Source organism: Kineococcus deserti (assembly GCF_050871945.1).
Lineage (GTDB): Bacteria > Actinomycetota > Actinomycetes > Actinomycetales > Kineococcaceae > Kineococcus.
The window spans coordinates 1-113322 of the sequence record NZ_JBJLSI010000001.1 but is presented as its reverse complement, the minus strand read 5'-3'; the positions used below and the strand labels follow the sequence as shown (position 1 = coordinate 113322).

The following is a 113322-nucleotide window of genomic DNA, read 5'->3' as shown; positions in this document are numbered from 1 at the left end:
CGCCGATGCGCAGGACCCCGTCCCGCGCCTGCGCGGCGCGCACGTCGTCCGGGCCGACGTGGAAGAAGTCGACCTGCCGCTGCAGCAACCGCGCACCGATCCCGTCCCCCACCCGGTCGGTGTCGCTGAGGACCGCGACGGGAGCGACGTTCCTGGCCCCCTCGCAGAACCCGGTGGTGCGGGCCACGTAGCGCACGAGTTCGGCCACGTGGGTGCGCAAGGAGTTCCACTCCCCGAGGTCGGGTTCGCTCTCGTACGCGCGGCCGCCGCGCACCGAGGTGAAGAACGCGTGCAGCAGCAGCGTGGTCACCCCGCGGCTGAGGTACCAGTCCAGCAGCCACTTGAGCTCCTCGAGCGTGAGTTCCCAGCCGTAGGCGCCGAGGACCTCGGCCAGGCTGCGGTCGTGCCCCTGCACGTGGGCCGCGCTGGCGGCCACCTTGGGGGCGGTGCTCTCCGGACCGGTCAGGGCGGTGCCGTCCCCGGGCAGCACCCAGCGCCAGACGGTGTCCTGCCCGGGCCACTGGAACGTCCGCGTCGTGCCGAGGTCGTCGGGCTCGGCCGGGTGACCGGTCAGGGCGAGGCCGTGGTCGGCGCACCAGCGCGCCAGGGTTCCGTAGTAGACCCGGCGGACCCGGGAGCGCAGGGCGCGGGCGTACTGCTCGGGGAACTCCCCGCCGCCGTGCCACAGCGTGGGCAGCAGGCGCAGGACCTCCTCCTCCGCCGTCCCCAGGACGCCGGCCAGTTCGTGCGAGAAACCCGGCGTCCAGGGCACCGACCCGGGGCGGGGGTTGCGGCCCGTGAGCATCGGCTCGTCGGTGAACACCGCCTCGACCGTGGCACCCAGGTGGTCGCCGAGCACGGCCGCGTACTTCTCGTGGGTCGTCTCGACGAAGGCCTGCACCGCGTCCGGGTTCAGCAGGTCCGCGGCCGCCGGCGCCGTGGCCGACCCGTCGTCCTGGTCCTCGTGCGCACCGCGGATCGTCCCGCCGCTGAGGGTGTCCAGGACGGCGACCGCGCGCCACCGTCCGGCGGGGACGTCGATCCGGACCAGGCCGCCGTCCTCGACCGGGAGCAGCCGCCCCCGGTCGGCGGCGATCCCGTCGTCGTCCTCCGGGCAGAGCACGACGGCGACCAGCCGGTCGTCCAGGGACCGGCTCAGGCTCGGCCGCCAGTACTGCGAGGACGGCCCCTGGACCTCGCGTCCGGTCGGGGCCAGGCAGCGCGCCGCGAACCGGGGGTCGCGCGCGACGACCGCGCCGTTGGCCGACCCCGAGGGGTAGGACGCCTCGTCGTACAGCACCACGCGCAGACCGAGCCGTGCGCACTCCTCGACGGCGTGGCGCACCAGCCGCAGGAACTCCCCGGTGAGGTAGCCCACCTCCCGGCTGAGGCCGATGCGGGCGCAGAGCGTCACCCCGCGGAAGCCGGCGGCCGCGAGGTCCCGCAGCTGCCGGGAGACGATCCGCTCGTCGAGGTCGTCGTTCCAGAAGACGAACGCGTAGGGACCGGCCATCGAAGCGCCGCCTCGTCCGCTCAGCCGCGCGGCTGGACCTCGGCCATGGGGCCGAACCCGGACACGTCCGGGGCCTCGACGTAGATGATCTTCGGGGTGTCCGACACGTAGTCGGGCATCTCGGCGATGGCCTTCCGGAAGTGGTCGGAGGCCACGTGGACCTTGCCGGCCTCGTCGTCGCGGAACCCCTCGACGAGCGTCCACTCGTCGGGGTCGTCGACGCCGCGCGACCACTCGAAGAACAGGTTCCCGGGTTCGGCGCGGACGGCGTCGGTGAACTCCCGGACCTTCTCGGGCCAGGAGTCGGCGAGTTCCGGCTTCACGGGCCACTTCACCACGATGAGGATCATGTCCACAGGGTAGTGACGGGGTCCCCCACCGCCAGTCCACGCCGAGTCCGGTGGACGTCCACCACGGCCTCCGGGTGCCCGGCGCCGGTCACGTCGTCGTGCTGGGGCAGCCGGCCGGGTTCGCCGCGCTGCTGACGGGGTTCCTCGCCGGACTCCCCGTTGTGGAACACTCCCCCGCGTGAGCGACGGCGACCACTGGCGTGCAGGTGTGCACCCGGACCTGACCGCACTCCTGCGCCGCGCGTGGCCGCTGTTCGGGCAGGACGACGAGGCCCTGACCGGGCCGGCGGCGGGGCAGGAGGTCTCCCGCCGGTTGCGGGCGGCGGTCGGGATCGCCCCCGGCCCGGCCGACCCGGCCGTCCGCGTCGAGGGCGAGTGGGTCCGGGACGGCCTGCACGGCCGGGAGCTGAGCTGGGAGGCGGGTTTCGGACCGCGCGTCCACGGGCGCCTGGTCCGTCCCGCCGGCGACGACCCGCTGCCCGGCGCGATCTGGTTCCACTGCCACGGCGGGGTCAAGCGGTTCGGGCTCGACAAGCTCGCCGACGGCGCCGCCGGCCGGCCGGCCCACCCGCGGATCGCGCGGATCCGCGAGGAGTTGTACGGCGGACGCGCCCCCGCCGAGGAACTGGCCCGCACCGGCCGGGCGGTCCTCGTGCACGACGCGTTCGGCTGGGGCAGCCGGCGGGTTCCCCTCGAGGCGTTCCCGGCGCGCACCGAGGCGGTGGCCGCGCTCGAACTCGCCGCGCTCGACGGCGCCGGGGCCGAGCTCGACGAGGAGGCGCTGTACGACGTGCACGCCGGCCCGGCCGAGGACGCCACGGCCAAGGCGCTGGGAGTTCTCGGGACCTCGTGGACGGGGATGGTGGCGCGCGAGGACCTGCTCGCCGTCGAGGTGCTCGGCTCGCTGCCGGGGATCGCCCCCGGGGGCGTGGAACTGATCGGGTTCTCCGGTGGCGGTGCCCGCGCGGCCATCACCTCGGCCCTGAGCCCGGACGTCCGCTCGGCCGTGGTGACGTGCATGGTCACCACGCTGGCCGAGGTGCTGCCCGCCCACCTGCACTCGCACACGTGGGCCCTCATGACCCCGGGCCTGGGACGGGTCGGCGACTGGCCGGACGTCGTCGCGGCGGCAGCCCCCCGCCCGCTGCTCGTGCAGTTCGGCGAGCGTGACGCGCTGTTCCCGCCCGAGGGCATGCGCCGGGCCCACGAGGAGCTGCGGAAGCGCTACGCCGCAGCGGGTGCGCCCGAGGCGTACCACGGTGCCTTCCACGACGCCCCGCACTCGTGCGGGACCGCGGTGCAGCAGGAGGCCTTCGCCTGGCTGGACTCCGTGCGCTGACCGGCGGCGTCGTGGGCGTCATGGGCGTCGCGGACGGCACGGGCGGCTCGCGCGGCTGTGCGTGGTCGCGCACTCCCGCGCGAGGGAGCGGTCGCCGCCCTTCACGCGCACCTCACAGGTGGTACAGCCGGTTCAGGCTCACCGAGTCCGCGGGCGCCGATGTCACCGGTTCCCCGTCGACGGTCACCAGCCCGGTGGGGGCGACCCGCACCTGGGCCTGCCGCGAGTTCCGGACCATCTGCGCCAGCCCGATCCCACGCGTTCCGCGCACCCCGACCCGCCGGCGCCGGGTCGTCATCGTGTCGTTGCCCTCGGCTGCCGCGGCCTGCGAGGTGAACGCCACCGACAGGTCCGCGGCCGTCGCCCCGTGGGCGCCGAACTGCGGCCCCAGGACGAGCGGCTGGGCCCGGTCGATCGCGGCGTTGGGATCGCCGGTGACCCCGTAGGCGGGGAAACCCGCCTTGAGGACGAGTTCGGGTTTCGCGCCGAAGTACTCCGGGCGCCACAGGACGACGTCGGCGAGCTTGCCGACCTCCAGGGTTCCCACCTCGTGGGACAGGCCGTGCGCGATGGCCGGGTTCACCGTCAGCTTCGCGACGTAGCGCAGGGCGCGGGCGTTGTCGTGGCGGGGATCCTCCGCGCCGAGTTCGCGCTTCACCTTCCCGGCCATCGCGAAGGTGCGGCGCACGGTCTCCCCCGCCCGCCCCATCCCCTGCGCGTCGGAGGAGGTGATGGGGATGATCCCGAGGTCGTGCAGCACGTCCTCGGCGCCCATCGTCCCGGCGCGGATCCGGTCCCGGGCCAGCGCCGCGTCCCCCGGCAGGTCCTCCTTCAGCCCGTGCACGGCCATGATCATGTGGTAGTGCTCGGCCACGGCGTCGCGACCGAACGGCAGCGTCGGGTTCGTCGAGGAACCGATGACGTTCGGCTCGCCGGCCATCCGCAGGACGTTCGGGACGTGCCCGCCGCCGCAGCCCTCGATGTGGAAGGCGTGGATCGTCCGGCCCTGCAGCACCGACAGGGTGTCCTCGACGGACAACGCCTCGTTGATGCCGTCGGTGTGCAGCGCGACCTGCACGTCGTGCTCCTCGGCCACCGTCAGCGCGGTGTCCAGGGCACGGCCGTGCGCACCCATGTCCTCGTGCACCTTGAAACCGCAGGCCCCGCCCTCGACGAGCGCCTCCACCGACGACCCCGGGTCCGAGGCCGAACCCCGGCCGAGGAAACCGATGTTCACCGGCCAGGCGTCGAAGGCGTTGAACGCGTGCCGCAACGCCCACGGTGAGTTCACGCCGACTCCCCAGACGGGTCCGAACTCCTGGCCGATGACCGTCGTGACGCCCGAGGCCAGCGAGGCCTCCATGACCCGAGGGGACAGCAGGTGCACGTGGGTGTCGATCGCGCCGGCCGTGGCGATCAGTCCTTCACCGGACACGATTGTCGTCCCGGTGCCCACGACGACGTCCACGCCGTCGAGGGTGTCGGGGTTCCCGGCCCGGCCGATCCCGGAGATCCGCCCCTGACGGATGCCGATGGACAGTTTCCTGATCCCCTGCACGGCGTCGATCACCACGACGTTGGAGATGACGACGTCGCAGGTCTCGCGCACCGGCGCGGCCTTCAGGTGCAGCCCGTCGCGGGCGGTCTTGGCGAAACCGGCGAGGAACTCCTCCCCCGGTGCCTGCGCATCGCTCTCGACCTGCACGAGGAGCCCGGTGTCCCCCAGCCGGATCCGGTCTCCGGCGCGCGGACCGTAGGTGGCGGCGTAGTCCTTGCCCGTCAGGCTCACGGCAGTTCTCCCTCGCTGTCCAGGTACCCGCAGGCCCGGGCCCGTTCCAGCGCCTGCTCCCGGGCTCCCGGGGCGTCGAGCGGGCCGTCGACGAGCCCGGCGAAACCGATCGCGATGCGGGCCCCGCCGATCGGGGTGAGGTCGACGTCGCGGGTCTGGCCGGGATCGAAGCGCACGGTGGCGCCGGCGTCGATCGCGGCGCGCCGACCGTAGGCGGCGGCCCGGTCGAAGCGCAGCCGGGGGTTGACCTCGAAGAAGTGGAAGTGCGACGTGACGCTGACCGGCACGCCGGCGGTGTTCGTCACCGGGAGGGTCACGACGTCGGCGAACGCCAGCGGTTCGTGCGGTCCGGGCAGGACCGTGCCGGGTGCGTCGTCCCCGAGCGACCCCCCGCCGAACGGGTCGGGGACGACGACGAGCCGGGTGCCGTCGTCGAACACCGCCTCGACCTCCACCTGCTGGACGACGTCGGGAACTCCCGGCAGCACGTCGTCGGTCCCGAGGACGGCCCGTCCGGCCTGCACCGCCGCGGCCAGCCGGGCGCCGTCGCGCGCGGCCTCGCACACGGTGTCGGCGATCAGCGCGGTCGCCTCCGGGACGTTGAGCCGCAACCCTCGGGCGCGTCGGGTGCGGGCGAGCTCGGCGACCGTGAAGATCAGCAGCCGGTCGCGTTCGGCAGGGGTCAACCGCATGCGGCCTACCGTAACCGACACCCTTTCGGTTACGGTAGGCCTCGTGACCGGACAGCAGATGCCTGCCGAGTGGGAACCCCACCAGCGCACCTGGATGGCGTTCCCCACACCCAACCCGACGTTCGGCGAGGACGGCGGTCCCGACCTCGCCCGGGCCCGCCGCGCGTGGAGCACCGTCGCGAACACGATCGCCCGGCACGAACCCGTCACGGTGCTGGTGAACCCCGGCGACCACACCGCGGCCCGGGAACTGCTCGACCCCGCGGTGGAGGTCGCCGACGTGGCGCTCGACGACGCCTGGTTGCGGGACTCGGGCCCGACGTTCGTGCGCTCCCCCGACGGTCCGGTCGCCGTGGACTGGCGGTTCAACGGGTGGGGCGCGCAGTCCTGGGCGCGCTGGGACCACGACGCGCTGGCCGCCCGCGCCGTCGCCGGACTCACCCGGACGCCGGTCAGCGGGTCGCAGCTCACCCAGGAGGGCGGCGCGTTCCACGTCGACGGAGCCGGCACCGTGCTGCTCACCGAGACGGTGCAGCTCGATCCCGGCCGCAACCCCGGGTGGACGAGGGAGCGCGTCGAGGCCGAGGTGCACGCCCAGCTGGGCACCACGACGGCGCTCTGGTTGCCGCGCGGGCTGACCGCCGACTACGGCGAGTTCGGCACGCGGGGGCACGTCGACATCGTCGCGGCGTTCACGAGCCCGGGCCACGTCGTCGTGCACACCCAGCCCGACCCGGGCCACCCCGACCACGCCGTCAGCGTCGAGGTCCTCGACCTGCTGCGGTCGGCGACCGACGCCCGCGGGAACCGCCTGGAGGTCGTCGAACTGCTCGCCCCCCGGACGAGCGAGGTGGACGGGGAACTCGTCGACTTCTCCTACGTCAACCACTACGTCGCGAACTCGGTCGTCGTGGCGTGCGCCTTCGACGACCCGGGCGACGCCCCCGCGCGAGCCGTGCTCGAGGCCGCCTACCCCGGGCGCGCCGTCGTCACCGTCGACGCCCGGGACGTGTTCGCCTTCGGCGGTGGCATCCACTGCATCACCCAGCAGCAACCCGCCTGATGGCCCGCCCGACCACGCCGCTGCTGTCCCGCGAGCAGATCCTGCGCGCCGGCCTCGCACAGGTCGACCGCACCGGGAGCCTGGGGCTGCCCGGGCTGGCGCGCGAACTCGGCGTCAGCACCTCCTCGCTGTACCACCACGTCAAGGGCGGCCGGGAAGAGGTCGTCGAGGGGATCCGCGGCCTGCTGTCGGTCGAAGGCATGACCCGGGAGCGCCTGCCGGGCGAGGACTGGCGGGCCTTCACCCGCCGCTGGGCCGGCGGGTACCGCGCCGCGTACGCCGCGCACCCCGCCGTCGTCCCGCTGCTGACGGCCCAGACGGTCACCCACCCCGCGACGCTGGCGTCGTACGAGGTCCTGGCCGACGTGCTGCACGAGGCGGGTTTCGGCGACGAGGAACTGCTGCACGCCGTCACCGTGCTGGACTGCTTCGTCCTGGGCTCGGCGCTCGACGCCGGCGCACCGGTGCAGGTGTGGGCCGATGCGGGGACCGAGGGTTCCCGGTTGTCCCGGGCGATCCGGGCGACGAACGCGCAACCCGGCGACCGGTCCGAGCGCGCGTTCCACCTGGGCCTGGAGAGCCTGCTCGCCGGCCTGGAACGCCTCCGGGATCCCGCCGTGGCCGAGGAGTAGGACCCGGCGGGGGGCCGGGTACGGTCAGACCGGCGGGAGGGCCTCGGGAACCCGTTCGGGGCCGGCCTCGGCCGGGCGCTCCCCCTCCGCCGGGTGCAGCCGGAAGGCCAGCAGCGCCACGTCGTCCTCGTGACCGCCGGGAACCAGCCGCCGCAGCACACCGTCGACCAGGTCGTCCAGCCCCGCCCCGGCGAACTCGGCCACCGCCTCGTGCAGTTCGCGCAGGCCCTCCTCCAGGGGACGGTCGCGGCGTTCGATCAGCCCGTCGGTGTAGGCGACCACGGTCGATCCGCGTTCGAGTTCCACCAACCCGTCGGTGCGCGGGCAGGACGGGTCGATGCCGAGCAGGAGTTCGGCCGACTCCCGGCCCAGCCGGGTGACCGAACCGTCCGGCCGCACCAGGACGGGGTCCAGGTGGCCGGCGTTGGCCCACCGCAGACTCGTGCGGTCGCCGGACTGCTCCAGCCGCGCCACGACGGCCGTCGCGGTGGTCCCGACGTCCAGCCCCTGCATCGCCGCGTCCAGCCCGGACAGCACGCGCGCCGGGGACCCCCCGGTGCTGTACGCGATGCCCCGCAGCAACGACCGGACCTGGCTCATCGCGGCCGCCGCGTCGATGTCGTGGCCCATGACGTCACCGATGACGAACACCGTGGCCCCGTCGGGGGTCAGGAACGCGTCGTACCAGTCACCACCGACCCGCGCGGCCCGGGCTGCGGGGCGGTAGCGGACGACCACCTGCACGTGGTCGGGTTGGACAGGTGCCGTCAACAGGCTGCGCTGCAGCCCTTCCGCGACCCGGTGCTGGGCCGAGTACAGGCCGGCGTTGTCCAGCGCGAGCCCGGCCCGGTCGCCCACCTCGGTGGCCAGCAGCAGGTCCTCGGACGACAACCGGTCCGCGGCGGAGCGGTGGAACAGGGTGATGAGCCCGACGGTCCGGCCGCGGGCGCGCACCGGCAGGCACTCGAACGCCTCCGGCGCCAGCTGCCGGATCAGGTCCTGCGCCGCGCTGCCCTCGGTCAGCTGCGCGCAGATGGTCTCCGTCGCACCCGACTCCACCCCGGTGGGCCGGCCCGTGCGCCAGACCCGGTGCAGGTAGGAGGTCGGGGACAACGCCGTGAGCCGGGCCTGGCGGTAGGCCTGCACCAGCCCGCGCAGTTCCGGGTCGGAGTGGGAACACCCCAGGTCGCGCAGAACTCCCTCGTCGTCGACGAGGGTCACCAGGCACCAGTCCCCCAGCGCCGGCACGAGGTGCTGGGCCAGCCGGGCGTACGCCTCCTCGACGTCGAGGGTCGAGGACAGGTCCTCGCTGACCCGCACGATCAACCGCAGGCGTTCGGCCGCGGCCGCCGTCGCGGTGTGCGCGGCCTCCAGGGACCGCTGCGCACGGCGGCGTTCGGTGATGTCGAGGAAGTACACCGAGACCCCGTCCGGGTCCGGCCACGCACGCACCTCGTACCACGCGTCCAGCGGCGCGGGGTAGTACGCCTCGAACGTCGCGGGGTGACCGGTGTCCATGACGCTGCGGTAGTTCTTCTCGAAGTCCGAGCCGACCGCGTCGGGGAACAACTCCCACAGGTCCCCGCCGAGCAGTTCGTCGCGCGGTCGCTGCAGGACCCGCTCGGCCTCGGAGTTCACGTAGCTGAACCGCCACTCGCGGTCCAGGGAGAAGAAGGCCGACGCCATCGACTCCAGGATCCGGCCGATCCGCGCGTCCTCGTCCCGCGTGGCCGTCGTGTCGAACGCCGCGCCGAGGACCCTGACCGGCCGGCCGGCCTCGTCGGCCAGCACCTGACCCCGCGCCCGCACCCAGCGGGTCGTGCCGTCGGGACGGACGACCCGGTACTCGGCCTGGAACAACCCGAGCGTGTCGATGGAACGCTGCAGCGCGTCGCTCACCCGGGGCAGGTCGTCGGGGTGGAGCCGGTCGTTGAAGGCCTCGATGGAGCGGTCGAACTCGACGGCGGCGTACCCGAACATCTCGAGCAGGTTCTCGTCCCACAGCAGGGTCCCGGTCCGCAGGTCCCAGTCGAACGTCCCGACCCCTCCGGCACTCACCGCGAGCTGCCAGCGGACGTGGGTGGCCTCGAAGTCGACGGCGAGCGCCGACAGCTCCAGCTCGGTGACCGTGGCCGAGGCGAGGTCGTCGAGCAGTGAGACGTCGGCGTCCTTCCACTCGCGGGGCTCGGGGCCGAAGACGCACAGGGCGCCGAGGACGCGCCCGTCCTGACCACGCATCGGAACGCCCAGGTAGGAGCGCACCGCGCCGGAGGTCACGGACGGCAGCTGGCTGACGCGGGCGTCGCCGGATGCGTCGGTGACGACCACGGGGGCACCGGAGGCGGCGGTCACGGTGCACAGCGAGTCCACGAGCGGGGTGCCGGCGTCCGCCACCGACGGGCCCTGCCCGCTGGCGGCGGCGACGGTCCGCACGTCCGACAGCAGGGACACCTGGGCGCAGGGGGCGCCGAGCAACCGGGCGGCGAGGTCGGCCAGGCGGTCCAGCGCGGGGTTGGGCCTGCCGGTCACCAGTCGCCGGACGGACCGGACGCGGGCGGGGTCGGCGGCCAGGGCGGCGGCCCCGTCGCCGACGCCGCCGGCCACAGCCGCCGGAACCGGTGGGCGATCCATGGGGCGGCTCCTCGGCGACCAGCCGCGGGGCCGGACGAGCTGGGTCGGATCGGTGCGACGACGCCGGACTGCATCGGCCCAGCGAGTGTGTCACGGTCCGCACACCGTCCGCGCACCAGGACGAGACTCCCGGCCTGCTCCCCCGACCGCCCCGCCGCGACTCCGGCCGGGACCGACGGGGCAGGATGGTGCTCCCGGGCGCTGCACCCGGCCCGGGGACGTGCCGATCGAGGTGGACGTGGAGCTGAACAGGACGCGCCGGCGGGCGTGGGGGCCGGTGGCCGCCCTGGCGGGTGCCGTCCTGCTGGGCGGGTGCACCGTGGGGCAGGTCGACGACGCCGCGCCCGCGCCGGTGCCCAGCACGGCGTCCAGCTCCTTCCCGGGCACCCCGCCGGCCGGCGCCCCGGCGCCGGCGACGGTGGGGACGGCGCTGGAACAGCTGGGCACCCTGCCGGTGAAGGGCCGGGCCCCCAGGACGGGGTACAGCCGTGAGCAGTTCGGCGACGGCTGGGTCGACACCGACCGCAACGGCTGCGACAGCCGCAACGACGTCCTGGCCCGCGACCTCGCCGACGTGACGTTCCGGCCCGGAACCCGCGACTGCGTCGTCCTGACCGGGTCGCTCACCGACCCCTACAGCGGGCGGACGATCGCGTTCACCCGTGGTGAGGGAACCAGCGACGACGTGCAGATCGACCACGTCGTGGCCCTGTCGAACGCGTGGCAGACCGGGGCCCAGCAGTGGGACACGGCCAAGCGCACCGCGTTCGCCAACGACCCCCTCGAACTCCTGGCGGTCGACGGGCCGCTGAACTCCCAGAAGGGTGACGGCGATGCCGCCACCTGGCTCCCGCCGAACGTCTCCTACCGCTGCACCTACGTCGCGCGACAGGTCGCGGTGAAGGCGACCTACGGGTTGTGGGTCACACCGGCCGAGCGCGATGCGATCGCGGGGGTCCTGGCCTCGTGCCCGCGAGAACCCGCCGCGACCTCCGAACCCGCCCCCACCCCGGCGGAAGCCGGCACCGACCCGCGGTTCGGATCGTGCACGGCGGCCGGGGCTGCGGGTTTCGGTCCCTACGTCGAGGGCTCCGACGCCGAGTACGACTGGTACCGCGACACCGACGGGGACGGCACCGTCTGCGAGTGAGGCGCCTCAGCCGCCGGCGCACCGGGCGTTCGGCTACGGTCTGGGCGGTGACCGCCGAATCGCTGCTGGCCTTCTGCGCGCTGTGCCTGCTGCTGGAGCTCACGCCGGGCCCGAACACCTTCCTGGTGCTGCGGCACAGCCTGCACGGCGCGCGCACCGGCGTGGTCACCGCCCTGGGGTCCGCGCTCGGTGCGATGGTCTGGGCGCTGGCCGTCGCCGTCGGCCTGGCCGCGCTGCTCGAACGTTCCGCGCAGGCCTACCAGGTGCTCAAGATCGCCGGCGGTCTCTACCTCGTGCACCTGGGGGTTCGGACGTTCCTGGCGCACCGTCGCACGTCGTCGCCGGACGCGGCGCCGGTGCGGGAGCGGGCGACGAGCCTGCCGGGTGCCTTCCGGGCGGGGCTGGTCTCCTGCGTCCTGAACCCCAAGGTCGGGCTGTTCTTCCTGGCCGTCGTCCCGCAGTTCGTGCCCGCCGGGGCCACCGTCGGCGCGACCCTGCTCCTGGGCGCCTTCGAGGCCGCCGTGGCGCTGACCTACCTGACGGTGCTCGCCCACGTGGCGGCGCGCTTCGTGACCTGGATCCGCCGGCCGCGGGTGACCCGGACCCTGGACCGGGTCAGCGCCGCGGTGCTCACCGCGTTCGGTCTCGGCACGATCGCCGGCGCCCGCTGACCCCTGGACACCGATCCCACCGGAGGAAACCGTGGTTCCCGACTCCCTGCCCGACTCCCGCCGTCCCGATCCGCGGTCGGTCCCCGTCCTGCGCTGGGGCGTGCTCGGCACCGGCTGGATCGCCGAGCGCTTCGTGGCGGCCCTGCAGGAGAACACCCACCAGCAGGTCGTGGCCGTCGGTTCCCGCACCCCGGAGTCGGCCCAGCGGTTCGCGTCGGCCGCGGGCATCGCCTCCGCGCACGGTTCCCACGAGGCGCTCGTGGCCTCCCCCGACGTCGACGTCGTGTACGTCGCCCTCCCGCACCACCTGCACCACCGGGCTGCGCTGCACGCGATCGCGGCCGGCAAGCACGTGCTCGTGGAGAAACCGCTGGCGCTGGACGCCGGGCAGGCGCGCGAGGTGTTCGCCGCTGCGCAGGCCGCGGGGGTGGCCTGCGTCGAGGCGTACTGGACGGCGTTCCTGCCGCGCACCGACGTCGTGCGGCAGGTGCTGGAGAACGGCTGGCTCGGCGACGTGCGCACCGTTCTCGCCGACCACGGCGAGCACTTCGACCCGCCGCACCGGATCCTCGATCCCGCCCTGGCCGGGGGGTCGCTGCTGGACCTGGGCACCTACTGCACGACGTTGGCGACGTGGGTCCTGGGCCCGGCGACCTCGGTGTTCGCCAGCGGTGAGATGAACGGCACGGGCGTCAACGCCCAGACCGCGGCCGTGCTCACCCACGCCCGCGGTGCGCGCAGTTCCCTGCACACGACGTTGGAGGCCCGCACACCGACGACCGCGACGATCGGCGGCACCGAGGCGACGCTGTTCCTGCCCGGGCCGTGGATGATGCCCGGCGACGTGCACCTGACCTCGGCCGACGGATCGCGGACGGTCACGTGGACCGACCCGCAGCCCATCGGCCACGGAGCGCTGCACCACACGGCCGTCGAACTCGCCGCGCGCCTGGGCGCCGGCGAGCTGCAGACGCCGCTGCACCCCACCGAGGCCGTGCTGACCAACCTCGCCGCGCTCGACGAGATCACCCGGCAGGTGGGGGTCGACTACTCCGGGGCGAAGGCCTCGGTCCGTTAGTTCGGCTCGCCCAGCGGCGTCGCCGTGAAGGGACCGCCGACGAGGTCGACGACCTCGTCGGGGTCCGCGGCGGCGAGGACGTGCTCGGCGAACTGCTCGGAGTCGTCCTGCGGGTGGTACCCGATCGCCTCGCCGGCCTCCAGCGACCACCAGCGCCGGGTGTTGCGCGAGATGCCCCACACGCTGTGCCAGCCGGTCACCTCCGGGTCCACTGCGGCCACGACCAGGCGCCGGAAGTCGTCCAGCGACATCCAGGTGGCCAGCGCGCGCACGTTGCCGGGCTCGGCCAGGCAGGAGCCGATGCGGACCGAGACGACGTCCAGCCCGGCGCGGTCGACGAACAACCGGGCGAGGGACTCCCCGGCGCTCTTGCTCCAGCCGTAGTAGCTGTCCGGACGGAACTGCTCGTCCGCGGGCAGCTCCTCCTCCCGGCGGCGCACCATCCCGACCGCGTGGTTGCTCGAGGCGAAGACGACCTTGCGCACGCCGGCCCGGACGCACCCGTCCAGCAGCGTCCACGTCCCCTGCACGTTGGCCTGCAGGACGTCCTCCCACGGCGCCTCCCGGCTCTGGCCGGCCAGGTGGACGACGGCGTCGACGCCGTCGAGGGCCGAGGCGACGAGCCCGACGTCGGTGACGGACCCGGTCAGCAGGTCTCCGGTGGCGTCCTGCGGATGGGCCAGGTCCAGCGACCTGACGCGGTACCCGGCCTCGCGCAGGCGCGGGACGAGTTCCCGCCCCAGGGCGCCGGCGGATCCGGTGACGAGCAGGTGGGGCGGGTTGTTCACCGTGGTTCCTCGGGATCGACGACGCTGTACAGGACAGGTCATAGCATGGTCGGGTGCCTGAGGGAACCGAGCAGCGCCGCTCCTACCGCAAGGGGATCGAGCGCCGGCAGCAGATACTCGACAGCGCCATCTGCCTCTTCGCCGAACGCGGGGTCGACGGGGCCTCGTTGCGGTCGGTCGGCGAGAGCATCGGGGTTTCGCACGCGGCCCTGCGGCACTACTTCAGCTCCCGCGACGAGCTGCTGGTCGAGGTCTACCGCGAGCACGAGGACCGTGTGCAGGTCGACGCCCCGCCGGCGGAGGGCGCGGTGGAGGAGATCGCCCGGTCGGCCGACCGCAACCGGGAGGTTCCCGGGCTCGTGCAGTTGTACTCGACGCTGACGGCCGACGCCCTGCAGGAGCAGCACGCGCAGACGCGCGAGTTCGTCCGCCAGCGGTTCGCCCGGGTCCGCGCCGACCTGGCGGCCAAGATCGCCGAGGGCCAGCGGGAGGGACGCATCGACGCCTCCGTCGACGCCTCCGACGCCGCCTCGCTGGTCATCGCCGCCTCCGACGGGTTGCAGGTGCAGTGGCTGCTGGACCCCGGGACCGTGGACGTGCGCCGGTCGCTGGAACTGCTCGAGCGGCTGCTCCCGAGCGGTTCGTAGTCGTCTAGCAGCCGCAGGAGGCGCGGACGACGAGTTCGGCGGGCAGCACCTGCCGGGCTGCCGATCCACCGTCCAGCGCGCGGGCGACCGCGGCCTCGGCCATCGCCGCCACGGGCTGGCGCACCGTCGTCAGCTGCGGGTTGGTGAACTCGGTCTCGACCGTCCCGTCGAAGCTGACGACCGCGACGTCGTGCGGCACGCGCAGTCCGAGTTCGAACACCGCCCGCAGCACCCCGACGGCCTGCAGGTCCGAGGCGACGAACACCGACCGCGGCCGTGCCGGACCGCCGAGCAGCTGCAGCCCCGCCGCGTACCCGCCGCGGCGGGAGAACTCCCCACGGGCGATGGGACCCTCGGCCACCCCCGCGTCGTGGGCGGCGCGGCGCCAGCCCTGCTCGCGCAGTTCTCCCGACTCGCCGCCGATGACCAGCCCCACCGGGCCGTGGCCGTGGCCCAGCAGGTGCGTCGTGCCCGCGTGGGCGCCGCCGAACGCGTCGACGCCGAGGCTGGGGAACTCGGGCACCTCGAAGAACGTGTTGAGCAGCACGACCGGCACGGGCAGCTCGGCCCTGGCCACCAGGTCGGGGCGCGCCATCACGCTGGTGACGATGATGGCGTCCACCCCTCGCGCGGTGAGGGTCTCGATCCGGCGGTGCTCGTCACCGGCCCCGCCTTCGCTGCTGGCCAGCAGCACGCCGTACCCCCGCCGGGAGGCGACGTCGTCGACGGCCAGGGAGAACTCCGCCCACAACGGGTTGCCGAGGTCGGGCACGACGTGGCCGAGCAGGCGGGAGGAGCCGCGGCGCAACGCCTGTGCGCTGACGTTGGGCCGGTACCCCAGGACGCGGATGGCCTCGCGGACCCGCGCCGCGGTCGCCTCGGCGACCGGGCGCGGACCGTCGTTGACGACGTAGCTGACGACCGCGGAACTCACTCCCGCGTACCGCGCGACGTCGGCCCGGGTGACTCGACTCATGCCGTGAGCGTGGACACCCCGAGGTCGGCCGGGGCGTCGCCGTGGTCGGGGATCTCCAGGCGGACGCCACCCTGCAGCGCCGACCGGTGGGCGACGATGCCCGGCAGCGTGTACCGCGCGGCGACCCAGGCGTTGACGGGGGGCAGCGTCCGGTCCACCACCGAGCGGACGAAGTCGTCGACGAGGAAGTGGTGGCTGCCCTCGTGGCCCGTGGGAACTCCCGCGAACTCCTTCGGCAGCCGCGAGACGTCGTGGACCTCGGAGTACCCGGAGACGAACGCGTCGCGCAGTTCCGGTGCGACGTGGGCCAGCGAGGGGTCGTCGTGCTTCAGGCTGGGCCGGGTGTTGATGCGGTTGCTGATGTCCGTGACGCCGTGCTTGTCCTGCCACACGCTGATCGTCGCCAGCTGCTCGAAGCTGCCCTCGGTCCCGAAGTAGCGGAACCGGGACTCGCGGATGTGCGAGGGGTAGCCCACGCGACGCATCTCGTTGATGCGCATGACCCCGCCGTGGTCCAGCTCGAACAGCGCGCTGGCGTTGGAGAAGTCGTTGTCGAACTGGCTGACGTCCTTGTCGAAGACGCCGTCGCCGCGGTCGTCCTTGACGCCGATGCAGCTGACGCTCACCGCGTGGCCGGGGATGGCGCCCAGGACGCCGCCGACCGAGTGCGTCGGGTACAGCATGGGCGGGTAGCTGGCGGTCTGCTTCCAGTTCTCGCCGCCGGAGTACTGGTAGGCCGCGTAGAAACCCAGGTCCATGTCGTGGACGTAGTCGCCCTCGGCGTAGAACACCCGGCCGAACGCGCCGTCGGCCACCTGCTGGCGGGCGAACACCGTCGCGGGGTTGTAGTAGCTGGTCTCACCCATCATGTAGGTCAGACCGGTCTCGCGGACGGCCTCGACGATCGCCGCGATCTCCTCCTCGGAGATCGCCATCGGGACCGCGGAGTAGGTGTGCTTGCCGGCCCGCAGGGCCTGGACGACCAGGGGACCGTGCGTCCAGCGCTGGGTGAAGATCGCGACGGCGTCGACGTCGGGCGAGGCGATCATCGCCTCGAAGCTGTCGAAGGTGCCGGCGAGGTGCTCGCGCTCGACGAGCTCACGGGCGCGCTCGGGCAGGACGTCGGTGGCGAAGACCTGCTCGACGTCGGGGTGGACGTTGAAGAGCTTGGCGAACTGCCCGGCGAACTGCCCGGCGCCGACCATGCCGATGCTGACCATGGGGACCTCTCTGTACCTCTGGGGACGAGAGGGATCCTGACACGGCCATCTACACGTGACAACCCCCTCGCCGTCTCCCAGGCAGCGAGGGGGTCATCTCGTGTAGATCGTCAGAGGGTGGCGGCCGAGGGGTCCCAGTCCTCCGGCAGCGGGGTGACCGGCGCGACCTTGGAGGTCACGTCCACCGCGCGGCGTTCGGCGGCCGCGTCCCGGATGGCCAGCAGCACGTCCAGGACGTGCGCGGCCACCGCCCCGGAGGCACGCTCGGTGCCGCCGGTGCGGATGGCGCGGGCCAGGTCGAGCACGCCCGATCCACGGCCGAAGGTGGAGCCGACGGCCGTGATCGTCTCGGGCTCCTCCTGGCCGTAGCGCCACAGCGTCGAGTCACCGTCGAACGTGTTCGGGTCCGGCAGCGAGATGGTGCCCTCGGTCCCGTTGATCTCCACGAAGCCCATGCGCGGCAGCGCGTGCTGGAAGGAGAACGTCGACTGCGCCGACTGGCCGCCGTCGAACTCGATGAGCGCGGCGTGGTGGGTCGGGACCTGGACCGGGAAGGTCTCCCCCGCCCGCGGACCCGAGCCGATGGTGCGGATCTCCGCGGACGTGGAGGACACCGCCTGCACCCGGCTGGCCGAGCCGAACGCGTGCACCAGCGTGGTCACGTAGTACGGGCCCATGTCGAACAGCGGACCGGCGCCGTGGGCGAACAGGAAGTCCGGGTTCGGGTGCCAGGACTCCGGGCCCGGGACGTGGAACATCGTCGTGGCGCTCAGCGGTTCGCCGATGTCACCGCGCGCGATGGCGCGCAACGCCGTCTGGATGCCCGCGCCCAGCACGGTGTCCGGCGCGCAGGCGACCCGCAGACCGGCCCTCTCGGCGTCGGCCAGCAGCGCCAGCCCGGACTCGGCGTCCAGCGCCAGCGGCTTCTCGCTCCAGACGTGCTTGCCGGCGGCCAGGACCTGCCGGCCGACCTCGGCGTGCGCGGCCGGGATCGTGAGGTTGACGACGATCTCGACGTCGTCGCGGCCCAGCAGTTCCTCGACGCTGCCCGAGGCCGCGACGCCGAACGCCTGCGCCTGCGCCGCAGCGCGGTCCAGGGCGATGTCGGCGACGAAGCGGACCTCGACGTCGGCGAACTTCGTGAGGTTCTCCAGGTACTGGGTCGAGATGTTCCCGGCCCCGATGATCCCTACCCCGACACGGCTCACTGGTCGTTCTCCTTCAGCCACGCCAGGGAGGCGGCGATGCCCTCGAACACGTCACCGGCGTAGGCGTCGAACTCCACCACGCGCAGGGCCTGCGGGGCGGCGGCCAGGATGGCCGGGACGTCGATCTCGCCCTGGCCCGCCGGCTGCTGCGTGGAGGTGTCGGTGCTCTTGGCCCCGTCCTTGACGTGGATGAACTGCACCCGCTCGCCCAGCGCCTCCAGCAGCGCCGGGGTGTCTGCACCACCGACGGTGGCCCAGAACGTGTCGATCTCCAGGACGACCTCGGGGGCGAGCTGGTCGGCGAACAGCTCCAGCACCGGACGGCCCCCGACGGTGTTCTCCAGTTCCCACGCGTGGTTGTGGTACCCGAAGGTCACCACGTACTCGTGCGCCAGTTCGCTCAGCTCGTTGACCCGCTGCGCCAACCGGGCGACGTCGTCGGCGGTCTGCCAGCGCTCGGAGGGCACGAACGGGTCGATGACCGTGGTGATGCCCAGGGTGTTGGCCGCCTCGAAGATCCCGCGCGGGTCCTCGGCGTCGATGACGGCCGCGTGACCGGACGGCGCGGTGACGCCGGCCGCGGCGAACGCGTCCTTGAACTCGGCGGTGCGGGTGTGGAAGGCGTAGGGCTCCACCTGGGTGAAGCCGATCTCGGCCAGCCGCGCGATCGCGCCGGGCAGGTCCGACTGCACGGTGTCACGCACCGAGTACAGCTGGACGGAGGGTTGCCGGGTCACCTGGGACTCCTTCGTTCCGTGGTCGAAGTGTTGGACAACTCACAGCCCCGACCTGCTTGCGGCGGCGACCGTGCCGCCTATGATCCTACACGAGAATCTTCCAGTGGAAAGTATTCCCACACCTGGGATGCCGCTGCGGAGATCGTGACTCGAGGAGGCGTCATGCGCGCGGACCTGACGGACGCACCGAGCGGGCCGGGCGGAACCGTCCAGCCGATGACGGCTGGACGGGCGCCCACCGCCCCGGGGCCGGTGGGCAAGAAGTACCTGTGGGGCCTGGCCCTGGGTCAGTTCGGCCTGTACACGGCCCTGATGTCGCCTGTGTACGTGAGCATGCAGCTCAAGGCGCAGGAGATCAGCTCCGACGCGGCCGGCGTCATCGGCGCCGTCATGCCGGTGGGCGCGCTGGGCGCGCTGGTGGCCAACCCCATCGCGGGCGCGCTGTCGGACCGCACCCGCAGCCGCTGGGGCCGGCGGCGACCGTGGATGGTCGGCGGTGTCCTGCTGTTCCTCGTCGCCCTGGCCTGGATCGGGTTCGCCCCCGACCAGCTGCACATGACGCTCGGCTGGCTGCTGGCGCAGATCGCCGCCAACGCCACCCTGGCGACCCTGACGGCGAGTTTCGCCGACAACGTGCCCGAACTGCAGCGCGGCCGGGCCTCGAGCACCATCGCGCTCGCGCAGAACGTCGCCGTCCTCGCCGGGACGTACCTCTCGGTCTACCTGGTCGCGAACCTGCCGGTGCTGTTCATCCTCCCCGGGATCCTCGCCGTCGTCCTCATCGGCGTCTACTGCGCCACCGCCCGGGACGAGGTTCCCTCCGAAACGCTGCCGCGGCTGCAGTTCATCGACTTCGTGCGCACGTTCTGGACCAACCCCCTCCAGCACCGGGACTTCGGCCTGGCGTGGTGGTCGCGGTTCCTCATGATCCTCGCGACGTTCATGTTCACGACCTACCGCCTGCTGTACATGCAGGACCACCTCGGGATGAACACCGCCGACGCCACGGCAGCCGTCGCGTTCGGCGTCCTGCTCTACACGATCGCCCTGATGGCCGCGGCCGCCCTGTCCGGCTGGCTCTCCGACCGCTTGCAGCGCAGGAAGATCTTCGTCGGCGGTTCGACGCTGCTGTTCGGTGTCGGCCTGGTCGTCCTGGCGCGCGCCGACGACGTGAGCCACTTCTACCTCGCCGAGGTCGTCATGGGCCTGGCCTACGGCGTGTACTCCGCCATCGACACGGCCCTGGTCGTCGACGTCCTGCCCGACCCGTCGAACCCCGGCAAGGACCTCGGCGTCTTCAACATGGCCAACGCCCTGCCGCAGTCGCTGGCCCCCGCGATCGGCGTCGCCCTGCTGGGCATCGGCAGCGCGGCGAACCAGAACTACGAACTGCTCTGCTGGGGCGCCGGCATCGTCGCCGCGATCGGGGCCCTCGTGGTCATCCCGATCAAGAAGGTGCGCTGACCCACCACTCCCCCACCACGATCAAGGACTCGACCTCCGCGATCGAGGATTCGATCGAGCGACGCGTCGTCGGTGATCCTCCTCGGCGTGCGCACCGGGGACGGCGATTTCCCCGCCCCGGGACGCGGGCGCGAGTTCCCCGACCGGGCGGGCGCAGTCCTACCGGCTCGACACTGCCTGGCCGGGGCGGCGCGAGGCGGTCGAGTACGACGGTGTCGAAGTCCACGACGGTGCCGCCGCGCGGGCGCACGACGAAACCCGCCGCGCCCACCTCCGGGACGAGGCGGGGAGGTCCTCGGCACGCTCAGCACTTCGGGCAGGCTCGTGCCGGACTGCTCGCCCTGCCGTGGAACGGCCGACGCGTGTGGTGAGCGGTTGAGTCCTTGATCGCCGGGGGGTGGGCGGGTGGGGTGGTTCAGTCGAGGCCGCGGGCGGCGAGGGCCTCGCCGAGCTGCTCGGCGTGGGCGACGGTCCGCACGACCGTGGGCACCAGCAGTGCGCGGGGGTCGCCGCCCAGGCCCCGGGCGGCGGCGGCCTCGCGGGACTCGGCCAGCAGCCGGCCCACGACGGGGATGCTCGTGAGGGTCAGCGTGAAGGCGAGCGCCAGCCGCTGCGGGTCGGCGCCGAACCGGCGCAGCGGCCCGGCCAGGCGCACGAGGGTCTCCAGCAGGGCGGGCACCGGTGTGGTGGCGGTGACGAGGGTCGCCGCCCACAACGCCGTCAGCAGCCCGGCGACGACGGCCGCGGCCACCGCCGGCCCGTTGGTCCACCACTGCACGACGGTGAGGGCCAGCAGGATCCACCAGGTCCGTCGCACCTGGGCGCGCAGCAGCCCGCGCCGCAGCCGGGCGTGGCGGGCCGTCCAGGCCAGCAGCAGCAGCGACACCCCGAAGACGGTGGCGGCCACGGGTCCCGGAGCCAGCAGCCGCAGCGTCCCGACGCCGGCGCCGGTCAGGGCGAGACCGAGCAGCTTGGCGCCGGGGCGGGCGCGGTGCAGCCACGAGGTCCCCGGTTCGGCGATGCCGAGCAGCGGGGGCCTCGTACTCAGTCCGCGCCTCACGCGGCCTCCCGGTAGGCGTTGACGACCTCGCAGGCCCCACCGTCGGCGCGCACCCGGCCGCCCTCGATCCACAGCGCCCGGTCCGCCCGCAGCGCCAGGTCCAGGTCGTGGGTGGCCACGACGACCTGGCCGACGTGGGCGGGCGGGTGACGCAGGACGTCGCCGACGCGGCGGGCGGTGCGCAGGTCCAGCAGGGTCGTGGGTTCGTCGGCCAGCAGGACGCGCGGTCCGGTGGCCAGCACCGAGGTCAGCGCGAGCAGTTGCCGCTGCCCGGAGGAGATGTCGCGCACGGAGCGGTCGGCGAGGTCGGCCAGCCCCGCCGCGGCCAGCAGTTCCCGAGCCCGCGGTTCGCGCCGGCGGGCGGGGAGCGGACTGCGCCGCAGCGACAGCGCCACGTCCTCCACGGCCGTCGGCATGACCAGCTGGGCGTCGGGGTCGGTGAACACGAACCCCACGTGGCGGCGCAGGTCCTTGAGCCGTTCCTCGGGGTCGAGGCCGTCGACGAGCACCCGCCCCACCGAGGGCAGGACGAGACCGTCGAGCAGCCGCAGCAGCGTCGACTTGCCCGACCCGTTCGGGCCCACGAGCACCGTGAAGGGTTCGGCGACCTCCAGGTCCAGCGGGTGCAGGACGACACGGTCCTCGGCGTCGACACCGACCCCTTCGAACCGGATCACCGGTGCACTGGCCGGTCGCGGAACGTCACGCCGGGAATGTAACCGACGACCTGCCGCACTAGGCAACAGACCGTCTGGTCGGTATAGTCGACGTGCAGACGGCAGCCACGACCGGTCCAGCAGGGGGATCCCGACATGCGACACCTCGTCGCAGGAGCATCGACGTCCTTCCACTCCGGGACCCCTCCCGTCCGCACCGCGGCCCGCTGAGCACCGCCCGCACCCCACGCCTCCGCACGCACGACCGACCGTCGAGCACGTCTCCGGTCGGCTCCCGTCGGCTCCCGTCGACGACGTCACCTCCCGCCCGACCCCACACGGTCGCCGCCGCGACCGCCCGACCGGAAGCTGATCCGCCATGGTCCACGTGACCGCACCCCGGCACGACGAGAACCCGGCCCTCGCCGAACTCCTCGCCGCCTCCTTCGCCACCGACCCCGTCATCGCGCGCATCCTGCCGCCGGAGAACCGGACCCGGGACAGCCTGCACCTGTGGTACCTCGCCCAGGTCGACACCGCCGCCGCCGTCGACGTCGCCCGCGACGAGGACGGGACCGCGGTCGGCGTCGCGCTGTGGGAACCGCCGCACGCCTCCTGGAACCTCCGCGACCGGTTCCGGCCGCTGCCCCGCATGGTCCGCGCCGCCGGCGGTGTGGTCCGCTACCACCGGTCGTGCAAGGTCATGAGCAAGCTCGAGGAACACCGCCCGCGCACCCCGCACTGGTACCTGGCCGACCTCGCCGTGGCCTCCTCGGCGCGCGGCACCGGAGTGGGGTCGAGGTTGCTGCAGCACCGTCTGCCAGGTTTCGACCGGGACGGGCACGACGCCTACCTCGAGGCGACCACGGCCGGCAGCCGGCGGCTGTACGAGCGGAACGGCTTCGAGGCGGTGGCCACGTCGTACGGTTCGTGCACCTCCATGGTCCGCCGACCCCGGAACGCCCCGGCGCTCCTGCCGTCGGAGCCGGAGTCCTCCGTGGCATGATGCGGGAGTTCTCGCGGTGACGTGCGCGGGTGGACGGGAGGAGCCGACCGGTGCCCGGCAAGGAACGCGACGCCGTCAGAACCCGCCGCCTGGTGCTGGACGCCGCCGCCGCAGCGGTCACCGAGAACGGCGCAGGCGTCAGCCTGGACCGCATCGCCCGCTCGGCCGGTGTCTCCAAGAGCGGTCTGCTGCACCACTTCTCCTCCCGGGAGAAGCTGCTCCTGGCCTTGGCCGAGGACCTCGTCGCCCAGTTCCGCGCCGCGGTCGAGAGGGCCCTCGACCCCGCCGACCACGGGCGGGGCCGACTGATCCGCGCGTACGTCAACGCCACCGTCGACGACCTGCTCGAGGACTCCACGGCCAGGTACTTCCGCCTCATGGCGTCCCTGGCCGCGGTCCCGGGCGTCGCGGAACTCATGGAACGCGACAACGCGAGGTGGGACGCGGAGTTCGCCGACGACGGTCTGCACCCCGAACGAGCCCTGCTCATCGTCCGTGCCGCCGACGGCGCCACGGTGGCGGGGCTGTACGAGGGTCGTCACGAACCCGAGGACCTCGAGACGCTGCGGCGGACGCTGCTCACCCTCAGCGCGGCCGAGGGTCCCCTCGCCTGAACGTGCGGGTTCCGTTCCTCAGCGGCGCAGCAACCGCGGGAACGCGCGGTGCACCGGAACGGCCACCAGGACGGCCAGGACGGCCTTGAGCGCGTCCCCCGGCAGGAACGGGAGGTCGAACTTCACCGCGGTGGCCGGCGGGAGGTTCCCGGCGATCGCCATGCCGACGGTCCCCGCCACGTGCACCAGGACGACGCCGCCCAGAACGACGCCCAGCACCAGGCCCAGGACGGTGCGGCCGCGCCGGGCACCGGCGCGGGTCAGCCATCCCGTCACGAAGGCCGCCGCCGGGTAGGAGATCAGGTACCCCGCGCTCATGCCGGCCAGCACCCCCAGCCCGGCGTTGCCGTTGGCGAAGACCGGGATGCCGAGGAAGCCCACGAGCAGGTACAACGCCGCTGCCACCGCACCCCGCCACGGACCGAGCACCGCGCCGCACAGCATGATCCCCAGCGTCTGCAGGGTGATCGGAACACCGACGCCGCCCACCGGGATGCCTGGGGTGAGCGCCAGCGCGGACACCAGCGCGGCGAACACCGCCACCAGCGCGAGGTCACGGGAGCGGTCGGCCGGCCGGCGGATCCCCACGGCGGTCCGGGGGCGCGTCGAGGAGGTCACCCGGACGAATGTAGTGGCTCCGGCGGTCGCGCGGGTCCCATCGGAGGACGCGGTGCGCACACCTGCGTCCGCACCGGGCGACGGGCACGAGGGTCCGGTGAGCTCCACGCGAACAGCCGCCGCCACCGCGCGGAGGCGGGGCGCCGGCAGCTACGCCTCGTCCTCGTGCTGAGGGGCCCCGGGGTGCGCGAGGTCGCCGAGCAGGTGCGGGTCGCGGCCTGCCAGCGGCCCCTCGGCGGGGTCGACCTGCTCGGGGTACCCCTCGGGGACCTGCGGCGTGCCGGGGGTCCCCGAAGTCTGTGCGGGCCCGTGGGACGCGGCGTCGCCGGCGACGTCCGAGGCGTCGTGCCGTTCGTCGCTGTTGCGGTGGAACTCCTGTGGCGCCGTCGTCATAGATCGATCTTCGGCAGGTCCGGTGCCGTGTGCACGTCGGAGCGACCTCCTTCCGTACGTACGTACGTTCTGATAGCTTCGTCGCCGTGATGCGGCGCACCGATCCCGAACGCCGCGACCGCATCGTCGACAGCGTGCTCGACGTCATCGCCGAGCACGGGACGGCGGGGGCGACCTACCGCACGGTCGCCGAGGCCGCCGACGTCCCGCTGGGCTCGATGACGTACCACTTCCCCACCCGCGACGACATGCTGCTGGCCGCCTTCACGCGCCTGGCCGACACGATGCACGCGCGGTTCGACCGCGTCCTGGCCGAACTGCCCGAGGGCACCGACCCGCGCGAGGGCGTCGTGCAGATCGTCGTGGCCGAGGGCGTGGAACACCGGCGGGACATGGTGCTGAACACCGAACTGTGGGCGCTGGCCGTGCGCGACGAGCGCTACCGCGAACTCGTGCAGCACTGGATGCACCGCTCGCGCACGTCGCTGGAACGCTGGTTCCCGGCCGAGCTCACCCCGATGATCGACGCCCTGCTCGAAGGCCTGGTCCTGCACAGCTGGATCTCGGTCGAGCCGTTCGACCCCGACCGCGTCCGGGCCGCCGTCCGGCGCCTCACCGGCCCCCTGGAAGGTTTCTCGTGACCGTTCCGCCGAACCGGGTGCGTGCCGCCCTGATCACGGCCTTCGCCTGCAACGGCCTCACCATGGCGGCCTGGGTCTCGCGCACGCCGGCCATCCGGGACCTCACCGGTTCCAGCACCGGGGACATGGGTTTCATCATCGCCGGGATGTCGGTGGGGTCGATGGTGGGCATCGCCGTCGGCGGCCCGTACGTCGCCCGCTCCGGTGCGCGCTCGACGATCCGCACCGGCATGTTCTCGGTCGCCTTCGGCACCGTCGTCGTCGGGATCGGCGCCGCGCTGGGCCTGGGCTGGCTCGTCGCGCTCGGTCTGGCTCTCCTGGGTTTCGGCCTGGGGTCGGGCGAGATCGCCCTGAACGTCGAAGGCGTCGCGCTGGAGCAGGCCGTCGGCCGGACGGTCGTTCCGGGTCTGCACGGCAGCTACAGCCTGGGATTGTGCCTCGGCGCGTTGCTCGGGCTCGCCGCGAACGCCGCGGCCCTGCCGGTCCTGGCGCACCTGCTCGCGACGGGTGCGCTCACCGCGGCCGCCACCGTCTGGATGGTGACGAGCCTGCGGGCCGGGACCGGGCGGGAACCACGCGCGGCCGAGAGCGTTCCGCTGCGGGAGACGGTCGGCGGTTTCCTGTCGGTGTGGCGCGAGACGCGAACCCTGGCGATCGGCGTCATCGTGCTGGGCATGGCCCTGGCCGAGGGTTCGGCCGGCGACTGGCTGCCGCTCATCGTCGTCGACGGTTTCGGGCTGACGGCGACGACCGGTTCCCTCGTGTTCGCGTTCTTCGGCGCCGCGATGGCCGCCGGACGCTTCGCCGGTGGCTGGTTCCTCGACCGGTACGGCCGCACGCCGGTGATGCTGACCTCTGCCGCGGCGGCCGTCGTGGGCATCGCGCTGGTGTCCTTCGCCCCGGGCATCGGGGTGGCCGTCGTCGGGGTGCTGCTGTGGGGCGTCGGCGCCGCGCTCGGTTTCCCCGTCGCCCTGTCCGCGGCCGGTGACGACCCGGTCGGTGCGGCCCGCCGGGTCAGCGCCGTCGCGACCGCCGGCTACGCCGCGTTCCTCGTCGGACCGCCCGTCCTGGGTTTCATCGGCGAGCACACCGGTCTGCGCTCGGCGATCCTGCTCGTGCTCGTGATGGTCGCCGTCTCCGGTGCCTTCGCCCGCGCCGTGGCCAGGCCCTCCCTGCAACGAACCCCGTGAAAGGTGACGTGATCCCGTGCACACCGGTGTGACCCTCCCCCGCGACCTGCCCCTGGCCGACGTCCTGCCGTTCGCCCGCCGGGCCGACGAACTCGGCTTCTCGAGCCTGTGGGTGATCGAGGACCTGGGCTTCCGCGGCGCCTTCGCCCAGGCCGCAGCCGTCCTGGCCGTGACCGAACGCCTCCACGTCGGCCTCGGCATCGCTCCGGCCGCCGCCCGCAACCCCGCCTTCACCGCGATGGAGACGGCGACCCTCGCCAACCTCTTCCCGGGGCGCTTCACCCTGGGCCTGGGGCACGGGGTGCCGGGGTGGATGCGGCAGGTCGGCCAGTGGGGCCGCAGTCCGCTGACCTCGCTCGGCGAGCACCTCGACGCCGTGCGCCGCCTGCTGCACGGCGAGACCGTCACGCTGGCCGGCGACTACGTGCACCTCGACGGCGTGCGCCTGGAAGAACCTCCGACGACCCCGCCGGACGTCGTCGCGGGGGTGCGCGGCCCCAGGTCGCTGGCCCTGTCCGGCCGGTCGGCCGACGGCACCCTGCTGGCCGAACCCGTCAGTGCCGACTACGCCCGCACCGCGAGGCAGCAGATCGGGGACGCGCCCGGTCACCGGCTCATCGGGTACGAACTCGCCGCCGTCGACGAGGACCCGGCGCGCGCCCGGGACGCCGTGCGCCCCGGGCTGGTGTGGGTCGGGACGGGCGACGCCGCGGTCCACGTCGCCTCCTCCCCCTACGTCGCCGAACTCGACGCGCTGCGCGAGCAGTGCACCGACGCCCTGGAGTTCACCCGCCGCATGCCCGACGAGTGGGTCGACGACCTCACCCTGGCCGGCACCGCCGACCACGTCCGCACCCGCATCGCCGAGCTCGGCGACGCGGGCCTGGACGAGGTCGTGCTCCTCCCCACCGGCGAGGACCGCCTGGCCGCCCTCGACTCCCTCGCCCGCGCCCTCTGACCCACCGTGATCAAGCACTTCCGTGATCAAGCACGACTCACCAGAGTCGCCGACGGGTCCGCGGCGCCACGCCGAGGATCTCGCCGACGGCGTTCTGCAGCTCCGTGGACGTTCCGAACACGTGGCCCTTGTGCGCCACCAGCACCGTCCACCCCTGATCGGACAACCACGCTCGACGACGGGTGTCCCGGGCGTACGCCTCCCCGCCGGCATGGGGTTCGACACCGTCGTACTCGACGGCCAGGAGCAGGTCCTCCCAGCCCACGTCGAGCCGGAAGTGCCGGCCACGACCGCGCGGTACGAGGATCTGCGTCTGCGGACGGTCGAAGCCGGCGTCGAGGAGCCGCAGGCGACAGGCACTCTCGCCCGGCGACTCGGCGCCGGGGTCGGCGGCCTGGATGAGGTACCGCGCCTTCCCGACGCCTCGATCGCCGCGCACCTCCTCGACGCGTTCCAGCAGCGCCTCGCGATCCCACAGTCCTCTCCGCAACGAGAGGTCGAGCATCGCGATGGCGACGTCGGGCGTGCAGTAGCGAGCGATGTCCAGAACAGTTCGCTCGATCGACGTCACGGGCAGCCCGTCCAGGTCCACCACGTCACCGCGCAGCGTGGACGTGAAACTCTGCACCCCCGGACGCCGCACCCGTTCGGCTCCACGCGGGATGGTGCACTGCAACGGGATGCGTTCGGACTGCTCCCGGTGCCCGAAGAGGTGGAACCCGTGCACCAGGGCCGCCGTGCGACGGGAGACGGCTCCGCCGTCGGGGATGGCGCGGGCGAGTGCTCGGATGCGCGCGGCATCGTCGAGCGACAGGTCCACGAGGTGGTGTGCGAGTTCGGCGGTGCGCGGGGGTTGGGGCACGTGAGAAGGGTGCACGCGACGCGGACCGGGTCTCGGCGTTGTCCACAAGTGCTTGATCACCGAAGTGCTTGATCACCGCGGGATGGGGTGGGGTCAGCTGAAGCCGAACTCGCCGGCCAGGACGAGGGCGGCAGCGCCCTGCAGGACACCGTTCTCGCCGAGCGCGGCCATCCGCAGGCGCACCGGAGGACCCGAGGTGGGCAGCAGCGTTCCGTCGACGGTCTCGGCGGCGGCCTGCAGGAGCGGCCCGTCCAGCAGATCGAGCGGACCGGTGAGCAGGACCTCCTCGAGGTCGAGGGCGGCGACCACGGGCGCGAGCACCGCGCCCAGGCGGCGGCCGGCGTCGCGCAGCGCGGTCCGCCGGCGCGCGGGGGTGCGGCCTTCGAGCGTGCGGGCCAGGTACGTCGGCGCGACGATCGTCTCCAGGCACCCGCGGCGGCCGCACTCGCACTCGGCGCCGCGGGGGTCCACCGTCAGGTGGCCGATCTCCCCGGCCGCCAGCCGGTGCCCGCGCACCAGGTGCCCGTCCAGGACGAGCCCGGCACCGACGCCCTGCCCGACGACGACGGCCATGAACCCCGAGGCCGACGCCTCGCCGTAGGTGAACTCGGCGAGCGCAGCCGCGTCGGCGTCGTTGGCCACGTGCACCCCGAGGCCCAGCGCGGCCGACAGCCGTTCGGCCAGCGGCAGGTCCTTCCAGCCCAGCCGGGCCGACTCCACGACGCCCCCGCCGGCGTCCACGATGCCCGGGGTGCCGATGCCGACGCCGACGACCCGCTGCGGTGCGGACTCCACCGCCTGTCGGCACAGCTCCGCCAGGGCGCCGAAGGCCTCCTCGCCCCGCAACCCGCTGAAGTCCGCCGTCCGTTCGCTGACGACCGTCCCGGCCAGGTCCAGCACCGCGATCCGGCCCACGGGCAGACGTTGCAGGTCCACGGCCACGATGTGGTGCTCGGCCGAGCGCAACCCCACCATCATGGCCGGTTTGCCGACGCGGCCCTCCGGGCGCAGGCCGAGCTCGGCGACCAGCCCGTCGGCGAGCAGGTCGCCGACGATCTCGGAGACGGTGACCCGGGTCAGACCCGTGGCGCGCGCGAGGTCGGCCCGGGACACGGGCCCGGAGTGGAAGAGCAGGCCGAGCACCACGGCGCGGTTGTGCGCCCGCGCCTGGGACGGCAGGACCTTGGCGCTGGGCCGCCGACCGCGGGTGGACGTGCGCCACGGCGTCGGGTGCGGCCGCGGTGCGGGGACGGTCGGCCTGCTCACACCAGTTAGTTTGCCCCACTCACGAATCCGGGGCAAGCCTCTTCCCGAATACGGCAGGGAGGGTTACATTCCTGTTAAGCAGGCGTCCTGACACTTGTCACGGAGTCGTGGGAGCGCGAAGACTCACCGCCGAGTCGATCACTCCCCCACCCCTCCTGCACCGTCCCGCACCGTCGCACCGGACCCGAAAGGCTGCCGCACATGAACCTCACCCGTCGATCGCTCCTCGCCAGCGCCTCCGGCGCCGCCCTCCTCGGCGGCCTCGCCGCCTGTGGCGGTGACTCGTCCTCCTCCCCCGGGGGCGGCGGGGGAGACAGCACCGACCTGCGCATCTGGTTCATGGAGGACTCGATCCCCGAGGAGACCCGCACCTGGCTCAAGGAGACCTTCGAGAGCCAGAACTCCGGCGCCACGCTCACCATCGAGGTGCAGCAGTGGGACGGCATCGTCTCCAAGCTCCAGACGAGCCTGGCCAGCAAGGACGAGAGCCCCGACGTCGTCGAGTTCGGCAACACCCAGGTCGCCCTCTTCTCCTCCGTCGGCGCACTGCTCGACATCTCCGACCAGGAGGAAGCGCTCGGCGGCGGCGACCTCATCCAGAGCTTCATCGACGCCGGTTCCTGGGAGGGCAAGCTGTACGCCACCCCGCTGTACGCCGGGGCGCGCATCTACTACTACCGGCAGGACCTGTTCGCCGCGGCCGGGATCGCCGTCCCGACCAGCCTCGACGAGCTCGTCGCGGCCGCCAAGGCGCTGGACGCGGCCAACCCCGAGGGCACCCCGGAGTTCTCCGGGATCTACATGCCCGGCGCCGACCCGCACACCAACGAGGGGTGGTTGTTCACCCACGGTGGCCAGTACGCCCTGCAGGAGGGCGACACCTGGACGGGGAACCTCTCCAGCCCCGAGTCCCAGGCGGCCCTGGTGCAGGTGCAGGACCTCATGCTCAACGCGACGAAGTACGCCCTGGACTCCAACGACAACGTGCAGGCCGCCCACCAGCTGTTCAACCAGGGCAAGCTGGGCATCTACAGCGCGCTCAACGTCGCCGCCGCCAAGATCGACCAGGCGATGTGGGACGCCGGCAAGGTCGGCGTCATGGCGCTGCCCGGGCTGACTCCCGGCACCATCGGGAAGACCTTCTCGGGCGGGTCCAGCATCGGCATCTCGGCCAACAACCACAACCTCGAGCTGTCCCAGGCCCTGCTGGCGCTCATCTACTCCGACGAGTTCCAGACCGACATGGCGGCCATCGGAGGCTGGATCCCGGGTCGGACGTCGTTCACCTCGGCGCTGGAGGGCCCGACGGGTTCGATCGCCCAGGAGATCATCGAGAACTCGGTGCTGACGCCGAACTCCCCGCAGTGGGGCGTCCTGGACGGCAACAACGTCCCGCGCGACTTCTGGACCCGCATCGCCCGCGGCGAGGACGTCAAGGCCGTGGCCGCCGAGCTCGACACGACGATCGCCGACGCGCTCAACCAGAGCTGACGCGGCAGCGGACCAGCCACCCCAGGACGACAGGAGGAGAGAACGTGGTGTCCGAGCAGCTCACGACCGCACCCCCGGGTGTCGCGACCACGGCGATCCGACGGCCGCGCCGCCGTGGAGGGTCGCTCGCCATGCCCTACCTCCTGCTGGTCCTGCCCGTGGGACTCGTGTGCCTCGCGCTGGGCTACCCGCTGGTGCGGCAGTTCATCATGTCCTTCCAGGAGTTCGGCCTGGCCCAGCAGTTCGGGCAACCCCCGGAGTGGGTCGGCCTGGCGAACTACCAGCAGGTCCTGACCGATCCGTACTTCTGGGTCGTGACCGCCCGCTCGGTCGCGTTCTGCGCCGTCAGCGCCGGGCTCACCATGGTCATCGGCATCGCCTTCGCGCTGCTGCTGCAGAAGGTCTCCCCGGTTCCCCGGGTCGTCCTGCAGATCACCCTCGTCCTGGCCTGGGCGATGCCCCCGATCTCGGCGCTGACCTCCTACGTCTGGCTGACCGAACCGCGCTACGGCGTCGTCAACTGGATCCTCACCTCGATGGGGCTGGACGGCTTCGAGAACTTCTCCTGGCTGGCGGGCAACCAGTGGACGTTCTTCGGCGTCGCGTCCACCACCGTCGTCTGGACGTCGGTCCCGCTGGTCACGCTGATGACCTACGCGGCCCTGAACCAGGTGGACGAGGAGGTCGTCGAGGCCTCCCAGCTCGACGGCGCCGGCTGGTTCGCCCGGCTGCGGCACGTGGTGCTGCCGATGATCCGGCCGGTCATCCTGCTCGTCACGATGCTGGAGATCATCTGGGACCTGAAGGTGTTCACCCAGATCAACGTCCTGCAGGGCGTCGCCGGGAACAACCGCGCGACCAACCTGCTGGGGACGTACGTCTACGAGGTCGGCATCGGCGGCGGTGAGTACGGCATCGCCTCGGCGCTGGCGACGGTCATGCTGCTGCTGGTCCTGCTGCTGACCTGGCGGTACATGCGCACGCTCATGAAGCAGGGAGACCTCTGATGGCCGCCACCACGACGACCGCCCCGCTGTTCGACACCAGGACCCGCTCGGCGAGGAACAGGCGCCGGCCGGTGTGGAACGCCCTGGCGATCGTGTTCGCGCTCGTCTGGGTCTTCCCGATCTACTGGATGGTCAACTCCGCGCTCATGCCGGAGGACCGGCTGCGTGCGAGCCCGCCGCTGCTGGCGCCGCTGCAGCCCACGTTCCGGGCCTTCGAGCAGGTGCTGACCTCCGACGTCTTCTGGACGTCCATGGGGTTCAGCCTGGCCGCCGCCCTGCTGTCCGTCGCCGTCTGCGTCGTCGCCGCGCTGTTCGGCGCCGTGGCCCTCAGCCGGTTCGCCTTCGTCGGCCGGCGCGGGGTGCTCATCGCCGTCCTCATCGTCCAGATGATCCCGGCCGAGGCGCTGTTCATCTCGCAGTACCGCATGCTCGACGGCTGGGGCCTGCTGAACTCGGTGGCCGGGCTGTCGCTGCTCTACATGGGCATGATCGTCCCCTTCACGGTGTGGATGCTCAAGGGTTTCGTCGACGGGATCCCCGTCGAGCTGGAGGAGGCCGCCATGGTGGACGGCTGCTCACGGTCCACGGCGTTCCTCAAGGTGACCCTGCCGCTGCTGGGTCCCGGCCTGGTCGCCACCGGTGTCTTCGGTTTCCTCGTCGCCTGGAACGAGTACACGCTGGCGTTCGTGGTCCTGGCCTCCGGTGACCGCATGACCCTGCCGGTCTGGCTCCAGACCTTCTCCTCGAACCTGCAGGAGACCGACTGGGCCGGCGTCATGGCCGGCTCCACGCTCATCGCCGTTCCCGTCCTCGTCGTCTTCGTCCTCGTCCAGAACGCCATGACCAAGGGCATGGTCGCGGGCGCCGTCAAGGGCTGAACCACCCCCTACCACCTGGAGTGCTCACCGTGCCTGTCACGCCGTTCCCCCGTCCGAAGTCGATGTCGACCACGACCGGCAGCGGCCCCGCCGCGGACGCCACCGTGCGCGTGGTGCTCGACGCCTCGATCCCCGCCCAGGGTTTCCGGTTGCAGACCTCGGCCGACGGCATCACCGTCACCCACGCCGACGCGGCCGGCCTGCGCTACGCCCTGGCGACGCTGGACCAGCTGCGCGCCGACCGCGGGTTCGCCACCACGAGCTACGACATCAGCGACCACCCGGACTTCGGCGTCCGCGGTTTCATGCTGGACGTCAGCCGCGACCGGGTCCCGACCCGCCGGACGCTGGCTCGCTGGGTCGAGGTCCTGGAGCTGGCCCGCATCAACTCCTTCGAGCTGTACACCGAGCACACGTACGCGTTCAGCGGTCAGCAGGTCGTGTGGCAGGACGCCTCCCCCCTGACCGCGGCGGACCTGCAGTGGCTGGACGCGCTGTGCGCCTCCAAGGGCATCGACCTGGTCTGCAACCAGAACACGCTCGGGCACATGGAGCGGTTCCTCAAGCACCCCGAGCACGCCGGGCGCGCCGAGAACGAGGACGGGTTCACGATGCGCGGGCACCACCGGCCGCCCAGCACCGTGGAACCCACGCCGGAGAACGCCGCGTTCGTCCAGGGCCTGCTCGAGGACGTCGCGCCGAACTTCCGCACCAAGCGGATCAACATCGGCGCCGACGAGCCGTTCGAGCTCGGGACCGGCAAGAGCGCGCAGCGGATCGCCGAGGTGGGCATCGGAACCGTCTACTTCGAGTACGTGACGTCGATCATGCAGCCGTGGCTGGACCGCGGGTACACCGTGGAGTTCTGGGCGGACGTCTTCGGCGACCACCCCGAGCTCATGGACCGGGTTCCGCCCGGCGCGATCCCGGTGGTGTGGCAGTACGACTCCCCCGCCCTGCTCGCCGAGGTCGTCGACGCGGCCAGCCCGGGGCAGGTGCAGGAGTGGCGCAGCCTCGGCGTCGACGTCACCGCCCTGCGCGACGGGTTCCGGGACCGGGCCAAGCTGCTGCTGGAGGCGGGGATCCCGTTCTGGGTCGCACCGGGGGCGAGCAACTGGAACTCGCTGCTGGGCCGCTGGGACAACGCGGTCGCGAACATGGTCGACGCGGCCGAGGTCGGGCTGGAGAACGGCGCCCAGGGGTACCTGAACACCTCCTGGGGCGACCACGGGCACTGGGACCCGCCGTCGGTGGCCTTCGGGCCCGTGCTGTTCGGCGGGGCGGTGTCCTGGTCGCTGGAGGACAACCGCGACGTCGACGTCGCCGCGGTCCTGTCGCAGGCGCTGCTGCTGGACCCCACGGGCATCACGGGCGAGGTGCTGATCCGGGCCGGGAAGGTCTGCCAGCAGCTCGGGGCCCCGCTGTTGAACTCCTCGCCGCTGTGCCTGGCCCTGCGCGAACCCGACGACCTCAAACCCTGGGCCGTGCCCAGCGCCGACGCCCTGGCCGCCGTGCACGAGACGCTGCTGGCCTGCCTGGCCGACCTGCCGGCCGCCGAACCCGCCGCGGCCGACGGGGACGTCGTGCTGCGCGAGCTCGCCCAGGCGCTGCGGTTGTCCGACCTCGCCGTGCGGGTCCTGCAGGCCCGGGCGGAGGACGGCTCGTTCGAGCCGGCCGCCGCGGCCCGGCTGCTGACGGAACTGGACGCCCTGCTGGAGGAGCAGCGCGCCTGCTGGCTGCTGCGCTCGCGCCCGGGCGGCCTGGCCGACAGCGTCGCGGAGTTCGGCCGGCTGCGGCACGCCCTGCTGCGCGCGGGGAGCTGACACCGTGCCCGTGCTGACGTCACCGGTGCGCCCGGCGCCGGTGACGGACCACCGCGCCGTGCGGGTCGGCCTCGACATCGGCGGGACGAAGATCGACGGGGTGGCACTGGCCTCGGGACCGGGTGCGGGCGAGGTGCTGGCCGCCGCCCGGCGTGCCACCCCCAGCGGGGTCGCGGACGTCGTGGCCGCCGCGGCGGCCCTCGTGGCCGAGCTCGTGGCCGGCCTCGTGACCGCCGGTCCCGTCGACCTCGAGGGCATCGGCGTCGGCATCCCCGGCCTGGTGGACCCGATCGCCGGAACCGTCCGCAGCGCGGTCAACCTGGGTTTCGGTCCCGACCCGGTCGACCTGGCCGGTCTGCTGCGCCGGGCCGTCGGCGGCGTTCCCGTCGTCGTGGAGAACGACGTCAACGCCACGGCCGTCGGCGCGCACGCGCTGCTCGCCCCGCCCGGCGACCTGGCCGTGCTGTCGCTGGGCACCGGCCTGGCGGCCGGGCTCGTCGTCGGCGGGGAACTGCTGCGGGGGGCGACCGGGGCGGCCGGCGAGATCGGCCACCTCGCCCTGGACCCCGGCGGGCACCCCTGCGCGTGCGGTCAGCGGGGCTGCCTGGAGACCGTCGCCGCGGGGTCGGCCCTGCAACGGGACTGGCCGCACGGCGACGAAGGCCGGTCGGCGCAGCACCTGTTCGCGACCGCCGCGACCGGTGACCCCGCCGCCGTGGCGGTCCGGGACCGGTGGTCGGCCGGGGTGGCGCTGGCGGTGCGGACGATCGCGCTGACCTGCGATCCGGCCGTGGTCGTGCTGGCCGGCGGTGCGGCTGCCGTCGGCGAGCCCGTGCTGCGCAGCGTCGCCGCCGCCCTGCAGCAGCAGGCCCGGGGTTCGGCGTTCCTGCGCGGCCTGGCCCTGGACCAGCGGCTGAGTTTGCTGCCGGGCGACCGGCCCGTGGCGGCCGTCGGGGCGGGTCAGGCGGCTCGGGTCACCTCCGCCGGCAGGCCGTAGAACTCCTCCGGGTCCCTCACCGGCCGCTCCTCGACCGGTGCGGTCCGCTGGTCGACGACGGCCTCCTGGTCACCGCGCTCGCCCCGTCCAGGGGTGCGGGGACCCGCCGGCGGAGCCCGCGGTGAGTCGACCCGGGGCGCGGGACGGCGACCACTACCGTCTGGGCGTGCTGCCGCCCGGCCTGTCGATGCTGTGGGAATCCGTGGACCCCGCGCTCACCCTGCGCCGACGGTTCGGGTTCACCGGCCTCGACGCCGTGACGGGGTGGCTCACCGCGGCGTTGCGCGAGGTCTGGCGGATCACCGTGCACGGCTGCCCGCGGATGGTCATCAGCGACCAGAACGCGATCGTCTGGGCCGACACCGACCGCGGCCGGCTCGTGGTCAAGTGGTCGCGGGCCGGCGAGCGCTTCGCCCGGCTGGAGGCCTCGACGCGGTTGCTGCGCACGCTGGCCGCTTCCGGTGTTCCGGTGGCGGCGCCGGTCGCCACCTCCGACGATCGCGACCGGGTCGTGCTCGACGGGCCGGCCGGGCCGTTGTCCGTCGCGGTGCTGCCGCACCTGGCGGGCGGGTGGCTGGACGTCACCGACCGCGCGGCCGTCCACGCGGCCGGCGCCTGCCTCGCGCGGGTGCACCTGGCCCTGGGCGCCTGCCACCCCGAGGGGTTCGCCCGCGCCGGGGCGCTGACCGCACGCGTGGGGAACTGGCTGGCGGACGGCGACCGGGGTTTCGCGCCGACGGCGTCGCGGCGGCTGGCGGACCTGCTGGCCGCGGCGCCGTCTCCGGGTGACGAACCCCAGCTGGTGCACAACGACTTCCGCGCCGCCAACGTCCTGGTCCGCGGATCGCGGGTCGTCGGGGTGCTCGACCTCGACGACGTCGTGGTCGAGCACCGCGTGCACGACCTGGCCAAGGCCGGCACCTACCTCGGCACGCGGTTCACGAACTGGGGACCGACCCCGGCCGCGACGCGGCGGTGGCTGCGCGCCGGGTACGAGTCGGTGCGACCGCTCGACCCGGCCGAGGCGCACTGGTACGAGGTCCTGGACCTGTGGCACGGACTGCTGGCCGTTCCGGGCCCCGACGACCCCGCGGGGTGGGCCGCGGCGTTGTGAGGCGACGGGTTCAGACCGTCACGGCCCGGTAGTTGTCCACCAGTTCCCGGCCCACCGACGTCCAGTCCCGGCCCGCGATCGACGCCCGTGCGCGCCCGGCCAGTTCCCGTCGGGCCGCGCCGTCGTGCGCGAGCAGCGCGACGGTGCCGCGCAGTTCCCCGGCGTTCCCCGGCGCGAAGAACGTCCCGTTCACCCCCGGGTCGACGATGTCGAGCAGGCCACCGGCGGCGGGGGCGACCACGGGAACGCCGCTGGCCAGCGCCTCCTGCGCGCTCTGGCAGAACGTCTCGTGCCGGCCGGTGTGCACGAAGAGGTCGAGGGAGGCGAACACCCCCGACAGCTCCCGACCGTGCACCGTGCCGAGGAACTGCGCCCGCGGCAGGGTGCGTTGCAGGTGCGCGCGCTGCGGCCCGTCGCCGGCGACGACCAGCCGGACCCCCGGCAGCGTGTGCACCGACCGCAGTAGGTCGAGTTCCTTCTCCCGCGCCAGGCGTCCCACGTAGCCGACGACGAGTTCGCCGCGCGGGGCCAGGCGGCGCCGCAGGTCCTCGTCGCGGTGCTGCGGGTGGAACCGGTCGACGTCGACGCCGCGGGGCCAGCGCGACACGTCCGGGAACCCGTGGGCGACGAGTTCGGCGCAGGCGTGCCGGCTGGGGGCCAGGGTCCGGGCCGCCATCTGGTGCACCCGGCGCAGCCAGCTCCACACGGCCTGGGAGGCTCCCCGCCAGCCGTAGCGGGCGGCGTACCCCGGCAGGTCCGTCTGGTAGATGGCGACGGCCGGAACCCCTGCCCGTTGCGCGACGGTGGCCGCCTGCGCCCCGAGGACGGTGGGCGCGGCCAGGTGCACGACGTCGGGGCGGAACGCGCGCAGGGCCTGCGCGAGGCGGAACCCGGGGTAGGCGACGCGTTGTTCGGCGTACCCCGGCAGCGGTGCCGACGGGATGCGGACGACCCGGGTCGTGCCGTACCGGGACGGCCCGGGACCGGGAGCGATGACGACGGCCCGGTGGCCTTCGGCCGCGAGGTGCTCGCAGACCTTCAGGACCGAGCCGGTCACGCCGTTGACCTGTGGGAGGAAGGACTCGGTGACGATCGCTACTCGCACGGTGCCCAGCGTGGTGGCGGCGCTCGCCCGGCCCGGCCACCACCGGGAGGAGGGCGGCTGAACGACGCGCGAACTCTTCGGTGCGCGGTTCTTCTGAGATCGTTCCCAGGATGGGCCTACAGTGTGCGGGTGGACGAGCTGCTGCCGAAGACGCTGGTGGACGACCTGACGGTCGAGGTGACGCGACACGCGGGTGAACGGGTCGGGACGCTCTTCGCCCGCGCCCTGCGCGAGACCGTCGAGCGCACCCCGACGGTGCGCGAGGACGGGTCGGTGTTCGTCGTCACCGGCGACATCCCGGCGATGTGGTTGCGCGACTCCACCGCGCAGTGGCAGACGTACCTGCTGCTGCTGGACCGCGCGCCCGCGCTGACCGACGTCATCGCCGGGGTCCTGAAGACCCAGTTCGCCTCGATCCGGCACGACGCCTACGCCAACGCCTTCAACGACGGCCCCACCGGCGCCTGCCACGAACCCGGCGACAACACGGACGACCCGAGGTTGTGGGAGCGCAAGTACGAGGTGGACTCCCTCGCCTTCCCGGTGCTGCTCGCGCACCGGCTGCGCCGCGCGACGGGCCGCGACGACGTCCTCGGCGCCGACGCCGCCCCGGCGATGCGCCGCATCGTCGACCTGTGGCGCCTCGAGCAGGACCACGAGCAGCGCTCCCCGTACCGGTTCGTACGCCCCACGCCACTGCGCAGCGAGACGTTGCAGCGCGACGGGCTCGGGACCCCGGTGGCCCGCACGGGCATGACCTGGTCGGGGTTCCGCCCCAGCGACGACGCCTGCGAGTACGGCTACAACGTCCCGGCGAACCTGTTCGCCGCCCGCGCGCTCGACCACGTCGCCACGGCCGCCCGGGAAGTCTTCGACGACCCGGCGTTGGCACGGGACGCGCGGCAGCTCGCGGCCGAGCTGCGCGAGGGCGTCGCCCGGCACGGCGTCGTCGAGCACCCCGAGCACGGCCGGGTCTGGGCCTACGAGGTCGACGGGCTCGGCGGCGTCCTGCTCGCCGACGACGCCAACATGCCCAGCCTGCTGTCGCTGCCGCTGCTCGGCGCCTGCGCCGCCGACGACCCGCTGTACGTGACCACGCGCCGGCTCGTGCTGTCGGAGACCAACCCGTGGTTCCACCGCGGCACCGCGGCCACCGGGATCGGCAGCCCGCACACCCCGGACCGGTACGTGTGGCCCATCGCCCTGTGCGTGCAGGCGCTGACGAGCGGCTCGGAGCGGGAGGCGGTGCGGATGCTGCAGCTCGTCGCCGACACCGACGACGGAACGCTGCACGTCCACGAGGGGTTCCACGTCGACGACCCCTCGCGGTGGACGCGGGAGTGGTTCTCCTGGGCCGACTCGACGTTCTGCGAACTGGCCCTGTCCCTGCTCGGCCTGCGGGTCACCGACCTGGACTGACTACCCTCGCGGCATGTTCCGCCCCGTCCGCGTCGCCGCCGTGGCGGCCAACTTCGGCCGTGACCTCGATCGCGGGCTGGCCAAGGCACTGGGCATCGTCGCCGAGGCGCGGGCGGGCGGGACGGACCTGCTCGTCCTGCCGCACGGGACCCTGGGCGGGTACCTGCCGGACATGCTCGACCCCGAGGCGACGCAGCTGCCGCCCGCTCTGAGCGCGGACGACCCGGTGTTCGAGCAGGTTCGTCGCGCGTGCGGTCCGATGACCGTGTGCCTGGGTTTCACCGAGGCCGTGGACGTCCACGGCACGACCGTCCAGCACCCCGCGGCCGTCTGCCTGCACGGCGACGGCGTCCTGGGCCGGCACCGCAAGGTCCACCTGCCGCCCGGGGAGGCGAAGCTCTACGCGGCCGGTGACGAGCTGGCCGCCTTCGACACCCCCGTCGGCCGGCTGGGGATGCTCATCGACTTCGACAAGACCTTCCCCGAGGCCGCCCGCACCCTCGCGCTGCAGGACGCACACACCGTCGCCTGCCTGTCGGCGTGGCCGGCCAACGTCACCGACCGCTCCTCCCGGTTGCCGCAGGACCGCCAGTCACGGTTGTTCGACCTGTACGACTGCGCGCGGGCCGCGGAGAACCAGGTCGTGTGGGTGTCGTCGAACCAGACGGGGATGCACGGGTCGCTGCGCTTCCTGGGACAGGCCAAGGTCGTCGGCCCGGGCGGGGACGTGCTGGCCCGGACGGGATCGAAGGGTGGCCTGGCCGCCGTCGCGGTGGACGTCGAGGCGGAGGTGGTGCGCGCCCGGCGCACGCTGCACCACCTGGCCGAACGCCGTCGTGAGATCTACGAAACGTGAAAGTGTTCCGGACGTAACCAGCACGAAACAGTTAGGGCGTGAACTGTCTTCGTGCCCACCACGTACGACGCGCACCGACACATCGGCCGGCTGCCGGCGTACCCCTTCTACGGGGGACCGCCGGTCAACCCCGACACGACCGCCCGCGACCAGATCGCCGACCTGCTCGCCGACCTCGACCGCGAGGGCACCGAGCGGGCCCTGCTGCTGCCGAACTACGGCGTCCCCGTCGCCGGCGCCAGCTTCGCCCTCAACGAGCTCGTCCTGGAGACGGCCGCGAAGGACGACCGGTTCGTCTGCGGACTGTGGACCTCGCCGCGGGCCCAGGACGCCGAACTCACCGATGCCGCCCTGGCGCTGGCCGGTGAACGCGGAGTCGTGGCCCTGAAGACGAGCTTCCTGCTCGGCGGCGGGGTCGACGACCCCACCTCCCAGCCGCAGATCGAGAGGATCTTCGGCACGGCGGGGGAGCGCGACCTCGTCGTCCACGTGCACACCTCCCCCGGCGCCGCCTCGGACATCGACGAGGTCGGCAAGCTCGTGGAACGCTACGGCGACGACGTCCGGATCCACCTGGTCCACCTCGGCGGTGGGATGAGCGCGCACATCAAGCTCATCGGCGGCCGGTTCTTCGACTGGATCGAGGCCGGCAAGAAGGTCTACACCGACACCAGCTGGGCGATCGGTTTCGCACCCCGCTGGCTGGCGGACGAGATCGAACGGCGCGGGATCGGCGCCGACCGGGTCCTGTTCGCCTCCGACGAACCGTGGGGCGACCACGCGGGCGAGCTGGCTCGTCTGCAGGCGGCCTCGGGGAACACCGAACTCGTGCGGATGTTCCTGCAGGACAACTACTCCACCCTCTACGGCTGAACCACACGAAGGAGCCACACCGTGACCCAGACGACCACCTCCCCCGCGACCACCGACACCGCCGTGGAGGAGCAGATCAAGGCGAACATCGCCAGGTCGCTCGCCGAGATCCCGCACCCGTCCAAGCCCAAGGGCGAGAACATCTACGGTTCGACCAAGGTGTTCCCCGACTACCAGGCGCAGGGCGGGGAGACGTACTTCACCCTCGTCCACGGCATCGCCCACGAGTCCTCGGTGAGCTTCGTCGCCGTCCTGCAGGCCACCCGCGCGCTGCGCAAGGGTTTCGAGTCCGCCATCTACTTCTACGGGCCGGGCGCGATGAACTGCATCGCCACCCGCGGCTTCCCGACCGTCGGCGACTCCGGTTTCCCCGGCGAGCAGAACATCAACGGGGCGCTGGAGACGTTCATCGCCGAGGGCGGGACGGTCTACTGCTGCCGCTTCGGCCTGGCCCTGCACGGCAACCGCGAGGAGGACCTCATCGAGGGCGTCATCCCCTGCCACCCGCTCGACGTGCAGGACGCGATCATCCACTACGCGCGCAAGGGCGCGATCATCAACTCCACGTACATGGTCTGACGATGGACTGCCAGAAGTCGGTGGGGACCCGGGTCGACGTCGCGATCCGCGGCGTCCGGCTGGCCGCGCCCGTGCGCCGCACGGGTGGGGCCGGTCCCAGTGACGACGGGCACGTCGTCCTGGGCGGCTTCGCCTCGGCGATCCCGATGCGGTCGGACAGTCCGTACCTCGTGCGGGAGGGCCGGTTGTTCCTGGAGCAGACGGGTGCGGTCACCGACCTCGGGATCGAGGTGGAGGCCGTCGACCGCCCCCGGTTCTACGACCTGCGGACCGCCGACGGAACCCCGTACGAGCAGATCGCCAAGCTGCACGGCCGGGACGTCCTGGCCACCACGGTCGTCCAGACGTGCTCACGGTACGCACCGGAGAACCGCTGCCGGTTCTGCGCCATCGAGGAGTCGCTGAACGCCGGGGCGACGGTCGCCGTCAAGACCCCGGCGATGCTCGCCGAGGTCGCGCAGGCGGCGGTCCGGCTCGACGGGGTGCGGCACGTCGTCATGACGACGGGCACCTCGACGGCCCCCGACCGGGGCGCCCGGCACCTGGCCCGGTGCGTCCGCGCGGTCCGGGAGGCCGTGCCCGGCCTGCCCGTGCAGGTCCAGTGCGAACCGCCGGCGGACCTGGCGACGATCACCGAGCTCATGGAGGCCGGCGCCAGTTCGATCGGCATCCACGTCGAATCCCTCGACGACGCGGTCCGTCGCCGCTGGATGCCGGGGAAGTCGACCGTCCCGCTGGCCGAGTACTGGGCGGCGTGGACCGAGGCCGTGCGCGTCTTCGGCCGCAACCAGGTCTCCACGTACCTGCTCGTGGGCCTCGGCGAGGACCCCGACGAGCTGGTCGCGGGCGCCGAACGGCTCATCGAGGCCGGCGTCTACCCGTTCGTCGTCCCGTTCCGGCCGCTGGCCGGAACCCTGGCGGTGGACGTCGACGGCGCCGGTGCGCCCGATCCGGCCGTCCTGGAGGACATCTCGCGCCGGGTGGCGAAGGCGTTGCAGGCCGGCGGGATGCGCGGGTCGGACCAGATGGCCGGCTGCGCCGCGTGCGGTGCGTGCTCGGTGCTGCAGAACCTCAGCGCCTGACCCGATCGTGCTTGATCACCGAAGTGCTTGATCACGGCGGGTCGGGAACTCGCGGTGATCGGGCACTGTCGTGATCAAGCACTGCCGCGATCAAGCACTTCACGTCGAGAGGAGGAGCGGTGGACCTGGAGTTCGGAGTTCCGCACAACAGGACGGCCCCGCTCGAGGTTCCCCTGCTGGCCGGGGTTCCCCGGCCGCGCGCCGCCTTCCACGTCGAGGTCGCCGACACGGCGGCCGAACTGGGCTACCGGCGGCTGCGGCGGGAGGTGTTCGTGGCCGAGCAGGGGCTGTTCAGCCGCGACGACCACGACGCGGCCGACGACGACCCACGGCGGCGGGTGCTGGTGGCGCGGGCCGCCGACGGATCCGTCGTCGGCGGGGTGCGCTTGGCGCCGTGCCACGAACCCGACGTCGGCTGGTGGCGCGGCAGCCGTCTGGTGGTGGCGGCCGGGGCCCGGACACTGGGTGGGGTCGGGGCGGCGCTGGTCCGGGCGGCGTGCGCGCACGCCGAGGAACTGGGCGCGCTGCGCTTCGACGCCACCGTCCAGCGGCGCAGCGCGGTGCTGTTCCGCCGGCTGGGCTGGGAGCACGTCCGCGACGTGGAGGTGCAGGGAACGCCGCACGCCCTCGTGCGGTACCCGATGGACCGGCCGCGTCGGCTCGCCGAGGCCACCAAGGCCGGACTCGCCGGCGTCCTGGAGGAGCTGGTGCGCACGCCGGCGGGTTTCCTCGGCGACGACGGCACCCCCGTCCCGGGCACCGACGTCGTCGCGGCCTGCGACGCGGTCCTGCCCTCGCTGGTCGACCGGGACCCGGCGTGGGCGGGGTGGTGCGCGGTCCTGGTCAACCTCAACGATCTGGCCGCGATGGGCGCCTCCCCCGTCGGCCTGCTCGACGCGCTCGCCGCGCCCACTCCCCAGCACGCCCGCGTGGTCGTGACGGGACTGCGGGACGCCGCGCAGGCGTGGGGAGTTCCCGTCCTCGGCGGGCACACCCAGTTCGGCGTCCCCGCGGCCCTGTCGGTCACCGCGCTGGGCCGCACAGCGCACCCCGTCCCGGCCGGCGGCGGCCGGGCGGGACACGACCTGTCGCTGACCGTCGACCTCGAGGGCGGCTGGCGGCCGGGGTACACCGGCACGCAGTGGGACTCGACGTCCTGGCGGCAGGCCGGGGACCTGCGGGAGATGGGGTCCTTCGTCGCCCGCACCCGCCCGGCGGCGGCGAAGGACGTCAGCATGGCCGGGCTGCTCGGCACCGTGGGGATGCTGGCCGAGGCCAGCGGAGTCGGCGCCGAGATCGACGTCGCCGCCGTTCCCCGGCCGGCCGGCACCACCGTCGGCGACTGGTTCACCTGCTTCCCCGGTTTCGGGATGGTGACCGCCGACGTACCGGGCCGTGCACCGGCACCCGCCGGTCCGGCCACCACGGCAACCATCGGCCGGCTGCACGCCGGGACACCGGGTGTCTCGCTGCGCTGGCCGGACGGCGAGGTGACCCGGGCGATCCCGGGCACCGTCACAGGAATGGGAAGAGCATGACCACCACGAGATTCGCGGCGGTCGCGGAGAACTTCGGCCGGGACCTCGACGCCGCCTACGCCACCGTCGAACGACTGCTGCAGCAGGCGCAGGGCGCCCAGCTCCTCGCCCTGCCGGAGGCCTGCCTCGGCGGCTACCTCTCCTCTCTGGGGTCCAGCCAGGACCGGGGAACCGCCGCGTCGCGCCGGGAACGGTCCGGCCCCCCGCCGCTGCGCCTGGACGGCCCGGAACTGCGCCGGGTGCAGGAGCTGGCCGGTGACACCGTCGTCGTCCTCGGGATCTGCGAGGACGGCGGGAACGACCTGTTCAACACCGCCGTCGCGCTGACCGGCGACGGCGTCCTCGGCGTCCACCGCAAGGTCCACCAACCGCTGGGCGAGAACCTCTCCTACGCGGCGGGGTCGGTGTTCGAGGCGTTCGACACCCCGGTCGGCCGGATCGGGCTGCAGATCTGCTACGACAAGGCGTTCCCCGAGGCCGCCCGGTCGGCGGCGCTGGACGGCGCGGAGATCGTCGTGAGCATCTCGGCCTGGCCAGGGGCCCGCACGGCGTCGGTCACCGACCTCGCGCAGGACCGCTGGAAGAAGCGCTTCGACCTGTACGACCAGGCCCGAGCCCTGGAGAACCAGGTGGTCTGGGTCGCCTCCAACCAGGCCGGCACCTTCGGGTCGCTGCGGTTCGTCGGCAGCGCGAAGGTCGTCGGGCCGGGCGGGGAGGTCCTCGCCGACACCGGCGTCGACGCGGGGATCGCCGTCGCGGACGTCGATGTCGCGGCCGAACTCGCCGCGGCCCGTCGCGCGATGTTCAACCTGCGCGACCGCCGTCCCGACACCTACGGCGCCCTCGTGGAGGAACTCGTCCATGCCTGAGATGACGTTCACCGTGAGGTGGCCGGACAGCACCGTCCAGGACTGCTACTCGCCGTCCCTCGTGGTGCACGACCACCTCGTCGTCGGCGCGGAGTACTCCGTCGAGGAGTTCACGGCACGCTGCCGCACCGCCCTGACCGAGGCCAGCGACCGCGTCCGCGCCCGCTACGGGATGGCGTGCACGTCGGCCATGGCCCAGCTCGCCGACATCCAGGAGCGCGCCGCCGGGCTGTCCGGCTCCGTGCGCGTCCTCGCTCTCGAACCTCCCCTTCCGCAGGAGAAGTCATGACCGAAGACCACGACGTGCTGATCGTCGGCGCCGGCCAGGCCGGTCTGTCGCTCAGCCACCACCTCACCGGGCGCGGGATCGAGCACGTCCTGCTCGAACGCGACACCGTCGGCCACGAGTGGCGCGACGGTCGGTGGAACGCCTTCACCCTCGTCACCCCGAACTTCCAGTGCCGGCTGCCCGGGTACTCCTACACCGGTGAGTTCGGCGGGGCCGAACCCGACGGGTTCATGCCGCGCGACGAGGTCCACCGGTTCATCACGAGCTACGCGGCGAGCTTCGACCCGCCCGTCCGCGAGCACGTCGAGGTGACCCGGCTGTGGCGGGACGAGCGGTTCCACGTCGAGACCAGCGCCGGTGAGTTCACCGCCGACCAGGTCGTCATCGCGACCGGCGGCTACCACCTGCCGGTCGTCCCCACCGCCGCCGCGCGGATCCCCGACGACGTGACCCAGCTGCACTCCTCGCTCTACCGCGGCGCCGCCGACCTGCCAGACGGAGCGGTGCTCGTCGTCGGCTCGGGGCAGTCCGGCGCACAGATCGCCGAGGACCTGCACCTGGCCGGCCGCACGGTGCACCTGGCCGTCGGCAACGCCCCGCGCTGCGCGCGCACCTACCGCGGCCGCGACTGCATCGCCTGGCTGGAGGAGATGGGCGTCTACGACGTCACCGCCACCGAGGTTCCCGGAGGCGCTGCCGCGCAGGAGAAGACCAACCACTACATGACCGGCCGCGACGGCGGGCGCGACATCGACCTGCGTGCCTTCGCCCTCGAGGGGATGCGGCTGCACGGGCGGCTGACCGACGTCCGCGACGGCGTGGTGCACTTCGCCCCCACCCTGGAGGCGGCGCTCGACCACGCCGACTCGGTCGCCGAGAGCATCAAGGACTCCATCGACCGGTACATCGCCGAGCACGGGCTCGACGCTCCCGAGGAGGCGCGGTACACGCCGGTCTGGCGCCCGGAGCAGGAGGAGGCGGCGCTGGACCTGCGGGCGGCCGGGATCACGTCGGTCGTCTGGAGCGTCGGGTACCGCGCCGACTACTCGTGGGTGGACCTCGGCGTCTTCGACGGCCGTGGCCGGCCCCGCCAGACCCGCGGTGTCACCGGCACCGAGGGGTTGTACTTCCTGGGGCTGCCGTGGATGCACACCTGGGGCTCGGGCCGGTTCGCCGGCATCGCCCGGGACGCCGCGTTCCTCGCGGACCGGATCGCGGGGCCCACCAGCGCGCCGCGGCCGCGGCGCGAACTCCTCACCGCGCTCGGCTGATGCGCATCGCCCTGACGACCTACTCGACGAAACCCCGCGGCGGGGTCGTCCACACCCTCGCCCTGGCCGAGGCCCTCGTCGAGGCGGGAGCGGAGGTCTCGGTGTGGACGCTGGGCCGCGGCGGCGACCAGGCGTTCTTCCGGCCCGTCGACCCGCGCGTCGACGTCCGGGTCGTGGAGTTCGCCGCACGGGACGGCGAATCCGTGGGAGCGCGGATCCTGCGCTCGATCGAGGTTCTCCGGCGGGGTTTCGACGCGGGCGGTTACGACGTCGTGCACGCGCAGGACTGCATCAGCGCCAACGCCGTCGGCCGCTGCGTGCGGACGGTGCACCACCTCGACACCTTCACGACCCCCGAACTCACGGCCTGCCACGAGAAGGCCGTCGTCGAGCCGTTCGCGCACGTGTGCGTGTCGGCCTCGGTCGCCCGCGAACTCGCCGACGGGTGGGGCCTGCGCCCGACGGTCATTCCGAACGGGGTCGACGCGACCCGGTTCGCGCGGGCCGCCGAGGGTGACCTGTCGCCGTGGCGGAACCGGTTCGGCCGGTACGTCCTGGCCGTCGGGGGGATCGAACCCCGCAAGGGCAGCATCGACCTGCTCCGGGCCGTGGCGCTGCTGCGCCGGGACGCACCGGACGTCCGGCTCGTGATCGCCGGCGGGGAGACGTTGTTCGACTACCGCGCCTACCGCGCCGAGTTCGACCGGCTCGCCGTCGAACTGGAGGTCGACCCCGTCGTGCTCGGTCCCGTCGACGACGCCGACCTGCCCGGGCTGGTCGCCGCGGCGTCGGCGATGGGTTTCGTGTCCACGAAGGAGGGTTTCGGTCTGGCCGCGATGGAGGCGCTGGCGGCCGGAGTTCCGCTGGTGACGCGTGAACTGCCGGTGCTGCGCGAGGTGTTCGACGGGGCGGCCCTGTTCGCCGGCGACCCCGCGACGACGGCGGTCGCGCTGCGCGAGGCCCTCGCGCACCCCGACGCCGCCCGCACGGCGCGCGGCCGGGAGCTGGCCGCGCGCCACACCTGGGCCGCCGCGGCGCAGGCCCACCTGCAGCTGTACCGGCAGTTGTGCCCGATCTGAGCATCGGCGCCGCGTTCCGGCTGCTGGCCGACCGTGCTCCGCGGGCCGTCGCCGTCCGCTGCGGCGAGGCCGTGCTGACCCGGGCCGAACTCGACCAGCGCGCCACCCGGCTGGCCCGCCGCTGGATCGCCCACGGGTTGCGGGTCGACGACGTCGTGACGATCTGCCTGCCGAACTCGCCGGACTTCGTCGTCGCCACCGTCGCGGCGTGGAAGGCCGGGGCGACACCGCAACCGCTGTCGCCCCGGCTGCCTGCCCGGGAACGGGTCGCGGTGCTGGAACTGACCGCACCCCGGGTCGTGGTGGACGGTGGACTGCCCGCGGGGATCGACGGCCCGGACCTGCCAGACCTCGCGGCCTCGTCGTGGAAGGCCCCGACGTCCAGCGGCAGCACCGGCCGCCCGAAGGTCGTGCGGGCCACCGATCCGGCCCGCGTCGACCCGGACGGGACGGTGGCCCCCTTCGTGCCGCGGGAAGCCGTCCAGCTCGTCTCCGGCCCGCTCTTCCACGCGGCGCCGTTCGTGTACGCCTTCCGGGGACTGATGACGGGTCACGAACTGGTGCTGCTGCCCCGGTTCGACGCCGGGGAGTGGTTGCGCGCGGTCGAGGACGGCGCCACGTGGGCGGTGCTCGTGCCGGCGACCATGCACCGCATCCTGCGGCACCCCCGGCGCGCGGCCACCGACGTCGGGTCCCTGGCGCGGATCCTGCACCTGGGGGCCCGGTGCGCGCCGTGGCTGAAGCGCGCCTGGATCGACTGGCTGGGCGCCGACCGCGTCGAGGAGCTGTACGCGGGGACCGAATCGCAGGGGCTCGCGTTCGTCGGCGGGCGGGAGTGGCTGAGGCGTCCGGGAACCGTCGGCCGGCCCCTCCCGGGGTCGCGGTTCCGGATCGCGCGCGCGGACGGGAGCCCGTGCGGGCCGGGTGAGGTGGGCGAGGTGCTCATGCGCCGCGACCGGCCCACCTACTCCTACCTCGGCGCCGAACCCGTCGTCCGCGACGGCTGGCACACCCTGGGCGACGCCGGCTGGTGCGACGAGGACGGGTACCTCTTCCTCGCCGACCGCCTCGACGACGTCATCACCAGCGCCGGGGTGGCCATCGCACCGGCCGAGGTCGAGGCCGTCCTGGAGGAGCACCCGGCCGTCGGCTCGGCCGTCGTCGTGGGCCGGCCCGACGCTGAACGCGGCCAGGTCGTGCACGCCGTCGTCCAGGGTGCGGTCGTCGAGGGGCAGCTGCGGGAGTGGGTGCGCACCCGGCTGGACCCCGAGAAGGCGCCGCGGTCCTACGAGTTCGTCAGCGAGCCGCCCCGGGACGACACCGGCAAGGTGCGCCGATCGCGCTGGCGGTGATCAGCCGGCCTCGGCCTGCACCGCGGCGTCGATGACGTGGGTGAGCCCGTCGCGCAGCCGTTCGAGCTCGGCCACGTCCATCCCCAGCTTGGCCACGATCTGCGGGGGCACCTGCAGCGCCCGTTCCCGCAGCGCCCAGCCGGCGTCGGTGAGGGTGACGGCGAGCGTGCGCTGGTCCTCGGGCAGCCGCTTGCGCTCGACCAGGCCGTTCGCCTCCAGGCGCTTGAGCAGCGGCGACAGCGTGGGCGGGTCCAGTTGCAGAGCCTCGCTGAGGGCCTTGACCGACATCGGCTCCCCGCCCCACAGCGCCAGCATGACCAGGTACTGCGGGTGGGTCAGCCCCAGCGGCTCCAGGACGGGACGGTAGACCGAGAGCACCGTGCGCGCGGCGACGACGAGGGCGAAGCAGACCTGGCGCTCCAGGGCGAGCGGGTCGGTGGCCGGGTCGGTGGCCGGGTCGGTCGCAGTCACCTCCCCAGGCTACCCGTTCGTGCGTGAACCGTTCACGAGCGAGCCGCCGCCCGCAACGTCTCCTCGACCTCCTCGAGCGACCGCCCGCGCGTCTCGGGCACGAACCGCAGCGTGAACACGAGGCAGGCCGCCGCGGTCGCGACGAAGCACAGGAAGGTCCAGCGCCCGCCGACCGCCTCCAGCAGCGGCAGGAAGGCCAGCGACACCGCGAAGTTCGACATCCACAGCGCCATGGTCGTCGCACCGCCGGCGAACCCCTTGATCCGCGAGGGGAAGATCTCGGAGATGAGCAACCAGCACACCGGCGCGACCGTGCTCTGCTGGAAACCCAGGAACAGCACCATGAGGCCCAGGGTGACGAAACTGGTCGTCGTCGACTCCCCCGCGCGGCCGATGACGAACGCCAGCGCGAGCATGCAGACCCCACCGCCGACCAGACCGGTCACCAGCAGCTGCCGTCGGCCGAAGCGGTCCACGAGACCGATGCCGAGCCACACCGCCAGGACGCTCACGACGCCGACCGCGATGGTGCTCACGACCGACACCGACGTCGACAACCCGGTGCCCTCCAGGATGGTGGGCGTGAAGTAGATGATCGTGTTCGTCCCCGTCGCCTGCTGCACCACGGCGATCCCGACGCCGATGAACACGGTGCGCCGCAACCAGGGCGTCCGCAGGAGTTCGCTCCAGCCGCCACCCTCCTGCTGCCGCCCGGCGCGGCGCGCGGTGCGTTCGGCGCGCTGCAGCTCCCGCCGCGCCTCACGCTCGCTGCGGGTGCGGCGCAGGACCGCGAACGCCTCGCGGCGCATCCCGTGCCCGAACAGCCAGCGGGGGGTCTCGGGCAGGAACACGCACCCGACCACCAGGCCCACCGCGGGAACCGCGGCCAACCCCAGCATCAGGCGCCAGTTCCCCGTCGGGGTCAGCGCGGCGTTGACGACGTAGGCCAGCAGCTGCCCTGCGACGATCATCAACGAGTTCAGCGACACCAGCCGGCCCCGGTCGGCGGCCGGGGCGAGTTCGGCCAGGTAGGTCGGCACCGCGACCGAGGCCGCGCCCACCGCGAGCCCGAGCACGAAGCGCGCGGCGACCATGAGCGGGACGTTCGGCGCCCCGGCGACGGCCAGGGCGCCCACGACGAAGACGAGACCGGCCACCGACATCGCCCGGCGGCGCCCGTACCGGTCGGCGGCGCGGCCACCGGCCAGCGCCCCCACGGCCGCCCCGACGAGCAGCAGGCTCGTGATGAGTCCCTCGTCGAGGGCGGTCAGAGCCAGGTCGGGCCGCATGAACGGCAGCGCACCGGAGACGACACCGGTGTCGTAGCCGAACAGCGCACCGCCGAGGGCGGCCAGGGCGGTCACCCGGCGGAGGAAGGCCCGCCGCGAGCGCTCGTCCGTGGCGTGGTCCCGGGACGCGTCGGCAGCGGTCGAGGCACGCTGCCCGGAGACGGGGTCTGAGGGGTTGGTCGACGTCGCAGAGATGGCTCAAGTCCCTTTCAAACCGGTTTCGTTCCGGCCTCAAGGTAGCCGACGACCGTCGGAGGGACCATCCGTACAGGTCGGGAGGGGTGTCAGGCGGGCACGGGAGCGCCCAGCACCCCGAACAGGTCCTTGGGGTCGTCGGGACCGGCGACGAGGTCGATGTCCTCGGCGAAGGGCGTGCCGCGCACCGCGTCGCGCACGTAGGTCAGGGCGGTGAAGTCCTCGACGGCGAAGCCCACCGAGTCGAAGACCGTCGTCCGCGCCGGGTGGGTGCGGCCGGGACGGTCGCCGCGCACGACCTCCCACAGCTCGGTGACCGGGAAGTCCGCCGGCCGGTTCTGGATCTCGCCCTCGATCCGCGTCTGCGGGGCGTGCTCGACGAAGACGTCGGCGTGGTCGAGGATCCGCGCGTCCAGTTCGGTCTTGCCCGGGCAGTCCCCACCGATCGCGTTGACGTGCACGCCCGGGGTGAGGTCCTCCAGCCGCAGCACGGTCGCGTTCTGCTTGTCGGCCGTGCACGTCGTGACGACCTGCGCCCCGCGCGCCGCCTGCGCAGCCGAGCCGCAGACCTGCACCTCGAACCCGAGCGGAACGAGGTTGCGGGCGAGCTTCGCGCTCGCCGCCGGGTCGACGTCGAAGACCCGCAACCGGCGCACGCCGAGCTGCGAGCGCACGCCGAGCGCCTGGAACTCCGCCTGGGACCCGGCGCCGACCATGCCCATGACCTCGGCCCCCCGCGGCGCGAGCCACCTGGCCGCCAGCGCCGAGGTGGCCGCCGTGCGCAGGGCGGTGAGCAGCGTCATCTCGGCCAGGAACGTCGGGTAGCCCGTGTAGACGTCGGCCAGGACGCCGAAGGCGGTGACGGTCTGGAGCCCGTGGGCCGGGTTGCCGGGGTGGCCGTTGACGTACTTGAACGCGTACTGCTCCCCGTCGGTCGTCGGCATGAGCTCGATGACCCCGACGCGGGAGTGCGTGGCCAGCCGGGGGGTCAGGTGGAACTGCGGCCAGCGCCGGAGGTTCCCCTCGAGGGCGTCGACCATCCCGGCGATGACGGCCTCCGGGCCGGTCGCCGAGATCCAGCGCGCCATGCCGCGCACGCTCACGAACTGCATGCCGTCAGGTTAGGAACCGCGGCTGCACCCGATCAACGGGCGAACTGCGCGATCTGCGGGCCGGACCGGTCGATCTGCTTCCACCGCGCTGACGGACCGTCTAGGTTTCCGGTCATGCCCGAGATCGACGACCTCGACCGGCGCCTGCTCGCCGCCCTGCGCACCGACGCCCGGGAACCGGTCGCCTCGCTGGCCCGCCGCCTCGGCGTCACCCGCGCCACCGTGACCCACCGCATCGAGCGGCTGACCAGCGCCGGGGTGATCCTGGGTTTCACCACCCGGGTGCGCGAGGGCGCCGAGGGCGACGTGCGGGCCATCTCCTTCATCGAGCTCGAGGGCCGGGCCACCGACCGTGTCATCGACCGGTTGCGCGGGCTGCCGGAGATCGTCTCGCTGCACACCACGAACGGCGGCTGGGACCTCGTCGCCGAGATCCGCACGACCTCGCTCGCGGAGTTCGACCGGCTGCTGGGCCGGATCCGCTCGGTCGACGGCGTGGTGAACTCCGAGACGAGCCTGTTGCTGTCGTCGGTGCTCGTGTGATGCTCCGCGCCGCCGGGGACGTCACGGCTGGGCGGTGCGGTGCAGCAGCCCCTGGTAGCGCGGCGGCAGTTCGGTGGCCAGGGAGATCGACGTGCTCGTCCGCACGACCCCGGGCACGCGCAGCAGCGACGTCGTGGTGCGGTGCAGGTCGGCGGTGTCGCGGGCGACCACCTTCAGGAGCAGGTCGGCCTCGCCGGTCGTGGCGTGCATCTCGACCACCTCGGGAACCTCGCGCAACGCGGCGATCGCCTGCGGACCCGAGGCCTGGCTCAGCGCGACCGACAGGAACGCCACCATCGGGTGGCCCAGGGCCGCGGGGTCCAGCCGACGGCTGAACTCCCCCAGCGCGCCACCGGCCTCCATCCGCTGCAGGCGGGCGTGCACGGTGTTCCGCGCGACACCGAGTTCGCGGGCCAGGGACAGGACGGTCGCGTCCGGATCGGCGTCCAGGGCCAGCACGATCCGGGCGTCAAGCGCGTCGAGCGTGTACATGCTGAGCACTGTGGCACGACAGGCGAGGTTCAGGTTCCAGAGTGCTCAGTTGACCTGGGCTGTGTTGCACGCCGTCCGTCCCGCCCCCGACGCTGCGGCGGTGAGCGCACCGACCCTCCTCCGCCCCCGGGCCACCGTGGCCGCGCTGCCCGCCTACGTCGCGGGGCGGCGCGCCCCCGCCACCGCGGGCCTGCCGCTGACCGCGGCCCTGGCCGCCAACGAGAGCCACCACCCGCCGCTGCCGGCCGTCCTGGAGGTCGTGCGCGCGCAGGCGGCCGACCTCAACCGCTACCCCGACCCGGCGAGCACGCAGCTGCGCGAGCGGCTCGGCGACCACCTCGGCGTCGGCGCCGACGAGATCGCCGTGGGGCCCGGCAGCGTCGGGGTGCTGGCCCAGGTGCTGGCGGCGGTGTGCGACGCCGGGGACGAGGTGGTGTTCGCCTGGCGCTCGTTCGAGGCCTACCCGATCCTCACGACGCTGGCCGGTGCGGTGCCGGTGCCCGTCCCGCTGCGCGACGACGAGCGGCACGACCTGACGGCCATGGCGGCCGCGGTCACCGACCGGACCCGCGCGGTGCTGCTCTGCTCGCCGAACAACCCGACCGGGGTGGCGATCGGGAAGGGCGAGTTCGAGCGGTTCCTCGCCGCGGTCCCCGCGCACGTCCTGGTCGTGGTGGACGAGGCCTACCTGGAGTACGCGCACGGCCAGGGCCCCGACGCCCTCGCCTGGCACCGGCGCGTGGGCAACCTCTGCGTGCTGCGGACGTTCTCCAAGGCCCACGGGCTGGCGGGTCTGCGGGTCGGTTACGCGGTCACGAACCCCGACCTCGCCGAAGGACTGCGCCGGGTGGGGCTGCCGTTCGCGGTGAGCGCCCTGGCCCAGCGGGCCGCCGTCGCCTCCCTGGACGCCGTGGACCAGATGCGCGAGCGCGTCGCCGGAACCACCGCCGAACGGGCCCGGGTCACCGCCGTCCTGCGCGGTGCGGGCTGGACGGTGCCGGACTCGGCGGCGAACTTCGTCTGGCTGCGCACCGACGACGTCCGGCGCGCCGAACTGCTCGCCGCCTTCGACGCGGCCGGTGTCCTGGTCCGCGGGTACCCCGGCGACGGGATCCGGATCACCCTGGCCGACCCGGCGACCAACGACCGCGTCCTGGACGTGCTGGCGGCAGGAGCCCACCGGTGGTGACCACGGCGGTCGCCGCGCCGCCGCACAGCCGGGTCGAGGACGTCGCCGGCATTGCGGTCGGCACGTTCCTGGCCTCGTTCGGGTTGTTCCTGCTGCACAGCACGAGCGCGGTCACCGGCGGGACGGCCGGGCTGGGCCTGGTGCTGAGCTACGCGCTGCCCGTGCCGTTCGCGGTGCTCTTCCCGCTGGTGAACCTGCCGTTCTTCGCCCTCGCGGTGCGCGCCAAGGGCTGGGCGTTCACACTGCGCTCGGTCGTGGCCGTCGTCGCGGTGTCGGCGTTCTCCTCGGTCCACGCCCACGCGCTGCCGGACCTGACGGTCTCCCCGCTGTACGCGGTGCTGTTCGGGAACCTGACCGCGGGGCTGGGGGTCCTCGTGCTGTTCCGGCACCGGACGAGCCTGGGGGGTTTCGGGATCCTGGCCCTGCTCCTGCAGGAACGCGTGGGCTGGCGCGCGGGCTACGTGCAGATGGCGCTCGACGTCGTCGTCGTGCTGTCCGCGCTCAGCGTCGTCCCGGCGCCGGTCGTCGCGTCGTCCGCCGTGGGGGCGGTGGTCCTCAACCTCGTGCTGTCGATGAACCACCGCCCGGGGCGGTACTCGGGGTGAGGTCCCCTCAGGTGACGTCCACCCGTTCCGGCGTCAGGGGCGGCGCCGGGGTCGCGGTCCGCGGCACCTGCGGGAGTTCCACGCCGGCCATCGTCCCGGCCACCCGCAGCACCTGCTCGGAGTAGCCGTACTCGTTGTCGTACCAGACGTACACGACGACGTGCCGGCCGTCGGCGATCGTGGCCAGGCCGTCGACGACCCCCGTCCCGCGCGAGCCGACGAAGTCCGTCGAGACGACCTCGGGGGACTCGACGTAGTCGACCTGCCGGTGCAGCGCCGAGTGCAGGGCCACCGAGCGCAGGAAGTCGTTGACCTCGGCCTTGGTCACCTCGCGGGACAGGGTGAGGTTCAGCACCGCCAGCGACACGTCGGGGGTGGGCACCCGGATCGAGTTGCCGGTCAGCTTGCCGGCCAGTTCCGGAACGGCCTTGGCGACCGCGCGGGCGGCCCCGGTCTCGGTGAGCACCATGTTCAGCACGGCCGACCGGCCCCGGCGTTCACCCTTGTGGAAGTTGTCGATGAGGTTCTGGTCGTTGGTGAACGAGTGCACCGTCTCGACGTGGCCGTGCTCGACGCCGAACCGCTCGTGCAGCACCTTCAGCACCGGGCCGATGGCGTTCGTCGTGCAGGAGGCGGCCGACACGACGCGGTCGTCGGGGCCGACGGTGTCGTGGTTCAGACCGTGCACGACATTCTTGACGCTGCCCCTGCCCGGCGCGGTGAGCAGCACCCGGGCGACCCCCGGCGACTCCAGGTGCCGGCTGAGACCGGCCTCGTCGCGCCACTTGCCGGTGTTGTCGATGACGACGGCGTCCCGGATGCCGTGCCGCGTGTAGTCCAGCGCGGCCGGGTCGTCGGAGTACAGGAACTGCACGACGGTCCCGTTGACCACCAGCCGGTCGCGGTCGGTGTCGACCGTGATGGTCCCCTCGAACGCCCCGTGCACCGAGTCCCGGCGCAGCAGGCTGGCCCGTTTCACCAGGTCGTCGCCCGACCCCCGGCGCACGACCACGGCCCGCAACCGCAGACCGGACACGGTGGTCGAGCGGGCGAGCAGGATGCGGGCCAGCAACCGGCCGATCCGGCCGAACCCGTAGAGCACGACGTCCGCGGTCCCCGGCGCCGCCTGCGTCTGCGTCCCTGCCACGGCGGACCGGACCCGGTCGGCCAGCGAGGCTCCGTCGGGGTGCACCGACAGCGCGGCCAGGTCCAGCACCGACGGTCCCAACGGCAGCCCGGACAGCACGCGCAGCAGTTCCAGGCTGGTCTGCACCGGGAACTCCACGTCGTCGACCCGGCGCGCGAACCGGTGCGCCTTGACGATGCCGGTCACCGACTCCCCCACCAGGCTGCGACCGTGCAACGTCACCTCCACCCCGCGCTCGCGGTGGAGCCGGCCGACGAGCGGGACCATCTGCTCGGCGGCCGTGACCTTCTCGTTCCACTCCCTGCTGATGTCTTCGCGTACCTCGTCGTCGCCCATGGGTCCATGGTTCCGGGACGTCGGTGCTCCCGGCCGGGCCGGCGGTGTGAAGATGCGCCGAACTTCACGAGCTGACAAGGGCAGGGCGTGACGCCGGTCACGGTGGTGCGACCATCTCGGGGTGAGCGAGGGGAGGGCGGGGTGAGGCGCAAGTTCAGCGTGCGGGACATCGCCGTCCAGGCGGGCCTGTCGGAGGCGACGGTCGACCGTGTCCTGCACGATCGACCCGGGGTGCGGGCCGCGACGGTGGAGCAGGTGCGTCGCGCGGTCGAGGACCTCGAGCGGCAGCAGTCCCAGGTGCGCCTCACCGGCCGGACGGTGATGTTCGACGTCGTCATGGCCGCCCCGCGCCGCTTCGCCGACGCCGTCCGTTCCGCGCTCGAGCTCGAACTGCCGGCGCTGCACCCGGCGACGGTGCGCGTGCGGTTCCACACCTCCTCCGGCGCCGGGGGCGGCTGGGTCGCCGCCGAGATCGCCCGGGTGCTGCGCACCGGCTCCAACGGGGTCGTGCTGCAGTCCCCCGACCTGCCCGAGGTGCGGGCGGCCGTGGCGCAGCTGGCGTCCGCGCAGATCCCGGTCGTCACCCTCGCCAGCGACCTGCCGGGCAGCCTGCGTCGCGGCTACGTCGGCGCCGACAACCGCGGTGCCGGTGCCACCGCGGCCTACCTGCTGACCCAGTGGGTCCCCGATCCGGCCGAACCGGTGCTGGTGGTCCGCAGCCGGCAGCCGCAGGACAGCGAGCGGGAGCGCTGGCGGGGTTTCGAGGCGGCGCTGGCGCAGCTGGAGGGTTCGGTGCGCCCCGTCGTGGACGTGCTGGACGACGACCAGGACCCCGTCGTGCTCGAGGAGGCCGTGGCCGCCGTCCTGCGGGAGCGCCCGGCGCTGCGGGCGGTCTACTCGATGTGCGCCGGGGCCGGCGGGAACGGCGCGGTGGTGCGCGGTTTCGAACGTGCGCGGACCCGGCCGGTGGCCTTCGTGGCGCACGACCTGGACGGGGAGAACGCCGACCTGCTGCGCCGCGGCGACCTGTCGGCCGTCCTGCACCACGACCTGCGCAGCGACTGCCGACAGGCCTGCCGCATGCTGCTGCAGGCGCCCTACACCCGCGCCGAACTACCCGGCGCGGCCTCCGCCATCCAGATCGTGACCCCCTTCAACGTGCCGGCCGACCACTGATCACGCGTGCGGTTCGACCGTCCGCAGCTCCTCGTCGGTCGCCTCGGGGGCGCGCAGCAGCAGCGACATCCCGGCGTAGGGGGCGAGCCACACGCCGAAGCTCTTCAGGTCGTCCACCCAGCCGATCTCCGAGTTGCTCGACAGGTCGACGACCGGAACGCGCGGCGTGAAGTGCTCCGAGCGCACCGTCCCCTCGATCGTCTCGGCGCCGAAGTTCAGCACCGTCACCTGCAGCGCGGCCCGCCCGCCGTGGTCGGCCGGGTCGAGTTCGTGGACCATGACGAGCATGCTCGGGTGCGCGACCGGCGGGATGTCGATCTGCCGGGCGGTGGCGATGCGGTGGTCGCGGCGCACGCGCAGCACCTCGCTCAGCTTGTTCGCGAACGAGTTCTCGTCGGCCAGCTGCTCGGGGATCGTGCCGTAGAGCGAGCGGCCGACGGGGATCCCGGACGCCGACATCGTCGCCTCGGGCGCGACCCCCATCAGGTCGTGCGCGGCACGCTCGATCCAGCGGGTGTCCCCGGAGGTCAGCAACGGCTTCACGCTCTCGACCGGCAGCGGGAGCATGCCGAGCAGGTCCCACCCGGACAGCGCGAACACCCCCGGCTGCCAGGCGTTGAACATCGCCATCAGCAGGTGGGCCCGCTTGATCTGCTCGACGTCGTCCTCGGTGAGGTCGTCCAGCACCCGGTTGCCGCGGCTGGCGGCGATGACGCTGGCGCTGGTGCAGGCGATCCCGTTCGTCGTGAAGACCAGGTTGTACGGGCCGTTCTCACCGGTGATCCTCTCGACGAGGTCGGCGCGGATGGTCTCGGCCAGCTGCAGCCCGGTGGTCTTCGCGCCACGGAACTCGTACTCGTCCTCGGCGTGCCGGGTGGCCCAGTGCACGAGCTCGTACGTGAGTTCGTCGTGGTTCTGCAGGGCGTGCACCAGCGAGGCCGGGTCGACGCCGAGCGAGAGCGCCTCGCGCAGGCACAGGCGGAGGAACTCCGTCTCGCCGGTCGCGATGGAGTGCTGGACGCCGGGACGGGTGATGAAGTCGTAGGACAGGTCGGCCCCGACCTCGGAGGTGTCCCGGATGTCCTCGATGGTGAGGTTCAGCTCCTGGAACGTGAAACCCCCCACCTTGCGGACCATGCCGGCGATGAGGTGGTTCGCGGCCTCCGACAGCGGGTGCCCCTCGGACCAGGCCGGCCCCTCGACGCTCTTCTCGACCCCCAGGAAACCGTTGGCGTCCAGCCGCAGCGCGCTGGTGCCCAGGTCCCCGAGGGAGTGCAGGGCGTCGCCGATGACGAGCTTCATCCCGGCGAAGGAGGGGTCGAGCCAGTTCACCGACGGCTGCCCCTGCTTGAAGTAGTGCAGGTACACCCAGCGGCGCGTCACGCCGTCGACGCCGACGACCTCGCGCGTCGCCGACCAGTTCGTCTCCTTGATGCCGGGCGCGTAGAAGATCACGCGCTGCAGCTGGCCGATGATGAAACCGCGTTCGGACAGCGCGGCCTCGGAGGCCGCGTCGAGGTTGGCGGCGTCGTGGCCCGGCGGGACCTCCGGCAGCAGCTCCCAGCACTCCGGCGGGATCTCGACCATGTGGTAGATGCCCGGGTAGTCCTGGAACGCCATCTCGGCGAGCCGGAAGTCGGCTCCCTTGCCGGTGTGGCCGGGGACGATGTCGTCGATGACGCTGCCGTCGTGCTCGGCGGCGACCTCGCACAGGTGCCGGAACTCGCCCTCGGTGCCGAACATGGGGTCGATCTCGGTGGAGATGCGGTCGAAGTGGCCGTCGACGCTGGGGGTCTGCCGCCAGCCGTCGAGCCCACCGGCCGACTTCACCGGCCCGGTGTGGACGGCGTCGATGCCGATGCGCTGGAACGCCTGCCACAGCTCGGGGTCGCCCAGGGAGCCGAGGAAGGAGCGGCCGGGCCGCGTCACGAGCGAGATGGGGTAGGCGGTGAACCACACGGCCGCGGTGTCGACCGCGCGCCGGGGGTCGGGTTTGGCGTACGGGTTCTGCCACATGATCGACTGGCCGGAGAACTGCCGGCTGATCTTGTGGGCGTCGGCCAGCATCGACTGCACGAGCAGCCACCGCACGTAGTCGGGGTTGCTGCCGTCGGCGGGCCCCTCCCCGGCCTCGGGCCGCGGCGGTGCGTCCGTCCCGCGCAGCCGCGCCTGCGGGCGGGGCCGGCGCAGCGAACGCGGGCGCGCCGGGTAGCGCTGCTCGTCGTAGGTGATCGCGCTGGGCTCGTGCTCGACCAGCTCCACGCCGTCGGCCACCTCGGCCGTCCCGGCCGCCTCGGCGACCGCCACGGAACTGCTGTCGATGTCGTCCACTGACCCTCCTCGCACGTGCCCCTGCCGATCCCCTACCGGGCTCCTGACGCGTCCCGGCTGATCGCTGGACTCACCCCACCACAGACCGCGCTCGTTCTCGACCGGAACCGAGGCATCGAGACTGGTAACGGTTCTCAGTTGTGTTAGGTTCTGCCCCGTCCACCGCTCCCGACCAGGTTGGAAGACGCACCGTGCGCCGCAGTCCTCTCCTCGCCCTGACCGCTCTCCCCCTCTCGCTGGCCCTGCTGACCGCCTGCGGCGGCGGGTCGGCGGAGACTCCCGCCGCCCCGGCCCCCAGCAGCACCGCCGAGGACGGGCACGACACCTCCGAGGAGGCCACCGAGGTCGGGGCCGCCAAGGCCCGGGTCGCCCTCACCTACGACGGCGGGGTCCAGGTCCTCGACGCCGCCACCTTCGAGGTCCTGGCCGACCTGCCCTTCGACGGCTTCACGCGGCTCAACCCCGCCGGCGACGGCCGGCACGTGATGGTCTCGGGCAGCGGCGGCTTCCACGTCGTCGACGCCGGCGCCTGGAGCGAGCCGCACGGCGACCACGCGCACTACTACACGGGCGAACCGCACGACACCGACGTGGTGTACGCGGCCGAGAAGCCCGGTCACGTCGTCACCCACGCCGGGAAGACGACGTTGTTCGACGACGGCACCGGTCACGTCGTGTCCTTCGACTCCGAGCACGTCGGCCACGACGCCGTCGCCGAGGGCGAGGCCCGCGAGTACACCACCCCCGCCGCCCACCACGGTGTCGCCGTCGAGCTGTCCGACGGGACGCTGGTCGTCACCGAGGGCACCGAGGAGGCCCGCACCGGCGTGCGCCTGCTGGACGCGCAGGACGACGAGATCGCCGCCAGCGACCAGTGCCCCAACACCCACGGCGAGACCGTGGCCGCCGACGAGACCGTCGTCATCGGCTGCACCGACGGCGTGCTGGTCATCCGCGACGGCCAGATCCAGAAGGTCCAGAGCCCCGACGCCTACGGCCGCATCGGCAACCAGTGGGGCACCGACGACTCCCCGATCGTGGTGGGCGACTACAAGTCGAACCCCGACGCCGAGATCGACCTCACCACCCGCATCTCGCTGATCGACACGACGAACGCGACCATGCGCCTGGTCGAACTGCCCGGCGGCACCTCCTACTGGTACCGCTCCATCGGCCGCGGCGAGAACGGTGAGGCCGTCGTGCTCGGCACCGACGGGCAGCTGCACCTCGTCGACACCGTCGCCGGCACCGTCACGAAGTCCACCCCGGTCGTCGACCCGTGGGAGGTCCAGGAGGACTGGCAGGCCCCGCAGCCGCAGGTCTTCACCCTGGACGGCACCGCGTACGTCACCGAACCGGCCACCAACGAGATCCACGCCGTCGACATCGAGACCGGCGAGGTCTACGCCAGCGGCACGCTGACGGTGCAGCCCAACGAACTCACGGCCGTCCCCGGCGAGGTCACCGAGTGAGGTCCGCCCTCGTCGGCGCGGCCGCGGCCCTCGCCCTGCTCGCCGGCTGCGGGTCCCCGGACTCCGCGGCCGGCGAGCAGGGCGGGCTGTCGGTCGTGACGAGTTCGCACCCGCTGGAGTACGTCGCCTCGGCCGTCGCCGGCGAGCGCGCCACGGTCAGCAACCTCGTCGCCCCCGGCGCCGACAGCCACGACGCGGAGATCTCCACCCGGCAGCTCGCCGACGTGGTGGACGCCGACGTGGTGGTGCACCTGTCGGGTCTGCAGCCGGCGGTCGACGACGCGCTGTCGACCCGGCCCCCCGACCACCTCGTCGACGCCGCGCCGTACGCCGACGACGACGACGACCCGCACTTCTGGCTCGACCCCGTGCGGATGGCCGACTTCGGCGACGACGTGGCGGCCGAACTGTCCGCGGTGGACCCGGACGGGGAGGACGCGTACACCGCCGGGGCCGCCGACCTGCGGCAGCGGATGCAGGCCCTGGACGCCGACTACGCCGAGGCGCTGGCCGGCTGCCGGGACGCCGCCCTGGTCACCTCGCACGAGGCGTTCGGGTACCTGGCCGACCGCTACGGGCTGCGGCAGATCGGGATCGCCGGGATCGACCCCACGGTCGAACCCACTCCCGCCCGGATCCGCGACGTCCTGCAGGTCGCGCGCGAGAACGCCGTCACGACCATCTTCTTCGAGTCCACGGCCAACCCGGCCGTCGCCGAGAAGCTGGCCACCGAACTGGGTGTGCGGACCGCGGTGCTGCACCCGGTGGAACGCGTGGACGACGGCGACGACTACCTCTCCCTCATGCAGGAGAACCTCGAGGCGTTGCGCAGCGGCCTGAACTGCTGAACCCGACCGGTGAGGCCCGGTCACCGGTCAGGTCAGCACCGCGTGAGCCGGATCACCGGAGACGTCACCGTGTCCCTGGACGGGTCCGTGACGGGCCCGGGCGGGCGAGGACGGCCGGCCCTCGTTCCATCGGCAGCTGCCCGCGCGAGGGACTGCTCGACGCCCTCACCCTGCACGTCTGCCCGCACGTCCTCGGCTCCGGGACGCCGTCGTTCGACGGAGTGGGGCGTCAGCGCCTGGAGCAGGGTGAGGTGCGGGTGTCCCGGCACGCGGTCCACGTCACGTACACGCCACGCCGCTGACGAGGCGTCGATCAGCGGGAACCGGCCACGCCCAGCAGGTCGCGGGCCGGGCCGGGCGCCATCCGGGCGGCGCCGGTCCACACCGCCCGCAGCGTCCGGCTCAGGTCCAGCCCCTCGACGGTCACGGCGTGCAGCCGGCCGGCGTCGACGTCGTCGGCCACCGCCAGCCGGCTCAGGACCGCGACCCCGGTCCCGGCCCGGACGGCCTCGCGGACGCTGGTGGCCGTCGTGAGTTCCACCGCGGGGGGAACCGGTGGGGTCCCGGCCGCGGCCAGGGCGCGCTCGAGCACCTCCCGGGTGCCCGACCCGGCCTCGCGCGACACCAGGGGCGTGGCGGCGAGTTCGGCGGCGGTCACCGGCCGTCGGCGCCGCGTCCAGGGGTGCCCCGGCGCCACGACGACGACGAGGTGGTCGCAGCGCAGTTCCCGGCTGCGCAGACCGCCCGGGACGTCGGCGCCCTCGACGAACCCCAGGTCGACGTCCCCGCGTTCGAGCGCGGCCAGGACGCGCACGCTGTTGGTGGCCTGCAGCTCCACCGCCGGTGGAGGCTGCCCGGCGGCCTCGGCGCGCTGGCGCAGGAGCAGCAACCAGCGGGGAACCAGGTGCTCGGCGATCGTCATGCTCGAGGCCAGGCGCAGCCGGTTGCCGCTGCCGCCCCGCAGGGTCGCGATGCCCTCACCGACCTCGACCGCGACCTCCAGCAGGCGGGCGGCCCAGCCGGCCAGCAGGGTTCCGGCCTCGGTGGGGGTCGAACCCTGCCGGGTGCGGTGCAGCAGGGCGACGCCGACCTGGGACTCCATGGTGCGCAACCGGTCCGAGGCGGCCTGCTGGGTGATGCCGAGGTCCCGGGCGCCGCGGCCGATGGATCCCGCGTCCACGACGGCGACGAACAACCGCAACGTCGTCAGGTCGGGCACGCGGTCCAGGGGCACCCGGGAACTGTAGGCGCAGCGCGATGATGGAGACGTGAGTCCCGCCCCGGCCGACCCGGCCCTGCTCGTCCGCCTGATCACCCGTGCCGTCGAGGCGGTCGCCCGCACCGACGCCGCGGCCTTCGCCGAGGCGGGCGGGGAACTGGCCCGGTTCGAGCCCGAGCAGGCGCGCGTGGTGCTCGGGTGGGTGCTGCGCCGGGCGCTGGAGGAACAGCACCCCGACGGCCTGGACGCCGACGACCTGCGCGCGGCCGTGACCGCCACCGCGCGCGCGGCCGGCTGGTTCGGCGGCCTGGAGCCCAGGATCCTGGTGGTCGTGCTGACGGCGGCGCTGGGTGAGCACCCCGATCCCGAGGAGATCCCCCGGCTCGGTCACCAGCTGGTGCTGCAGCACTCGCTGCTGCTCGTGCACGACCTGGTGCCCGGCACCGGCAGGTCCCTGCGCGCCTTCCTCGACACGGCCCTGGCGGAGGTCCGGCGGGCCGAGACGATGGAGCTGCCCTGACGGCTCAGGCCGTCGCCGCAGGTGCGCCCGCACCGCGCGCGGGCGCCAGCCGCCGCACGTGCAGCGGCAGTCCGCCCCGCGGGCGCAACGTCACCAGGGCGTCGACGCGCGCGGGCGGCGCGGCCGGGCGGACGGTGTGGGTGCGCAGCAGCGTCGCCAGGACGAGCACCTCCTCGACGAGGGCGAGGTCGCGGCCGATGCACAACCGCGGCCCGGCGCCGAAGGGCACGTAGTGGTCGCGCCGCGGCGCGTCGAGGAACCGCTCGGGGCGGAACTCCTCCGGCGCCTCCCACAGCGAGGGGTCCCGGTGCAGCGCCCACGTGCAGACGATGACGAGGGTTCCCGCGGGAACCCGCACGCCCGCGCCCCCGACGTCGAGCCGGTCGTCGGCCAGCGCCGTGCGGGTGATGACCCACGCCGGCGGGTACAGCCGCAGCGACTCGTCGACGACCGCACGCAGGTACCGCAGCCGCGGCACGTCCTCCCAGCCCGGCTCACCGGGCAGCGCGGCCACCTCGGCGTGCACCTGCTCCAGCACGGAGGGGTTGCGGGAGAGCAGGTCCAGCGTCCAGGTCAGGGAACTGGCCACGGTCTCGTGACCGGCGACGACGAAGGTGACGAGCTCGTCGCGGATCTGCCGGTCGTCCATCCCGGCGGCGAGCATCAGCCCCACCACGTCGCGGGGGTCGTCCACGGGCCGGGCCCGCCGCCGCTGCACGATGCGCGCGCAGACCTCGTCGATCTCGGCCACCTCGCGGGCCAGCCGGCGCCGGGCGGGCGTGGGCCAGGCGGACGGGACGGGACTGGCGGCGCGGCGGACGACGAGCTCGAGGGCTCGGCCGACGGCGTCGACCAGGCGGGGGGCGTCGTCGGACAGGTCGGCGGCGGCCAGCGTGTGCCCGACGACCTCCAGCCCGGCGCGGGAGGTGGCGTCCAGGACGTCCACCGGGGTGCCGGCGGGCAGGGCGTCGGCCTCGGCGACCAGACCCCGGGCGGCGTGGACGGCGTGCGCGGCGACGTCGGCCAGGCTGCCGTGGTGGAACGCGGGCTGGACGGTGCGCCGGTGGGCCCGCCACACCGGCCCGTCACCGGCGAGCAGCCCGTTGCCGGTGACGGTGGCCAGGGCGGAGTACTGGATGGTCGCCTTGCCGTAGCCGCGGGCGTTCTCGACGAGCACGCGCCGCACCCCGTCGGGGTCGGCGAGCACCAGGACGGGGGTGCGCGGCAACGGGATCGCCGCGGCCGGGCCGTGGCGGGCGGTGACGTCGGCGAGGAACAGGTGCGGAGAGCGCATGATGCGCGGGATCGAGCGCACCATGTCCCACGGCAGCGGGCCGTCGACGTCGAGCGGGGAGTACTTGTTCAGAGGTACAGCCCCGTCCGGCCACCCTCGTCACCGGGCGCGGCCACGGCGTGCAGGTCCCGCTCCCGCAGCAACGTGTACCCCTTGCCGGACAGCTCCACCTCGGCCTTGTCCTCGGGGTCGAACAGCACCCGGTCGCCCGTGGCGACCTGACGCACGTGCGGTCCGACGGCCACCACCTGGGCCCAGGACAGCCGCCTGCCGACGGCCGCGGTGGCCGGGATGAGGATGCCGGCCGAGGACTTGCGCTCGGCGGCGTCGTCCGGCAGGACGAGCACGCGGTCGTGCAGCATCCGGACGGGCAGCTGGCTGGAGTCACCGGGTGGTGTCACGGGGGGTGTCACGGCTCGAAACCGTAGCGCCCCCCGAACCGGTGGGTTCGGGGGGCGCTGGGTCCGGGTTGCCTCAGCGGCGCTTGCGCACGGCGCGGACCACGAGGACGGTGGTGACCGCGAGGACCACGACACCGGCCGCGGCGACGCGCTCGACGCGCAGCCCACCGCGGTGGTCGAAGACGAACCCGCCCACCTGCGAGCGCGCCGAGGCCAGCGACCGGTGGGCGATCGAGGCCGGGGCGAGCCGCGAGGTCAGTTCGTCGATGGTGCCGGCGAGCCGGGCGCGTCGCGCCTCCACCTCGCGCTCGAGGGCGCGGGGGTCGCTGGTCGTGATCTCGGCCTTGCCGTCGCTGGCCGCCACGGCCACCTCCTGTGCTCTGCTGCTGACGTCGTCAGCTGGTCCGGCGTCCCCGGAACCGTACCGGAGGCCCGGCGATCGCTCCCGGCGGGGCACGCGGGCGGCACCTGACACGGGCGCCCCGGCGGCTATCGTCGCCGTCCATGACGCGTCTGGTGCCCGGCGACCTCGCCCCCGACTTCACGCTGACCGCCCACGACGGCTCGACGGTGACGCTGGAGGAGCTGCTGGCCGGCTCCGGCAAGCGCGTCGTCGTCTACTTCTACCCCGCGGCGATGACGCCCGGCTGCACGACGCAGGCCTGCGACTTCCGCGACTCCCTCGACGCGCTGAACGCCTCCGGGTACACCGTCGTGGGGATCTCCAAGGACCCCGTCGCCAAGCTGGCCCAGTTCGCCGAGCGCGACGGCATCACCTTCCCGCTGCTGTCCGACCCCGACCACGCCGTCCTGGAGGCCTACGGGGCGTGGGGGGAGAAGACGAACTACGGCCGCACCTCCGTCGGCGTCATCCGCTCGACCGTCGTGGTGGACCCGCAGGGTGTCGTCGAGCTCGCGCAGTACAACGTGCGCGCCACGGGGCACGTGGCCAAGCTGCGCAAGGACCTCGGGCTCGACCAGTAGTCTGACCGGGCGAGCGGGAGTGGTGTAACTGGCAGCCACGCAGGATTTAGGTTCCTGTGCCTCCGGGCGTGCGGGTTCGAGTCCCGCCTCCCGCACTCGCGTGACCCCGCTCGATCACCGAAGTGCTTGATCACGGTGGAGAGGTTGCAGCGCAACACCTTCCTCGTGATCAAGCACTTCCGTGATCAAGCACGGTTGCTCCCCGTGAGGGGCTCACACCTGCAGCGCGGTGAACACCACCGGGGTCGTCGTCGGCTGCGCCGATCCGGCCTCGGGTTCCACCGAGATCCCCACCCCGGTCGCCGACCCGGCGTCGACCACCGTCGCCGCGCCGCCCGTCGCCGACACCGGCAGCATCCCCGCCGAGGCGAGGTCGTCGCCGGCGGCCAGCCACAACTGGTACCCGCGCCCGCTCCCGGCCGCCGGCAGCCCGGCCGTGACGACACCGATCCGGCCGTTCGCCTGCACCAGCGTCGCGGTGCCCCCGTCGCTGGCGGCGACCGTCGTCACCCGGGCCCCCGGCGTCGTCAGCAGTTCACCGACCTCCTGCAGCGCAGCCTGTTCGGCGCTGAGCACGGCGGGATCGCCGGGCTGCGAGGCGACGCCCACCCCGATCCCCACCGCAGCCACGACGATGCCGGCCGCGGCGACCAGCACGCTCCAGCGCGAGGGTCCGCGCCGCGTGCTCCGCGTCGCACGCGCAGCGGTCAGGTCGAGGACGCGCTGGGGTTCCTGCTGGGGTTCCTGCTGGGGTTCCTGCTGGGGTTCCTGCGGGGTCGTCGCGATGGCGTCGAGGACCGAGGCGCGCAGCCGCGCCGGCGGTTCGACGGCCCCGCCCAGCTGCGCGGCCACCTCGCGCAGGGAATCGGCGTCGGCGCGTTCCTCGGGCCGGGTGCGCAACCGGTCCTCGAAGGCAGCGCGTTCGTCCTCCCCCAGCGCGTCCAGCGCCCAGGCCGCCGCGAGCAGCGGGTCCTCCTGCGGTTCGCGGGCGTCGCGCGGCGGGGTGCTCATCGGGCGACCCCCATGACGTCGCGCAGCCGGATGAGCCCGTCCCGCAGCCTGGTCTTCACGGTCCCCAGCGGCACCCGGAGGTCCTCGGCGATCTGCCGGTGGGTCCGCCCACCGAAGTAGGCCAGGTCGATCGCCTCGCGCTGCAGCGGCGTCAGCGAGTCCAGGGCCCGGCGCACCTCGTCGGTCTCGAGCAGCACCTCCACCTCCTCGCTCACGCTGTCGTACGGGGGAACCTCCTGGTGTCCCACCTCCACGTCCCGCCGGGCACTGGCCTGCGCCGCCCGGACCCGGTCCACCGCGCGGCGGTGGGCCATCGTCACGATCCACCCGTGGGCGCTGCCCCGGGCGGGATCGAACCGGGCGGCCGTGCGCCAGGCCTCCAGGAACACCTCCTGCACGACCTCCTCGGACTGGGCGGGGTCGCGCAGGACCCGCAGCACCGTCCCGTGGACGGCCGCCGCGGTGGCGTCGTAGAACGTCGCGAAGGCGGCCTGGTCCCCGCGGGCCGCGCAGGCCAGCGCCTGCGCGGCACCGGCCTGCGCGGTGTCGCGGGAACTCGAGGTCGTCATCAACGCCACTCTGTCACCTGCTCACGGACCCGGCACCACGTCGGGGGCACCACACCAGGCGTGTCACATCGGGGGCATCAGGACGGAGTCCACGAGGTACACCGTCGCGTTCGCCGTGGAAACCCCGCCGCAGACGACGTTCGCGGTCCCGTTCACCGTCAGCATCTGCGGGGTGCCGGCGACCGTCAGGTCCCGGCCCTCGAGCGTGGGGTGCGTGCCCACCACGTCCGCGGGCGAGATCCGCCCCTGGACGACGTGGTAGGTGAGGATCTCCTGCAGCGTCGCGCTGTCGGTCTTCAGCGACTCCAGCGTGGCCGGGTCGACCTTGGCGAACGCGTCGTCGACGGGGGCGAACACCGTGAACTCCCCGCCGTTGAGGTCGTTGACGAGGTTCACGTCCGGGTTCAGCTGACCCGAGACCGCCGCCGTCAGCGTCTTCAGCACCGGGTTCGCGGCCGCGGCGCTGGCCAGCGGTGCGGTCGCCATGCCCTCGACCGAGGCCGGGCCGGTGGCGTTCGCGGCGGCGTAGTCGGCGCAGCCCGGGCCGACGGGGGCGTCCATCGCCATCGCCGTCGCCGGGGCCGAACTCGTCATCGCGGGAGAACTCGAGGTGGTGGTCGAACTCGAGCTGGTGTCGGACGAGCCGGTGTCGGCGCCTGCGCAGGCGGCGAGCCCGAAGGTCGCGGCCGCGGCGATCGCCAGCAGGGTTCCAGTGCGCTTCACGAGTTTCCTCCTGTCGTGTCCGGCCGGTGGTTCCCGGCCGGTCGTGCACGAGGGGTTCGTGACCGGCGCCCTCCCGGATTGGTCTGCGGGACGGAGTTCCTCACTCGACCGTGACGGTCACCGAGTCGTACCCGCTGGAACCGTCGGGAACCGGCGCGACGACCTCGGCGGTCTGCGGCTCCCCCGTCCCGTCGGTCGCCCGCACCTGCAGCGAGTGGCTGCCGGGTTCGTCGGCGTTCCAGTCGAAGACCCACTGGCACCAGGTGTCCGAGGAGGCCGACGGGAGCAGCTCGGCGGGCTGCCACTCCCCCTCGTCGACACGGACCTCGACCGCCGAAACCCCGCGGTGCTGCGCCCACGCCACACCGGCGACCGGAACGCGCCCGGCCCGCACCGTGGCGAACGACCTCGGGACGTCGATGCGCGAGGCCGTCTTGATCGGCCCCTTCGCCGCCCAGCCGCGGTCGGTCCAGTACGCCGTCTTCTCGGCGAACGTGGTGACCTCCAGGTCGGTGATCCACTTGCAGGCCGAGACGTACCCGTACAACCCGGGGATCACCATCCGCACGGGGAAACCGTGCTCGCGCGGGAGGGGTTCCCCGTTCATCCCGACGACCAGCATCGCGTCGCGGCCGTCGGTGGCCTCGGCCAGCGGCGCGGACAACGTGAAACCGTCGGTGCTGGTGGCGAACAGCATGTCCGCCCCGTCGCCGGCACCGACCTCGGCGAGCAGGTCGGCCAGCGGGTACCCCAGCCAGCGGGCGTTGCCGACGTAGGACCCGCCGACCTCGTTGCTGACGCAGGTCAAGGTGATCCAGCGTTCGCGCAGGGGTCGGGCCAGCAGCGTCGCGAAGTCGAGGACGAGTTCCCGTTCGACCCTGCCGTGGATCCGCAGCGACCAGTCCTCGGCGACGACGTCCGGCACGACCAGGGCGGTGTCCACGCGGTAGAAGTCCGCCGTGCGCGTGGCGTAGACCGTCAGGCCGCTCGCGATCGCGTCGGCGGGGTCGAGCCCGGCGGGCAACGCGGGCGCGGGGTCGGCCGGTGCGGGCAGCACGACCCGGCCGCGGGACTGCTCGGCGCTGCGGGTGGAGACCAGGTACTGGCCCGCGCCGCCGGTGAGCACCGCGGCCGCGGCGGTCCCGCCGAGCAGGACGGCCCGCCGCCGGGCGTCGGTGGCCGGTGCGAGCCGGCGGGTCAGCACCACCAGCGCGTACACCCCGGCCGCGGCACCCAGCGCCGAGGGCAGCGGGGTGAACGTCGTCGCGTCGGGCCGGGTCGCGGCGGCGACGACCCCCACCAGGCCCAGGACGCCGACGACGGCGACGCCGGCCTGCAGCCGCCACCGCGCCAGCACTCCGGCCAGCGCGGCCAGCAGGGCGACGAGGACCGCGATGGTCGCCAGCAGCACGACCTTGTCGTGCGCGCCGAAGGCCCGGATCGCGGCGTCCTTCAGCCACGCGGGCACCCGGTCGACCACCGCGTCGCCGACGACGACGAGGGGCGCGGCCGACGGGGAGACGATCCCCGCGACCAGCTGCCCCACGCCGAACGTCGACCCTGCGGCCACGAGGCCGGCCCAGACCCCCGTGAGCGCCCCCGACCGGCGGTTCCCCTCCGCATCCCCGGTCCGAGCGCTGTTCCCCGTGGTCATGGCCGGCCTCACGTCCCTAGCTTCGGAGCCGCCCCCTCAGCGGATGGGTCGGCCTGCCAGCGCGTCCACGACCACCGGGGCCAGGGCCCGGAAGGCGCGTCCGCGGTGGCTGATCGCGTTCTTCTCCTCGGGGGTGTGCTCGGCCAGGGTCCGGTCCGCGCCCTCGGGCACGAAGACCGGGTCGTAGCCGAACCCGCCCCCGCCGGCCGGCGCCGTCGTGATCGTGCCGCGCGAGCGCCCCTCGCGCACGGCGCTGCTCCCGTCGGGCAGGGCGATGGCCGCGGCGCACACGAAGGCGCCGCCGCGGTGCTGCGCGGGCACGTCGGCGATCTGCGCCAGCAGCAGCTGCAGGTTCGCGGCGTCGTCGCCGTGCCGGCCGGCCCAGCGGGCCGAGAAGATCCCCGGCGCCCCGCCCAGGACGTCGACGGCGATGCCGGAGTCGTCGGCGATGGCGGGGACGCCGGTCGCGGCCGCCACCGCGCGGGCCTTCAGCAGCGCGTTGCCGGCGAAGGTCACCTCGGTCTCGGCGACCTCGGGGACGTCCTCGAAGGCGTCGACCGTCAGCACCTCGACGTCGGGCAGCAGCGGGGCCAGCACGGCCCGCAGCTCACCGACCTTGTGGAGGTTGCGGGTGGCCAGGACGAGGCGGGTCACCGGGCCAGCGCCTCGGCCTGCAGCTGCGTCAGCCGCGCGCAACCGGCGACCGCCAGGTCCAGCAGCCCGTCCAGCTCGGTGCGGTCGAAGGGCGCTCCCTCGGCGGTGCCCTGCACCTCGACGAACTTCCCGTCGCCGGTGACGACGACGTTCATGTCGGTCTCGGCGCGCACGTCCTCCACGTACGGCAGGTCCAGCACCGGGACCCCGTCGACGACGCCGACGCTGACGGCGCTGACCGAGCCGGTCAACGGCTGCTTCGACGCCTTGACGATCCCCTTGCCCCGCGCCCAGGAGATCGCGTCCGCGAGCGCCACGTAGGCGCCGGTGATGGCGGCCGTGCGGGTGCCGCCGTCGGCCTGCAGGACGTCGCAGTCCAGGACGACGGTGTTCTCGCCCAGCTGGGCCGTGTCGACGACGGCGCGCAGGCTGCGGCCGATGAGCCGGGAGATCTCGTGCGTGCGGCCGCCGATCTTGCCCTTGACCGACTCGCGGTCGCTGCGGGTGTTGGTCGAGCGCGGCAGCATGGCGTACTCGGCGGTGACCCAGCCCTGGCCCGAGCCCTTGCGCCAGCGCGGGACCCCCTCGGTGAAGGAGGCGGCGCACAGCACCCGGGTGCGGCCGAACTCGACGAGGACGCTGCCCTCGGCGTGGTCGAGCCAGTTGCGGGTGATGGTCACGGGGCGCAGTTCGTCGGCGGCCCGACCGTCTGCTCGGGCGGCGGCTCGTTCAGTCACGTGCCCCAGGGTTCCAGATGACTCGCGGTCACCTGCGTGCCACCGCGCGTGAACGGTCAGCGCGCCCCAGCAGATTTCTGCCGGATCCTGCGGCTGAATGCGCGAATCCCTACCGCGCCACCGGGTTCCATCCGTCACAGTGAACCCATGGAGCAGGTGTCCACGAGTCGACGCTCGACCGCTGACCTGCGCCCGGGTGACCTCGTGGTCACCGGCCGCGCCGATCACGAGGGCGTCGTGCTGCGCCCCCTGCGGTGGAGCCCCCGGCCGCTGACCGGCACCGTCGTGCGGCAGGTCGCCGCGGTGCGGCGCACCGGTCCGTTGAGCGCCCGCGTCGTGCTGGAGTTCACCGACGGGGCCCGCAGCCAGCCCGTCGCCGCGCTCGCGCGGTGGGCGACCGCCGCCCCTCCCGTCCCGGCGCCCACGCAGGCCCAGGCGGTCAGAGTGCGCCGAGGTACAGCGGGCCGGTCTCGTCGACGTCGACCAGTTGCGGCCCGAGCTGAGGTCCCAGGAACCGTTGCGCCAGAGTCCGGAAGGCCCGCGCGTCACCCGTCGAGGTGAACCGGTGCCGGGGCAGCGGCAGGTCGTCGGGGCGCAGCAGCTCGCGCGCGGCCAGCTCCCGGTAGACGTCGAAGGCGGTCTCCTCGGCGCTGGAGACGAGGGTGACGTCGTCGCCGACGACGCTGCGCAGGACGGCCATGAGCAGCGGGTAGTGCGTGCAGCCCAGGACGAGGGTGTCGACGTCGGCGGCGATGGCGGGGGCCAGGTACTCCCGGGCGGCCGTGAGCAGTTCCGGGCCGCTGGTGATCCCGCGCTCGACGAACTCCACGAAGGCCGGGCAGGCCGCCGTCGTCAGCGCCAGGTGCGGAGCGGCGGCGAAGGCGTCCTCGTAGGCGCGTGAGGAGATCGTCGCGCGGGTGCCGATGACCCCGACCCGGCCGTTGCGGGTGGCGCGCACCGCCCGGCGCACGGCGGGCTGGATGACCTCCACGACGGGGACGTCGTAGCGCTCGCGGGCGTCGCGCAGCATGGCCGCCGAGGCGGAGTTGCAGGCGATGACCAGCATCTTCACCCCGGAGTCGACGACGCGGTCGAGCACGTCGAGGGCCAGCCGGCGCACCTCGGCGATGGGTTTGGGTCCGTAGGGGGCGTGCGCGGTGTCGCCGACGTAGTGGACGGCCTCGTGCGGCAGCTGGTCCAGGACCGCGCGTGCGACGGTCAGCCCACCCACCCCGGAGTCGAAGATCCCGATGGGCAGTTCCCGCTCGTTCACGATGTCGTCCGTCCACTCGTACGCGGCGCCATGGTCGACGCCTCCACCCGCCCGCGCACACGACTGCCCACCCGACTCCATCGGAGGAGCCGGCGGGCAGCGCCGGAGCGCGGGCTCCAGGTGTCGGCGCGCCGCTCCGGCCTCACAGCAGCGACCTCACGAGCGTCTCCTGGAGGTGGGTGGTGAAGTCGTACACGGCCCACGCCCAGCGCGCGGGGTCGTCCTCGGCCAGTTCGGCGTAGGGGTCGCCCTCGTCGCTGACGCCCAGCCGCGTCCCGAGCGCGAGGCGGATGTCGTTGAGCGCCGCGAGCCACGTGCGGGCCCCGTCGGCGTCGAGCTGGACGCGTCCGCCCTGGCCCTCCACGGGCGCGAGCGTGGCCAGCATGCCGCGCGCCGCGGCCGCCTTGCGCTCGCGCAGGCCGCGTTCGGTGAACCGGCGGAAGTCGGCCGAGGCCCGCGGGTCCTCCTCCTCGCCGTAGGCGTCGGGCAGCAGCCGCCGCAGCACCTCGTCCTCGGGCGGGGCGGTGGGCCCGTCGGTCTGCAGGTCGGGGGTGTCGAAGCCGGGCAGGTCGGCCAGGCCCAGTTCGGCCTGCAACGGGTCGACGGTGCGGCTGGGCGGTTCGGGGACCTCGAGGAGCTCGACGACCTCCCGCGCCAGGGAGGCCAGCAGGTCGGCCTCGGAGGCGTGCAGGGTGAGCGAGAACAAGCCGTGGCGGTTGCGCCGGAAGGTGGCCACTCAGTCGTTCCTCAGCATCATTCGTCCTTCTGCAGCGTGGCCCACAGGCCGTAGCCGTGCATGGCCTCGACGTCGCGTTCCATCGCCTCGCGCGAGCCCGAGCTCACGGCGGCGCGGCCCTTCTGGTGGACGTCCATCATCAGCGCCTCGGCCTTGGCCTCGGAGTAGCCGAAGTGCGTCCGGAACACGTACGTCACGTAGGACATGAGGTTCACCGGGTCGTTCCACACGATGGTGACCCACGGGGTGTCCGGAACGGTGGTGAGGTCCGTCTCGGGACGCTCGAGCTCGGTGGGAGCAGTCAGGACCACGGACACCCGGGCAGTGTAGGCAACGGGGACCTGGCTAGATTCGGTGCATGGGGAGCCCCGCACTCAGCACCGCGCTGCTGACCGACCACTACGAGCTGACGATGCTGCAGGCTGCGCTGTCCGACGGGACGGGCGATCGGCCGTGCACCTTCGAGGTCTTCGGCCGGCGGCTGCCCGAGGGGCGCCGGTACGGCGTGGTCGCCGGGACGGCGCGGGTGCTGGACGCGGTGCGCGACTTCACCTTCTCCCCCGACCTGCTCGAGGGGCTGCGCGGCGTCCTGGACTCCCGGACGCTGGAGTGGCTGGCGCGCTACCGGTTCGGCGGGTCCATCGAGGGCTACGTCGAGGGCGAGCTGTGGTTCCCCGGCTCGCCCATCCTCACCGTCACCGGCACGTTCGCCGAGGCCGTCGTCCTGGAGACGGTCGTGCTGTCGATCCTCAACCACGACTGCGCCATCGCCGCGGCCGCCTCGCGGATGGCGCAGGCCGCCGGCGACCGGCCGATCATCGAGATGGGCTCGCGCCGCACGCACGAGCAGGCCGCCGTGGCCGCCTCCCGCGCCGCCTACCTGGCCGGGTTCACCTCCACGTCGAACCTGCAGGCCGGCGCCTCCTACGGCATCCCGACCTCGGGCACCTCGGCGCACGCGTTCACGCTGCTGCACGACACCGAGGCCGGGGCGTTCGCCGCCCAGGTCGCCGCGCTGGGCGTGGACACCACGCTGCTGGTCGACACCTACGACATCACCCAGGGCATCGCGACAGCGATCGAGGTCGCCGGCCCGCAGCTGGGCGCGGTGCGCATCGACTCCGGGGACCTGGCGGTCCTGGCCGTCCAGGCGCGCGAGCAGCTGGACTCCCTGGGGGCGACCTCGACGCGCATCGTCGTCTCCGGCGACCTCGACGAGTACGCGCTGGCGGCGCTGAAGGCCGCTCCCGTCGACGGCTACGGGGTGGGCACGTCGCTGGTCACCGGGTCCGGCGCCCCGACCGCCGGGCTGGTCTACAAGCTGGTCGAGGTCGAGGGGCGCCCGGTCGCCAAGCGCTCGACGTCGAAGGTCACCCAGGGCGGCCGGAAGGTCGCCGTGCGGCGGCACCGGCCCACGGGCACCGCGACCGACGAGGTCCTCGGCGTCGGGTTCACCCCGGCGCGCGAGCCGAACGACCGGCCGCTGCAGGTCCCGATGGTCGTCGAGGGTGAACGCGTCGCCGGCCTGCCCGACCTGCAGGCCTCCCGCGAGCACCTGCGCCGGGCGCTGGTGACGCTGCCGTGGGACGGGCTGGCGTTGTCGAAGGGCGAACCGGCGATCCCGACGACGGTGCTGACCGCGGACCGGGAGGTCGTCCGGTGACGCGCGCCCTCGTCGTCGTGGACGTGCAGAACGACTTCTGCCCCGGCGGTGCGCTCGCGGTCGCCGGCGGCGACGAGGTCGCGGCCGCCGTCTCGCAGCTGCTGCGCCAGGACACCAGCGGCGGTCGGGGCATCGCGTTCGACCACGTCGTGGCCACGCAGGACTTCCACATCGACCCGGGCACGCACTTCTCGGCCGAACCGGACTTCGTCGACAGCTGGCCGCCGCACTGCCGGGCCGGCACGTTCGGTGCGCTGCTGCACGACCGCCTCGACACCTCCCGGGTGGAGGCGGTGTTCCGCAAGGGGCAGTACGCGGCGGCCTACTCGGGTTTCGAGGGTGTCACCAGCACCGTCACCGCCGAGGGCGGTGAACTCGAGACTGGCCTGGCGGACTGGTTGCGCGGCAAGGGAGTCGACGAGGTGCACGTCGTCGGGATCGCCACCGACCACTGCGTGCGGGCGACGGCCCTGGACGCGGCGCGCGAGGGTTTCCGCACGACGGTGCTGCTGGGCCTGACGGCCGGGATCTCGCCGGCCACGGTGGAGAAGGCGCTGGGCGAACTGCGGGCCGCCGGGGTCGCCCTGGTGGGCGACCCCGTGGTGGTCTCCTGAACGGTCCTCAGCGCTTGACGACGACCGTGCGGGCGAGCTTGTCGTGCAGGGCCTGCTTGCGCTGGTCCCAGCACGGCCAGAGCAGGTCGACGAGCAGGTAGAACGGGATCATCTGCCCGAGGAAGTCGCTGCCGATCCAGCGCACGATGGACTGCCCCCAGCCGGGGTGGCCGGGCCGGTCCCAGCCGCGCACCCGGAGGCGGCACAGGGCCTTGCCCGGCGTCGCGCCGTAGAAGCGCAGCGACAGGATCGTGTAGACGGCGCTGACGGCCAGGACGATGAACGTCAGCGTCTGCGCCGCACCGCCCTGGGAGGTCTGCAGGAGCAGGTCGGTGAACCGTTCGGTGTTCCCCGCCGCCAGCGCGTCCGCGGCCGCGGCCGACTGGCGGTTCATCGTCTGCACCGAGGACCAGCCGGCGATCGTGGCGATCACCGTGATCAGCACCCAGTCGACGATCCGGGCCAGCAGCCGCAGCCCCAGCCCGCCCAGGGCCTGACCGTCGGGCGTGGCGATGGCCTTGACACCCGGGGCCGGGTACTGCGACGGCGGGTACCGGGTGTACCGGGTCTGCTGGTAGGGGTTCTGCTGCTGGTGGGGATCCTGCTGGTGCCCCTGGAACTGCTGGTGCCCCTGGAACTGCTGGTACTGCGGAGCCTTGGTGAGCGACGGTCCCGCCGACGGCGTGGGCGCCGCCTGCTGGTGGACGTGTTCGGTCCACCGCGTGCCGTCCCACCAGCGCAGCTGCCCCGAGGACACCGCGGAGGGTTCTGAAGGATCGGGGTACCACCCTGCGGGCGTGCTCATGCGCTCAGCCTGCCAGGTCCTCAGGCGACGCCGAACTCGGCGGGGTCGATGCCCGCGGACTGGCAGACCTCGCGCACCGCGCGTTGCTCCTGGGGGTCGAAGTCGCCGTTGGCGCCACCGATGACGACGCCGACCTGGACGACGGCGCGCGCCTGCTCGGGCTTGTTGCGCAGCTTGCCGACCGCCTGCAGCGCCTCGATCTTACCGAAGTCGTAGTCGCTCGTGAGCTTGCCGCACCACTTGTCGAAGGACGCGCGCAGCTCGCCCGCGTTGAAGATCGACAGGACGTCGTTGCTGGCGATGAACGCGGCGGTCTTCTGGCGCTCCTCGGGCTCGATGCTGCCGTCGGCGGCGGCGATGAGGGCGCAGGTGGCCATGCTGGCCTCGGCGAAGTCCTTGCTCTTGAACTGCCCGACCTTCGTCTTCAGCTGGTCGCCCGCCAGCAGGCCCTTGCTCTTGAGGTTGTCCAGGAATCCCATACCGGCGCAACGGACGTGGCCGGGTCCGAGTTCCTCAGCTGAAGCGGCGGACGATCTCGGAGTTGCGGTCGGCCAGCAGCTGGCGCAGCGTCCGCCGGACGAACAGCACGTCGGCGATGCGGCCGAGGAACCCGTACGGCGACCGCCAGGACATCCGGTCGGTCATGATGGTCATCTGCGGGCCCTCGGGCTCGTAGGAGTGCTCGTGGCGGAACTGCGCGAAGGCGCCGGCGGACATCTGGTCGACGAACCGCCGGGGGCGGTCCAGTTCGACGATGTGCGAGGTGTGGGTGACGGGGAAACCCAGGAGCCGCAGTCGCCACGTGACCTTCTCGTCCAGGTCGATGCGCCCGCTCGTCCGTCCCGCCCCTTCGACGGCGCGGACCTTGAACCGCTTGCCCGCGACCCGCTCGACGTCGAGGTCGAGGGACATCTCGAAGACCTCGTCGAGGGGTGCGCGGACCATGGTCCGCTGAACGATCTCGGGCACCTCAGCAACCTAGACCATCGACAGCAGGTGATCGCGCCGGCGGCGCAGGACGTCCACCGACGCCGAGGCGGACGGGGGCCCGGGAACGGCCTTGCGCAGCGTGGAGTACACCGTCGCGTGCGGCATCGCCCGGCCCGCGGCGACCCGGCCGACGAGGCCGTGGATCTCCTTGCGCAGCACAGCGGCGGTGTGCCAGGCGGCGTCCTGCAGCTCGGGCTCGTCGGCCGGGGCCGGCTCCGCCTCCTCGAGGGGACGGGCCACGGCGGTGCGCTTGCGGATCTCGGCGTCGCGCTGGGCCAGCAGCGCGGCCGTCTGCTCGGGCGAGAGCAGCCCGGGCAGGCCGAGGTAGTCCTCCTCCTCGACGCTGACCTGCGGCAGGTCACCGCCGGTCAGGGCCTTTCCGCCGTGCAGGACGTGGGCGAACTCGGCCTGCGCCTCGAGCGCCTCGTACTCCTTCTTCTCCCCCGGTTCGCGTTCGGGCGGCGGCAGCAGGTCCAGGCCGCCCTCGTCGACCTCGTCGGAGGAGACCGACGCCGGCGGCGGGATGACGTGGTTGCGGTCGGTCTCCATCTCCGCGGCCAGGGCCAGCAGCGGCCGCACGGCCGGCAGGAACACCGTCGCGGACTCCCCCTTGGCGCGGGAGCGGACGACGCGGCCGACGGCCTGGGCGAAGAACAGCGGGGTCCGGTAGGACGTCATCCAGGCCAGGCACGCCGCGCGTGGCACGTCGACGCCCTCGGAGATCATCCGCACGCAGACGACGAACCGCTGGTCGCTCTCGGCGAACTCGGAGATCTTCTGCGAGGCCTTGGGGTCGTCGGACAGGATCAGCGCGGGCTTCTCCCCCGTGACCCGCTGGACGATCTTGGCGTAGGCGCGCGCGTCGTCCTGGTCCGAGGCCAGGACCAGCCCGGCCGCGTCGTGCATGCCGTGCTCGCGCAGGTGGTTCAGGCGCTCGTCCATCGCGGCGATGACGTGCGGGACCCAGTCGCCGCGCGGGTCCAGCGCGGTCTTCCAGGCCAGCGACTCCACCGACTTGGTGGTCGCGTCGGTCAGGGAGGCCGCCACGACCTCCCCGGCGGAGTTCCGCCAGCGCGAGACGCCGGTGTAGGCGGCGAACACGACGGGCCGCACGACACCGTCGGCCAGGGCGTCCTTGTAGCCGTAGGTGTAGTCGGCGACGCTCTTCAGCCCGCCCTCGGACTCCACGGAGTCGTCCTCGACGTACTGCACGAACGGGATCCGCTCGTCGGCCTTGGTGCGGAACGGGGTCCCCGTCAACGACAGCCGGCGGCGGGCGTCGGCGAAGGCCTCGAACACGGCCTCGCCCCAGGACAGCCCGTCCCCGGCGTGGTGGATCTCGTCCATGACCACCAGCGACTTCTTCGCGGTGGCCCGGGCGCGGTGCAGCATCGGGTGCCCGGCGACCTGGGCGTACGTCGTGACGTAGCCCTTCATGTCGGGGCGGACCGGGCCCACGGCGTTGGTCATCGTCGGGTCCAGCTCGATGCCCGCGCGGTGGGCGGCCTCGGCCCACTGGGTGCGCAGGTGGTCGGTCGGGGCCACGACGACGATCCGGTCGACGCGGCGGGTGTCCAGCAGCCGGCGCGCCAGCGCCAGCGCGAACGTCGTCTTGCCCGCGCCCGGGGTGGCGGTGACGAGGTAGTCGGCGGGTTCGTCGCGCTCGGGGTCGAAGTACTTCTCCAGCGCCGCGTTCTGCCAGGCGCGCAGCGGCCGGGCGGCGGGTACGCCAGGAGCGTCGACCACGGGGCCGGGGGTGGTGTCGGCCAGGGCCAGCTGGGGTTCGTGTTCGGTCGTGCTCATGGGTCCGTCCACCGTAGACGACTGCGAGGGGTGACCCCGTGCGGCGACGCGCGCAGCAGTCCTCGACCGCCGCGTGGCCGGTGACCACGCGGCGGGAGGTGCGGGGCTCAGTCCTTGTCGTCGCCGCCCTTGCCGGACAGGCTCTCGTAGATCTCCTTGCAGGTGGGGCAGACCGGGAACCGCTTGGGGTCGCGGCCGGGCACCCAGACCTTGCCGCAGAGCGCGATCACGGGGTCGCCCGAAAGGGCGGACTCCATGATCTTCTCCTTCTTGACGTAGTGGGCGAACCGCTCGTGGTCGCCCGGCTCGGCCTTCTCCTCGACCTGCTCCTCGCGGTCGAGGACCGCGGTCCGCGACGGCGCGGCGGGGGCCTGCGGCTGGGTCTGGAACGGGTCCTCGGTCGGCGAGCTCATGGCGGGAATGGTACGCGCGCTCAGTTCATCGAGACGTCCGCCGGGAAGCTGGCGACCAGTGCCAGGTCCCCGCCCTGCCGCCGCAGGACATCGCCCCACAGGTCCTCGGGGGCCGAGCTGAAGGCGTCGCGCGCCTCGGCGGGCAGCACGAACCAGGCTCCCTCGGCGATCTCGGACTCCAGCTGCGCGGCGCTCCACCCGGCGTACCCGGCGAAGATCCGCAGGCCGGACAGCTCCGCGACGATCGCCTCCGGCGGGGTGTCGAGGTCGACCAGGCCCACCGAGCCCAGACCGACGGAGGCGAAGACCCGCCGCACCCCCAGCGGGTCGGGCTCGTCCCCGGGCACCGCGACGAGGCCCAGGGCGGAGTCCAGCGCCACCGGTCCGCCCTGGAAGAGCTTGCCGGGCGCGGTGGCGAACGGCTGCCAGCCCGGCAGCACCGCGGCGACGTCCACGTCCAGCGGACGGTTGACCACGACACCCAGCGCGCCGTCCTCGTCGTGGTTGAGGACCAGGACGACCGCGCGGGCGAAGTTGGGGTCGGTCAGCGACGGGGTCGCCAGCAGCAGCCGGCCGGTGAGGCTCGACGGGGGACTCGTCACGAGGCCATCATGACGCGCGATCAGAGGCGAGGGCGAGCGATCGGCACCTGGTCGCGGGTGGCGCGGACGTACTGCGCCGGCCACGGAACGGCCGCCGTGTCGTGCAGGGCGACGGCCGCCCGGTGCGGCCAGCGCGGGTCGGCCAGCAGCGGCCGGGCCAGGAAGACCGCGTCGGCGTCGCCGCTGACGAGGACCTGCTCGGCCTGTGCGGGCTCGAGGATCAGCCCGACGGCCGCGACCGGGACCTGCGCCTCCCGCTTCACGCGCGCGGCGTTGGGGACCTGGTAGCCGGGGCCGACGGGGATCTGCTGGCGGGGGTCGTTGCCGCCGGAGCTGGCGTCGACCAGGTCGGCGCCGTGGGCGGCGAGCTCCTTCGCCAGCTGGATCGACTCCTCGAGGTCCCAGCCACCCTCGACCCAGTCCGAGGTGCTGATCCGCACGAACACCGGCTTGTCGGCCGGCCACACCGCGCGGACGGCGTCGAGGACCTCCAGCAGCAGCCGGGACCGGCCGGCCAGGTCGCCGCCGTAGCCGTCGGTGCGGTGGTTGGACAGCGGGGACAGGAACTGGTGCAGCAGGTACCCGTGGGCGGCGTGGACCTCCACGACGTCGAACCCGGCCTCGTCGGCGCGGCGGGCGGCGTCGGCGAAGGCCCGCACGACGGCGGTGATGCCGTCGGCGTCGAGCTCGCGCGGGACGGCGAACCCGTCGTACGGCACGGCGCTGGGGCCGACCGTCTCCCAGCCGCCCTGGGCCGGTGCGACCGTGCCGGACTCCTCGTCCCAGGGCCGGTGGGTGCTGGCCTTGCGGCCGGCGTGCGCGAGCTGGACGCCGACGGCGGCGCCCTGGGCGTGCGCGAAGTCGACGATCCGGGCCCAGGCGCGGGCCTGCTCCTCGTTCCACAACCCGGCGTCCTGCGGGCTGATGCGGCCCTCAGGGACGACGGCGGCGGCCTCGGTGAGGACGAGCCCCGCTCCCCCGAGCGCCAGGCCGCCGAGGTGGACGAGGTGCCAGTCGTTGGGCACGCCGGGGGCCTGGACGGGGTCGCAGGAGTACTGGCACATCGGCGAGACCCACAGGCGGTTGCTGAAGGTCGCGCCGCGCAGGGTGATCGGTTCGAACAGTCGACTCACACGCGCACGCTACCCGTTGTCTTGTTGAGAACGATTCTCTACAGTGGCGCGCGTGAACACCTGGCTGCTGGTTCCCGCCGAAGAGGTCGGGCTGCTCGCCCGGCTGCGACCCGTCGTCCGCGCCACCAGCCGCGGGGTCCTCGTGGCGCTCGACCACGCACCACCGGGGACGCAGCTCGGCCTGGGCCACGACGGCGTCCTGCACTGGTTCGGCGGCGGGTTCACGGCCGCGGAGGTCCAGCGCCTCGTCGACCACGTGCGGTGGGCGCGGTTCGCGGAGCTGCCCGCGGCCTTCGCGCACCGTCGGCTGGCGGTTTCACGCAGCTGAGCGGATCAGAGGCCGCGGGACCGGCGCTTGTCCTCGTACATGTGCCGGTCGGCGCGGGCCAGGACCTCGGCCGTGCTCTCCTGGAGGTCGTCCACGACGAGGCCGACGCTGCAGGAGACCGTGACGGTCCCGCCGTCGGTGAGGTCGACCGTGACCCCGGACACGGCCGCCCGGAGGCGCTCGACCAGGGCGCGCGGATCGACGTCGGCGGAGGAGTCGACCAGGACGACGAACTCGTCACCCCCGAACCTGGCGACGGTGTCACCGGCCCGTGAAGCGCTCACGAGCCGTTCGGCGATGCGCACCAGCGCGCGGTCGCCCACGAGGTGACCGCGCTCGTCGTTGATCCGCTTGAGCTCGTCGACGTCGCAGAACGCGACGACGGGTGCGGTCCCGGTGCGCCGGGCCCGGGACCGGGCGAGCTCCCAGCGGTCCTCCAGCAACCCGCGGTTGGGCAGTCCGGTGAGCTTGTCGTGGGTCGCGCGGTGGGTGAGGTCGCGGGTGCGGGCCACGTGCTGGCTGACGTCCCAGCAGGACAGCGTCAACGCCGGCCCGGCCGCGCCGACGAGCACCTCGACCGTCACGGTCCGGTCCCCGGCGGCCGCGGATCCTCCGCCGGCCAGGAACCGCCACTCGTACGCGGTCCGCACGGCCGGCGCCCCGCGGTCGAGTGCGGCGAGCACGTCCTCGCGGTCCTCGGGGTGGACGAGGTCGGCGAGCAGGACGTCCTCGCGGTCGCCGAACAGCTCGGCCGCGGCCCGGTTGAGCCAGGTTGCACGCCAGCCGTCGGTGTCGCGTTCGACCCGGACGGTGGCCAGCGGAGAGTCCTCCACCAGGCGCCGGTAGTCGGCGTCCTGCACTGGTTCCCTCCCTCGGCTGGACCGACGCGGATCGTCGGCGTCCACCGACCGTACGATCTGGGAGCGCAGGTCTCGCAACGAGTTCGGGAATCCGCCCGACACGGCGGACAGTTTCTGACGCTGCGTGTCCGGTGTTGAACTCAACGAGACGAGATGCCGGTGGGATCCGTCGTGGAGCACGCCGTCACGAGCGGCCGGCTGGCCCGCGAGGCCAGCAGGACGAGGCCGCCACCGGCGAGCGCGCACCCGACGAACCACAGCACGCCGACCGGCGCGGTCTGCAGCAGCCCGACCACCGGCGAGATGATCAGCAGGGCCAGGGCGGCCGCACCGCCCGTGGTGACCACCAGCGGGATCCAGGTCTCGCGCGCACGGGCGGTGTGCAGCACCTCGAGGTCGGTGCCGGACAGGTGCAGGGTCCGGTAGCGCGTGCGGGAGTCCAGCACCCGCGAGGCCTGGGTGACCCCGGTCGAGACCGCGGCCAGGACGGCCGAGATCACCAGCGTGACGGCCGCTCCCGTGCCGATGTCGGTGAACAGCTGCGCCTCCTCGGGCGCGCCGCCGCTGGTCAGGCCCGGGGTGACGGACAGGCAGCCGGCCACGAACGTCACCAGCGAGATCCCGCCGACGCTGCGCCAGGTGCTCTTGGGGTCGTCGGTCATGCGCCGCGCCGCCAGCAGCGTCTCGACGCTGCGGGCGCGGGCCCCCAGGATCCGGCCGAGGACCGAGACGAACAGCGGCCCGACGAGGTTGAAGACGGCGAAGGTCCCGGCCAGGAAGCCCACCAGGACCAGGGCCCCGACGGCCGTCCCGAAGCCGAAGACCAGGCCGCCGGCGTTGAAGGCGGCGACGAAGCCTCCCCCCAGGAGCAGGACGGGCACGATCCGCGCCCAGCTCAGGCCCTTCTGCGGCAGGCGTTGGGCCACGCCGAGCGGGGTGATGGCCACGCGCCGCAGGCTCACGGCCGAGGACACCAGGGCCACCAGCAGGACGGCCGTCACGGTGAGCAGCACCGGCACCGGGCCGAGCAGGAGTTCACCGGTGGCGAAACGGCGGCCCTGGAACCTCAGCTGCGCGACGGCGGGCAGGGTGAGCAGGTTCAGCAGGACGCCGAGGGCGGCTCCCGCGACGGCCTGGACGGCGGCGTCGAGCAGTGCCACGACGCCGATCTGCCCGGTGGTGGCGCCCGCCAGCCGCAACCGGGCGAGCCGTTCGTCACGGCGGGCGACGGTCAGCCGGGCCGCGGCCGCGCCCAGCGTCGCGGTCGGCACCAGGAGCAGGGCGACGGCCACCCAGGACAGGAACGGGTAGGTCGAGGCGTCGGGGCCGGCGTCGGGCAGGTCGGCGCGTGCGGCGAACGCCCGCACTCCCCCGGCCACGAGCAGGACGGCCCACGTCGTGACGGCGAACGCGGTGACGGCCAGCACCGTCGGCAGCTTCGAGCCCGTGTGCGTGTGCCGGGCCAGCGACCACCACAGCCTCACCGGGCCACCCCGACGGGCGCGGTGAACTCGTCGACCACACGACCGTCGCGCATCGCGAGCGTCCGGTCGCACCACCGGGCGACCCCGGCGTCGTGGGTGACGACGACGAGCGCGGCACCGTTCTCCCGCGCCACGGAGGTGAGCAGGTCGAGCACCTCGCGTCCGGTGGCCTGGTCCAGCGCACCGGTGGGTTCGTCCGCGAACACGACCTCCGGCCGGCCGACCAGGGCCCGCGCGATGGCGACCCGCTGCGCCTGCCCACCCGACAGTTCCCCGGGCCGGCGACGTTCCATGCCGGCCAGTCCGAGCCGGCCGAGGAGTTCGCGGGCCCGGGCGGTGGCCGCGGCCCGGGGCTGCCCGCCGAGCATCAGCGGCAGCGCGGCGTTCTCCTCCGCGGGCAGTTCGGGCAGCAACTGCCCGGCCTGGAAGACGAACCCGAAGTCGCTGCGCCGCAGCCTCGTCCGCTGCGCGTCGCTCATGGCGACGAGGTCGGCCCCGGACAGGCTGACGGTTCCGGAGGTGGGCCGCACGATCCCGGCCAGGACGTGCAGCAACGTGGTCTTGCCCGAACCCGACGGGCCCATCACCGCGACGGACTCGCCCGCGCGCACGGTGACGTCGACGCCGTCGAGGGCGTGGGTCGTGCCGTAGGTCATGACCAGACCCCGGCCGGAGAGGATGTCCATGGCTCCGAGAGTGGCGCCGCGGCCCCCGGCACCGCGTCGGAGCCGGGACGGAACCTGTGCGTCCCCTGTCCGCCCGCAGACCTACGCCCGCGGCAGCACGCCAGCCCGCACGCCGCGTCCGGTCTCCCCGCGATCAGCGGACGCGCGGCGGAGCAGGAGGAGCGGGGTGTGCGCGCCCGGTGGGCCGGAAACGCGAAAGCGCCCCGTGCACCGAGGTGACGTCCTCGTGCAGGAGCGCTTTCGCGTTTCCGGCCCACCGGGCGCGGACACCAGGCCCCGCTCGCTCTGCGGAGCCCGAGTGGTGGAGATGGCGGGAATCGAACCCGCGTCCGTCAGCGTGGTACCAGGGCTTCTCCGGGTGCATCCTGTTCAGCGGTCTGCTCGGCCCCGATGCTCACACAGGCATGTCATCGCCGGGCCCAGCCGCGTTGAGTGTCCCTCTCACCTACGCGACCTCGGTGAGAGGTGAGCCCCCTAGTCGATGCCAGGACCCGGGGCGGGAGCACACCCGGGCTGACAGAGTCGCGCTCGCTCAGGCGGCGAGGGCGAACTCGGTGCGCTTGGAATCGGCACCTATTGGTTTGCATGGATCGTTGACGAGATGACCATGCATCCTCGACCCGCTTCCCCTGGCTCGACGACCAACGTCGAAACCTGTCATCCCCTTGTTGAGTTGTGCGTCCAGCTTACCCCTGCAACGGCCGTACCGCCGCACGCATTCCCGCACCGGGCCCGGGGCCTCACCAGGACCCGCCGCCACCGCCGCCGGCCGCGCCGCCGGTGAAGCCGCCGCCGCCGCTGAACGAGCTCGAGCTCGCGGTGGCGGGTGGGGCGGCGCTCAGGGCATCGGAGGTGCTGGAGGAGAAGCCGCCCACCATCCCGGCGTAGAGAGCCACGTTGAACGTCGAGCCGAACCCGGCCGGGCCCGTGTACCAGGCCGGGGCGGGCAGTGGTGCGTCGGCGGCCTGCAGGGCCCGGGCCCCGGCCAGCCAGGCGCTGCCGGCGCCGAGGGCGACGGCGTAGGGCACGAGCCGCAGGAAGCGGTCGGGTGTGCTGCCGTCGTGGGCGCCGAGGCCGCCGTGGCGGGGCAGCGTGTCGGTGAACGCCCGGGCCCGGGCCTGCAGCTGCCGGCCGCGGGCGGTGACCGGGCTGCCACCGGCGCCCGCGAGGCCCGCGACGAGGGCGGCGATCCCGACGGCGACGACGGCCAGCCCGATGAGCGCGTGGGTGGTCCAGATCGCCAGCAGGACCGTCAGCACCGCCCCGACGGCGACGACGGTGCCCCCCAGGCCCACCCAGCGGAGCACGAGCTGGGCCGGCCGGGCGTGGAACAGGCCGTGCGCGACGGCGGCGTCCTCGAGCAGTTCCTTGGTCCGGCGGTTGCCGTCGCGGGCCGTGGTGCGCACCGCCGACAGCGACGTCTCGGGGCCGGCGGCGAAGACGGTGTCGAGCAGGCGCTGCTCGGCCAGGGTGGGCTTGTCCGGGGTGTCCCGGCGGTACAGGTCCCAGTCGGTCACCTCCCGCCCCTGCGCGCTCTCGTGCTCGACGATCGTGAGGTGGCCGCGCGCGGCGAGGTCGAGCAGGGTCGCGACGACGTCGACGTCGCGGGCTCCGCCGTGGACGACGGCCCCGACGACCCCGGGCGGGACGTCGGTGACCTGGACCGGGTCGGTCTGCGGTTCCTCGCGGCGCCGGCGGAAGGCGAGCAGCCCGGCCGCGCCGGCGACCAGCACGGCACCGACGCCGGCCAGGCTGGTGGTGGAGGCGCCGAAGGCGCGGGCGGGGCTGAAGGTGTCCAGGAGCAGCGGGGCGGCCGGGGTGAGCGAGCCGGCGGGCAGTCCGGCGGCGACGGTGACGCCCTCCTCGTCGTCGAGGCCCTGGGCGCTGAACACGGCGCCGGTGGCGGTCGGCTGCGCCGAGCAGCGGTCGGCCGAGCCCTCCTCACCCTGGAAGCAGCGCGGGTCCGTGACCGCCGCCGGGGTGGTCACGGTGACGTCGACGCGGTCGATCGGGACCTGCCAGCCCGTCCCGACGGCGTCGTAGGCGATCTGCAGCGAGCCGTCGCGCAGGGTGTTGACGACGGCGGGCACGGTGTAGGTCAGGACGTAGGTCTGCTCGCCGCGCACGTCCTCGGAGTCCGGGTCGCCGACGCGGACGTCGAGGAATCCGCCGTCGGTCTCGGTCTCGACCTCGTCCGGGGCACCGGTGGGGCTGGACACCCGCAGGTCCCGCACCGGGTAGCTGCGGTCGTGCGTCTGGTCGTACGGCGCGCGGACCGGGATGAACCGCCGCAGCCCGTGGTGGCCGTCGTCGCCGAAGTCGTAGGTGATCTCCTCGCGCACGCCCAGCGACCCGTCGCCGCCGACGGTCAGGTCGGCGACGTAGGACACCACCCGCTCGTCGTCGGACGGTTCGTCGGCCGCGGCCGAGGCGGCGAGGGGGCCGACGACCAGCACGGCCGAGGCGAGCGTGGCGAGCAGGGCGGTGCGCATGCTCCGATCACAGCGCGCCCACCCGGCTCGCGCATCAGCAGAACGTCGCGGCTCAGCGGTCCTGTCGGTAGGACATCGCGCGCTCGGCCTCGCGCTTGTCCTGCCGTTCGCGCAGCGCGTGCCGCTTGTCGTAGTTCTTCTTGCCTCGCGCCAGGCCGATCTCGACCTTGACCTTGCCGTCGAGGAAGTACAGCTGCAGCGGCACGATCGTCAGCCCGGACTCGCGGACCTTGCCGGCCCACTTGTCGATCTCGACGCGGTGCAGCAGCAGCTTGCGCTTGCGGCGCGGGGTGTGGTTGGTCCAGGTGCCCTGGACGTACTCGGGGATGTGCACGCCCTCGAGCCACATCTCCCCGCGGTCGATGTGGGCGAACCCGTCGACCAGGGAGGCCCGCCCCATCCGCAGGGCCTTGACCTCGGTGCCCATGAGGCTGATGCCGGCCTCGTAGGTGTCGTCGATGAAGTAGTCGTGACGCGCCTTGCGGTTGCTGGCGATCACCTTGCGACCGGTCTCGCGCGGCACGTCGGTCCTCCTCGAAGCTGTGGTGGGCACTCGAGTCTAGGCGCCGGAGCACCCGGACCGCACCGCGGTTCTCAGACCTTCAGCCAACGGCGAAGGCTGAACAGCGAGGCGATGATCGCGAACACCACACCGACGGCCACGATGATCGGGCCGGTCTGGGTCAGCACGTCGGTCGTGTCGATGAGCCGCGTGGTGAAGCCCGGACGGGACTGCAGCCGCGAGACGCCGAAGTTCACCATCGCCCACAGCGCCCCGGAGGCCAGGATCCCGCCGACGAGGCTGGCCACGACCCCTTCGAGGACGAACGGCAGCTGGATGAGCGCCCGGGAGGCACCGACCAGCCGCATGATCGTCGTCTCGCGGCGCCGGCTGAAGGCGGTGAGCCGGATGGTGGTGGACACGAGCATCATCGAGCACAGCAGCATGAGCGCGGCGAGGCCGAGCGCGATCTGGGTGGCGACGTTGAGCACGGTGAACAGCGGCTCGAGGATCGCCCGCTGGTCGGGCACCTCCTCGACCCCGGGGTAGGTCGCGAACTGCTCGCTGACCTGCTGGTACTGCGCGGGGTCGGTCAGCCGCAGGCGGAACGACTCCGGCAGCTGGTCGGGGGTGACGTTCGCGGTGAAGGAGGTGTCGTACATCTCCAGGAAGTTCTGGTACGCCTCCTGCTGGGACTCGTAGAACACCTCGTCCACCAGCGGCTCGGCGTTCAGCGCGTCGCGCAGCGTGTTGCGCTGCTCGTCGGAGATGGACCCACCCGGGCAGTTCTCGCTGGGAGACTCGCTGCCGCACAAGAAGATCGAGACCTGGACGCGGTCGTACCAGTCGCCCTTGAGGATGTCGACCTGCTTCTGCACGAGCAGGCCGGCGCCGAAGAAGAACAGCGACACCATGGTCACGAGCACGACCGCGAGGGTCATCGTGAAGTTGCGGCGCAACCCGGCGAACATCTCGCCGGCGACGAAACCGATGCGCATCAGCGACCCGATCCGTACACGCCGCGGTCCTCGTCGCGCACGACGCGGCCGTCGCGCAGTTCGACGACGCGCTTGCGCATCTGGTCGACGATGTCGTCGTCGTGCGTGGCCATGACGATGGTGGTCCCCGTGCGGTTGATGCGGTCGAGCAGTTTCATGATGCCGACGCTGGTCTCGGGGTCGAGGTTCCCGGTCGGTTCGTCGGCCAGCAGGATCGCGGGCCGGTTGACGAACGCGCGGGCGATCGCGACCCGCTGCTGCTCACCACCGGACAGCTCGTGCGGCCGGCGCTTCTCCTTGCCGTCCAGCCCGACCAGCCCCAGGGTCTCCGGGACGGTCTGGGCGATGACGTGGCGGGGCTTGCCGAGCACCTGCAGCGCGAAGGCGACGTTCTCGTAGACGCTCTTGTCGGCCAGCAGCCGGAAGTCCTGGAAGACGACGCCGATCTGGCGGCGCAGCTGCGGCACCTTCCAGCTGCGCAGCCGGCCGACGTCGCGCCCGTTGACCTGGACCGACCCGCCGGAGGCCTTCTCCTCCTTCAGGACCAGCCGCAGGAAGGTCGACTTGCCCGAGCCCGACGGCCCGACGAGGAAGACGAAGTCGCCCTTGTCGATCTGGAGGGTCACCTCGGCGAGCGCAGGGCGGTGCCCCTCGCCGTACGACTTGCTGACGTGCTCGAAGGTGATCATCACTTCCACCCTAAGGTCGGGTTGCTCTGCGTAGGCGCACTGGGGCGCACGGTGAGTCTCAGCTCGCCTCGCGCTGGCGGCGCCAGCGGATGCCGGCCTCGAGGAAGCTGTCGATGTCGCCGTCGAAGACGCCGTCGGTGTTGCCGACCTCGAAGTTGGTGCGCAGGTCCTTGACCATCTTGTACGGCTGCAGCACGTAGGAGCGCATCTGGTTGCCCCACGAGCCGGAGTCCTCGCCCTTGAGGGCGTCGAGCTCGGCCTGCCGGTCCTGGCGGGCCTTCTCCAGCAGCTTGGCCTGCAGGACGCGCATGGCCGCGGCCTTGTTCTGCAGCTGCGACTTCTCGTTCTGGCAGGTCACGACGATGCCGGTGGGGATGTGCGTGAGGCGGACGGCCGAGTCGGTGGTGTTGACCGACTGCCCCCCCGGGCCCGAGGAGCGGTAGACGTCGACGCGGACGTCGTTCTCGGGGATCTCGATGTGGTCGGTCTCGGCCACGACGGGCAGCACCTCCACGCCGGCGAAGGAGGTCTGGCGGCGGCCCTGGTTGTCGAACGGCGAGATGCGCACCAGGCGGTGGGTGCCCTGCTCGACCGACAGCGTCCCGTAGGCGTACGGCGCACCGACCTTGAAGGTCGCGGACTTGATGCCCGCCTCCTCGGCGTAGGAGGTGTCGTACAGCTCGACCTTGTAGTTGCGGCGCTCGGCCCAGCGCGTGTACATGCGCAGCAGCATCTGGGCGAAGTCGGCGGCGTCGACGCCACCGGCCTCGGCGCGGATGGTCACCAGCGCCTCACGGCCGTCGTACTCCCCGGACAGCAGGGTGCGGACCTCGAGCTCCTCCAGCGACTTCTTGATCGCGACCAGCTCGCCCTCGGCCTCGGCCAGGGAGTCGGCGTCGCCCTCGGACTCGGCCAGCTCGACGAGGACCTCGAGGTCGTCGATGCGACCGCCCATCTTCTCGATGCGGTCCAGCTCGGCCTGCACGGCCGACAGCCGGCTCGTCACGCCCTGGGCGCTCTCGGGGTCGTCCCACAGGTCCGGCGCGGCGGCCTGCTCGTTGAGGTCGGCCAGTTCCGTGCGCAGCCCGTCGAGGTCGGACACCTCCCGGATGGACGCGTACGTCGTGCGGAGGGCGGAGATCTCGGCGGGGAAGTCGGTGGCCACGACGGACCAGTCTACGTCGGGGCGAACGCCGCGGCAGGCACGTCACGCTCGCCGTCCGTGATCGCCCGCACGATCCTCCTCGCGACCGCGTCGGGCTCCAGCCCGGCGGGCAGCCGCGGCGACGTCCCGGCGACGGGGCGCCCGGCCAGCCCGGTCCCGGTGTGCGGTGGCCGGACGTCGACGACCCGCACGCCCCGGCGTTCCTCCCGGGCGGTGGCGAGGGTGAAGGCGCTGAGGGCGGCCTTGGCGGCGCTGTAGGCCGCCATCCCCGGCTGGGGGCGCTCGGCGACCACGGCCGAGATCAGCACGGCGAACGGGTCCCGGCCCGCCCGCAGGTGGGGCAGGGCGGCGCGCAGCAACCGGATCGGCCCGATGGCGTCGGCCAGGAACAGCTCGTCGAGCAGGTCGTCGTCGGCCTGCTCGGCCGGGCCGAAGGCCACGACCCCGGCGGCGTGGACCAGGCCGTCGAGGCGGCCGAGGTGCCCGGCCGCCTGCGCCACGAGGCGTTCGGGCTCGCCGGGCAGGCGCAGGTCGGCGGCGACGGGGTGACCGGGCAGCTCCCGCAGCCGGCCGGCGTCGCGGCCGCTGACGACGAGCCGGGCACCGGCCGCCGCCAGCAGCTCGAGGACCGGGCGGCCCAGCCCCCCGCTCGCCCCCGTCACGAGGATCCCGGCGCCGTTCAGCTCCACGTGCTGCACGCTGGCACGCTCAGCGCAGGTCGGCGACCGCGGAGGAGCGGGCCACGATCCGCACCCGGGCGAACTGCGCGGGCACGAAGGCGGTGAACGGCGGCTCGACCTGCACGACGAACTCGACCTGCGCCACCCGCCCGTCGGCGCTGCCGGTCCCCTCCCCCACCACGACACCGGGCAGGTCGGCGTGCCGCTCGAGGTAGCCGGCCGCGCTGGCGCGGACGCTGCCGTCGGTGAGCAGCACCGTCCCGGCGGAGTAGTAGGCGCCCTCGTCGAGGGCGTCGGCCGCGTCCGCCGCGGCCGCGTCGGCCAGGGCGAACAGCCGCTTGCGCTGCAGGTGCACGGCCGAGGCCGAGACGACGACCAGCACGAGGACCATCGCCAGCAGCCCGAAGGCCAGGGACAGCAGGGCGATGCGGCCCTCGTCGTCGCGCGTCACCGGCCGAACCGGTCGACGACGGCCACCCGGGTCACGGTGACGGGCACCTGCAGCGGGACGACGTCGCCGAGGACGGCCGGGACGAGCGGCAGGGCGACGTCGATCCGCACGGTGGCGGCGATCTCGGCCTCGGGGGTGCGGCACGGGTCGGCCGAGCAGTCGACGGTCAGGGACGCGCCCCGCGCGGGCAGGTCCTGGTCGCCGACCGCCAGGGCGACCGCCAGCTCGGCCCGGTCCTGCCCGCCCGCGCCGGCCAGGACGCGCGCGGCCTCCCGCGCGCCGGACTCGGCGGCGAACGTCGCGGCCTGGATGCGGCCCAGCGTCAGCACGAGGTAGGCGACGGGCACGAGCAGCAGCACCCCGACGGCGAGGAACTCCACCGGCGCGCTCCCCTCGTCCCTCACGGCACCTCCTCCACCACCGCGTGCCCCTGCACGTCCAGCGAGCGACCGACGCCGAGGAACCCCAGCACCGGCAGCGGCGCCCGGACCCGCACCTCCACGACCGTCCCGCCCTCGTCCCGGTCGCCGAGGCCGACCACGCTCGCGCTGACGTCGCCGGCGAACCGCGGCGACAGCGACCCCGCGATGAGTTCACGGGTCCGCTGGGCGCCGTCGTGCGCGGAGTTCCCGCGCAACGCGCCGAACCGGGCCCCCTCCCCCGCGGCGTCGGCGGCCGTGGCGCGCACGTGCTGGACGACGGCCAGCTGCACCACGGCCGCGAACAGCAGCGACAGCAGTCCCGCGACGGCGGCGAACTCCGCGACCGCCGACCCCTCGTCCCGGCGCAGGCCGGTCGTCACAACTGCCCGACGACCGCGTCCATCGCGGAGGTGAACAGGGCCTGCAGCCGGGGCCCGGCCACCGCCCACAACCCGACGACCAGGCCGGCCGTCATGATGGTCACCAGAACCCATCCGGGCACGTCCCCCCGATCGCCCTCGTCGCCCTCGGCGCTCGCGATCCTGTTGCGCAGCAACGTCATCATCATGTTCCTCCTAGTTCCCCAACTGCATCTGGACCAGACCCGGGTAGACCGCGAACAGCACCGTGACCGGCAGGACACCGAAGACGACGGGAACCATCATCCGCACCTCCTGCCGGCCACCGGTCTCCACCAGCCGCCGGTGCTCGGCGTCACGGGCGTCGGCGGCCTGGGCGCGCAGGACCTCGGCGAGCGGGCTGCCCGCCTCCACCGCGACGGCGATCCCGTCGACGAACCGGCTGAACGGGGCGACCTGCCACCGCCCGGCGAGGTCGCTCAGCGCGTCCAGCAGCGGGGTTCCCGTGCGCACCCGGCCCAGCGCACCCCGCAACCCCGCGCACAACGGGCCGCTCCCGGCCGCGACCCGTTCCAGGGCCGCCCCGACGTTCTCCCCCGCCGCCACCGACAGCGCCAGGAGTTCGACGACGGCCGGCAGGTCGGCGACGACCTCGCCGCGGCGTCGCCGGACCCGGCGGGCGAGCAGTTCGTCACGGACCAGCGCCCCGGCGATCGCGCCGACCACCATCGCCGCCGCGACGGCCACCGGGTTCGCCCCGGCCACCGTCACCACCGCCAGCGCCGCCGCCGTTCCGGCGCACGACCACAGCACCTGCCGGGCGCGGTACCCGGCGAGGTCCTCCGTGGCCTCGCCGGTGGCCTCGCCGGTGGCCTCGCCGGTGGGGTCGAGCACCGCGAGCCGCTCGGCGACCGCACGCCCCGACCCCAGCCGGGCGCCGACCGCCGTCCCCACGGCCCGCAGCAGCTCCTGGGACCGGGGCCGGCGCGCCGGCTCCAGGTGGGGAACGACGCGGGCGGCCAGGCTCGGGCTGCGCCGCACCGGGCACCCGGCGAGGACGAGCAGGCACCCCGCACCGAGCAGCAGGCCGAGCAGGGCGCCGCTCACGACAGCACCCGCCGGGGTTCGGGCAGCCGTCCCAGCCGCACCATCACCCGGTAGGACCCCACGGACACGACCGCCCCGACGGCCAGGACCACCGCTCCGGTCGCGTCCCCGTAGGCGTCCAGCGTTCCCGGCCGGGTCGCGAGCAGTCCCAGCACCACCCAGGGCGCGGCGACGGCCAGCCGGGCGGCCGAGACCGTCCAGCTCTGCCGGGCCAGCAGTTCCCCGCGGGTGCGGCGGTCCTCGCGCAGGTAGCCCGACAGCGTGCGCAGCGTCGCGCCGAGGTCGCTGCCGCCGACCTGCCGGGTCATCCGCAACGTGGCGGCCAGCCGGTCGAAGACGGGATCGGCCAGTTCGGCGCGCAGGTGCTGCAGCTCGGCGTCGAAGGCGCCGCTGGCGCGGTGACCGGCGGCGAACCGGGCGAACGCCGGCCGCAACTGCTGCGGGCCGCGGGTGGCCAGCCCGCACACCGCCTCGGGCAGCGAGGCCCCGGCGCGCACGGCGGCCGCCAGGGCGTCGACGGCGTCGGGCCACTGCGCGGCGGACTCGGCCTGCCGCCGTGCCACCCGGTGGCGCAGCAGCGAGACGGGCGCGGTGGCGGCGGCCACCGCGGCGCCGGCTCCCAGCACCACGACCCCGGTGACCGCGGTGACCACGACGGCCGCCACCACGGCCGCGAGCACGCACCCCACCGGCAGCACCGCCGTGGGGACGTCGCCCAGACCGGCGGCGTCCAGCAGCGGGCGGATCCACCGCCGGCGCGGGCGGTCCGCCGGTGCGGGCCGTTCCCAGCAGGACCACCACAGGCAGAACACGCCGACGCCCAGCAACGCCCCGGTGGCGATCCCGTTCACGCGGCACCGCTCAGCAGCGCGGCGAGGTCGAAACCCGCGCGCGCGAACCGGTCGCGGTGCGGCGGCCAGCCCGCGGCCCGGACCAGGGTTCCCTCCCGCGTGGTCCACAGCACGGCCGTCTCGACGACCCCGCCCTCGCAGCGGCCGGTCACCGCGAGGACCTCGCGGACCCGGCGGTGGCCGCCGGGGTCCAGTTCGGCGTGGACCACCAGGTCCAGGCTCGAGGCGACGGCCGGCACGACGAAACCGCTCGTGACGTTCTCACCCGCCAGCAACGGCAGCGTGCACATCTTGGCGACCGCGTCGGCCGCGGAGTTCGCGTGGACCGTCGCCGCGCCGGGCAGGCCGGAGTTCAACGCGATGAGCAGGTCCAGGGACTCGGCCTGCCGGACCTCCCCCACCACCAGCCGGTCCGGGCGCATCCGCAGCGCCTCCTTGACCAGCCGGCGCAACGGGATCTCCCCGCGCCCCTCCAGGTTGGGTTGCCGGCACTGCATCGCCACGACGTCGCGGGCGTGCACCTGCAGTTCGAAGACCTCCTCGCAGGTGATGATCCGCTGGTTGGCCGGCACCGCGGCCAGCAGGCAGTTCAGCAGCGTGGTCTTGCCCGCCTGCGTCGCCCCCGAGACCAGGACGTTCAACCCCGAGGCGACCGCGGCGGCGAGGAAACGCGCAACCGGTTCCGTCAGCGACCCCAGGTCGACGAGGTCCTCGAGCCGGCGTGCGCGGGCCACGAACCGGCGCACGTTGACCGCCCAGTGCCGCCGGGTGACGTCGGGGATGACGACGTGCACGCGTGAACCGTCCGGCAGGGCGGCGTCGACGAACGGGCTGGACAGGTCGACCCGGCGGCCGGTGCTGGCGAGCATGCGCTCGACGAGTTCGGCGACGGTGTCCTCGTCGAGGATCGTCGTGGTGAGTTCGGGAACCCCGGCGCGGGCCACGAACACCTTGCCGGGTTCGTTGATCCAGATCTCCTCGACCTCGGGGTCGTCGAAGTACCGTTGCAGCGGACCGAATCCGGACACCGCGGCGACGACCTCGCGCACGGCCGCCTCGCGGTCGGGCAGGCCCGGCAGCGAACCGTCGAGCGAACGCAGGTCGTAGTCGAGGACGACGGCGTCGACGAGGGAACGCAGTTCGGCGGGTTCACCGCGGAAACCGCCCGCGGCGATGCGCCGGCGCACCTGGGTGCGCACCTCGTCCTCGACCCGTCGTACCGCGTCCACGTTCCACCTCCGATGTCTGCGCTGGTGCCGAGACGGTAGGCGAAGGAGGTCGTGTGGCGTTCGGGTGATGTGGAAAACTCCGGTCCGCCGGGTGTTCCTGTGGACGACGGACGGGTGGACCGCCCCACCGGGGCACGATCCCGCAGTGCCGTTCCGGATGACCGTGCTGGGGACCGACGTGGAGATCGACGCTCCCGCCGGGACCCCGTTGTCGCAGGTCCGCCGGCAGCTCGAAGCCGTGACGGGGCCGTGGCCGGACGGTTGGGACCGGGACTGGTCGCACCGGGGGAGACCGTTGGCGAGCGCCGTGCTCGGTGTTCCTCCCCTGGTCGCCGGGTTCCGGCTGCCCCCGGCGGAGGAGGCGGAGGGAGCCGGTGGGACCGGGGTGTTCCTCGTCGCCGGCCCGCAGGCCGGGGACCACCGGCGGCTGGGCGTCGGCCGGCACCGGGTGGGACGACGACAGCCCGGGCGCGTCGAGGACGACACCACGTTCCCCCTGGACGACCCGTCGGTCTCCCGCCGGCACGCCGAACTCACCGTCCACCCCGACGGCCGCGTCACCGTGCGCGACCGCGGCTCGCTGAACGGCACGGCGTTGCTGCAGGCGAACGACCGGACACCGGCGGTCGGCGCCGTCGAGGTCCGTCCGGCAGGTCTCGTGGCGGTCGGTGACTCGGTCCTGCGGATCGCTCCGGAGCCCGTGCGCCCGGCCGTCGTGACGCCCGACGGGCACGGCGGGCTGCTGCTGAACCGCCCACCGCGGCTGCTGCTCCCACCGGTCGCGGAGCACCTGCGCTGGCCGGTGCGCGAGAACGATCCCGAACCTCCGCACCTGCCGCTGCTCGCCCTGCTCGTGCCGATCGCCGTGGCCGGCGTCCTGGCCCTGCTGTGGACGCCGTTCTCGCTGCTGCTGGGCCTGGCCTCCCCGGTCCTGGTCGGGGGGCAGTGGTGGTCGCAGCGGCGGCGGCACGCAGCGGCGGTCGCCCGGCGCGACCGCGAGGTCGGGCAGGCCCGGGCCGAGGTCCTCGCGCAGCACCGGGCGGCGCTGGCGGCCGAGCACCGGTTCGCCCACGACCTGCACCCCGACGCGGCGACCCTGCTGGCCGACGTCCTCGAGCGCGGTGAGCGGGTCTTCGCCCGCTCCGCCGGCGATCCCGACCACCTGGTGTGCCGGGTGGGCCTGGGCAGCCTGCCCGCCACCACCTCCTCGGTGCGCGCGGAGGGCCCCGAGCCGGTTCCGGCCCTCCTGCACGACGCCCCGGTGACGGTGGCCCTGCCCGCCGGGCCGGTCGGGCTCGCCGGCCCGCGCGAGGCCGTGCTGGGCTCGGCGCGGTACCTGCTGGCCCAGCTGGCCGGGCGGCAGTCGCCGGCCCAGGTCAGGGTGCTGGCGGTCGGCGGTCCGCAGTGGGACTGGGCGCGGTGGCTGCCGCACCACGAGACCGTTCCCGCGGGGGATCCGCTGCACCGGCCGGTGGCCGAGCTGCGCCGTCGCCGCGAGCGCCGCCGGGACGGTGCCGCCGAGGGCCCGGCCGTGGTCGTCCTGCTGGACCCGGTGGGCCGCTGGCGGACCGATCCGCGCACGGCCGAGCTGCTGCGGGACGGTCCCGCGGTCGGCGTGCACACCGTGTGCCTGGCGCAGGAGGTGGCCGAACTGCCCGCCGAGTGCCGCACGGTGGTGGACGTCGGCGCCCGGCCGGTGCGCGTCCGCTCCCCCGACGGCACGCTGGCCGTGCGCCCGGACCGGGTCGAGGAGGCGTGGGCCGAGCGCTTCGCCCGCGCCCTGGCCCCGTTGCGGGACGCCGGTGCCGGAGCAGCCGCCGCCGTGCCCGAGGACGTGCGGCTGCTGGACCTGCTGGCCCCCGAGGGGTTGGTCGCCCACGACGTGGCGCTGCGGTGGCGGACCCCGCCACCGGGGTTGCCCGCCGTCCTGGGCGCCGACGGTTCCGGTCCCTGCACGGTCGACCTCGTGGGCGACGGTCCGCACACGCTGCTGGCCGGGACGACGGGGTCGGGCAAGTCGGTGCTGCTGCAGACCCTCGTGACCTCCCTCGCGGTGGCGGCACCGCCGGAGGCGCTGCAGTTCGTGCTGGTCGACTACAAGGGTGGGGCGGCGTTCGGGCAGTGCGCCCGGCTGCCGCACGTCGCGGGACTGGTGACCGACCTCGACGACCAGCTGGCGACGCGGGTGCTGCGCAGCCTGCGCGCCGAGGTCGCCCGGCGCGAACGCGTCCTGGCGGCCGAGGGGGTCGCCGACGTGCGGGACCTGCCCGTGGGCGCCCTGGCCCGGCTGGTGGTCGTCGTCGACGAGTTCCGCGTCCTGTCGCAGGAGGTTCCCGAGTTCGTCGACGGTCTGGTCCGGTTGGCCTCGGTCGGGCGGTCGCTGGGAGTGCACCTGGTCCTGGCGACCCAGCGGCCGGCGGGCGTGGTGAGCCCGGAGATCCGCGCCAACACCGACCTGCGGATCGCCTTGCGGGTGCAGGACCGGGCCGACGCCGAGGACGTGGTGGCGGACGCGCGCCCGGCGGGTTTCACCGTGCCGGGCCGGGCCCTGGTGCGGCGCAGCACGTCCGGTCTGCAGCTGTTCCAGACCGCGCGTCTGCGCGGACCGCTGCGGGTGGCCGGTGTGCGGGTGCGGCGTCCCGGTGCGGCGGAGGAACCCGAGAGCGCCGACGACCTCGCCCCGCTCGTGGCCACGGTGCGTGAGGCCGCCCGTGGCCGGGCCCTGCCCCCGCGGCCCTGGCTGCCGCCGCTGCCCTCCGAGGTACCCGCGGCCGACGTGGCGGCCCGCCCGGCGCGGACCGTCCTCGGGTGGGGGTTGCTCGACCTGCCCGACCGGCAGTGCCGTGGCGTCGCCGGCTGGGACCTGGCCGCGGGGTCGCACCTGCTCGTCGTCGGCGGGGTCCGCAGCGGGCGGACGACGTTGCTGCGGCGCATCGTGACCGCGGCCGCCGAGCTGCCCGGGGAGGCGGACACCGAGGTGGGCGGCGGGGTGGGCGGCGGGGTGGGCGGCGGGGTGGGCGGCGGGGTGGGCGTCGAGGTGCACGTGCTGGACGCCGGGGGCGGGCTGGGTGACCTGGCCGGGACGGGTGCGACCGGTTCGGTCGTCGGCCGGCAGGAGGTCTGGCGCGCCGGCCGGTTGCTGGAGCGGCTGCAGGAGGAGGTCGACCGGCGACGGGCGGCGCGGACCACCGGCGCGCAGGCGGGGTACCTGCTCCTCGTCGTCGACGGCTGGGAGGCGTGGGCCGCGGCGTTGACCGCGGCCGATCCCGCCGTCGGCACCGACGCCCTGCTGCGGCTGCTGCGCGAGGGGTCCGCGGCCGGGGTGCGGGTCGTGGTCGCCGGCGACCGGCAGACGCTGACGGGGCCGGTGGCCGCGACGGCCGGCGCGGTCGTGCTGCTGCGACTGGCCGACCGCACCGATGCGGCCCTGGTGGGGGTCCGCCCCGCGCAGCTCCCGCGCCGGGCCGTGGCCGGGCGCGGTCTGCTCGTGGTCGACGGGTTCGCCGACGAGGTGCAGGTCGCCGCACCGGGGCCGGCCACCCCGTCGAGCAGGCCCGCCCGCCTGGGGGTGGCCGCGCTGCCCGGAGTCGTGCCCGACCTGCCCGCGGCGGGTCCGGAGGGCCTGACGCTGGGGCGCGGCGGCGACGACGGCGGGATCGTCCGCGTGGAGGTCTGCCCCGTCCTGCTCGTGTGCGGCCCGGCGGGCAGCGGCCGCACGACGGCTCTGCGCACCCTGGCGCAGGCCGCCCACCGCGACGGCCGGCCCGTGCTGTGGGTGCGGGACGCCGATCCGCCCGCCGTCCGGTCGGCGCTGTCCGCCGACGGCCTGCTGCTGGTCGACGACGTCGGCCGTCCGCTGCCGCCCGGGGTCGAGGAGGCCGTCCTGGAGGGGCTCGGCCGGAGCACGCGAGCAGGGGTGGTGGTCGCCGGGGACGGCGCCGAGGTCGTGGGCGCCTTCCGGGGACTGGCCGCCGGTGCCCGCGCGCTGGCCCGGACCACGGTGCTGCTCGGCCGGGGCGAACGGGTGCCGGCCGAGGTGCTCTCCCGTCGGCCGGTGCCCGGTCCCGGGCCGGGACCGGGGGCCGGCTTCGTCGTCCGGGACGGGCACTGGACCAGCGTGCGGGTCGCGAGCCCTACGGTGGCCCGGTGAGCAACACCGCACCCACCGTGGGACCCGACTCCCCGCCCGGCGTGGGACTGCGCGCCGCCACGCCCGCCGACGGGCCGGTGATCGCCGAGATGGTCCGGGAGCTGGCGCAGTTCGAACGCGAGCCCGAGGCGGCGACGGCCACCGCGGGGGACTTCGCCCGCGCGCTGGCGCCGGGGACCGGGATCGGGTGCGTCCTGGCGGAGGTGGCGGGCGACGACGGGCTCGAGGTCGCCGGGATGGCCTTGTGGTACACGACCTTCTCGACCTGGCAGGGGCGGCAGGGTCTGTGGCTGGAGGACCTCTTCGTCCGTCCGGCGCACCGGCGCAAGGGCATCGGCCGGGCGTTCTTCGGCGAACTCGGGCGGATCTGCGCCGAGCGCGGCTTCGGGCGGCTGGAGTTCTGGGTGCTGGACTGGAACACCTCGGCCCACGCGTTCTACCGTGCGCTCGGCGCTCGCCCCGAGGACGGGTGGACGGTCTGGCGGGTCGACGGGGAGCGGCTGCCGGCCCTTGCGGCGGACGGGAACGCGCTGTGACCTACGGTATCCAAACGTCTACGCTGAGCTTCTGCCAAGCTGCTGTTCGCACCTTCCCGCACTTCCCGCACCCGGGCCCGAGAGGACGTTGACCGTGCCGACCCCCCCGACCGGCCTACCGGCGAGCGATCCGGCCACGGAGACGTCCACCGACCTGGTGGAGCTGCGGGTGCCGGCCGACCCGGCCTACCTGACCGTCGTCCGCACGGCGAGCGCCGGGCTGGCCGCCCGTCTCGACCTCACCCTGGACGAGATCGAGGACCTGCGGATCGCCGTCGACGAGGCCTGCACGCTGCTGCTGGGTTCCTCCTCCGCCCAGGACGAACTGGTGGCCACCTTCCGCCTGGGCGAGGGCAGCCTGGAGGTCGAGGTCCGCGGACCCGCGCGGGAGATGCCCGAGCGTTCGAGCTTCGCGTGGGCGGTGCTGGAGGCGCTGGTCGGCGAGGTCTTCACCGGCACCTCGGCCACCGGGGCGTGGATCGTGCTGCGGCACAGCAAGACGAGTGGTGCTCCCACGCACCTGGTGGCAGGAGTCGGGTGAACCGGACCACCCCCCGCCCGCCGGCGCGGAACCTCCCGGTGGCGCGCGAGGGCGAGCGCCGCGAGCCTGAGCACATCGACGCTCACCCCACCGCCGACGAGGTCCGGGTCACCACGGCCGGGCCCGTCCGGGTCCCCGACCAGGACGCCACCCACGACGAGGACGTCACCGCCGAGGAGGTCGAGCAGGCCCGGTTGCCCTCCTCGCGCGACGCCGAGGACGCACCGCTGCTGGCCCGGATGGCGCTGCTCGAGCCCGACGACCCCGAGCGGGCGAGGCTGCGCGAAAAGCTCACCCGACGGCACCTGCCGCTAGCCGAGCACCTGGCGGGCCGGTTCGCCGGTCGCGGGGAACCGCAGGACGACCTGGTCCAGGTCGCGACCATCGGCCTGCTGAAGGCGCTCGACCGGTTCGACCCCCAGCGCGGGGTGCCCTTCGGCGCCTACGCCGTCCCGACCATGCTCGGGGAGATCAAGCGGCACTTCCGCGACCGCGGCTGGGCGATGCGCGTCCCCCGCCGGGTGCAGGAGGCCGGTCGCCAGCTCAGTGACGCCCGCGAGAGCCTGACCCAGCAGCTCGGCCGGGCCCCGACGGTCGCCGAGCTCGCCGAGCGGACCGGCCGGCACCCCGACGACGTGGTCGAGGTCCTGGAGTCGGCCAACGCCTACTCGACGCTGCCGCTGGACACGGGCTCGCCGACCTCACCCGTGGCCTCGCTGGGCGCCGAGGACGAGGCGCTGGAGAACGTCGAGAACCGCGAGGCGTTGCGCCCCCTGCTGGCCTCGCTGCCGGCGCGCGAGCGGCGGATCCTGGCCCTGCGGTTCGTGCGGGGCATGTCCCAGTCGCAGATCGCCGCGGAGGTGGGCATCTCGCAGATGCACGTGTCCCGCCTGCTCAGCCGGACCCTCGCGCAGCTGCGCGAGGGGCTGGGGGAGGACGTCGCCGGCTGACCGGCGTCAGCGGCCGACCTGGGCCGAGATCGAGGGCAGGAAGAGGCCGACGCCGACCACGAGGGCCGGTGCGACCAGCAGCAGTCCCAGCCAGGGCGATCCCCCGCTGAAGGCCGGCAGACCCGCCGCCAGCTGCAGCAGCTGCCACACGACGACGGGCGAGCGCGCCCATGCGGCCTTCCGGAGCAGGCCGTGGCCGCAGAAGGCGACGCCGGCCGCCAGCAGCAGCGCCGTGACCACGAGCGAGACCACCGCGACGGGTGCGCTGGAGCCGTCCACCACGAGCCCGTGCACCAGGTACACCGCACCGGCGACCAGGAGCGCCGCCTCGAACAGGACGAGGACGGCGATCAGCGTCAGCAGTGGCGTGCGGGCCGGATCGGTCGCACGCTGGGAGGCAGGGGTCGACGGCACGAGAGCACGGTAGACGTTGCCTCCAGATCGCCCCCCGCTCGAGGGGCATCGATCGGCGTGTCCAGGCGGACGCGCCGGGTACCCGTGGATTACAGGGAGGGGTCTTCTGTGTTACGTCCATGTGACGTAGTCGACACGCGTTCTCCGTGATCCACCTGGTTGAACCCCTTGTGAAAGGGCGCACGAAGTGTGACTCTGGATCCCGACGCGATCCCCGACACACGTCACCACCTGGGAAGTTGCAGGTGATGACCCACGTGTCCCGGCACCGCCGGCGTTGCCGGTGCTCAGGGATCTCGCGTGTCCATCTCGTTTCGGCGAAGCAGACACGCGCGTACTGAGACCGCACGCAAGAAGGAGTGGAACCCCCATGGACTGGCGCCACCGCGCTGCCTGCCTCGACGAAGACCCCGAGCTCTTCTTCCCGATCGGCAACACCGGCCCCGCGATCCTGCAGATCGAGGAGGCCAAGGCCGTCTGCCGTCGCTGCGACGTCGTCGACTCCTGCCTCAAGTGGGCGCTGGAGACCGGCCAGGACGCCGGCGTCTGGGGTGGGATGAGCGAGGACGAGCGTCGTGCGCTCAAGCGCCGCGCCGCCCGCGCACGCCGCGCGAGCTGACGCACCGCACACCCGCAGGAGCTCCCGACCCTCGAGGGTCGGGGGCTCCTCCCCGTTCCGGGCGCCTCAGTTCCGGACGCTGCCGATCTGCGTGGCGTCTCGCCGCACCCGCAGGTCCAGCCGCACCTCGGTCCCGCCCGAGGCGCTGGACCCGAACGCCATCCGCCCGCGCAGCTCCCCGGCGACCAGCGACCGCACGATCTGCGTGCCGAGACCCGAGCTGCCGACCTGGAAGTCGTCGGGCAACCCGATCCCGTCGTCGCTGACGACGACTTCGAGCCGGTCGTCGGCCGTGTGCTCCACCCGGACCACCACCGTCCCGGCCCGGTCGGACCCGAACCCGTGCTCGACGGCGTTGGTCACCAGCTCGGTCAGCACGAGGGCCAGCGCCGTCGCGTCCTCCTGCCGCAGCACGCCGAACTTGCCCTCGCGCACGGTGCGGACGCGTTCGGCGTTCTCCATCGCGACCTCGGCGGCCATCATCAGGCAGCGGTCGAGCACCTGGTCGAAGTCGACGTTCTCGTCGATGCCCTGCGACAGCGTCTCGTGGACGGTCGCGATCGTCTCGACGCGGCGCATGGCCTCCTGCAGCGCCGAACGCCCCTCCTCGGAGTGGATGCGCCGCGACTGCAGACGCAACAGCGCGGCCACCGTCTGCAGGTTGTTCTTGACCCGGTGGTGGACCTCGCGGATCGTCGCGTCCTTCGTCATGAGCTCGCGCTCACGACGGCGCAGCTCGGAGACGTCCCGCACCAGCAGCAGCGCGGCGATCCGGGTCGCGGTTCCGTTCTCCTTGCGGGTCAACGGGATCGCCCGCATCGAGAGCGTCGCGGCCTCGGTCTCCAGGTCCGTGCGCCACGGGGCGCGCCCGGTGACGACCAGCGGCAGGGACTCGTCGACGGGCAGGTGGCTGGCCGCGAGCGAGCTGGAGATCTCCGCCAGGTTCGCCCCGACCAGTTCACCGATGAGCCCGGCGCGGTGGAAGGCGGACAGCGCGTTCGGGCTGGCGTAGGTGACGACCCCGTCGGCGTCCAGGCGCAGCATCCCGTCGCCCACGCGCGGAGCGCCCCGGCGGGGGCCGGTCGGCGCCGCGGTCTGCGGGAAGTCGCCGTCGGCGATCATCCGGGTCAGGTCGTCGGCGCACTTGACGTAGTTCAGTTCCAGCCGGCTCGGCGTGCGCGAGGTCGCCAGGTTGGTGTGCCGCGCGAGCACGCCGAGGACCACACCCTCGCGCACGACCGGGATCGTCTCCTCCCGCACCGGCACGTCGTCGTCCCACTCCGGGTCGCGCCCGCGCAGGCTGCGCGCCTCGTCGAAGGTCGTGTCGACCTGCGGCCGGCGGCCCCGCTCCAGGACGGCTCCCACGACGTCGTCGTAGTGCACCGTCGGCCCCGTCGTCGGACGGCAGTGGGCCACGGCGACGAAGTGCTGCCGGTCCGCGGTCGGCACCCACAGCACGAGGTCGGCGAAGGACAGGTCCGAGATCAGCTGCCAGTCACCGACGAGCAGCCGCAGCCACTCGGCCTCGGCGCCGTCGATCGCCGTCTCCGAGTGCAGCAGGTCCGACATGGTGGGCACCTGCGAAGACTACGGCCCCCACCGGGACGGACGATCAGGCGGGGACGCCGGTCCGGTGACCACCTCAGCCGGTGCGCAGCACCGTCCGCAGCGCCCGCAGGCCCACCGAGAGGGCCGCGAGGTCGCCGGCGCCCGGCTCCTCGTCGAGGTCGGCCATGGTCTGCTGCGCCCGCCGCACGGCCGGACCGTGCGCCTCCTCCCAGGCCGCGACGGCCTGCCCCGGGTCGACCGGTCGCCCCTCCGGAGCGTGCGCGACGACCGCCGCGGTGAAGTCCCGCAGCGCGGAGTACAGGTCGTCGCGCAGCGCGGCCCGGGCCAGCGACTGCCAGCGGTCCGAGCGCGGCAGCCGGGCGATGCCCTCCAGCATCGTCCCGATCGCGTACCGGTGGGACAGCTCGAACCAGGTCGCGGCGATCTCCTCGACCTCACGGCCGGTCGCGTCGGCGACCTCCACGACGTCCAGCAGGGGGAACGTCGACAACAGCGTGACGGTGCGCCGGGCCTCCTCGACCGGAACGCCCCGGTCGGTGAACCACTCCGCCTCGGCCACCAGGGCCGCGGCGTCGTCCCCGCGCAGGAACTCCCCCCCGGCCAGGTCGGTGACGCGCGGAGCCAGCCGCGCGACCGCGGGACCGAACCGGGCGATCTCGGCGGGCACGTCCACGCCCTCGGGGCGGGTGTGCAGCAGCCAGCGCACCGACCGGTCCAGCAACCGCTGGTGCTCCTGGCGCATCCGTGCCTGCGCGAAGGCCTCGACCTGGCCGTCCAGGGCCTCCACGGCCGCGGCGCGCTCGGACAGCCCGAACACCTGCGTGGCCACCACGAAGGCGCGCACCACGTCGGCGGGGTCGCTGCCGGTCTCCTCGGCGGCCCGGAAGGCGAACGTCAGCCCTCCCGTGCCGACCACCAGGTTCACCAGCACGGTGGTGGCGATCTCCCGGTGCAACGGGTGGTCGGCCAGGTGCTGCTCGAACCGCTCACCGAGTTCGGCCGGGAAGTACCCGCGCAGCGTCTGCGCGACCCACTCCTCGTCCGGCAACCCGCTGGCCAGCACCTGCCGCCCCAGGCTGATCTTGGCGTGCGCGACGAGGACCGACAGTTCCGGCATCGTCAGGCCGTGCCCCTCACGGGCCCGACGGTCCAGGTCGGCGTTCGACGGCAACGCCTCCAGGTGCCGGTCCACGTCCCCGGCGCGCTGCAACGCGTCCAGCAGCCGGCGGTGCGCCGGCAGCAGACCGGGCGCGAAGGTCCCCTCCACGCTCAGCACGACGTTCTGGTCGTAGTTGTCGCGCAGCACCAGCGCGCCGACCTCGTCGGTCATCCGCAGCAGCGTCTCGTTGCGCTCCGCGGCGTCGAGTTCGCCGCGGACCACCAGCTGGTCCAGCAGGATCTTGATGTTGACCTCGTGGTCGCTGCAGTCGACGCCGGCGGAGTTGTCGATGGCGTCGGTGTTGAGCTTCACACCCTCTCCGGCGTTGCCCTGCAGGGCGGCCTCGATCCGGCCGCGCTGGGTCAGCCCGAGGTTCCCGCCCTCCCCGACGACCTTGACGCGCAGGTCACGGCCGTCGATGCGGATGGCGTCGTTGGCCTTGTCCCCCACGTCGGCGTGCGACTCGGTCGAGGCCTTGACGTAGGTGCCGATCCCCCCGTTCCAGAACAGGTCGACCGGGGCGGCCAGGACCGCCTTGAGCAGTTCCGTCGGCGAGAGCGCCGTCACACCCTCCAGTCCCAGGCGCCGCGCGACCTGCGGGCTGATCGGGATCGACTTGGCCGTCCGCGGGTAGACCCCGCCGCCGGGTGAGATGAGCGAGGCGTCGTAGTCGGCCCACGACGAGCGCGGCAACGCGAACAACCGGGCCCGCTCGGCGTGCGAGAGCGCCGGGTCCGGGTCGGGGTCGAGGAACACGTGGCGGTGGTCGAACGCGGCCACCAGCCGGATCTGCTGCGACAGCAGCATCCCGTTGCCGAACACGTCACCGCTCATGTCCCCGACGCCGACGACGGTGAACGGTTCGCTCTGCACGTCGTGCCCCAGTTCGCGGAAGTGCCGGCGCACCGATTCCCACGCACCGCGCGCGGTGATGCCCATCGCCTTGTGGTCGTAGCCGACCGAACCACCGGAGGCGAACGCGTCACCGAGCCAGAAACCCCGCGAGACCGCGATCTCGTTGGCGATGTCGGAGAACGAGGCGGTGCCCTTGTCGGCCGCCACCACCAGGTAGGAGTCGTCGCCGTCGTAGCGCACGACGTCGGCCGGCGGGACCGTCGTCCGCACCCCCTCCACGATCCGCAGGTCGTCGGTGACGTCGAGCAACCCGGAGATGAAGGTCCGGTAGGAGGCGATGCCCTCGGCCCACCAGGCGTCCCGGTCCACCGACGGGTCCGGCAGCTGCTTGGCCACGAAACCGCCCTTGGCCCCCGTCGGGACGATGACCGCGTTCTTGACGATCTGCGCCTTGACCAGCCCGAGCACCTCGGTGCGGAAGTCCTCCCGGCGGTCCGACCAGCGCAACCCGCCGCGGGCGACCTCACCGAACCGCAGGTGCACCCCCTCCACCCGCGGGGAGTACACCCACACCTCGGCGTACGGAACGGGTTCGGGCATCCCGGCCACCCCGCGCGGGGACAGCTTGAACGACAGGTAGCCGTGCGGCCGCCCGTCCGGCCCGGACTGGTAGGCGTTGGTCCGCACCACCGACTGCACGACCGACAACAACGCCCGCAGGATGCGGTCGGCGTCCAGGCTCGCGACCCCGTCGAGCACGCCCTTCGTCTCCTCCTCCAGGGCGTCGACGACCTCGGCACGCTCACCCTCGTGCCCGGGCCGGGTCGGGGCGAAGCGCGCCTCGAACAGGCGGACGATGAGCCGGGTGATGCCGACGTCGCCCAGCAGGCAGTTCGCGACGTAGTCCAGGGAGTACGCCAGCCCCACCTGCCGCAGGTAGCGCACGAGGGCCCGCACGACGGCGACCTGCTGCCAGGTCAGCTGCCCGGCCAGCACGAGCCGGGCGAGGGTGTCGCTCTCGGCCCGCCCGGCCCAGGCCGCCGCGAAGGCCTCGGTGAACCGGGTGCGGGCCGCGGCGGGATCGGCGTCCAGGTGCCAGACGTCCACCGGCAGCCGCAGCCCCACGTCGTCCACCCACACCCGGTGCCCGTCCTCGCGGGTCAGCAGGTGCGGTCGCTCGTCGGTGACCTCCACCCCCAGGTCGGTCAGCACGGGCAGCACGGCGCTGAGGGTGACGGGACTGGTGCGGTAGCTGGTCAGGCGCCACGTCCGCGGCTGGTCCGGGTCCTCGCGCAGGTCCAGCGCGGGCTGGTCGCGGTGGTCGCTCGCGAGGAGTTCCTCCGCGCGGGCCAGGTCGGTCACGGTGCGCTCGGCCGGAACCGACGCGCGGTAGCCGTTGGGGATCCCCGCAGCCCAGCGGCGCACCAGCGCTGCGCCCGCGTCCCCCGACCGCTCCCGCGCCGCGTCGAGGACGTCGTCCTCCCACGAACGGGCCGCGCGCGCGACGTCGGCCTCCAGCCGGGAGACGTCGACGTCGGACAGCTCCTCCCCCGCCCGCGCCCGCACCACGACGTGCAACCGGGCCAGCACCGACTCCGAGACCCGCAACGTGTGCTCGACCGACCCACCGTCGAACGCCTCGCGCAGCAACTGCTCGATGCGTGCCCCCACGCGGGTGGTGTACCGGTCGCGCGGCAGGTAGACCAGGCAGGACATGAACCGGCGGTAGTCGTCGCGGCGCAGGAACAACCGCGTCCGGCGACGCTCCTGCAACCGCAGCACCGCCAGCGACGTGGCCAGGACGGAGTCCACGTCGGCCTGCAGCAGCTCGTCGCGCGGGAACGTCTCCAGGATGCTCAGCAGGTCCTTGGCCGAGTGCCCGCTGGAGCCGAAACCGGCGCGCTGCAGCACCTCGGCGACCTTCTCGGCCACGACGGGGACCCGCTTCACCGAGTCCGTGTAGGCCACCGAGGTGAACAACCCCAGGAACCGGCGCTCACCGACGACGCGGCCGGCCTCGTCGAACGTCTTGACGCCCACGTAGTCCAGGAACGCCGGGCGGTGGACCGTGGCCTGCGCGTTGGCCTTGGTGACCACCAGGACCTGGGGTTCGGTGGCCTTGTCCCGCACCGGACCGGACAGCTTGCGCGCGCGGCCGCCGGGACGGCCCGGGCGCTCGGCGAGCACCCCCAGACCCGTCTCGGGCCGGGCCACCAGGACCACGTCGTCGCCCTGGGTCTGCAGGTCGTACTCGCGGTACCCCAGGAAGGTGAACCGGTCGTCCGCCATCCAGCGCAGGAACCGTTCGGCGACCCGCAGCTCGGCGTCCGGGATGCCCGCGGGCGGGTCGATCTGCAGCGCGTCGGCCGTCTGCAACGCCCTGGCGCGCATCGGCTGCCACCCGTTGACGGCCGCCCGCACGTCGTCCAGGACCCCCCGCAGCCGGATCAGCAGGTCGTCGTCGGCCTCGGTGCCCCCGGCGTCGATCTCGATGCGGATCCACGACTCGGCCGGTTCGGACGGCGGCGCGGTGTCGACGTCGTGCAGGTCCTCCAGCGTCCCGTCCGGGGCCCGGCGCGCGGCCAGCCGCGGGTGCACCAGCAGGTGGATGCCCCGGCCGGCGCGGGTCAGCGCCGCGGTCAGGCTGTCGACGAGGAAGGGCATGTCGTCGGTGACGACCTCGACGGTGCAGCGCCCCTCGCCGGCGCCCGAGGAGGCACCGTCGACGATCCGCACCAGCGTCGTGCCCGGCACGCGCACCGATCCGCACGTCACGTGCGACAGCACCGCCGTCAGCAGGTGCTCCGGGTCGCGGTCGGCGAGGTCCTCGACGGCGGTGTGGGCGAAGTAGTCCAGCAGCAGGCGTTCCACCGCGGTGCCGGCGGCGAGGGCCTGCGGCAGGCCGTTCCCGGCCCCCGGTCCGCGGGCGGTCGTGGCGGCTCGCGCCAGGTCGCGAACACTGCTGACGGCGGCAGACGTGGTGCCAGGCATCACTGCTCCGGATCTGGAGTGGGTACGCACCGCCAGCCTAGTGGTGATCTCCGCCGTTGCGCGGGGAGCCGTCCCGGAGTCGTCGCAGGGCCGCCCTAGAGTGATCCCGTGCCGTTGACTCGGCCTCGACGGGAAAGGAACTCCCTGACGTGCCTGTGCAGTTCTCCGAACGGTCGACCTTCTCCGCCGCCCCCGAGGCGGTGTTCGCCGTCCTGACCGATCCCGCCTTCCTGCGGGCCCGCGCCGAGCGCTCCGGAGCGGTCGAGCACGAGGAGTCGGTCACCGCCGACGGCGACGCGACGGTGGTCTCGACCTCCCGGACGGTGCGCACGGACGTGCTGCCGCAGGCCGCGAGCCGCTTCCTCGGCCAGACCGCCGTCGTCGAGCAGGTCGAGCGCTGGGAACCGGCCGGCGCCGACGGGAGCCGGCGCGCCGCGCTCACGCTGACGGTCCGGTCCGCCCCCGTCGAACTGGCCGCGACGACGACCCTGGCCACCGACGGTCCGGGCAGCGTGCACGAGATGGACGGGTCGCTGACCGTGCGGGTGCCGCTGCTGGGTCCCTCGGTGGAGAAGGCGGCGCTGCCGGGGCTGCTGCAGCTGGTGCGGTCCGAGGTCTCCCTGGCGCAGGAGTGGCTGTCCCGCTGAGGATCAGGGGCCGACGGCGAGCAGGATCGGCAGTTCACTCGCGTCGTACCAGAGCAGGTCGTGCCCCTCGCACTCACCGACGGTGAACTGCGCGTCCTCGTCGCCGCCGTCGGCGGCGGGCAGCGCGTCGATCGCAGCGCGCACGTCCGCCTCGGCCTCGGCGTCGTCGACGTGCACGCTGACCAGGTTCGCCAACGTCAGGGATTCGGTGACGACGACCTGAGAGCGCTCCGGCGCCGACCACGCACCCCGCTGCGCGGTGACGGCGGTGTCCGGGACGTCGAGAGCGAGGACGACCCGGCGTGGGAACACGTCGCTCCCCTCCTGCTGCTCGGCCTTCTCCGCGGCGAGCAACCGCACCGACTGCTCGGCGGCATCGGACATGGCGACGTACTCGAGCTCCTCCTCGAGGTCACGCGGATCGGCGTCGGCGTAGTAGTCGCGCAACGTCGGTGTGACGGCGTGCACGGTGACGGGTGCACCGGCGAGCTCGCCCGCCGGCGCCAGGCGCGCCAGCGCGGTCAGGGTCGTCGGCCAGTACACCCGCATCCGCTCAGTCCTCGTCTTCCGCTGCGTCGCTCTCGTCGGCGTCCTCGTCGAGGACCTCTTCGTCGTCCCACTCCTCGTCGAACACGATGCCGTCGAGCTCGTCGAGACGTTCGGAGGCGTCGGTCTCGCCCTCGCTGTCGGCCTCGGCGGCCTTGACGAGCCACTCCCGCGCCTCGGCCTGCCGGCCGACGGAGATCAGCGCGTCCGCATAGGCGTACCAGAGCCGGGCCCGCCAGGGTGCGCGGCTGTTGGTGCGCAGCTGCGGCACCTGCAACGAGACCACCGCGGCGTCGTGCTGCCCCAGGTCGTGCCGGGCGCCGGCGGCGACGATGAGCATCTCCACCTTGGCCGCAACGTCCAGGTTGGCGGCCTCGGGCGAGGTGGCCAGGTCCAAGGCGCGCTCGGGCCGGCCCAGACCACGTTCGGAGTCAGCCATCAACGGGAGGTAGCTGTCGTCTCCGGTCATGCGCCGGACCGTGCGCAGCTCGGCCAGCGCCTCACGGAAGTGCCCCGCCTTGTAGGCGGCGATGGCGGCGGCCTCGCGGACCGCCGCGATGCGACCCCCACGACGCTGCGCGGCCAGCGCGTGCTGCCAGGCACGTTCGGCGTCGACGTCGAGCATGCGGCCGCTGGCGACGAGGTGCTTGCCGACGATGTCGGCGTTGTCGGCCGTCAGACCCTGGAGCGCGCGACGGATCTCCTGGGGGAGCTCCTTGCCGGTGATGTCGGCCGGGATCGCAGGACCGGCCGGACGCGCCGGCCGCGTGTCGCGCGGACGGTCCGCACCGCTGGATCGCACCGGGCCGCGGTCGTTGCGGCGCGGACGGTCCTCGCCGCGCTGGGGGCGGTCCGAGCGGAACGGACGGTCGCCGCGGGCAGCACCGGCCTGCGTGCGGTCCGACCGCTGCGGGCGGTCGCCGCGGAACGGGCGGTCTCCCCGGGGGGACTGCTCGCGACGCGCGCCTCCGCCGTCGCGGCGGGGACGGTCATCGCGGTGGGAACGGTCGTCCCGGCGCGGACGGTCGTCGCGCTGGGGGCGGTCATCGCGGTAGGAACGCTCGTCCCGGCGCGGACGGTCATCACGCTGGGGACGGTCATCGCGGTAGGAACGCTCGTCCCGGCGCGGACGGTCATCACGCTGGGGACGGTCATCACGGTAGGAACGCTCGTCCCGGTAGGAACGCTCGTCCCGGCGCGGACGGTCATCGCGCTGAGGACGGTCATCGCGCTGAGGACGGTCATCACGCTGAGGACGGTCATCACGGTAGGAACGCTCGTCCCGGCGCGGACGGTCATCACTGGACCAGCGGTTGTCGCGGTCACCCCGTGGCGTGCGGTCGTCACGGTAGGGCCGGTCGCCGCGGCCGGTGCCACGGGCGTCGGTGCGCTGCGGACGATCCGGACGACCTTCGCGGACAGGACGCCCCGGACGCTGGTCGTCGCCGGGCGTCGAGCGGCGCGGACGGTCGGTGCGGTCACGCCCTTCGCCGTCGCGACGGTCACTGCGACGAGGACCTCCGGGCGCCGACGACCGGCCACCGGAACCGCGGGACGACTGCGGACGCCCCGCACCACGCCCTTCGCCGGTCGGACGACGCTCTCCGTCGTTGCGACCACGTGCGCCTGGTTCCGCCATGCCGATCTCCCACCCGCCGCGCTCGGTGCGCGGTTGTCCTCGTCACTGTTCACGTTGCACTCGCCGCGCGAGCGGTCCAGCGTCTCACGACGAGCCTGGACATGCGTGTGGGGAGCAGCTCTCGCAAGAGAACTGCTCCCCACACGTGTTCACTCAAAGTTGAGTGGCCGGCGGTGACCTACTCTCCCACCCAGTCTCCCGAGCAGTACCATCGGCGCTGGTGGGCTTAGCTTCCGGGTTCGGAATGAGACCGGGCGTTTCCCCACCGCTATGACCACCGGACCACAAAGGCCAGGATCGAACCACCACACTCACATGTGGCGCGGGTTCTCTCCCGAGAACCACACAATGGACGCGACACTTTCCAGCAGTGCTTGTTCGTTTGATCGTTGCACCCGCCACCGGCACCGCCTCACCGACCAACCCTTTCCGGTTGGTGGCAGCTGGTGCGTGGTAGACAAGTGATCGGCCTATTAGTACCGGTCAGCTCCACAACTCGCTAGTCGTTGCTTCCACACCCGGCCTATCAACCCCGTCATCTCCAGGGAGCCTCCCACCCCTTACG

General features: G+C 73.5%; 113 protein-coding genes, 1 tRNA gene, 2 rRNA genes and 1 other RNA gene (1 of these 117 only partly in view). 50 read left to right on the top strand and 67 right to left on the bottom strand.

What is annotated here, in order from left to right; all coding sequences use genetic code 11:
* Both ACRYR2_RS00585 and ACRYR2_RS00580 read right to left on the bottom strand, forming a co-directional pair.
* Positions 1-1513, bottom strand: partial view of a glycosyl hydrolase family 2 protein gene (locus ACRYR2_RS00585; RefSeq protein ID WP_432560862.1) — the 5' portion only. 818 nt of this gene lie to the left of the window's left edge; 1513 of the gene's 2331 nt are visible here — the first part of the coding sequence; it begins with the start codon at positions 1511-1513; its stop codon lies off the left edge, out of view.
* A 20-nt stretch (positions 1514-1533) separates the two neighbouring features.
* Entirely contained in the window at positions 1534-1863 is a 330-nt protein-coding gene (locus tag ACRYR2_RS00580) for a putative quinol monooxygenase (protein WP_432560861.1), read from the bottom strand.
* A 50-nt stretch (positions 1864-1913) separates the two neighbouring features.
* On the opposite strand from ACRYR2_RS00580, the gene ACRYR2_RS00575 reads away from it, so the two are divergent.
* Entirely contained in the window at positions 1914-2045 is a 132-nt protein-coding gene (locus tag ACRYR2_RS00575; RefSeq protein ID WP_432560860.1) for a hypothetical protein, read from the top strand.
* Positions 2042-3202: an alpha/beta hydrolase family protein gene (locus ACRYR2_RS00570; protein ID WP_432560859.1), complete on the top strand. Its 1161-nt coding sequence runs from the start codon at positions 2042-2044 to the stop codon at positions 3200-3202. Before ACRYR2_RS00575 ends, ACRYR2_RS00570 begins: the two co-directional genes overlap by 4 nt.
* A 112-nt stretch (positions 3203-3314) precedes the next feature.
* Here the strand turns inward: ACRYR2_RS00570 and ACRYR2_RS00565 are convergent, their stop codons facing one another.
* Together ACRYR2_RS00565 and ureA are read right to left on the bottom strand one after the other, a co-directional pair.
* Entirely contained in the window at positions 3315-4985 is a 1671-nt protein-coding gene (locus tag ACRYR2_RS00565; protein WP_432561134.1) for an urease subunit alpha, read from the bottom strand.
* 2 nt (positions 4986-4987) lie between these two features.
* Positions 4988-5683, bottom strand: coding sequence for an urease subunit gamma (ureA, locus tag ACRYR2_RS00560; RefSeq protein WP_432560858.1), 696 nt, complete (start codon positions 5681-5683; stop codon positions 4988-4990).
* Between ureA and ACRYR2_RS00555 the strand changes: the two genes are divergently transcribed.
* Positions 5682-6746 (top strand): agmatine deiminase family protein, encoded by a 1065-nt coding sequence (locus tag ACRYR2_RS00555; RefSeq protein WP_432560857.1) that lies wholly within the window; start codon positions 5682-5684, stop codon positions 6744-6746. The two genes, ureA and ACRYR2_RS00555, sit on opposite strands and share 2 nt — an antisense overlap.
* Positions 6746-7378: a TetR/AcrR family transcriptional regulator gene (locus ACRYR2_RS00550; RefSeq protein ID WP_432560856.1), complete on the top strand. Its 633-nt coding sequence runs from the start codon at positions 6746-6748 to the stop codon at positions 7376-7378. Before ACRYR2_RS00555 ends, ACRYR2_RS00550 begins: the two co-directional genes overlap by 1 nt.
* A 24-nt stretch (positions 7379-7402) precedes the next feature.
* Here ACRYR2_RS00550 and ACRYR2_RS00545 read toward each other — a convergent pair whose 3' ends face one another.
* A complete protein-coding gene (locus tag ACRYR2_RS00545; RefSeq protein WP_432560855.1) occupies positions 7403-10009 on the bottom strand; it encodes a SpoIIE family protein phosphatase in 2607 nt (868 codons plus the stop codon).
* A gap of 220 nt (positions 10010-10229) precedes the next feature.
* Between ACRYR2_RS00545 and ACRYR2_RS00540 the strand changes: the two genes are divergently transcribed.
* The 3 genes from ACRYR2_RS00540 to ACRYR2_RS00530 are packed head-to-tail and all read left to right on the top strand — an operon-like array spanning position 10230 to position 12908.
* Positions 10230-11159 carry a GmrSD restriction endonuclease domain-containing protein gene (locus tag ACRYR2_RS00540; protein WP_432560854.1) on the top strand — a complete coding sequence of 310 codons (930 nt, stop codon included), beginning with the start codon at positions 10230-10232 and terminating at the stop codon, positions 11157-11159.
* Between the two features lie 47 nt (positions 11160-11206).
* Positions 11207-11830, top strand: coding sequence for a LysE family translocator (locus tag ACRYR2_RS00535; protein ID WP_432560853.1), 624 nt, complete (start codon positions 11207-11209; stop codon positions 11828-11830).
* 31 nt (positions 11831-11861) lie between these two features.
* Positions 11862-12908 (top strand): Gfo/Idh/MocA family protein, encoded by a 1047-nt coding sequence (locus ACRYR2_RS00530; RefSeq protein ID WP_432560852.1) that lies wholly within the window; start codon positions 11862-11864, stop codon positions 12906-12908.
* Here the strand turns inward: ACRYR2_RS00530 and ACRYR2_RS00525 are convergent.
* Positions 12905-13696 (bottom strand): NAD-dependent epimerase/dehydratase family protein, encoded by a 792-nt coding sequence (locus tag ACRYR2_RS00525; protein WP_432560851.1) that lies wholly within the window; start codon positions 13694-13696, stop codon positions 12905-12907. The genes ACRYR2_RS00530 and ACRYR2_RS00525 overlap by 4 nt on opposite strands.
* 53 nt (positions 13697-13749) lie before the next feature.
* On the opposite strand from ACRYR2_RS00525, the gene ACRYR2_RS00520 reads away from it, so the two are divergent.
* Positions 13750-14343, top strand: coding sequence for a TetR/AcrR family transcriptional regulator (locus ACRYR2_RS00520; protein ID WP_432560850.1), 594 nt, complete (start codon positions 13750-13752; stop codon positions 14341-14343).
* A 4-nt stretch (positions 14344-14347) separates the two neighbouring features.
* Here the strand turns inward: ACRYR2_RS00520 and ACRYR2_RS00515 are convergent, their stop codons facing one another.
* From ACRYR2_RS00515 to ACRYR2_RS00500, 4 genes are all read right to left on the bottom strand, one after another.
* Positions 14348-15319, bottom strand: a complete 972-nt coding sequence (locus ACRYR2_RS00515; RefSeq protein WP_432560849.1) for a LacI family DNA-binding transcriptional regulator — start codon at positions 15317-15319, stop codon at positions 14348-14350.
* Positions 15316-16539: a Gfo/Idh/MocA family protein gene (locus ACRYR2_RS00510; protein WP_432560848.1), complete on the bottom strand. Its 1224-nt coding sequence runs from the start codon at positions 16537-16539 to the stop codon at positions 15316-15318. Before ACRYR2_RS00510 ends, ACRYR2_RS00515 begins: the two co-directional genes overlap by 4 nt.
* A gap of 110 nt (positions 16540-16649) precedes the next feature.
* A complete protein-coding gene (locus ACRYR2_RS00505) occupies positions 16650-17747 on the bottom strand; it encodes a Gfo/Idh/MocA family protein (protein WP_432560847.1) in 1098 nt (365 codons plus the stop codon).
* Positions 17744-18484 (bottom strand): sugar phosphate isomerase/epimerase family protein, encoded by a 741-nt coding sequence (locus ACRYR2_RS00500; protein WP_432560846.1) that lies wholly within the window; start codon positions 18482-18484, stop codon positions 17744-17746. Before ACRYR2_RS00500 ends, ACRYR2_RS00505 begins: the two co-directional genes overlap by 4 nt.
* A gap of 162 nt (positions 18485-18646) precedes the next feature.
* Here ACRYR2_RS00500 and ACRYR2_RS00495 point away from each other — a divergent pair, with 162 nt between their 5' ends.
* Complete coding sequence (locus ACRYR2_RS00495; RefSeq protein WP_432560845.1) at positions 18647-19948, top strand: MFS transporter; 1302 nt, start codon at positions 18647-18649, stop codon at positions 19946-19948.
* Between the two features lie 415 nt (positions 19949-20363).
* On the opposite strand, the gene ACRYR2_RS00490 is transcribed toward ACRYR2_RS00495, so the two are convergent.
* Both ACRYR2_RS00490 and ACRYR2_RS00485 read right to left on the bottom strand, forming a co-directional pair.
* Positions 20364-21008 carry a CbiQ family ECF transporter T component gene (locus ACRYR2_RS00490; protein ID WP_432560844.1) on the bottom strand — a complete coding sequence of 215 codons (645 nt, stop codon included), beginning with the start codon at positions 21006-21008 and terminating at the stop codon, positions 20364-20366.
* Entirely contained in the window at positions 21005-21685 is a 681-nt protein-coding gene (locus ACRYR2_RS00485) for an energy-coupling factor ABC transporter ATP-binding protein (protein WP_432560843.1), read from the bottom strand. Before ACRYR2_RS00485 ends, ACRYR2_RS00490 begins: the two co-directional genes overlap by 4 nt.
* A 358-nt stretch (positions 21686-22043) precedes the next feature.
* Here ACRYR2_RS00485 and ACRYR2_RS00480 point away from each other — a divergent pair, with 358 nt between their 5' ends.
* Complete coding sequence (locus ACRYR2_RS00480) at positions 22044-22670, top strand: GNAT family N-acetyltransferase (RefSeq protein WP_432560842.1); 627 nt, start codon at positions 22044-22046, stop codon at positions 22668-22670.
* 50 nt (positions 22671-22720) lie between these two features.
* A complete protein-coding gene (locus ACRYR2_RS00475) occupies positions 22721-23284 on the top strand; it encodes a TetR/AcrR family transcriptional regulator (RefSeq protein WP_432560841.1) in 564 nt (187 codons plus the stop codon).
* A gap of 18 nt (positions 23285-23302) precedes the next feature.
* On the opposite strand, the gene ACRYR2_RS00470 is transcribed toward ACRYR2_RS00475, so the two are convergent.
* Both ACRYR2_RS00470 and ACRYR2_RS00465 read right to left on the bottom strand, forming a co-directional pair.
* Positions 23303-23902, bottom strand: coding sequence for a biotin transporter BioY (locus ACRYR2_RS00470; RefSeq protein WP_432560840.1), 600 nt, complete (start codon positions 23900-23902; stop codon positions 23303-23305).
* Positions 23903-24052: 150 nt separating this feature from the next.
* A complete protein-coding gene (locus ACRYR2_RS00465) occupies positions 24053-24295 on the bottom strand; it encodes a hypothetical protein (RefSeq protein WP_432560839.1) in 243 nt (80 codons plus the stop codon).
* Between the two features lie 89 nt (positions 24296-24384).
* On the opposite strand from ACRYR2_RS00465, the gene ACRYR2_RS00460 reads away from it, so the two are divergent.
* The 3 genes from ACRYR2_RS00460 to ACRYR2_RS00450 are packed head-to-tail and all read left to right on the top strand — an operon-like array spanning position 24385 to position 27084.
* On the top strand, positions 24385-24936 hold the full coding sequence (locus ACRYR2_RS00460) for a TetR/AcrR family transcriptional regulator (protein WP_432561133.1): 552 nt from the start codon (positions 24385-24387) through the stop codon (positions 24934-24936).
* Positions 24933-26126, top strand: a complete 1194-nt coding sequence (locus tag ACRYR2_RS00455; protein ID WP_432560838.1) for an MFS transporter — start codon at positions 24933-24935, stop codon at positions 26124-26126. The genes ACRYR2_RS00460 and ACRYR2_RS00455 overlap by 4 nt, the downstream gene beginning before the upstream one ends.
* A gap of 16 nt (positions 26127-26142) precedes the next feature.
* Positions 26143-27084, top strand: a complete 942-nt coding sequence (locus ACRYR2_RS00450) for an LLM class flavin-dependent oxidoreductase (RefSeq protein WP_432560837.1) — start codon at positions 26143-26145, stop codon at positions 27082-27084.
* Between the two features lie 37 nt (positions 27085-27121).
* Here the strand turns inward: ACRYR2_RS00450 and ACRYR2_RS00445 are convergent, their stop codons facing one another.
* On the bottom strand, positions 27122-27946 hold the full coding sequence (locus tag ACRYR2_RS00445) for a hypothetical protein (RefSeq protein ID WP_432560836.1): 825 nt from the start codon (positions 27944-27946) through the stop codon (positions 27122-27124).
* 93 nt (positions 27947-28039) lie between these two features.
* A complete protein-coding gene (locus tag ACRYR2_RS00440) occupies positions 28040-29212 on the bottom strand; it encodes an ROK family transcriptional regulator (protein WP_432560835.1) in 1173 nt (390 codons plus the stop codon).
* Positions 29213-29413: 201 nt separating this feature from the next.
* On the opposite strand from ACRYR2_RS00440, the gene ACRYR2_RS00435 reads away from it, so the two are divergent.
* The 6 genes from ACRYR2_RS00435 (at position 29414) to ACRYR2_RS00410 (ending at position 36522) form a co-directional block, all read left to right on the top strand.
* Positions 29414-30703 carry an extracellular solute-binding protein gene (locus ACRYR2_RS00435; RefSeq protein ID WP_432560834.1) on the top strand — a complete coding sequence of 430 codons (1290 nt, stop codon included), beginning with the start codon at positions 29414-29416 and terminating at the stop codon, positions 30701-30703.
* Positions 30704-30750: 47 nt separating this feature from the next.
* Complete coding sequence (locus ACRYR2_RS00430) at positions 30751-31710, top strand: carbohydrate ABC transporter permease (protein WP_432560833.1); 960 nt, start codon at positions 30751-30753, stop codon at positions 31708-31710.
* On the top strand, positions 31710-32588 hold the full coding sequence (locus ACRYR2_RS00425; protein ID WP_432560832.1) for a carbohydrate ABC transporter permease: 879 nt from the start codon (positions 31710-31712) through the stop codon (positions 32586-32588). The genes ACRYR2_RS00430 and ACRYR2_RS00425 overlap by 1 nt, the downstream gene beginning before the upstream one ends.
* A 29-nt stretch (positions 32589-32617) precedes the next feature.
* Positions 32618-34411 carry a family 20 glycosylhydrolase gene (locus ACRYR2_RS00420; RefSeq protein WP_432560831.1) on the top strand — a complete coding sequence of 598 codons (1794 nt, stop codon included), beginning with the start codon at positions 32618-32620 and terminating at the stop codon, positions 34409-34411.
* A 4-nt stretch (positions 34412-34415) separates the two neighbouring features.
* The gene (locus tag ACRYR2_RS00415; RefSeq protein ID WP_432560830.1) at positions 34416-35408 is read left to right on the top strand and encodes an ROK family protein; all 993 of its coding nucleotides are present in this window, start codon (positions 34416-34418) and stop codon (positions 35406-35408) included.
* 121 nt (positions 35409-35529) lie between these two features.
* Positions 35530-36522: a phosphotransferase enzyme family protein gene (locus ACRYR2_RS00410; protein WP_432560829.1), complete on the top strand. Its 993-nt coding sequence runs from the start codon at positions 35530-35532 to the stop codon at positions 36520-36522.
* 10 nt (positions 36523-36532) lie between these two features.
* Here the strand turns inward: ACRYR2_RS00410 and ACRYR2_RS00405 are convergent, their stop codons facing one another.
* Positions 36533-37627 carry a glycosyltransferase family 4 protein gene (locus ACRYR2_RS00405; RefSeq protein ID WP_432560828.1) on the bottom strand — a complete coding sequence of 365 codons (1095 nt, stop codon included), beginning with the start codon at positions 37625-37627 and terminating at the stop codon, positions 36533-36535.
* A gap of 129 nt (positions 37628-37756) precedes the next feature.
* On the opposite strand from ACRYR2_RS00405, the gene ACRYR2_RS00400 reads away from it, so the two are divergent.
* The 11 genes from ACRYR2_RS00400 (at position 37757) to ACRYR2_RS00350 (ending at position 48834) form a co-directional block, all read left to right on the top strand.
* Positions 37757-39046, top strand: a complete 1290-nt coding sequence (locus tag ACRYR2_RS00400; RefSeq protein ID WP_432560827.1) for a glycoside hydrolase family 125 protein — start codon at positions 37757-37759, stop codon at positions 39044-39046.
* A gap of 13 nt (positions 39047-39059) precedes the next feature.
* On the top strand, positions 39060-39902 hold the full coding sequence (locus tag ACRYR2_RS00395) for a carbon-nitrogen hydrolase family protein (protein ID WP_432560826.1): 843 nt from the start codon (positions 39060-39062) through the stop codon (positions 39900-39902).
* Between the two features lie 51 nt (positions 39903-39953).
* Complete coding sequence (locus tag ACRYR2_RS00390) at positions 39954-40775, top strand: amidohydrolase family protein (RefSeq protein WP_432560825.1); 822 nt, start codon at positions 39954-39956, stop codon at positions 40773-40775.
* Between the two features lie 21 nt (positions 40776-40796).
* Complete coding sequence (locus ACRYR2_RS00385; RefSeq protein ID WP_432560824.1) at positions 40797-41354, top strand: MSMEG_0572/Sll0783 family nitrogen starvation response protein; 558 nt, start codon at positions 40797-40799, stop codon at positions 41352-41354.
* A 2-nt stretch (positions 41355-41356) separates the two neighbouring features.
* Positions 41357-42436 carry an MSMEG_0568 family radical SAM protein gene (locus ACRYR2_RS00380; protein WP_432560823.1) on the top strand — a complete coding sequence of 360 codons (1080 nt, stop codon included), beginning with the start codon at positions 41357-41359 and terminating at the stop codon, positions 42434-42436.
* Between the two features lie 125 nt (positions 42437-42561).
* Positions 42562-43974, top strand: a complete 1413-nt coding sequence (locus ACRYR2_RS00375; RefSeq protein WP_432561132.1) for an MSMEG_0567/sll0787 family protein — start codon at positions 42562-42564, stop codon at positions 43972-43974.
* Positions 43971-44843: a carbon-nitrogen hydrolase family protein gene (locus ACRYR2_RS00370; protein WP_432560822.1), complete on the top strand. Its 873-nt coding sequence runs from the start codon at positions 43971-43973 to the stop codon at positions 44841-44843. Before ACRYR2_RS00375 ends, ACRYR2_RS00370 begins: the two co-directional genes overlap by 4 nt.
* The gene (locus ACRYR2_RS00365) at positions 44836-45132 is read left to right on the top strand and encodes an MSMEG_0570 family nitrogen starvation response protein (RefSeq protein ID WP_432560821.1); all 297 of its coding nucleotides are present in this window, start codon (positions 44836-44838) and stop codon (positions 45130-45132) included. Before ACRYR2_RS00370 ends, ACRYR2_RS00365 begins: the two co-directional genes overlap by 8 nt.
* Positions 45129-46403 carry an MSMEG_0569 family flavin-dependent oxidoreductase gene (locus ACRYR2_RS00360; protein ID WP_432560820.1) on the top strand — a complete coding sequence of 425 codons (1275 nt, stop codon included), beginning with the start codon at positions 45129-45131 and terminating at the stop codon, positions 46401-46403. The genes ACRYR2_RS00365 and ACRYR2_RS00360 overlap by 4 nt, the downstream gene beginning before the upstream one ends.
* Positions 46403-47482 (top strand): MSMEG_0565 family glycosyltransferase, encoded by a 1080-nt coding sequence (locus tag ACRYR2_RS00355; protein WP_432560819.1) that lies wholly within the window; start codon positions 46403-46405, stop codon positions 47480-47482. Before ACRYR2_RS00360 ends, ACRYR2_RS00355 begins: the two co-directional genes overlap by 1 nt.
* On the top strand, positions 47470-48834 hold the full coding sequence (locus tag ACRYR2_RS00350; RefSeq protein WP_432560818.1) for an AMP-binding protein: 1365 nt from the start codon (positions 47470-47472) through the stop codon (positions 48832-48834). The genes ACRYR2_RS00355 and ACRYR2_RS00350 overlap by 13 nt, the downstream gene beginning before the upstream one ends.
* Here ACRYR2_RS00350 and ACRYR2_RS00345 read toward each other — a convergent pair whose 3' ends face one another.
* From ACRYR2_RS00345 to ACRYR2_RS00335, 3 genes are all read right to left on the bottom strand, one after another.
* On the bottom strand, positions 48835-49305 hold the full coding sequence (locus tag ACRYR2_RS00345; protein WP_432560817.1) for a MarR family winged helix-turn-helix transcriptional regulator: 471 nt from the start codon (positions 49303-49305) through the stop codon (positions 48835-48837).
* Positions 49306-49337: 32 nt separating this feature from the next.
* A complete protein-coding gene (locus ACRYR2_RS00340; protein ID WP_432561131.1) occupies positions 49338-50789 on the bottom strand; it encodes a sugar porter family MFS transporter in 1452 nt (483 codons plus the stop codon).
* 89 nt (positions 50790-50878) lie between these two features.
* Complete coding sequence (locus ACRYR2_RS00335) at positions 50879-51901, bottom strand: ornithine cyclodeaminase (RefSeq protein WP_432560816.1); 1023 nt, start codon at positions 51899-51901, stop codon at positions 50879-50881.
* 114 nt (positions 51902-52015) lie between these two features.
* On the opposite strand from ACRYR2_RS00335, the gene ACRYR2_RS00330 reads away from it, so the two are divergent.
* Positions 52016-52444 (top strand): Lrp/AsnC family transcriptional regulator, encoded by a 429-nt coding sequence (locus ACRYR2_RS00330; RefSeq protein ID WP_432560815.1) that lies wholly within the window; start codon positions 52016-52018, stop codon positions 52442-52444.
* 21 nt (positions 52445-52465) lie between these two features.
* Here the strand turns inward: ACRYR2_RS00330 and ACRYR2_RS00325 are convergent, their stop codons facing one another.
* Complete coding sequence (locus tag ACRYR2_RS00325; RefSeq protein ID WP_432560814.1) at positions 52466-52936, bottom strand: Lrp/AsnC family transcriptional regulator; 471 nt, start codon at positions 52934-52936, stop codon at positions 52466-52468.
* Positions 52937-53036: 100 nt separating this feature from the next.
* On the opposite strand from ACRYR2_RS00325, the gene ACRYR2_RS00320 reads away from it, so the two are divergent.
* Together ACRYR2_RS00320 and ACRYR2_RS00315 are read left to right on the top strand one after the other, a co-directional pair.
* On the top strand, positions 53037-54125 hold the full coding sequence (locus ACRYR2_RS00320) for a histidinol-phosphate transaminase (protein ID WP_432560813.1): 1089 nt from the start codon (positions 53037-53039) through the stop codon (positions 54123-54125).
* Complete coding sequence (locus tag ACRYR2_RS00315) at positions 54119-54730, top strand: YitT family protein (protein ID WP_432560812.1); 612 nt, start codon at positions 54119-54121, stop codon at positions 54728-54730. Before ACRYR2_RS00320 ends, ACRYR2_RS00315 begins: the two co-directional genes overlap by 7 nt.
* A 7-nt stretch (positions 54731-54737) precedes the next feature.
* Here ACRYR2_RS00315 and ACRYR2_RS00310 read toward each other — a convergent pair whose 3' ends face one another.
* The gene (locus ACRYR2_RS00310; RefSeq protein WP_432560811.1) at positions 54738-56213 is read right to left on the bottom strand and encodes a glyceraldehyde-3-phosphate dehydrogenase; all 1476 of its coding nucleotides are present in this window, start codon (positions 56211-56213) and stop codon (positions 54738-54740) included.
* 141 nt (positions 56214-56354) lie between these two features.
* Here ACRYR2_RS00310 and ACRYR2_RS00305 point away from each other — a divergent pair, with 141 nt between their 5' ends.
* Positions 56355-57389 (top strand): LacI family DNA-binding transcriptional regulator, encoded by a 1035-nt coding sequence (locus ACRYR2_RS00305; protein ID WP_432560810.1) that lies wholly within the window; start codon positions 56355-56357, stop codon positions 57387-57389.
* Here ACRYR2_RS00305 and treS read toward each other — a convergent pair whose 3' ends face one another.
* The gene (gene treS / locus ACRYR2_RS00300) at positions 57390-59711 is read right to left on the bottom strand and encodes a maltose alpha-D-glucosyltransferase (protein WP_432561130.1); all 2322 of its coding nucleotides are present in this window, start codon (positions 59709-59711) and stop codon (positions 57390-57392) included. It lies immediately after the preceding gene.
* Between the two features lie 200 nt (positions 59712-59911).
* On the opposite strand from treS, the gene aztD reads away from it, so the two are divergent.
* Complete coding sequence (aztD, locus tag ACRYR2_RS00295; RefSeq protein ID WP_432560809.1) at positions 59912-61192, top strand: zinc metallochaperone AztD; 1281 nt, start codon at positions 59912-59914, stop codon at positions 61190-61192.
* Complete coding sequence (locus tag ACRYR2_RS00290) at positions 61189-62040, top strand: metal ABC transporter solute-binding protein, Zn/Mn family (RefSeq protein WP_432560808.1); 852 nt, start codon at positions 61189-61191, stop codon at positions 62038-62040. The genes aztD and ACRYR2_RS00290 overlap by 4 nt, the downstream gene beginning before the upstream one ends.
* Positions 62041-62353: 313 nt before the next feature.
* Here ACRYR2_RS00290 and ACRYR2_RS00285 read toward each other — a convergent pair whose 3' ends face one another.
* Positions 62354-63274, bottom strand: coding sequence for a LysR family transcriptional regulator (locus ACRYR2_RS00285; protein WP_432560807.1), 921 nt, complete (start codon positions 63272-63274; stop codon positions 62354-62356).
* 34 nt (positions 63275-63308) lie between these two features.
* Here ACRYR2_RS00285 and ACRYR2_RS00280 point away from each other — a divergent pair, with 34 nt between their 5' ends.
* Complete coding sequence (locus tag ACRYR2_RS00280; protein ID WP_432560806.1) at positions 63309-63779, top strand: hypothetical protein; 471 nt, start codon at positions 63309-63311, stop codon at positions 63777-63779.
* A gap of 4 nt (positions 63780-63783) precedes the next feature.
* Here the strand turns inward: ACRYR2_RS00280 and ACRYR2_RS00275 are convergent, their stop codons facing one another.
* The 3 genes from ACRYR2_RS00275 to ACRYR2_RS00265 form a co-directional block, all read right to left on the bottom strand.
* Positions 63784-65109: a cytochrome P450 gene (locus tag ACRYR2_RS00275; RefSeq protein WP_432561129.1), complete on the bottom strand. Its 1326-nt coding sequence runs from the start codon at positions 65107-65109 to the stop codon at positions 63784-63786.
* Between the two features lie 32 nt (positions 65110-65141).
* The gene (locus ACRYR2_RS00270; RefSeq protein ID WP_432561128.1) at positions 65142-65435 is read right to left on the bottom strand and encodes a GroES family chaperonin; all 294 of its coding nucleotides are present in this window, start codon (positions 65433-65435) and stop codon (positions 65142-65144) included.
* A gap of 112 nt (positions 65436-65547) precedes the next feature.
* Positions 65548-65838 (bottom strand): DUF3618 domain-containing protein, encoded by a 291-nt coding sequence (locus ACRYR2_RS00265; protein ID WP_432560805.1) that lies wholly within the window; start codon positions 65836-65838, stop codon positions 65548-65550.
* Between the two features lie 104 nt (positions 65839-65942).
* On the opposite strand from ACRYR2_RS00265, the gene bcp reads away from it, so the two are divergent.
* Positions 65943-66458 (top strand): thioredoxin-dependent thiol peroxidase, encoded by a 516-nt coding sequence (gene bcp, locus ACRYR2_RS00260; protein ID WP_432561127.1) that lies wholly within the window; start codon positions 65943-65945, stop codon positions 66456-66458.
* 13 nt (positions 66459-66471) lie between these two features.
* A tRNA-Leu gene (locus ACRYR2_RS00255) sits at positions 66472-66553 on the top strand.
* A 118-nt stretch (positions 66554-66671) separates the two neighbouring features.
* On the opposite strand, the gene ACRYR2_RS00250 is transcribed toward ACRYR2_RS00255, so the two are convergent.
* From ACRYR2_RS00250 to clpS, 9 genes are all read right to left on the bottom strand, one after another.
* A complete protein-coding gene (locus ACRYR2_RS00250; RefSeq protein WP_432560804.1) occupies positions 66672-67469 on the bottom strand; it encodes an anti-sigma factor in 798 nt (265 codons plus the stop codon).
* Positions 67466-68038 carry an ECF RNA polymerase sigma factor SigK gene (sigK, locus tag ACRYR2_RS00245; protein ID WP_432560803.1) on the bottom strand — a complete coding sequence of 191 codons (573 nt, stop codon included), beginning with the start codon at positions 68036-68038 and terminating at the stop codon, positions 67466-67468. The genes ACRYR2_RS00250 and sigK overlap by 4 nt, the downstream gene beginning before the upstream one ends.
* A 63-nt stretch (positions 68039-68101) precedes the next feature.
* On the bottom strand, positions 68102-68761 hold the full coding sequence (locus ACRYR2_RS00240) for a fasciclin domain-containing protein (RefSeq protein WP_432560802.1): 660 nt from the start codon (positions 68759-68761) through the stop codon (positions 68102-68104).
* A gap of 100 nt (positions 68762-68861) precedes the next feature.
* On the bottom strand, positions 68862-70331 hold the full coding sequence (locus tag ACRYR2_RS00235) for a molybdopterin-dependent oxidoreductase (RefSeq protein WP_432560801.1): 1470 nt from the start codon (positions 70329-70331) through the stop codon (positions 68862-68864).
* A 120-nt stretch (positions 70332-70451) separates the two neighbouring features.
* The gene (gene rdgB / locus ACRYR2_RS00230; protein ID WP_432560800.1) at positions 70452-71069 is read right to left on the bottom strand and encodes an RdgB/HAM1 family non-canonical purine NTP pyrophosphatase; all 618 of its coding nucleotides are present in this window, start codon (positions 71067-71069) and stop codon (positions 70452-70454) included.
* A complete protein-coding gene (rph, locus tag ACRYR2_RS00225; RefSeq protein WP_432560799.1) occupies positions 71066-71806 on the bottom strand; it encodes a ribonuclease PH in 741 nt (246 codons plus the stop codon). The genes rdgB and rph overlap by 4 nt, the downstream gene beginning before the upstream one ends.
* A gap of 439 nt (positions 71807-72245) precedes the next feature.
* On the bottom strand, positions 72246-73079 hold the full coding sequence (murI, locus tag ACRYR2_RS00220) for a glutamate racemase (RefSeq protein ID WP_432560798.1): 834 nt from the start codon (positions 73077-73079) through the stop codon (positions 72246-72248).
* A 142-nt stretch (positions 73080-73221) separates the two neighbouring features.
* Positions 73222-73815 carry a DUF2017 domain-containing protein gene (locus ACRYR2_RS00215; RefSeq protein WP_432560797.1) on the bottom strand — a complete coding sequence of 198 codons (594 nt, stop codon included), beginning with the start codon at positions 73813-73815 and terminating at the stop codon, positions 73222-73224.
* Between the two features lie 17 nt (positions 73816-73832).
* Positions 73833-74132 carry an ATP-dependent Clp protease adapter ClpS gene (gene clpS / locus ACRYR2_RS00210; protein ID WP_432560796.1) on the bottom strand — a complete coding sequence of 100 codons (300 nt, stop codon included), beginning with the start codon at positions 74130-74132 and terminating at the stop codon, positions 73833-73835.
* A 41-nt stretch (positions 74133-74173) separates the two neighbouring features.
* Here clpS and ACRYR2_RS00205 point away from each other — a divergent pair, with 41 nt between their 5' ends.
* Both ACRYR2_RS00205 and ACRYR2_RS00200 read left to right on the top strand, forming a co-directional pair.
* Complete coding sequence (locus ACRYR2_RS00205; RefSeq protein ID WP_432560795.1) at positions 74174-75478, top strand: nicotinate phosphoribosyltransferase; 1305 nt, start codon at positions 74174-74176, stop codon at positions 75476-75478.
* Positions 75475-76092: a nicotinamidase gene (locus ACRYR2_RS00200; RefSeq protein ID WP_432560794.1), complete on the top strand. Its 618-nt coding sequence runs from the start codon at positions 75475-75477 to the stop codon at positions 76090-76092. Before ACRYR2_RS00205 ends, ACRYR2_RS00200 begins: the two co-directional genes overlap by 4 nt.
* 7 nt (positions 76093-76099) lie before the next feature.
* Here ACRYR2_RS00200 and ACRYR2_RS00195 read toward each other — a convergent pair whose 3' ends face one another.
* From ACRYR2_RS00195 to ACRYR2_RS00165, 7 genes are all read right to left on the bottom strand, one after another.
* On the bottom strand, positions 76100-76897 hold the full coding sequence (locus tag ACRYR2_RS00195; RefSeq protein WP_432560793.1) for an RDD family protein: 798 nt from the start codon (positions 76895-76897) through the stop codon (positions 76100-76102).
* 20 nt (positions 76898-76917) lie between these two features.
* Positions 76918-77376, bottom strand: coding sequence for a tellurite resistance TerB family protein (locus ACRYR2_RS00190; protein WP_432560792.1), 459 nt, complete (start codon positions 77374-77376; stop codon positions 76918-76920).
* A 34-nt stretch (positions 77377-77410) separates the two neighbouring features.
* A complete protein-coding gene (locus tag ACRYR2_RS00185) occupies positions 77411-77866 on the bottom strand; it encodes an SRPBCC family protein (RefSeq protein ID WP_432560791.1) in 456 nt (151 codons plus the stop codon).
* Between the two features lie 9 nt (positions 77867-77875).
* Positions 77876-79690: a DEAD/DEAH box helicase gene (locus ACRYR2_RS00180; protein WP_432560790.1), complete on the bottom strand. Its 1815-nt coding sequence runs from the start codon at positions 79688-79690 to the stop codon at positions 77876-77878.
* 107 nt (positions 79691-79797) lie between these two features.
* On the bottom strand, positions 79798-80103 hold the full coding sequence (locus ACRYR2_RS00175; RefSeq protein WP_432560789.1) for a DUF3039 domain-containing protein: 306 nt from the start codon (positions 80101-80103) through the stop codon (positions 79798-79800).
* A gap of 20 nt (positions 80104-80123) precedes the next feature.
* On the bottom strand, positions 80124-80705 hold the full coding sequence (locus ACRYR2_RS00170; protein ID WP_432560788.1) for a YqgE/AlgH family protein: 582 nt from the start codon (positions 80703-80705) through the stop codon (positions 80124-80126).
* Positions 80706-80725: 20 nt separating this feature from the next.
* Entirely contained in the window at positions 80726-81838 is a 1113-nt protein-coding gene (locus ACRYR2_RS00165) for an NADH:flavin oxidoreductase/NADH oxidase (protein WP_432560787.1), read from the bottom strand.
* A gap of 52 nt (positions 81839-81890) precedes the next feature.
* On the opposite strand from ACRYR2_RS00165, the gene ACRYR2_RS00160 reads away from it, so the two are divergent.
* A complete protein-coding gene (locus ACRYR2_RS00160) occupies positions 81891-82166 on the top strand; it encodes a hypothetical protein (protein ID WP_432560786.1) in 276 nt (91 codons plus the stop codon).
* A 5-nt stretch (positions 82167-82171) separates the two neighbouring features.
* Here the strand turns inward: ACRYR2_RS00160 and ACRYR2_RS00155 are convergent, their stop codons facing one another.
* From ACRYR2_RS00155 to ACRYR2_RS00075, 17 genes are all read right to left on the bottom strand, one after another.
* Positions 82172-83026, bottom strand: a complete 855-nt coding sequence (locus ACRYR2_RS00155) for a GGDEF domain-containing protein (protein ID WP_432560785.1) — start codon at positions 83024-83026, stop codon at positions 82172-82174.
* A gap of 140 nt (positions 83027-83166) precedes the next feature.
* Entirely contained in the window at positions 83167-84510 is a 1344-nt protein-coding gene (locus tag ACRYR2_RS00150; RefSeq protein ID WP_432560784.1) for an FtsX-like permease family protein, read from the bottom strand.
* On the bottom strand, positions 84507-85196 hold the full coding sequence (locus ACRYR2_RS00145) for an ABC transporter ATP-binding protein (RefSeq protein ID WP_432560783.1): 690 nt from the start codon (positions 85194-85196) through the stop codon (positions 84507-84509). The genes ACRYR2_RS00150 and ACRYR2_RS00145 overlap by 4 nt, the downstream gene beginning before the upstream one ends.
* Positions 85197-85495: 299 nt before the next feature.
* Positions 85496-85861: a transfer-messenger RNA gene (gene ssrA, locus ACRYR2_RS00140) on the bottom strand.
* A 75-nt stretch (positions 85862-85936) separates the two neighbouring features.
* A complete protein-coding gene (locus ACRYR2_RS00135; RefSeq protein ID WP_432560782.1) occupies positions 85937-87688 on the bottom strand; it encodes a DUF2207 domain-containing protein in 1752 nt (583 codons plus the stop codon).
* 52 nt (positions 87689-87740) lie between these two features.
* Positions 87741-88211, bottom strand: coding sequence for an SsrA-binding protein SmpB (smpB, locus tag ACRYR2_RS00130; RefSeq protein ID WP_432560781.1), 471 nt, complete (start codon positions 88209-88211; stop codon positions 87741-87743).
* 71 nt (positions 88212-88282) lie between these two features.
* Positions 88283-89188: a permease-like cell division protein FtsX gene (ftsX, locus tag ACRYR2_RS00125; RefSeq protein WP_432560780.1), complete on the bottom strand. Its 906-nt coding sequence runs from the start codon at positions 89186-89188 to the stop codon at positions 88283-88285.
* A complete protein-coding gene (ftsE, locus tag ACRYR2_RS00120) occupies positions 89188-89877 on the bottom strand; it encodes a cell division ATP-binding protein FtsE (protein ID WP_432560779.1) in 690 nt (229 codons plus the stop codon). Before ftsE ends, ftsX begins: the two co-directional genes overlap by 1 nt.
* Before the next feature lie 58 nt (positions 89878-89935).
* Positions 89936-91042 (bottom strand): peptide chain release factor 2, encoded by a 1107-nt coding sequence (gene prfB / locus ACRYR2_RS00115; RefSeq protein ID WP_432560778.1) that lies wholly within the window; start codon positions 91040-91042, stop codon positions 89936-89938.
* Positions 91043-91053: 11 nt separating this feature from the next.
* A complete protein-coding gene (locus ACRYR2_RS00110) occupies positions 91054-91740 on the bottom strand; it encodes an SDR family NAD(P)-dependent oxidoreductase (RefSeq protein WP_432560777.1) in 687 nt (228 codons plus the stop codon).
* Positions 91741-91750: 10 nt separating this feature from the next.
* A complete protein-coding gene (locus ACRYR2_RS00105) occupies positions 91751-92173 on the bottom strand; it encodes a pilus assembly protein TadG-related protein (RefSeq protein ID WP_432560776.1) in 423 nt (140 codons plus the stop codon).
* Positions 92170-92577 carry a pilus assembly protein gene (locus ACRYR2_RS00100; RefSeq protein ID WP_432560775.1) on the bottom strand — a complete coding sequence of 136 codons (408 nt, stop codon included), beginning with the start codon at positions 92575-92577 and terminating at the stop codon, positions 92170-92172. Before ACRYR2_RS00100 ends, ACRYR2_RS00105 begins: the two co-directional genes overlap by 4 nt.
* Positions 92574-92975, bottom strand: a complete 402-nt coding sequence (locus tag ACRYR2_RS00095) for a TadE/TadG family type IV pilus assembly protein (protein ID WP_432560774.1) — start codon at positions 92973-92975, stop codon at positions 92574-92576. The genes ACRYR2_RS00100 and ACRYR2_RS00095 overlap by 4 nt, the downstream gene beginning before the upstream one ends.
* A complete protein-coding gene (locus ACRYR2_RS00090; protein ID WP_432560773.1) occupies positions 92972-93163 on the bottom strand; it encodes a hypothetical protein in 192 nt (63 codons plus the stop codon). The genes ACRYR2_RS00095 and ACRYR2_RS00090 overlap by 4 nt, the downstream gene beginning before the upstream one ends.
* A gap of 7 nt (positions 93164-93170) precedes the next feature.
* Positions 93171-94061: a type II secretion system F family protein gene (locus tag ACRYR2_RS00085; RefSeq protein WP_432560772.1), complete on the bottom strand. Its 891-nt coding sequence runs from the start codon at positions 94059-94061 to the stop codon at positions 93171-93173.
* Positions 94058-94912 carry a type II secretion system F family protein gene (locus ACRYR2_RS00080; protein ID WP_432560771.1) on the bottom strand — a complete coding sequence of 285 codons (855 nt, stop codon included), beginning with the start codon at positions 94910-94912 and terminating at the stop codon, positions 94058-94060. The genes ACRYR2_RS00085 and ACRYR2_RS00080 overlap by 4 nt, the downstream gene beginning before the upstream one ends.
* Entirely contained in the window at positions 94909-96141 is a 1233-nt protein-coding gene (locus ACRYR2_RS00075) for a CpaF family protein (RefSeq protein WP_432560770.1), read from the bottom strand. The genes ACRYR2_RS00080 and ACRYR2_RS00075 overlap by 4 nt, the downstream gene beginning before the upstream one ends.
* Positions 96142-96286: 145 nt before the next feature.
* On the opposite strand from ACRYR2_RS00075, the gene ACRYR2_RS00070 reads away from it, so the two are divergent.
* From ACRYR2_RS00070 to ACRYR2_RS00055, 4 genes are all read left to right on the top strand, one after another.
* Positions 96287-100291, top strand: a complete 4005-nt coding sequence (locus tag ACRYR2_RS00070) for an FtsK/SpoIIIE domain-containing protein (RefSeq protein WP_432560769.1) — start codon at positions 96287-96289, stop codon at positions 100289-100291.
* Complete coding sequence (locus ACRYR2_RS00065) at positions 100288-100827, top strand: GNAT family N-acetyltransferase (protein WP_432560768.1); 540 nt, start codon at positions 100288-100290, stop codon at positions 100825-100827. The genes ACRYR2_RS00070 and ACRYR2_RS00065 overlap by 4 nt, the downstream gene beginning before the upstream one ends.
* A gap of 94 nt (positions 100828-100921) precedes the next feature.
* Complete coding sequence (locus ACRYR2_RS00060) at positions 100922-101368, top strand: ATP-binding protein (protein ID WP_432560767.1); 447 nt, start codon at positions 100922-100924, stop codon at positions 101366-101368.
* Positions 101365-102318, top strand: a complete 954-nt coding sequence (locus tag ACRYR2_RS00055; RefSeq protein WP_432560766.1) for an RNA polymerase sigma factor SigF — start codon at positions 101365-101367, stop codon at positions 102316-102318. The genes ACRYR2_RS00060 and ACRYR2_RS00055 overlap by 4 nt, the downstream gene beginning before the upstream one ends.
* A 6-nt stretch (positions 102319-102324) precedes the next feature.
* Here the strand turns inward: ACRYR2_RS00055 and ACRYR2_RS00050 are convergent, their stop codons facing one another.
* Positions 102325-102732 (bottom strand): hypothetical protein, encoded by a 408-nt coding sequence (locus tag ACRYR2_RS00050; protein WP_432560765.1) that lies wholly within the window; start codon positions 102730-102732, stop codon positions 102325-102327.
* Positions 102733-103102: 370 nt separating this feature from the next.
* Here ACRYR2_RS00050 and ACRYR2_RS00045 point away from each other — a divergent pair, with 370 nt between their 5' ends.
* Positions 103103-103351, top strand: coding sequence for a WhiB family transcriptional regulator (locus ACRYR2_RS00045; protein WP_012086460.1), 249 nt, complete (start codon positions 103103-103105; stop codon positions 103349-103351).
* Positions 103352-103417: 66 nt separating this feature from the next.
* On the opposite strand, the gene ACRYR2_RS00040 is transcribed toward ACRYR2_RS00045, so the two are convergent.
* Together ACRYR2_RS00040 and ACRYR2_RS00035 are read right to left on the bottom strand one after the other, a co-directional pair.
* Positions 103418-104920: a sensor histidine kinase gene (locus ACRYR2_RS00040; protein ID WP_432561126.1), complete on the bottom strand. Its 1503-nt coding sequence runs from the start codon at positions 104918-104920 to the stop codon at positions 103418-103420.
* A gap of 73 nt (positions 104921-104993) precedes the next feature.
* Entirely contained in the window at positions 104994-109925 is a 4932-nt protein-coding gene (locus ACRYR2_RS00035; protein ID WP_432560764.1) for an NAD-glutamate dehydrogenase, read from the bottom strand.
* 149 nt (positions 109926-110074) lie between these two features.
* Between ACRYR2_RS00035 and ACRYR2_RS00030 the strand changes: the two genes are divergently transcribed.
* Positions 110075-110572, top strand: coding sequence for a DUF2505 domain-containing protein (locus ACRYR2_RS00030; RefSeq protein ID WP_432560763.1), 498 nt, complete (start codon positions 110075-110077; stop codon positions 110570-110572).
* Between the two features lie 3 nt (positions 110573-110575).
* Here ACRYR2_RS00030 and ACRYR2_RS00025 read toward each other — a convergent pair whose 3' ends face one another.
* Both ACRYR2_RS00025 and ACRYR2_RS00020 read right to left on the bottom strand, forming a co-directional pair.
* Entirely contained in the window at positions 110576-111121 is a 546-nt protein-coding gene (locus tag ACRYR2_RS00025) for a DUF6912 family protein (RefSeq protein WP_432560762.1), read from the bottom strand.
* 4 nt (positions 111122-111125) lie between these two features.
* Positions 111126-111743 carry a hypothetical protein gene (locus ACRYR2_RS00020; RefSeq protein ID WP_432560761.1) on the bottom strand — a complete coding sequence of 206 codons (618 nt, stop codon included), beginning with the start codon at positions 111741-111743 and terminating at the stop codon, positions 111126-111128.
* Here ACRYR2_RS00020 and ACRYR2_RS00015 point away from each other — a divergent pair.
* A complete protein-coding gene (locus ACRYR2_RS00015; protein WP_432560760.1) occupies positions 111708-112934 on the top strand; it encodes a hypothetical protein in 1227 nt (408 codons plus the stop codon). The two genes, ACRYR2_RS00020 and ACRYR2_RS00015, sit on opposite strands and share 36 nt — an antisense overlap.
* Here the strand turns inward: ACRYR2_RS00015 and rrf are convergent.
* Positions 112923-113039, bottom strand: a 5S ribosomal RNA gene (gene rrf / locus ACRYR2_RS00010). The genes ACRYR2_RS00015 and rrf overlap by 12 nt on opposite strands.
* A gap of 171 nt (positions 113040-113210) precedes the next feature.
* A 23S ribosomal RNA gene (locus tag ACRYR2_RS00005) occupies positions 113211-113322 on the bottom strand; the annotation flags it as partial.

Coding starts and splice junctions, on each gene's coding strand:
- ACRYR2_RS00180 (WP_432560790.1), bottom strand. CDS start 79,690: ATGAGCACGACCGAACACGAACCCCAGCTGGCCCTGGCCGACACCACC.
- ureA (WP_432560858.1), bottom strand. CDS start 5,683: ATGCGGTTGACCCCTGCCGAACGCGACCGGCTGCTGATCTTCACGGTC.
- ACRYR2_RS00370 (WP_432560822.1), top strand. CDS start 43,971: ATGACCACCACGAGATTCGCGGCGGTCGCGGAGAACTTCGGCCGGGAC.
- ACRYR2_RS00145 (WP_432560783.1), bottom strand. CDS start 85,196: ATGGACATCCTCTCCGGCCGGGGTCTGGTCATGACCTACGGCACGACC.
- ACRYR2_RS00435 (WP_432560834.1), top strand. CDS start 29,414: ATGAACCTCACCCGTCGATCGCTCCTCGCCAGCGCCTCCGGCGCCGCC.
- ACRYR2_RS00190 (WP_432560792.1), bottom strand. CDS start 77,376: ATGGGATTCCTGGACAACCTCAAGAGCAAGGGCCTGCTGGCGGGCGAC.
- ACRYR2_RS00270 (WP_432561128.1), bottom strand. CDS start 65,435: ATGCTGCACGACCGCGTGCTCGTCCTGCCGGACGACGCCGCCGAGCGC.
- ACRYR2_RS00205 (WP_432560795.1), top strand. CDS start 74,174: ATGGGGAGCCCCGCACTCAGCACCGCGCTGCTGACCGACCACTACGAG.
- ACRYR2_RS00195 (WP_432560793.1), bottom strand. CDS start 76,897: ATGAGCACGCCCGCAGGGTGGTACCCCGATCCTTCAGAACCCTCCGCG.
- ACRYR2_RS00175 (WP_432560789.1), bottom strand. CDS start 80,103: ATGAGCTCGCCGACCGAGGACCCGTTCCAGACCCAGCCGCAGGCCCCC.
- ftsX (WP_432560780.1), bottom strand. CDS start 89,188: ATGCGCATCGGTTTCGTCGCCGGCGAGATGTTCGCCGGGTTGCGCCGC.
- ACRYR2_RS00580 (WP_432560861.1), bottom strand. CDS start 1,863: ATGATCCTCATCGTGGTGAAGTGGCCCGTGAAGCCGGAACTCGCCGAC.
- ACRYR2_RS00550 (WP_432560856.1), top strand. CDS start 6,746: ATGGCCCGCCCGACCACGCCGCTGCTGTCCCGCGAGCAGATCCTGCGC.
- ACRYR2_RS00325 (WP_432560814.1), bottom strand. CDS start 52,936: ATGTACACGCTCGACGCGCTTGACGCCCGGATCGTGCTGGCCCTGGAC.
- ACRYR2_RS00495 (WP_432560845.1), top strand. CDS start 18,647: ATGCGCGCGGACCTGACGGACGCACCGAGCGGGCCGGGCGGAACCGTC.
- ACRYR2_RS00040 (WP_432561126.1), bottom strand. CDS start 104,920: ATGTCGGACCTGCTGCACTCGGAGACGGCGATCGACGGCGCCGAGGCC.
- ACRYR2_RS00465 (WP_432560839.1), bottom strand. CDS start 24,295: ATGACGACGGCGCCACAGGAGTTCCACCGCAACAGCGACGAACGGCAC.
- ACRYR2_RS00090 (WP_432560773.1), bottom strand. CDS start 93,163: ATGATGATGACGTTGCTGCGCAACAGGATCGCGAGCGCCGAGGGCGAC.
- ACRYR2_RS00480 (WP_432560842.1), top strand. CDS start 22,044: ATGGTCCACGTGACCGCACCCCGGCACGACGAGAACCCGGCCCTCGCC.
- ACRYR2_RS00545 (WP_432560855.1), bottom strand. CDS start 10,009: ATGGATCGCCCACCGGTTCCGGCGGCTGTGGCCGGCGGCGTCGGCGAC.
- ACRYR2_RS00555 (WP_432560857.1), top strand. CDS start 5,682: ATGCGGCCTACCGTAACCGACACCCTTTCGGTTACGGTAGGCCTCGTG.
- ACRYR2_RS00045 (WP_012086460.1), top strand. CDS start 103,103: ATGGACTGGCGCCACCGCGCTGCCTGCCTCGACGAAGACCCCGAGCTC.
- ACRYR2_RS00425 (WP_432560832.1), top strand. CDS start 31,710: ATGGCCGCCACCACGACGACCGCCCCGCTGTTCGACACCAGGACCCGC.
- ACRYR2_RS00380 (WP_432560823.1), top strand. CDS start 41,357: ATGGACTGCCAGAAGTCGGTGGGGACCCGGGTCGACGTCGCGATCCGC.
- ACRYR2_RS00135 (WP_432560782.1), bottom strand. CDS start 87,688: ATGCGCACCGCCCTGCTCGCCACGCTCGCCTCGGCCGTGCTGGTCGTC.
- ACRYR2_RS00310 (WP_432560811.1), bottom strand. CDS start 56,213: ATGGGCGACGACGAGGTACGCGAAGACATCAGCAGGGAGTGGAACGAG.
- ACRYR2_RS00330 (WP_432560815.1), top strand. CDS start 52,016: ATGCCCGAGATCGACGACCTCGACCGGCGCCTGCTCGCCGCCCTGCGC.
- ACRYR2_RS00365 (WP_432560821.1), top strand. CDS start 44,836: ATGCCTGAGATGACGTTCACCGTGAGGTGGCCGGACAGCACCGTCCAG.
- ACRYR2_RS00025 (WP_432560762.1), bottom strand. CDS start 111,121: ATGCGGGTGTACTGGCCGACGACCCTGACCGCGCTGGCGCGCCTGGCG.
- ACRYR2_RS00335 (WP_432560816.1), bottom strand. CDS start 51,901: ATGCAGTTCGTGAGCGTGCGCGGCATGGCGCGCTGGATCTCGGCGACC.
- ACRYR2_RS00035 (WP_432560764.1), bottom strand. CDS start 109,925: ATGCCTGGCACCACGTCTGCCGCCGTCAGCAGTGTTCGCGACCTGGCG.
- ACRYR2_RS00020 (WP_432560761.1), bottom strand. CDS start 111,743: ATGCTCGACGTCGACGCCGAACGTGCCTGGCAGCACGCGCTGGCCGCG.
- ACRYR2_RS00510 (WP_432560848.1), bottom strand. CDS start 16,539: ATGGTCAGCATCGGCATGGTCGGCGCCGGGCAGTTCGCCGGGCAGTTC.
- ftsE (WP_432560779.1), bottom strand. CDS start 89,877: ATGATCACCTTCGAGCACGTCAGCAAGTCGTACGGCGAGGGGCACCGC.
- sigK (WP_432560803.1), bottom strand. CDS start 68,038: ATGACGACCTCGAGTTCCCGCGACACCGCGCAGGCCGGTGCCGCGCAG.
- ACRYR2_RS00395 (WP_432560826.1), top strand. CDS start 39,060: ATGTTCCGCCCCGTCCGCGTCGCCGCCGTGGCGGCCAACTTCGGCCGT.
- ACRYR2_RS00250 (WP_432560804.1), bottom strand. CDS start 67,469: ATGAGCACCCCGCCGCGCGACGCCCGCGAACCGCAGGAGGACCCGCTG.
- ACRYR2_RS00355 (WP_432560819.1), top strand. CDS start 46,403: ATGCGCATCGCCCTGACGACCTACTCGACGAAACCCCGCGGCGGGGTC.
- ACRYR2_RS00360 (WP_432560820.1), top strand. CDS start 45,129: ATGACCGAAGACCACGACGTGCTGATCGTCGGCGCCGGCCAGGCCGGT.
- ACRYR2_RS00515 (WP_432560849.1), bottom strand. CDS start 15,319: ATGAGTCGAGTCACCCGGGCCGACGTCGCGCGGTACGCGGGAGTGAGT.
- ACRYR2_RS00460 (WP_432561133.1), top strand. CDS start 24,385: ATGCGGCGCACCGATCCCGAACGCCGCGACCGCATCGTCGACAGCGTG.